This is a genomic window from Brucella anthropi (assembly GCF_046630315.1).
In the GTDB taxonomy this organism is placed as follows: domain Bacteria; phylum Pseudomonadota; class Alphaproteobacteria; order Rhizobiales; family Rhizobiaceae; genus Brucella; species Brucella anthropi_A.
Genome location: NZ_LQBD01000035.1, coordinates 57,500 through 172,842, shown reverse-complemented (window position 1 = coordinate 172,842; position 115,343 = coordinate 57,500). Strand labels below are relative to the sequence as shown.

The window sequence follows — 115,343 nt, the reverse complement described above, 5'->3', positions numbered from 1 at the left end:
TAGATAGCTGCAAATCTCGGCGTCGTAATTTTCTCGTAATTTGACAATCTTAGGCTCTGTATTACGCATTTTGACGCCGCCCAGACGAGCGGTTCCGCTTTGGACTCCGCGATTGATCATTACCGAAACCGGCACCATGTCGAGGCTTTCCGAAAGGGCGTGAGCGACGACGACATGTCCAGCTTCGTGAACAGCAATACGGTGAATGTCGTCAGGCTGAAGGGGTGTAGTAGCTGGTTTTAATCTCAGCAAATCGGACAGCGCCAAAGGCCGTTTTTCCAAACGCGCGATATGTCGAGCTTGACGCACAAACTTTGCGATATCTGCTCCAGATGCCTCGGTCAAACTCTCCGCAATGTCCGAGATATCATCTCCTTCGAGATCACGACCGAGGTGAAATCGAAGAATCCCTTCACGTTCAACGGGTTCGGGTAGTGTGATCGACACATGATGTTCGATGCGCCCGGAACGCGTGATTGCAGGGTCAATTAAGTCTGGCATGTTTGTTGCCGCAATAACGAAAACACCTTCTCTGTTACTGACTCCATCAAGGTGTTCGAGCAGTCCATTGATGACTTGCCGCCCATAATTCGCGTTATGTCCCGATAGATTAGCTCGATTACCGAAGCTATCGATCTCGTCTAGAAAGAGAATTGCCGGAGCGTTTTTTCTGGCTTCTTCGAAAGCCGACTGCATAGCTTGCAGCAGATCATTCAGACTGCCTTGCGATTGCCAGCGAGCAAGTGAATGCGCGTACAGTGGAATGTTGCATGTGTTGGCCAGCGCACGAGCAAAGAGGGTCTTTCCCACACCTGGCGGACCGCTGAGAAGGATTCCCCGATCAATATCTGACCAAGGTAAATGACCGGCACGGTAAAGACTAAGATCGCTGGCTAGAAGCTTACCCCAGATAGCAGCCTGGCCGTATCCAACTAGATTGTCTAAATTGATATCTGTGACATGGCATTCTTGAGAAATCTTTGTGGCGGAAGCGAATTGATGAAGCTTCTTTTTGATTTCCGCCTCAGTCCAATTTTGCGTGATAAACGTCACGATGCGGCTCAGGGAAACGTCACGAAGCTCATCGATTTTCGAAAGTTCAATTTTAGTGTACTGAAAATCCCGAGCAACGGCTTCGCAAAGTGATACGTCGGTTTTAATGGGAACAACGTATTCTGCTGTTGCCGATACGTGTTCAGGCAATGATAACTCATTGTGCGTCAAGAAGACGGTTTGCCTTGCCCACGAAAATTCCTCGGTTGGTCGCTTTAACCGCTTTTGGCGTTGCGCCTGCTTTTCGTCGATTGTGATGATCCTTTGGGAGCGCGGGCCTGCACAGTAGTGTTTGATCTCAGTAAGCGCGCGTTCGTAGAATTCCAGATCTTCTTGGTGATCAATAATGATAGCAAGAGTGCACACTCGTCCTGCTAGAAATTGATGAAGGTCGTGTTTTCGAATTTGCCTAGTGACGTGTGCCCGAGCCAGCTCCAGGGCCAAGCTGTCTTGTGTTCGTTGGAAATACTTCATTCTGTTTACTCGCACTGGGTGGAAGTAGGAGAAGGGAAGACCGGCAGTAGCGATTTGATATTCGGATCAGTTTCATTGATGTTGCCCTCATCGATTTAATGTTGGTTTCTGAACCTGGCTGGATTGCCAAGCCGATAGAATCTGGAAAGTGTGCGTGCGAACCGCATTTCAGGGTCGAGATAGTAGAGATCGCTCGTGATGATGAGCCTGTTGCGACCAAGCAAAGGATGTTCCTGAACCAGTCCTTCTAGACATGCCGCAGGTCGAGTAGTCTGGTTCCAGTCATATAGCGTGGGACTGTCATCGAGAATTTCATGATCTGGCTTTTTGCTATCTCGGAGCATCTTCAGATCATCGATCAATTGGTGGAGTTTGCTGATCATGTCGTTCAGATAATTTTGGCTATTCATCGTAAGACTCCTCATCATCGGGCGCGTAAACGCCGATTTGCATCATTTAGGATTGTGGAGGTGAATTAGGTTCTGGAAACGCGTGTTTCCGGAGCTATCCTCTTGGTTAAATCGAATACGATTTCACCAGAGAAATAGAGCGCGGCGATTGTCGCCATTGGTTCGCCTGTATTTCGGAGGAGTTGAACACAATGCTTAAGTGGAAGAGGGCCATCGTCGTCAAGAACGGTCAGCAGGCGCAGGCGGTCAGAAAGCGAAACAGTCGAGGTTCGCGCATAAGGTAGCAAATCAATGGCGTTTGCGATGAGCACAGCATTGTCGTCGTGCTTGTAACTGACGCAGTCGTAGTGCCAGCCATCAGTTTCGGCGGCTTCGATTGCCCATTCTGGTGTTCGTGCCGCATCAACTAGATAATCGCCGTCGTTTCGTTGGACTGCAAAATCCGGAATATGAAAACCGTCTCCAAACCTAAGTAGTACCGGCAAACAAGTCCAGGAAACTACGTTAGGAGACAGGTCAAAAAGGCATGCCAGATTGCGTGCTTGTTGCGAACGGAAAAGTGGTTCGCCATGGCACTTCAGAACCTGCGACGGTGGGAATTTATAAGCAGACGCGTTCAGTCGGACGTCCGCGAGAAGACGGTCGGTAATGGATTGGAACATTGAAAAGAGTTCCTCTGAGTATGGCGGATGAACTTACGCCGCCTATGAACTGCGGGGTTCAAAAACTCAGAAGCTACGTATTCGACGCACACGGGCGACAAGCTCAACAGAGAGCATAGTCAGCAATGGGGAATGGGCGAGCGCGTGTTTCATGATGTGAACATAGAGTGAACAAACTTCAGGAGTCAACTGGAAATTTTCGGCGACCTGAATGAATTTGCATTCTGGATCTGACAGGGACTTTCAAGCTTTACGGATGCTTTCTTCGCGAAGACGGCTGATACAGAAAAGTATGATGACGGAAGGAAGGATTATTCATTTCGCGAGGTGTGCAGACACTGTGTTCTGCGGAACATCCAACATCCGAGCGAGTTCTCCGACAGGAAGACCATCGGGCTCATGTTTCACCAACGATAGAAAGGTGTCGAGCCGTGGCGATTGGGCGAGTGCTGTGAGTGCAGCTATGCTTCTACTGTTTCCATATATCCTGAGTAAGGGAAACCTTAGTTACGTCAGGCCATAAATTGGTCGTCAGATGACGATGGAACAGGGCTTTGCTGTGACACATGCCAGACGGAGGTGCTTGGATCAATTAATCCGGGTAAACGGAAGTGCTCGTGAATGGCTTCAAAATCTTTGATATTCATCGTTGCAATTGGAAGGTTGTGACAGATGCTGGTGGCCGCGATGAGCAGATCCTGTCCATATTTTGGCGATTTTGCATTTGGGTCTGGAACCCAAAGATTCTTCAGGGCGGGTACAGAAACCATTTTACCTTGAAGTCTTGCCACTTTCGTACACTGCGGAATGCAGTTGATGTCTGTGGTCAAAAGTTCATCAAGCCAGGTCTCAAATGCTTGAACGCGAGGTGAATTAGCAGCCCTTAAATTCTCTATGCCTTTTTGAATTTCTGCGACGGTTGCCACTGAAATCGCTAAAGAATCTTCCGGAAATGTCCTGAGCCACGTGATAAGGTGCTCAGAAGGATTCTTGTACGTGAACTGGGAAATCACGCAGGTGTCCAATAGAATGCGTGGCGATTGGGTCATTGGACACTCTGAATTCCCACGGGATCACCAGAATTTAAGGCCAATTCGAAGTGATTTCGTAAATAATTAATTGGGTGAATATTAGCAGCTCGCGAAATAAGTGGGCTGTATTCCGCATGGAGATTAGTTAATGGCGAACGAAAAGCTACTCGACGTTAAGCCTAGTGAGCGTTTGACCGAATTACTCGCCATCGTGGAAAAAGAAGGCCCTCAAACATTTCGCGTCGGCAACAGGAGATTCGAGATAAAATTTCTTGGCGACGTAAAAGCGGGCAATCCGACAGAGTTTTTGTCGAGGGGCGGCCCTTTGGAAGAAAATGATTGATTGATTTGGCAGTTTTCCCAAAGCGCAAATCAGCATCCGATGGGCTGGCATTAGGTACTATCGAGCTTAAAGAACTCACACGAACGCGCGGTTTGCAGGTCGTATGACCTGCGCGAAATCTTTTGAACCTACAGCACTCTTTGGACTGTTCGCACTACGCAACGAGATACCAAGCCAGCCCAGCTAACGAACTGAGCAAGAGCAGCGGGATCATTTTCATCCGAAGCACGAATGCCGCGATGAGGCTGGCGATTGTCAATACGAGAGCTGGCACATTCAACGTATCCCAAACCGGACTCCATAAGCCGATCCAGTCATACTGGTGCTTCACGACCTCTTGAAACAGCACATGCATGGCGAACCAGATAGCAAGGTTCATTATTACGCCGACGACAGATGCGGTTATGGCCGTGAGCGCCGCCGAAACTGCCTTGTTCCCGCGTAATGTTTCGATGAATGGGGCACCGAGGAATATCCAGAGAAAGCAGGGCAGAAACGTCACCCATGTGGTCAGAACAGCTGCCAATGTTGCTGCTACGTACGGATTCAGGTCGCCCGGAGAACGATAAGCGCCGAGAAATCCGACGAATTGAACGACTTGGATCAACGGTCCAGGCGTCGTTTCCGCCATGCCGAGACCGTCGAGCATTTCGCCTGCTGTGACCCAGCCAAAACGTTGGACGGCTTCCTGAGCAACGTAAGAGAGAACAGCATAGGCTCCTCCGAACGTGACCATCGCCATTTTGCTGAAGAAAATTGCGATCTGGGAAAAGACGTTTTGCGGGCCCAGACCGATATAAAAGGCGAGCACCGGGCCGAGCCACAAAGACAAAAACACCAGAGAAATGCTGATCGACCATCGCAGATTGGGTGTCGCGTGGTCCGGAGTGTTTTCTCCGATGACCGAATCCTTGTCTGCAAGAGCGTTGACCGCACGCTTATGGCCACCACCTGTTTGAAAGCTCGTCGATCCAAAATGTGCCGTGATCAAGCCGATTGTTCCCGCCATAGCTACGATCAACGGGAAAGGAAAACTGAACAGAAATATCGCTAGAAACGCAGAGACCGCAATGGCAATCAGCGCATTATTTCTGAGGGTTCTTTGTCCTATACGCAGGACAGCCTGGATCACGACTGTCAGCACGGCTGCTTTCAATCCAAAAAGGAAACCTGCAATCGCTGTCACATGGCCGAACGCCACATAGGTCAGACTCAAAATCAGGATGGACAGGAATCCTGGCAGGACAAAGAGAATTCCAGCGACCAGCCCACCTCTGGTTTTATGCAGAAGCCAGCCAATATAAATGGCAAGCTGATGCGCTTCCGGACCTGGCAAAAGCATGCAGTAGTTGAGGGCATGCAGAAATCGGTCCTCCCCGATCCATCGCTTTTCCTCGACGATAATTCGGTGCATCACCGCGATCTGGCCTGCGGGTCCTCCGAAGCTCAGTGCCGCCACTCGCGCCCATACACGCAATGCCTCTCCTAACGGAATTCCATGATCAGGAGCAGATGGTGACGTTTGGATACGGGATTGGTTCACAGACGCGTTCATTATTGACCTCCCGGCTTGCCAGATGGCCAATTATGGGTTTCGTCAACAGCATCACGCGCCCATCGATAAAATGCGTCATAGAGCAACAATCCCGCGTTCAATTGCTCCAGATCATCCTTGAACATTCGAGACAGACCGAGTGAGGCCGCAAGCAGACCTGAACACTGTGGAGCCAGATCAAGTCGCGCTGTGTCCGCACCTCGTACAATGGTTGCCAGTCTGTCCAACGAAGGCGTTTTCAGCCCGAATTCTTCGATCATGACGTCGAAAGTGCACAAATCCCCGCGATGGCTCCAGAAGACCCCTTCGACATCAAAAGGGGTCGCGTTAAATTTGTCTGCTACCTCAAGAACTTCCTGGGCACCAACAAACAGGAATACCGCGTCGGGATCGATGAAGCGCTTTATCAGCCATGGACAGGCAATACGGTCAATCTTTGGGCGTGCGCGTGTTACCCATACGGTCCTGTTCTGATGATCGCGGTTTGGTAACCGTTCAAGGTTGACCACAGAAGCATTTGAAGCGATCCAAGCCTCATAGCCGCCTTCGAGCGTCTCTGCTTCGATTGCCTTGTGTCTGAGCCAGGAAGCTGATCCCTGACAGAGCTTTTGGCCTTTCTGACAATATATGATGACTTGTTTGCCTTGGAACTCATCAGCCCAGGTTTCGACCGCAAGAGCGTCTCGATTGACTGCGCCTGGAATGACACGCGGGTCTCGCCCCAGATCGTCGGCACTGCGAACGTCGATTATCCTCGGTGCGTCAGGCATTCCGATCAGGCGGACTAATTGAGATGTGGTGATTTCTGTGTTCGACGGCATAGACGTCCACTCCCTCAAAAGGGTCAGAGGACGCGATATTTGGGCTGCCGCCTCACGGGGTAACCGCGATCAACCCCTTGGATGAAATTTTAGCACCAATCCAGATCGACTGGCAATAGGATGCAGAAATTGCAATGTTCTCAACTGGAAACTTCCCTGATGGCGACAGCAATCAATATCAAACCGAACAGCACTTCGATGGCACGTGACTACCGCTCCCAGCAGATGGGATCTGTTCTTCACGAGATGGGAGACGCTTTGTCTGAATAGCACCGTCATCAAGGCGAGTAATGATAGCACGACGCAAATTCCGATCATCATGGCGAACGCGAAAGCTATTCCGGCCTCGGGAACGCCACGCGTAATCGAATAGGTCATTATGAAGAGCGTCAGGGGACAGGGAGTCAGGCCTGCGAAAAATCCAAATGCTTCTGGCCGCTCAAATCCATTCGGAAAACAAAAATCTAGTTTTCATTAAGACGCGAGCAGGAAGTCAATGCGCTCAGGAACGTTATCGGTGATTATCGCCGCCGCAGTTAGAACCCCCGTAGCATATGCTCCAGTGTCTATGGCTATTCGGTTGGAGTAAATCTCGGGTCTATGTGAAGCGGTAATTGTATGGCCATGGACAATAATTTTCTCATGCGCTGCGGTATGGTTGAGGAAATCACCCCTTATCCAGCGTGAGATAACTTCATCTTGCTCGGCCAATGGGACACCTGGTTTGATACCCGCGTGAACGAATGCGTAATTACCGTCTATGATAATAGAATCAGCTTTTCGCATCATTTCCAAATGCTGAGCAAAGCGTCTGCCGAATTCCTCGGCCAAATGCTGGATACTCCGGCAATCCACCAGACCATAAGAATCCAATGTCTGGTAACCACCGTGTTTTATCCAGTTGTGCGCCGTTTCCTGACTTTCCTCACTGCAATCCAATACTCGTAACAAGTATTCCTCGTGGTTGCCTAATATCAAGCGGCTATCCGGGGAAGCGTTAAGCGTTGCATGTACCAAGTCCATCGCCCTCCTGCTATCAGGACCGCGATCAATGATGTCTCCTAAAAAGATAATGCGATACTCGGCCGCTCGCTGATCAGCATCAGTCTGAATTTGATCCAGCATCCTTTCCAGCAAATCTGCACGCCCATGCACATCGCCGATGGCGTAGGTAATCCTGCTCGATTTCATTGAGTTTCCATGGCTCATCGACGCTGTGCTTTCGGTAGTTTTCGCCATTCCCATGGCACAATGAAGTCACCTTGCCAAAGGCCTGAAGAGGTTCGCATAGCAACGTCTTGCACGTGTTCGTATGCTCCCTTGGAATAAACTGGCCAATCCAATGCGAGACCGTTCTCGACCAACCATGCGGCGATGTCTTGGCCTTGGCTTGTTTGGCATGTCGCAACGGTTCGGCCGTACCGATCTCGATTCACTGGGAAACAAGTGGCAGGCTGTGATTCCTGAATGAATGCATCCAGTTTTAAGGCTGCCTGCTGTCCGCAACGATATAACTTGCCTTCCGCATTCTTACAGGTTTGCGTGCTTTCTGGGGCGTCAATGCCGCTCAGTCGAATGCGCGCACCATGTATTTCTAGTGTGTCACCGTCGATCACCGAGGCTCTACCAGTGATATCAGCGGCATGAGCTGCTACAGCGCTTACACAGAGAAGCGCGGCCATTATCGTTCGAACCATACGACTGCTACTTTCTAGTGCACAGTCGCTTGGATTTACTGATTGAGCCGTCCTGACAGAGAAACTTGCCATCGGCGGTACAACGCGCAACGCCGCCTTTCTTTCCAGAACATGGTGTATTGCGTGCATCCGCGAAATTGGAAAACGACATAGCCGCAATCAGGATCGCGACGAAAGCTACATAATTTTTCATTCTGCCCCCACGTAAAAACCGCCTCTCTAAAACAGGTCGGCGCTTAGAAACTTAAACATTTCAGAACTGACGCCCTAAAACATTGCCAAGCGATAGCCTTCAAAGCGATCCAGAAACCAAATAATTGATGCGACGTTAAGAGCGCCTGCTTCTGCCGCAATCGGGGCAGAAGCAGGCGCGGAGTTTTTTCGGTTTTAAGCTGTCTTGAGTGTGAGAAGTCCATCTCGTTCCTCAAGTATATTGGCTTTTTTCAAGTAGCCAATTCTCGCTTGGATCTGCTCCCTCAATTGACCACTTGTTGATTTGAACCCAAGCGCTCTGGAAATCGCATTGATCGCTTCATCTGGCGTTGCACCGAAGCTCGCCTCGACCAATTGTCGAAGTCCCTGATCGATCTCCATTGGAGGTAGCATATCGAGACGACGCAAACTGAGCGAGGCAACTTCACTTCGATCACGGAGCTTTATTTCTCCATTTGGCCATAGCAGGAATTGGCCTTCAATGTTGATGTGCTTGTTTCGGGCCGCCGCCAAGATTGCCACGGTTACGTGGCTGTTGATGCGCTGGCCTGCTCTTTGTAATCCCCACGCGCTTCTGAGCCGAGTGACGAGTTCGTCTTGATGAAGGGGACCTTCGACCTCCACAATTTCCTTAATGTGTTCAACCAGAATGCCAAGAGGCGTTTCATGAAGTTCAACATGGATCGCTGGCCTGATTGACGCCTCCTTATAAAGGGGCGTTGCGTTTTCGATCACATTCTTCGGCAATAGCCCGATTTCAGTCACGTCCTCACGATCAATGGTGATGATCTCTACATTGACTGCTTTGCGCTTCTTCTCTGTGTCACCTTCGAGTTCAAGTGTATTGGCCTTTGCGCGTTCTATCGCGGCGATCAGCTTTTCGAGCTCAGCATTTGGGCGTTGAAACCAATCGGTGCTCCATATGCGATTAATATTCCAGCCATGCGCTTCGAGTACAGCTTGTCGCAAACGATCTCGGTCGCGAGCTGAACGAGAGTCATGATATGCCGCACCGTCGCATTCAATCCCGAGCAAATACCGCCCAGGAACGGCGTCATCGGCGACCGCAAGATCAATAAAGAACCCCGCGATACCCACTTGCGGATGGACCTGATAGCCGCGCTCGGTCAATGCCGCAGCGACCTGTTCTTCAAAGACGCTGTCCATCTCGCGTTCAGTACGCTTGGAAAGCGATAGCCGTCCGGTTCTTGCAAAATGAAGGAAGAGCTTGAATGCAGCTACGCCTTTGCCTCGTGCGCGCTCCAAATCGATGTCCTCATCGGTTATGGACGCGTAGACTTCACAGCGTTGCTTGGCGCGACTAATCAAAACATTCAAACGTCGTTCACCACCCTCTGCTCCAAGTGGGCCGAACCTCATCCCCATATACCCTTGGGCATTGCGGGCGTAGGCCACTGAAATGAAGATGACATCACGTTCGTCACCCTGGACGTTTTCGAGGTTCTTGATGAAGAACGGTTCTGTTGGATGCGAATGAAAGAAGGCTTCGGTTTCAGGGTTAAGCCGACGCAGGATTTCAAGTTGGTCCTGAATTTCCCTACGTTGCTTGATCGAAAAAGCAGCAACACCCAATGACTGGTTAGGGTTCTCAAGAGCATGTTTGATAATAGCCTTGGCCACGGCCTTGGCTTCATTTTTATTTACGCCTTCTTCAAAGGTTCCGCCTGCAACTTGATGGAATCGGAGTCCCATTCCGGCTTCGTGCGTATACGGACTAGGAACGATAAACAGCTTATTCTCGTAAAACTCGCTGTTTGAAACTGCAATGAGTGACTGGTGACGGCTACGATAATGCCATCTCAACATTTTCTCGGGCAGACCACGCGCAGAAAACAGGCCTAGAATGCTCTCGATATCGGAAACCTGTGCGCCTTCAAGTTCGTCGTCGTCCTCCGAGCTACTTGAAGTCATCTTCGAGAAGAAGCGCGTTGGCGGCAACTGTCTTTCGTCGCCTACAACAACCACCTGCCGCGCTCTGGCAACAGCGCCAATGGCGTCAACAGGTTGTATCTGACTGGCTTCGTCCATAACGAGCAAATCGAAGGTGAGTTGTGCAGGTGGCAGAAACTGTGCAATGGACAGCGGGCTCATCATAAAGACCGGCTTCAGCGCTTGAATTGCTGGAGCCGCCCTCGTCATCAGCTGACGAATTGGCATATGACCACGGCGACGCGCCATTTCAGATCTGAGGACACCTACGGGGCCAACACCGCTCTTGCCCGGAATACGTTTATGGTGTGAACGAACGACCTCCAGTCGCGACAGTCCCATCCTGTCCATGTCAAGGCGCGCGAATTCATTTACCAGCCTTCCATGGACCTCGCCGTCGAAACGAGCTAACTCCGGATCGTGTCTATGTTGATCACGTAGGATGGCTTCGTAAAATGCCATCTCAAAATATGACATTACGCCGTCTGGAGTGACTCGACCATCTTCCAGACGTTCAACAATTAGTTCTGCGCCTGCATCATTTGCGGCATTGGCGCGATTACGGTAGGCGGTCCATTTGGACAGCTGTTCCCGTGAGGTCAACCAAACTTGCAACCGCTCCTGCAATTCGGAGCAGGGAACTTCCTCAACCCTGTTGGCTCCAAAAAGTGTTTCCGGATCGGTCTGTAGGTAATCAAGGATCGCTGAGAATTCGCCGACCCAGGCACCGGCATCGTCAAGCGTCCTTCCTGTTTTTCTGGCCAGGTCTCCCCGATCAGCTATTGTCGCAGCTAAAGGACGTATGTCTGCATTTTGCTGAACCCAATCGACCAGAAGAGAGAGTGCATCCCAATCGGATCCAATGCCCTCCCAACGTTGACCAAATGCTGAAGCTAAAAGCGTTCCCTGACCGTCTACCTTTGCTTTCAGATCAAGGGCGAGGCCTAACACTTGGAAAATTTTTGAACGTTCGCCTGCTGTCGCCAGATCGCGCTTAAGGAGCGTCTTGGCTTCCTGCTCAGCTTGGCCGAGCTCATCCACCAATCTAAGGACTTGCGATAAATGCGCGTCTTCTGCTCCGGTAGCGTCAGGGAAGAGAATCTGCGTCCTATCAGACAGTTCCAGCCATAGAGCATGAGTCAGTCTGCGGGCTTCTTCCAAGATGCCTTGTACTTGTTCTGCGCTAGTGCCAACTGCGGCTTTGTTCGAAAGACGGCTTGCGATCTGCCGCGCCTCAGTGCTGACACCCCGCAGGCTACGCATCCAAAGCACCAGATCTTCAAGTGGCTTGGGGTCTGTCTTCTCACCGCGCCAGTCCGCTCCAAAGGCGGAACGTCCAAGAGCATCTCCGTCTCGTATAGTCGATCTGGCCTGCTTGCCCTTCTGAAGCAAGTCGAGAATACGCAACGTTTCGTCGACGGAAGGCTCACCAACCAATACCGTTTTGAGCAATGATCGGGCAGAACGCCAATCCCCGCTCAGGAATTTGAGCATTCTCTTTCCGTGAACCGCCAAAGCGGTTCTCGCCGCAACGAGATCGACTTCCCAGGCGTGATCGGTAACCTTTCCTGTGAGTTCTGATCGCGCATCTTGTTGTGTGGCTACGGCTTCAGCAAGATCACCTGCCTGATCGAGTCCTCGTTCCCAAATAGCTGCAACAAACGCGTCTGGGCTTGCATCCGGGGCATTCGCCACACGTTGGCCGATTACCACCATCCGCTCAATCGAAGCCAACGAGCCTATGTCGTCTATCCCGAGCAGCGCTTGCAATGATCGCACCGCTGTCAGCAATCGCGGCAGAAGGGTTCTTAATTGTTCAACGGTCGTAAAAGCTGCATCGGAGAAATTTGCAGGTACTCGCGAGAACTGCGAAACGAGTCCTGCAGGTTCAGATCCCCAAGCTCCCGATCTTAGGATTTCATTAATTCTTTCAGCAACATTCGCTAACTTCTTGCCATCTTGAACTAAGGAAGCGATGTCATTGATCGAACGCGCCCATACATCATTTGAAAGCGCGTCATTCGAAATGGTATCGGGACAGCTAGCGAGTCGGTCTGCAAGCTTCCTGCAGTTCTGATAATCCTGAAGATCGATGACATCCGCACGCTGAAGCGTCGTCGTCGTTTCTTGCATCCTTTCGAGCAATTCCGCGAATGCTGTGCTTGAGTTCTGGATGCGTACGGCTAGTCGTTCAAGATCGAGAGGTGAGATACCCGTTATGCCGACACCACGCCAAGGATGTTGAGAAGGCAGTCCAATGTCGCGAATGCGTTCGGCGAGCTCCATAAGCAAATTCGACACTTCGTCACGATGACCAGGTGTCCACTCTATCGCGTTATGAAGCTCGATATCTGACGGTGCCATCCCCTCCCTACGAAGCCGAGACAGATGGCCGATGACCGTATATGCTGAAAGTCGATATGGTTCATACAGGCGGTGTAGCCTCTTGGGATGATCGTTGAGCCTGTCACGAAGATCGAGCAGGATAGTATCTATCGCGCCATCGAAATTTCCTCGTGGCGAACCTAAATCCCAAGTTTTTTGAAGATCGTGCAGAACGGCTTTCTTGTTCGCCTTATTGCTGTGCAATTCAAGGCAGGCTTCGCCGACACCAGCGGCGTCCAAGCGGCGTTTCACCACCTCCAGCGCCGCCATCTTTTCAGCTACGAACAGTACCGTTTTTCCATCAGCAACTGCCGAAGCAATTATATTGGCAATTGTCTGCGATTTCCCTGTTCCGGGAGGCCCCTGAATCACAAGGTTCTTGCCTCGTTTAACCTCATGAATGGCTGCAGACTGAGAACTATCTGCATCGACGATATGGGTCATCTCAGATGGTTGGATGACGGAATCAATATTAGCCTCGTCAGAAATCAGGTCGTCATCGCGTTCAAACCCATCAGAGACGAGAGATCTAATAAGAGGGGTATCTGTGAACTTGGCGTGTGCGGGCCAAAGAGCAGGATCGAGATCCCTGTACATCAGAAATTTGGCGAATGAAAAGAAGCCAAGAACGATGTCGTCAGGCTGTACTGACCAATCCGGCTTAACCGCGATACAAGAGGCAATTCTCTGCGCGTAATCTTCAAACGAAAAATCGTCTGTTGCCTCGAACTCGGGCATTTTGATCGAATGGACACGATCAAGTAGCGCTTCCAAGGACAGATTGGACGAGAAATCTTCTTGCCGTGCCCGGAGCTTAAAGCGTTCACCGGCGGTTCCGCGTTCCAATATGACCGGCACCAATATCAAAGGAGCATATCGTATGTTCTCTTTATTGTTGGGATCGATCCATTTCAGCGTTCCGAGGCCAAGAAATAGAATATTGACGCCTTGCTCTTCTTCGAGCGTGCGCGCGTCGAAATAGAGGTCCAACAGACGCTTCTGCAAAGCGTTCGGCGTCATCTTGGTCTGTAGCTTGGTATCTCCATGTCGAACAAGCTTGCCTTGCTCATCGCGCTCGTCATCATCCGGCAGTGCGAGCTCTATAAGCTCCTCGCCATCAGCGTCTTCCCCGGTCTTCTCGCGTCCTTTCGCGCCTGCAAGGAAGGTCATTGCTTTCCCTTCAGTCACAAGAATACGAAATACTTCTGCCGCTTTTTCATCGATGATATCGACAGTCTTCGCGCTCTTTGAAAAACGCGGCACGTTCAATAAGCGATTTCGAGCTGAAAGATCTAAAAGCTCTGTTCGAGCTCGTTCGATCTTGTCTTCGACCGATAAACTACCTGAAAAAGCGGAATTTTCGACCGAATTGGTCGATTCCGAACGCTGCTTATCCATGATTTAACCCACCCAATTATCAGCAATAGATGGAACAATCATGAGCAGGAGTCTAGCTGGATTTTCTATTCCAGGGGGGCGGCTAACTCCACGCCAAAAGTCAGCTATTCCCTTCGGCTACTTGTAAGCGCGGTATATCTCCGAGATTGCTATAAATTTTTATGCATACCGATGATATTAAAAAGACTATGCCACAGCGGACATATCGAATGAGTATAGAATAATGTCGTTCGCTTTGTAAAAAAATCAAGCGGCGTTATAACAGCACCTTTTATATTTCTTGCCGCTTCCGCAACTGCATTTCTCGTTGCGGCCCAATTTTGCCTGAGTGGGATTAGCTTGGCGCGATTTACTGGCTAAGGTCTTCAAAATTTCTGCTTCGAGGGATAAATCTTCTTCCCATTTTCCTGAAAGAGTTGTTGCCAATTTAATCGATCCATCATTAGTAAGAACTACTCCATGCCAGACTTCGGCTCTCTCAATGTACTTACGGCGCTTGCAATGCTCGTATAGGCGTTTCTCCGCATCAATGATGCCTCCGCCCGTGTGAAACGTGATGCCGCTGACAGGATTGTCGGTACCGAGGCTAAAATCGTGGAGCTTCCCATCGTTAACAGCGCGTCTTGAGATTACTTCAAGATTTCGATTTATCTCGTTTATTGAAGCTTCCCCTAGCTCCATGAGCGCGAAGCCGAGCGCAATCGCCGGGGCGGCCGCTTCCTTTTCAATCTGCGTTACAATTTTTTCAAATCGCGTGCCGCAGAACTTGGTTAGTAATCCCTCGGGCGTCTTGCGACCGGGAATACCCTCCCGACGAGCCGCCATAGCCACGTCAAGGGGAAGCGAGATACTGTCGTCCAACATTAGTAGATTAGTCTGCGGCTCGACCCACAGGTTATTTTGAAGATGGTACGAGAGCGTTACCAGTTCATGGTTCACGAATACCGTTTTAGAGGCCTTCGCTCTTAGCCAAATATAGCTCAGAAAGCGAAGTGGTGTAGAAAGCAATTCGCTTATCGCGTCTAGAGTAAAGACATCAGTGACGAGCGGTGAGACGATTGTCTCGGTACAACGGATATTCAAAAACTGTTTTGCTTGAAAAGCCAATGCCGGATAGTGATCTGAAACGACTGTCAATGGAAAAATAGTTTTTGGTACTGAGGGCAACTGCGGTGTTACGCCATCTCTACAGCGCAACGTCACCGTTTGATCAATCAGTAAGGAGGCGCAAAGATATGCCTGATCGACAGCGTCCTGAACTGCGGATTTGAAGTCTCCTTTCAACTGAAGGTCATTACCATTTCGAGCTGAAAGTGTTAACTTTTTGGATTTTGCTTGCAAAACAATGATACGGTCTCCAAAAACAACCAGTACGTCAATTTCGGCAAGTGTTTCTGCCTTTCCACGCAAAATTTCCACATTCTTGAAAACACGAGAAGATCCAAAAATTTTGACTAATCTATCGTAAGTAAAATTTTCCGCGAAATCCCCACGGTGTCTCATCGCCGTTGAACAATATTCTTTATCAGCGCCCATCCAATAGAATGGCGCGTCATATATTGCTTCGCTGTAACCGTAGGCTGGTTGCAGAATGACGAATTCGTCCTCGCCCTTTCTGATAATAGGGAGCGCATATGCCTTATTAAACGCATGTAATGAGGTGAATTCCGCATTGGCTGGTGCAGTGGGAACGCAGAAAGGTTCTATGCATTTCAGTATGACATCCTGCGAAAGGCCAGTGATCATTGCCAATTCCGCACATGAAAACGAGAAACCGGGTAGTACTGTCCATGTTTCTTTGGGTTGCCCTTTCAGGGCAAACAACGTTGAAAAAAGGCGCTGGTTCAACAAATCCAGTATTGCTTTGCAGACTAATTGGGCGGCTTCGATGTCGAACGCTCTTTTTTCCAACAACCATTGGGTGTCTTTTTGGTATTTATAATGAGCTAGATCTCGATATTGAAACGGATACGCGGATTCCGCAGCGTAAAATATTGGTTCGCGCATAACTGCCGCCGAAGCAAACGGGTTAAAGCTGGAATCCAGAATGTTCTCTGCTTTAAAAAGCGTCGCTGCGGACGCAGATATAGCGTTATGCAATTCTTCTAGTAGTTGGCAGCTTTTCTCAACATATCTCGACAGTTGTTCTTGTGTCGGCAATGCGAAGTCGATTGCGCCGTTGATCATCAACCCATAAAGGGTATTTAGCTCGGTACGTATTAAGGTGGATGGATCTGCAAGTCGAGCCAAATCGTGAGGTTTCAGCTCTTCAGAAATTCCAACGGCCGTATTGCGAAAACAAAGTATAGCCAAGGCGTGTATGTACCCAGGTGACTGACATAGTTCGGAAAGGTCCTTAAATATTTGGTCTTCTGCGCGCATGCTCAATAATTCCTGGCCATCTCAGGTTTTTGCTATTCTGTAGACAAAATCTATTCGGCGTTTTGGCTCACCCATAGATTACTTAAGGAGTATGCGAACCAATTTATTTGCAAAGTTTTGTAAGGGCCGCCAGATGCGACTTATCTACATGATCCATCATGACAATCAACGCGTTTGCGGCATCGCGTGTTTCTTCGATTGTCATCGAAGAAAAAGATATAAGATCATCGAGGCTATCTGAATGGGATTCAACTTGCGTCAGTCGTTCTAATGCTACGATGCGATCCCGGTCCAATTCAGGATGTGCCTTGCACAGCTGGTCGATTTTTCCTGTAAGGCCCGAGTTCCCAGGGCATCTGAACGCGAGGAAAACATCTAGAACCCGACGCAGCACGTTCGGCATCATGTAACCGTGTTCAAAATGTTCTTCGCCTGCATTGCGGAAACGAAGTACCTGCCCAAAAAGAAAGTGATACTCGGAATCGTATTCGCGTAGGAGCGTTGGTAGCGGTATTATCTTTGAAGAACGCTTCGAACTATCTTGCGCGATCTTGACATCAAGAAAATGTAAAGAAGTAGTCGGTTGTTTACCATCTCGCAGTTCAGCTCCCTTCTTCCACGCTTTTCTGAACTCATTCATACATTGCTGATTGTGTGTAAGCACGAAAAGCTGAGAGACGCCGGATAGCCGTGTGCGAATTAATGAACACGCAAAATTCAGGGCTTTCGTATCCAAACTGGACACCGGATCGTCGACTACGACGATGGCATCTTTAAAAGCCTTGCCGTCTGCTTCAATGGTTGAGAGAAAGTATGCTATCGAGATCGCAGTTTTCTCCCCCTCGCTAGGTAATCCTTCTATCACCGCTCCGTGACGGCGAACCTCATAACCTTCTTCAATAGGGTGGATCGTAAGCTCCCCATGACCAAGGTATGACTTCACGAGTTTATTGATAGCTTCTGCCGCTGGACCATGAGTACGAATGGCCTGTCGGAGATTCTCGGCTTTGGTTTGAGCCTCAGCAAGCGTGCGTTCTATCGTTTCCCGAGACTTGATCGCCTCGCTGACTGCATTAACATTTATGTCGAAATCAGCTCTACAAGCACCGATAAAATGCTTGCGAATTGTAATTTCAGCTTCTTCTTTGGCTTGCTTAAACCCGTTTACCGTTTTGTTGTGTTCAGCAATCATCACGTTCAACGAGGATACCGAAGCTGACAATTGATCGTTGATGGTTTCAATTTCATTCGCTTCGGGCAGATGCGATATATCTACAGGGCTCGCTGGGGCGGCAATTTTTTGATCGAGAATTTCTCTAAGAAGTCGCAAGACTCTCAATGTTTCTTTTAGTTTTTCATCAAAGTCCGCTCTCTGCGATTTGTATTGGTCGATTTGGTTTGAATATAAGGAGTCAGCGCGAGGGGAATGGTCGCGAAGTTCAGATAGAATATCGATTACGAAATTCAATTTTGACGAGGTTTTGGAGAGACGATCTATAAATTGATCGATAGTTGTGTCCAACGCGATGCGCAGAACGTCACGACGTTCGGGTGTTAACTGGTTCCCGCATAAAAGACATACCGAGAGGTCGTGCTTCGTGTGTAGTTCATGTCCCTGTTTTATCCAAAGCAATGCATCCGGATAATTCTCGACTTCCTTAAGTGCGACGGTACCGAGGGATTGTACGCACATGTCTCGAATGAAGCGGAATGCAGCTGGCACTGTCGTGCTATCGAACTGAATCTCTGGAATTGGAGCCATTGGCTCGGATGCTCGTCTCAGATCTTCGGCTGTTCTGAGGGCGTCTACCGAGATTACAGGCGTATCTGCCGCTGGCCATTGCTCATAATCTTTTGTGAGCTGGGGCGCTTCATATTTGCGGCCACCGAGATTCAGACGATCCGCTGTTAGCTTCGCCCGGTCACGCTTGAATGCAGTTAGGGCTTTGAGAGCATGCTGTTCAGATGTTTTGGCGGTTGCAAATCGGCCCTGTAGTTCGAGAATATGATTCTCTATATTTCCCAATTCTTTATGAGCATCAGCCTGGTCTTTGCCGATGAGAAAAATCGGTCGCGCCTTTCCGTGAACCCACTGGAAATTGTTTTCGGCGAAGTCACTATTGAAGACTGTCACCCGTCGTTCCAGCCCTTTCGGATTGACGGGGATGCCACATGTAGTGCCGTCGCTCAAGCTCATCTCAAAGGCACAGTCCTTAGGCAGTTTAGCGTGCCTTTCTCCGATTTCTAAAGATGAGAACAACCTGGACAAGGTACTCTTACCCGCACCATTGAAGCCGTAAATGAGATTGTATTTTCGGAAGCTAAGGCTTTCCGAACGGCTATTTCTTTCTTCGAGAATTCCTGCGTTTCTACAGACGCTAATATTCGAAATAATATCCGCCATATTTGCCCCGACAGTTGCCCCTATCAACCGTCACTATATCGATATGAATTTTGCTCCGCTAGGGTGACTGCCGCCTGCTTCGTCATCGCAGACACAAGACAGCAATCCAGTTCACTGATTCGTATAGCCAGCGATGTATAATTCTGGAGCCAAGTTTTGCGGGTTTTTCTTATCTGGACAAATCAAACGCAACGAAATGACCATACCAAAGCGTAGGGGGACAAACCAAGGCGGCGTTTACAACCGAGCATATTTCCCCAGCCCGCACGAACTTGTGTAATTTTTGACGTTTACGGAAACGTCAAATTGAGCTAGCTTCGGCACCGAATTGAGTGGTCGGATACGGAATCCGTGATACGGTCAGTCAAAAAAGCGGCAAAAATGGCTGTTTTTCGCAGAAAATCATCCATTTGCTGCAACATGCGCGCTGTCACAGCGTTTCGTTACAATGTGGCATGCAGGCATGAAACGCGGTTACGGGCTCGTTCCAGCCATCGCGGAACGGCTCAGGTGGTGAATTTGGAGGATTTCTATGCCGAGCTATCGCGCGCCAGTTGAGGATACGAATTTCGTTCTCAACGACGTTCTGAATTATCAGCGCTACAACAACCTGCCGGGCTTTGCCGATGCGTCGCCCGACGTCGTCGAGGCAATCCTGTCGGAAGGCGCGAAGCTGGCCGAAGGCACGCTCTTCCCCGTCAACCAGACGGCGGACCGCGAGGGCTGCACCCGCCATGCGGATGGTTCCGTCACCACGCCCAAGGGCTACAAGGAAGCCTATAATCTCTACCGCGAAGGCGGCTGGCTCGGCCTTGCCGTGCCGGAGCAATATGGCGGGCAGGGGCTTCCCTATCTGCTGCACACCGCCGTCGGCGAATATATGTCGTCGGCCAATATGGCGCTCACCATGTATCCGGGCCTGACGCAGGGCGCGATCGCCGCGATCCTCACCCACGGCACCGACGAGCAGAAGGACACCTATCTGCCGAAGATGGTGGAAGGCACCTGGACCGGCACGATGAACCTGACCGAGCCGCATTGCGGCACCGATCTGGGGCTTCTGCGCACCAGCGCCAGCCCACAGGCGGACGGCACCTACAAGATCTCCGGCCAGAAGATTTTCATCTCGGCCGGCGAACACGACATGTCGGAAAACATCATCCATCTGGTGCTGGCCCGTATCGACGGCGCGCCGGAAGGCGTGAAGGGCATTTCGCTGTTCATCGTGCCGAAGTTCATTCTGGATGAAAACGGCAATCCGGGCGCCCGCAATGGCGTGTCCTGCGGCTCCATCGAGGAAAAGATGGGCATCCATGGCAATGCCACCTGCGTCATGAATTATGACGAGGCGACCGGCTATCTGATCGGCGAGGCCAACAAGGGCCTGCGCGCCATGTTCACCATGATGAATGAAGCGCGCCTGGGCGTGGCCTTGCAGGGCCTTTCCATCGCCGAAACCGCTTATCAGAATGCCGTGATCTATGCCCGCGAACGCATTCAGGGCCGCGCGCTGTCCGGTGCTGTAGCGCCGGAAAAGAAGGCCGATCCGATCATCGTCCACCCGGATATCCGCCGCAACCTCATGAATATCCGCGCTTTCAACGAGGCCGGTCGTGCGCTCATCCTCTGGATCGCGCTTCATTCCGATATCGCTCACCGCGCAGGCGATGAAGCGGAACGTCAGGCCGCTGACGATCTGGTCGGGCTTCTGACGCCGGTTCTGAAGGGCGTTCTGACCGACAAGGGTTTTGAACATGCCGTCATGGCGCAGCAGGTCTTCGGCGGTCATGGCTATATTGAAGAACAGGGCATGAGCCAGTATGTGCGCGATGCGCGCATCGCCATGATCTATGAAGGCGCAAACGGCATTCAGGCGCTCGACCTCGTCGGCCGCAAGCTGGCGTTGAACGGTGGCCGCGCCATCACCGCCTTCTTCAAGGAAGTGGGCGAATTCTGCGAAGCCAATCGCGAGAACGAAAAGCTCTCCTTCTTCACCAAATATCTGAAGAAGGGCGTTAACGACCTTCAGTCCGCAACCATGTGGCTGATGCAGAATGCGATGGCCAAGCCCGATAATGCGGGTGCCGCCTCCAATGATTACATGCATCTCTTCGGTCTGGTGGCGCTGGGCTATATGTGGGCGCGCATGGCCAAGGTCGCGGAGGAAAAGCTGGCCGCAGGCGAAGGCAACAAGGCGTTTTTCGAAGCAAAGCTCGTCACCGCGCGCTATTATTTCGAGCGGATCATGCCGGAAAGCGTGGCGCATCTGGCGCGCATCCAGTCGGGTGCGGACAGCATGATGGCGCTCAACGCGGACACATTCTGAGGCTTTTTGATTTGAGCCGGTGCCGGGGGCACCGGCGGGCCAAATTTGGCTGGAAGGAGCAAACATGGCTGAGGCTTATATTTACGATCACGTGCGCACGCCGCGCGGGCGCGGCAAGAAGGACGGCTCCCTGCACGAAGTGCCTGCCGTTCGTCTGGGCGCGAAGGTTCTGGAATCCCTGCGCGACCGCAACGGCATCGACACCGCAAAGGTCGATGACATTATTTTCGGCTGCGTCGATCCCGTCGGCGAAGCAGGCGCGGTCATTCCGCGTTCGGCGGCTTTCGAGGCCGGTTATGATTTCAAGGCGCCGGGCATCCAGATTTCGCGCTTCTGCGCTTCGGGACTCGACGCCATCAATCTGGCCGCTGCCAAGGTGGCGTTCGGTTCGGACGATCTGGTGATCGCGGGCGGCGTGGAAAGCATGTCGCGCGTCGGCATGGGCATGTCGGGCGGCGCCTGGTACATGGACCCATCGGTCGGCTTCCCCGGCTATTTCATGCCGCAGGGCGTTTCCGCCGACCTGATCGCCACCAAATACGGTTTCAGCCGCGATGACGTCGATGCCTATGCGGTCGAAAGCCAGAAGCGCGCCGCCCATTCGTGGGAAAAGGGCTATTTCAAGAATTCGGTCATCACGATCAAGGACCAGAACGGCCTCACCATCCTCGACCGTGACGAGCATATGCGCCCCGGCACAGACATGCAGGCGCTGGGCCAGCTCAATCCGTCCTTTGTGATGCCGGGCGAAATGGGCGGCTTCAATGCCGTCGGCATTCAGGCGCATCCGGAAATCGAAACCGTCAACCACGTCCACCATGCGGGCAATTCGTCGGGCATCGTGGATGGCGCGGCGGGCGTTCTGGTCGGCTCCCGGAAGGCTGGCAAGGCCTTCGATATCAAGCCGCGTGCGCGCATCCGTGCTTTTTCCAATATCGGCTCCGAACCGGCGCTCATGCTGACCGGCCCGGTCGACGTGACGGAAAAGCTTCTGAAACAGGCCAAGATGAAGATTTCGGACATCGACCTGTTCGAGCTGAACGAAGCCTTCGCCGCCGTGGTCCTGCGCTATATGCAGGCCTTCGACATTGCGCACGACAAGATCAACGTCAATGGCGGCGCCATCGCCATGGGCCATCCGCTCGGGGCAACCGGCGCGATGATCCTCGGCACGGTGCTGGATGAACTGGAACGCCGCGATCTCAATACCGCTCTGGTGACCTTGTGCATCGGTGCCGGCATGGGCACGGCCACGATCATCGAGCGCGTGTAAGGGGAGGTTTAGACAATGGCTTATGTAAATTTCAAAGTTGAGACCGACGCCGACGGCATTGCCCTCGTCACCTGGGACATGCCTGAAAAGTCGATGAATGTGTTCACCGTCGAGGTGATGCAGGAACTGAACGCCATCATCGATGCGGTTGCTGCCGACGACAAGATCAAGGGTGTCGTCATCACCTCCGGCAAGGAAAGCTTCTCCGGCGGCGCGGACCTGACCATGCTGGAAGGCATGTTCAAGGAATTCCAGAAGCAGAAGGCCAAGGACCACGAAGGCGCGGTCAAGACACTTTTCGACAATGTCGGCAAGATGAGCGGCCTGTTCCGCAAGCTTGAAACCTGCGGCAAGCCGTGGGTTTCGGCGATCAACGGCACATGCATGGGCGGCGCGTTTGAAATGTCGCTCGCCTGCCATGCCCGCGTGGCATCCGATGCGCCGGGCGTGAAGATGGCCCTGCCGGAAGTGAAGGTCGGCCTGTTCCCCGGTGCTGGCGGCACGCAGCGCGTTCCGCGCCTTGCCAACCAGCAGGATGCGCTCCAGATGATGACGACGGGTTCGAGCCTGACCGCGCAGCGCGCCAAGGCGATGGGCCTCGTCACCGAGATCGCCCCGGCGAAGAAGCTGGTCGAAACCGCCAAGAAGCTCATCAAGGGCGGCCTCAAGCCGGTTCAGCCGTGGGATGAAAAGGGCTTCAAGCTGCCGGGTGGCGCGATCTATTCGGCGGCCGGTGCCAATCTCTGGCCTGCCGCGACCGCCATCCTGCGCCGTGAAACGTCGGGCAATTATCCGGCGGCGCTCGCCATCCTGAAATCGGTCTATGAGGGCCTGCTGGTGCCCTTCGACACCGGCCTCAGAATCGAGCAGCGCTATTTCACCGAAATCCTCCAGACGACCGAAGCGGGCATGATGATCCGCTCGCTCTTCGTGTCGTTGCAGGAGCTGAACAAGGGTGCGCGCCGCCCGGCGGACGAAAAGCCGACCAGGCTCAAGAAGATCGGCGTCATCGGCGCGGGCTTCATGGGTGCGGGCATTGCCTATGTGACGGCGAAGGCCGGTATTCCGGTCGTTCTGATCGACCGCGATCAGGAATCCGCCGACAAGGGCAAGGCGCATACGGCAGACCTCATCGCCAAGGAAATGCAGAAGGGCCGCGCTACGGAAGCCGACAAGGAAAAGCTCCTGTCGCTCATCACCGCGACGCCGGATTATGCGCTTCTCGAAGGCGCTGATCTGGTGATCGAAGCCGTGTTCGAGGACCGCGAAGTCAAGCGCATTGCGACCGAGAAGGCCGAGGACGTGCTGAAATCTTCGGCGATCTTCGCGTCCAACACCTCGACCCTGCCGATCACCGGCCTTGCAAAGGTGTCGAAGCGTCCGAAAAACTTCATCGGCATCCATTTCTTCTCGCCTGTCGACAAGATGATGCTGGTGGAAGTGATCCTCGGCAAGAAGACCTCGGACAAGGCATTGGCCGTCGCACTCGACTATGTTCGTGCGATCAAGAAGACGCCGATCGTCGTCAACGACACGCGCGGCTTCTACGTCAATCGCTGCGTGCTGCGCTATATGTCGGAAGCCTACAACATGCTGGTTGAAGGTGTGCCTGCTGCCATGATCGAAAATGCCGCCCGCATGGCCGGCATGCCGGTCGGTCCGCTGGCGCTCAACGACGAAACGGCCATCGACCTGTCGCAGAAGATCCTGAAGGCAACGCTTGCCGATCTTGGCCCGAAGGCCGTCGATCCGCGCCATGTGGAGCTGGTGGACCGTCTCGTCAACGAGTTCGACCGCAAGGGCCGCAAGAATGGCAAGGGCTTCTACGACTATCCGGCAAAGCCTGCCAAGAAGCATCTGTGGCCGGGCCTGAAGGACCTCTATCCGCAGCAGAACCCGGACAAGATCGATGTGAAGGAGCTTAAAGAGCGCTTCCTCGTCACCATCGCCCTGGAAGCTGCCCGCGTGATGGAAGAAGGCATCGTGACCGACCCGCGTGAAGCCGATGTCGGCTCCATCCTCGCCTTCGGTTTCGCGCCTTATACGGGCGGCACGCTGTCCTATATCGACGGCATGGGCGCGAAGAAATTCGTCAAGCTTGCCAAGGATTTGCAGAAGAAATACGGCCAGCAGTTCAAGGCGCCGAAGCTTCTCGTCGACATGGCGGAAAACGGCGAAACCTTCTATCAGCGTTTCAACCCCTACAAGGCCGAAACGAAGAAAGCAGCATAAGCCCGATCCTTCGCAAGATCATCTGGCGCGGCGTGTTTCACGCCGCGCTTTTGTTTGTGCCTGGCGGCTGCTTGGGACGCATTTGTGCATTACCAGTCCTTAAATAAGAAAATTTTCCCTGTCATTTCACCCATCTTGCGTAATTCCGGCTTTTTCGGTAGGTTGAAGCCAAAGATGGGATGGAGAATTAGGTTTAAAATCCTCTAAAGCATATCTCTCTGATGGATGGTTCCGCAGGGGATGTGCCGAAACCTACGTGGCGGATCATGACTATGTTTTCTCACGAGAGCGTGTGGGCGGCAATCGATGCCCTGGCTGAACGTCATTCCCTCAGCGCGTCGGGGCTGGCGCGCCGCGCGGGGCTGGACCCGACGACCTTCAACAAGTCCAAGCGCTATGCTTCAGACGGGCGCGCGCGCTGGCCGTCGACGGAATCGCTCGCCAAGGTGATGGAAGCCACCGGCTCGACCTTCGATGAGTTCACACGGCTCATCCAGGGTGAAAGCAACACGCCGCAATTTGGCGACTATACGCAGGACATGCAGTCGATCCCGCTTCTCGGCATGGCCGAAGCGGGCGCGGGCGGCTATTTCGACGATGCCGGTTTTCCCGCCGGGCAGGGCTGGGACATTGTGGAGTTTCCCGCCCGCACGGGCGAAGGTGTGTATGCGCTGGAGGTTTCGGGCGACTCGATGTTGCCCCTTTATCGTGATGGCGATACGCTGATCGTCGCGCCCAATACCGCCATTCGCCGGGGCGATCGCGTGGTGGTGCGAACGAAAGACGGAGAAGTGATGGCCAAGATCCTGCATCGCCAGACACCGCGAACCATTGAATTGCATTCGCTCAACCCCGAACATCCAAACCGCACCTTCGAGTCCAGGGATATCGAATGGATCGCCCGTATTCTGTGGGCAAGCCAGTAATGGTTCGATCGCAGGATAAAAGCCACGCGCGCGCCGTCTTCGGCGGCCTGGCGGGCATAACCGGCGCGGTTCTGGTTGCGGCCTTTGTGGCGCCGTTCTATGGCGCGCTGGATCGCCCGGTTGTCGTCATCGATTCCGGCACGGCGCAAAAGGGCGGTCAGGGCGCGAATGACGGCATCGTCGTCGAGCAGTTCGACTATGACGAACCAGGGACAGGGCCGGAACCGGACACCGCCAAGCAAGCTGCTCCGCAGCCGGGCCAGTCCGCGCCTGCGGAAAGCCAGCCGCCGGCGTGGAAGGAGAACGGCAAGGCAAACGATCAGGTCAATGATGCTGGCATGGAGCGCGAGGCGCCGCGTCCGCCGCTGAGCGACCTTGGCCTTGCATCGACGCCCAAGCCGCCCGAACCGCCGCCACCGGCCACGGCTGTGGATGCGGGCGAACAGATGCAGCTTTTGCAGCGGCCTGTCGCCGTTGCCGCCGGACGGCTGGAAAGCCAGGGCCGCACGATCGAATTGCAGGGGATCGAGATCGTTCCGGTCGAGCAGACCTGTGAGACCGCTTCCGGCGAAAGCTGGCCATGCGGCATGCAGGCGCGCACCGCCTTCCGGCAATGGCTGCGCTCGCGTGCCGTCATGTGCCGCCTGCCGGAAAACGACAGCGGCGCTGCGGTCGCCACCGAATGCATGCTGGGTAACGAGGATGCCGCCGCATGGCTGGTCGCCAATGGCTGGGCGAAGGCTGTTCCCGGCGGCGCCTATGATGAAGCGGGCCGCAAGGCGGTGGAAGCGCATCTTGGCATTTTCGGCGACAAGCCCGATACGTCGCTGCCCAATCCGGAGCCGGATGACGGCGACATGCTGGACAATCCTTCGCCGCTGGCCCCGGAACCGGAGCCGCAACCGTCGTCACCATCGCCGCAACAGGGCGATTTTCCGCCGGCACCCGCCGCACAATGACGAAGGAGGCTGTGCCCCTTTCAGTCCGTTCCGCCCGTATAACGGAAAAAGCCCCGCATGATGCGGAGCTTTTTGATTTGCTGTTCTGATGGTTACGCCAGTTCGCCAGCCAGCGCCTTTTTGATGAGCGCGCGGGTTTCGTCGATACCGTAAAGCGCGACGAAAGAGCCGAAACGCGGTCCGCGTTCCTGACCGATCAGCACTTCATAGAGCATCTGGAAGAAGGAAACCGAAACGCCGGGGCCGCCTTCCGGGCTCTTCTTGCTGTGGTCCTGATAGCGCTCGATGGCGCGGGCGACATCGAGAATGGCGTTCTGGATGTCGTTGCCATCGGTTCCCGCAGGCAGGCTGCCAAGCTTCTCATCCAGCGCTTCGAGTGCGCCGCGTTCCACATCGTCCGGCGCACGGAACTGCTTGGTCGGCTTCACGAAATCGTTGAAGTAACGGATCGCATAGCCGACGAGCGCGTCGAGTTCCGGATTGTTTTCCGGCGTGACGCCCGGCACGTGGCGCGAGATGAAGCCCCACAGCACGGCCGGATTTTCGGCATTCGATGCGCTGACCAGATTGAGCATCAGCGCGAATGTAACCGGCAGGTTCACCTTCGGCGGGTTGCCGTAATGAATGTGCCAGACCGGATTGTTCAGCCGGTCCTTCCATTCCTGGCGTTCATAGGCTGCAAGATAGGTGAAATATTCGTCCACCGCCTTCGGAATGACATCGAAATAGAGCCGCTTGGCGGTCTTCGGCTTCTGGAAATTGTAGAGCGCAAGGCTTTCGGTCGGCGCATAGGCCAGCCATTCATCGATGGAAATGCCGTTGCCCTTGGACTTGGAAATCTTCTGGCCAAGCTGGTCGAGGAACAGTTCATAGACGAAATGTTCCGGCGCGCGTCCGCCGAGGATTTCGCAGATGCGGTCATAAACGCCAGCATTGGTCTGGTGGTCCTTGCCGAACATTTCGAAATCGACGCCGAGCGCTGCCCAGCGCATGCCGAAATCCGGCTTCCATTGCAGCTTCACCTTGCCGCCCGTGACCGGCAGCGTGGTTTCCACGCCGTCCTCATCGTCGAATGTGATGGTGCCGGCCTTGGCATCCACGCTCTTCATCGGCACGTAAAGCACGCGGCCGGACTTGGGCGAAATCGGCAGGAACGGGCTGTAGGTCGCCTGACGCTCTTCGCCCAGCGTCGGCAGCATCACCTTCATGATGTCGTCATAGCGCTCAACGGCCTTGAGCAGCACCGCATCGAACCTGCCGGACTTGTAATAGTCGGTGGCGCTTGCAAATTCATAGTCGAAGCCGAACGTGTCGAGGAAGCGGCACAGCATGGCGTTGTTGTGATCGGCAAAGCTCTTGTAATCGCCGCCGAACGGGTTCGGGACGGAAGAAAGCGGCATTTGCAGATAGGGCTCAAGGGCGGCCTTGTCCGGCACATTGTCGGGAATCTTGCGCATGCCGTCAAGATCGTCGGAAAAGCAGATGAGGCGCGTCTTGACCTTGTCTTCGGTCAGGATGCGGAAGGCATGGCGAACCATCGAGGTGCGCGCCACTTCGCCGAATGTGCCGATATGCGGCAGGCCGGAAGGGCCATAGCCGGTTTCGAAGATCACCGTCTCCGGCAGGCCGGTCTTTGCATAGCGCTTGAGGATTTTCTTCGCCTCTTCAAAAGGCCATGCTTTCGCTTCCGCCGCCGCCGCGGTCAGTTCCGGGGTCAGCGTGATGTCGGGAAGGCGGTGCGAGGTCATGGTTTGATCCTGTGAAGAGGTTTATTCATTGAAAACATGCGCGCAGGCGAGGCGCTATTGCTCTATGGCGCGGCAACCACTGTCCGTCAACGGTTACAACCGAATTTCCTTGCGCAACGGGATGCGGCTTCCTAACTTTCAATCCAATTTGGCCGATGGAGTTGATTCCGGCCAGTGTTGCGCAGGAGTACGCGATGAAAAAGATCACCCCGCAGGATGCACTCGTCTACATCATGGTCACGACGTCTGCCGCCGATACCACCATGACCGATGCCGAGCTGGAATCCATCGGCAATGTGGTGACGCGCCTGCCGGTTTTCCGCGGTTTCGATACGGGCCGTCTGCCGCAGCTGGCCAATGATTGCTATGCGTTGCTGGCATATGAGGACGGTCTGGAAAAAATTCTCGACCTCGCCCATGAAGCCTTGCCGGAACGTCTGTACGATACGGCCTATGCGCTGGCTGTCGAAGTTGCCGCCGCCGATCTGCATGTGGAACAGGAGGAACTGGAGTTCCTCCAGATGCTGCGTGACCGCTGGACGCTCGATGAACTGACCGTCGCCGCCATCGAACGCAGCGCTCGGGTGCGGTTCCGCAAGCTTGATCCTGTCGTTTAAAGCGTGTCGCATTTTATCGTAGTCATATGACACGCTTTAAGTTTTTGTTTTCCTGCATGTCTTTATCCCATCGTAGCGGGATCAGAAATCAGTCCAGTGAACTGATTTCCCCGCGTAGGCGGTTCCCACTTTTGGGAGACATGCATTAGGGCGCTGGCGGCACCGGCACGACATCCCTCATCCTGAGCCTGTCGAAGGATCGAAGGAGCCATGCAAAACGGGCGGAAAATCCGCCCGTTTCATTGTCGGCTTCAGGAAAACTCAACTGACGACCGGGAGCAGCCGCGCCTTGCGCCGTTCCAGAGCAGCACGCATGATGCGGGCGGCTTCTGCAAATGTCGGCGTTTCCTTCCAGTGTTCAGCATGAATGATGCCTGTCGGGACGATATCCTTCAGCGCTTCCAGCGTGTGGCGCGGCACCATGTCGGTGCAGTTCCACAGGCGGCGGAAGACGACGCTGATCCGTGTGACCTTGCCGTTGACCTGAACGGACGGCTCGGTCGTTTCCGGCGTCCAATCCTCATAGGCATCGACTGCATCGTGAAATGCGTGATGCAGATAGATCGGTGCGTGACCGTCATGAAGCGGGGGCAGCAAACTGGACATTTCTGTTTCCTCTCTTCCAATGTGGTTCAGTTTTGGAACGCATCCCGAAAGGTGTGAAGCGGTTTTCGAAACAGGATGCGCACGTGATCAGGAGGCATTTGCCGCCGGATGAAATGATGATGGGGCGTACAAATGCATGCAAACGAGAGCCATGTATTGCTCTCGACCGCTCTATGCGTGCCGCGCTAAACACAAGCTCACGAAATGCGACAACACATAATTAACCATGATCTACGGAAAGAGGCCTGTTTGGCAAGGGGATATTTTCTTTAAATCGGCCTTTGCAGGAAAATTAGTTCAAGCGTACAGGTTGAAATACTTAAATGATAAGCTAGTGGTCTGATTCCAACATTTGCATCCCTCGGTTCAAGCGCTGAGCAAATGTTGGAATCAAAAAGACCACTAGCAAACATATGTATCTAGTGGATTTTTCGAATTTGACGTTTGAAACAGCGTATGTGTCAGCCGGGATTCAAACGTCAAATTCAATCCACTAGCAAATAATTGAAATATCATTTTTACTTGAGGGCTGAATATGCTCGAAAAGGAAGCGTTTCCCGATATTTATTGTCCCCGTTACAGGTTTTGATCCTGTCATTTCCGGGCGACTGGTATAGAAAGTCAGAGCCTGTTCCAAAAATCGCCATTTGCAGCCGCACAGGGCGACTTTTGGAACAGGCTTGTAGTGAATGAAAATGTGATTGCGGGGCACCGATATGGCTCAACTGGTTCTGTCGCGTAGGGCTTTTCTGGCGGGGACGACCGCTTTGGCCGCTCTCGCCGTCTGGCCGCAACGGTCCAATGCGGCTGGCGAAGTGAAAGGCGGGCGGCTGGTCGTGGCCGCCGATTCAGAGCCGCGCAATCTCAATCCGGCCATCGTTGCGTCCAATGGCGTTTTCTTCGTCGCAAGCAAGATAGTCGAGCCTCTCGCGGAAGCGTCTTTCGAGGGCGACAATGGCCTTGCGCCACGCCTTGCCACGGGTTGGGAAGGTTCCGCCGACGGGCTGACGGCGACGTTCCACTTGCGCGATGGCGTCAAATGGCACGACGGCGAGCCGTTCACATCGGCGGATGTGGCGTTTTCGGCGATGGAAGTCTGGAAACCATTGCAGAACCTTGGCCGTGTCGTGTTCAAGACGCTGGAGAAGGTGGAAACGCCGGACGATCATACCGCCATCTTCCATTTTTCCGAGCCGACGCCCTTCCAGCTTATCCGCAATGCCCTGCCGGCCTTGACCGCCGTGCTGCCGAAGCATGTCTTTGCCGGAACCGACATCATGGCCAATCCGGCCAATGAAAAGCTCGTCGGCACCGGCCCGTTCAAATATGCCGAGCACAAGACCGGCGAATATTACCGGCTGGCGCGCAACGACGATTATTGGGGCGAGGGCGAGCCTTATCTGGACGAGATCGTCTATCGCGTGCTGCCGGATCGCGCCGCCGCTGCCGGCGCGCTGGAGGCCGAAGAAATCGATCTTGCCGCCTTTTCCGCCGTGCCGCTCGCCGATCTGGACCGTATCTCGAAGGTGCCGGGCCTGAGCGTGATTTCGAAAGGTTATGAGGCGCTGACCTATCAGCTCGTGGTGGAGATCAACCATCGCCGCAAGGAACTGGCGGACCTGAAGGTTCGGCAGGCAATCGCGCACGCCATCGACCGCGATTTCGTGGTGAAGACGATTTTCCTTGGATATGCCAAGCCCTCGACCGGCCCGGTGCCGCACTATGACAGCCAGTTTTATACCGCTGACGTGCCGTCCTATCCGTTCGATGTGGCGAAGGCCAATGCGCTTCTGGATGAGGCCGGTTACAAACGGGGCAAGGACGGCATGCGCTTCACGCTCAGGCTGCTTCCCGCACCCTATTTCAACGAAACGAAACAGTTTGGCGATTATCTGCGGCAGGCGCTTGGCGCCATCGGCATCGATGCGCGCATCGTCAACAATGATTCCGCCGCGCATCAGAAAGCCGTCTACACCGATCATGATTTCGATCTGGCCGTCGCGCCCACGGTCTATCGCGGCGATCCGGCCATATCGACCACCATTCTGGTGCAAAGCGGCATCCCGGCAGGCGTGCCGTTCTCCAATCAGGGCGGCTATGCCAATGCCGAACTCGACGCGCTGATTGCCAAAGCCGCTCGCGAAATCGATGAGGAAAAGCGCACGGCGCTTTATCGGCAGTTCCAGCAGATGGTGGAGGCGGATCTGCCGCTCATCAATGTCGCGGAATGGGGTTTCATCACGGTTGCCAGCGACCGTGTGAAGAATGTTTCCAACAATCCGCGCTGGGCTGTTTCCAACTGGGCGGATACGTGGCTGGAACAGTGACGAAACCGTCAGATTGATTGTATCCTGCCGCCGTGAAACAGATTCTGTCCCTTTTCCGCAAACGACTGGCCGGCAGCATCATCGTGCTGCTGATTGTCATTGTCGGCTGCTTTTTCATGTTGGAAAGCGCGCCGGGCGATGCTGTTGACGCCTATGCCGTGACATTCGGCGGCGATGCGGCCACGATTGCCGACATGCGGGCGCGCTGGGGGCTGGACCAGTCGGTCTGGCATCGGCTCGGGGCCTATCTGGCAGCGCTTGCACAGGGCAATCTCGGCTGGTCCGTCAGTTTCAACCGGCCCATTCTCGACGTCATTCTGGAACGCCTGCCCAACACGCTTCTTTTGATGGGCGCGGCGACTGCCCTGTCTTTTGCCGTGGGTTCTCTCCTCGGCATTGTTGCCGGTGCCAGACCGGGAAGCTTTCGCGACCGGTTTTTGTCCATTGCATCGCTTGTCCTTTATGCGATCCCCGGTTTCTGGCTGGCGCTTGTGCTGGTCATCCTGTTTTCGATCCGGCTGCGCTGGCTGCCGTCGAGCGGCATCGAAACGATTGCCTCCGGCAAGCACGGGCTGGCGCGGGCGGGCGATATCGCGCTCCATCTGGTGCTGCCGGTCGTCTCGCTGGCGGTGATCTATCTGGCGCTTTACCTGCGGGTGATGCGTGCCGCCATGGCCGACATATGGCGCATGGATTTCGTGCGCGCCTTGCGGGCGAGGGGTATTTCGCATCTGCGCATTGTCCTGCGTCACGTGGCGCGCAATGCGCTTCTGCCGCTCGTGACCGTGCTGGGCTTGCAGGCGGCATCCATGCTCGGCGGCAGCGTGGTGATTGAAACTGTCTTCGCCGTGCCGGGTCTGGGGCGGCTGGCGCAGGAGGCCGTCGCAAGCCGTGACACGCCGCTTCTGCTCGGCGTCATTCTGGTCAGCGCCGTCATGGTGATCGTGGTCAATTTCCTTGTCGACCTGATCTATTTCTGGCTCGACCCACGCATCGCGACCGGAGGCGGCAGGGCATGAGCCGCTCCAAACGTTATTTCAGAACGGGTGAAGGTATAACAGGCACAATCCTGCTGGTGCTGCTGGTGCTGGCCGCATTGTCCGCGCCTCTCCTCTTTCCCGCCGATCCTTTGAGCATTGTCTCAACGCCCTTGCTGCAACCTTTTGAGAACGCGCATTTTCCTCTCGGAACCGACCGGCTGGGGCGCGATGTTCTGGCCGGGCTTTTCCATGGTGCGCGCACCTCGCTTATGGTTGGGCTGGCTGCCGCCTGCGCCGCGATTATCCTCGGCAGCATCGTCGGAACCCTGGCCGGCTTTGCGGGCGGTATCATCGATGAAGTCCTGATGCGGATCACGGAGGCTTTCCAGACCGTGCCGGGTTTTCTGCTGGCGCTGGCTCTGGTCAGCATTGCCGGGCCGTCGCTGCCGGTGCTGATTGTCGCGATTGCGCTTTCCAGCTGGACGCAGGCCGCCCGCCTCACGCGCGGGCAAGTGCTTTCCATCCGCGAAAGCGACTATGTGGCCTCGGCCCGCGTCATCGGCATGCATCCGATGGAAATCGCCTTCCGCCAGATTTTGCCCAACGCGCTGCCGCCGGTTCTGGCGCTGGTGCCGGTGATCGTCGCTTCCGCCATATTGATCGAAGCGGCGCTGTCCTTTCTGGGCCTAAGCGATCCCAACCGCGTGACCTGGGGCGGCATGATTGCCGAAGGGCGCACGGTTTTGCGGTCCGCGCCCTGGCTTTCGATCCTGCCGGGCCTGGCGCTGGCATTGACTGTCGTTGGCGTTTATCTGACGGGCGAAGGGCTGACCAATGCCCTGTCCCGGCGCGCGGTGCAGCCATGACGGTGATGGTCCGGCTGGAACAGCTTTCCGTGCACTATGGCCGCGAAACGGCGCTGGAGAATATCGATCTCGATGTCATGCATGGCGAAACGCTGGCGATCATCGGCGAAAGCGGCTCGGGCAAAAGCACGCTGGCGCTGGCCCTGGCCTCGCTCCTGCCGGGCAATGCACGTCTGTCGGGCGGCTTCCACTGGGCGGATGGAAAGCCGCGACCGGGGCGCGACATAGGCTTCGTGTTTCAGGACCCCGCATCGAGCTTCGACCCGCTGATGACGGTCGGCGCGCAGCTTGTCGAGACGATCCGCGCTTATGCGAACATCGACAGGGGGGCGGCGAAAGCCAAAGCCGTCGGCCTTTTGCAGCGGGTCCATATTCCGCAAGCGGAAAAGCGTTTCTCGCTTTATCCGCATCAGTTTTCGGGCGGGCAGAAACAGCGCATTGCGATTGCGCTTGCCATTGCCGCCGGTCCACGCCTGCTGATTGCCGACGAGCCGACAAGCGCGCTCGATACCATCGTGCAGAAGGAGATTGTCTCTCTCCTGTGCGACCTGGTGCGCGAAGACGGCATGACGCTGATCTTCATCACGCATGACATTGCGCTGGCGTCGGGACTGGCCGACCGCATCGCGGTCTTCCGTCAGGGAAGACTGGTGGAACTTGGCCCGGCTCGAAATATCGTATCTGACCCACAAACAGAGTATACGAAGGCGCTGATCGCCGCCGTGCCGGTGCTGGAGGCGGCCCATGGCTGAACCGCTTCTGAAAGCCGACAATCTCATCCTGCGCTATGGTGACACCCGCGCGCTTGATGGCGTCAGCCTCGCGATTAAGCGAGGCGAGACGCTGGCGCTGGTCGGGCCATCCGGCAGCGGCAAGTCCACGCTGGCGCGGGGACTGCTGCGGCTTCACCCGCTTGAAAGCGGCGCAATCCGCTTTGAGGGCAAGGACTGGCTGGAGCTCAAGGGAGCCGATCTCCGCAAAGAGCGCGCGCGCATGCAGATGGTGTTTCAGGACCCGCTCTCGGCCTTCAATCCGCGCGCAAGCGTTGATGATCTTCTGCGCGAGCCGCTGCGCATCCACGGGCTGAAACGCGACAGTGCAGAGCTTCTGCAAATGGTCGGCCTTGACCCGGCGCTGGCGCGGCGCGGTGTCCACGAGATTTCCGGCGGGCAGCGTCAGCGTGTGGCGCTTGCGCGGGCGCTTGCAACCAAGCCGTCGCTGATCGTGCTGGATGAGGCGGTTTCGGCGCTCGATCTCACCGTGCGCGGCGCCATTCTCGCCCTGTTGCGCGCCATACAGAAAGCCGAGCGGACGGCCTATCTCTTCATCACGCATGATCTGGCGGTCGCAGCCCGGATGGTAGACCGTATCGCGGTGATGGAGCGCGGGCGGATTGTGGAATGCCGCCCGACGCGGGAGCTGATAACGGCACCGCAAGCGCCTGTGACCAAGGCGCTGATCGAAGCGGTGCCGCGTCTTTCGATTTAGCTTTTGCCTAGTTCCACCGAACGCTTGCGGGCAGCTTCCACGGCTTCCGCCACCAGCTTTCTGAGGCGGTCGCCGCCCATCAGCACGTCGAGCGCGGCAGCGGTGGTGCCGTTCGGGCTCGTCACCTGTTCGCGCAGTTTTGACGGTGTGTCCGTGCTGGCATCGGCCAGGGCGCCTGCACCCATCACGGTCTGCATGGCCAGAAGTGCCGCCGTTTCCTGCGGCAGGCCGGCGGTCACACCGGCTTCGGTCAGCGCTTCGATGAAATGAAACACATAGGCAGGCCCGGAGCCGGAAACGGCGGTCACGGCGTCCATCAGCGCTTCGTCATTCACACTTGCGACCTTGCCGGATGTTGCAAGCAGGCGGGCGACGAAGGCTTCATTGTCGTCGGTCACATTGGCGTTCTTATAGGTGACCAGCATGCCCTTGCCGATGGCGGCAGGCGTATTGGGCATGCAGCGCAGCACGGCTGCGTCGCGGCCAAGCTTGCTTTCGAACAGGGCAACCGGAATGCCGGCTGCAACGCTGACGAAGGTGGCAGCCGGGGCGAAGCGCTCATAGGCTGGCAGGACCTGCGCCATGACCTGCGGCTTGACGGCCACCAGAACCATGCGCGGCTTCAGGTCGCCCGGCAGGGCGTCGGCATCGGCAAAGGCATGGACGCCAGCACCCGCAGCCCGATCGCGAAGCGCTTCCGTCGGCTCCACGACATAAACGTCCCTGGCCTTGAGGGCGCCGCTGTCCAGCCAGCCTTTCAGCATGGCGAAGCCCATATTGCCGCAACCGACCAGAATTACCGTGTCATGCATAGTGATCGTTCCACCCTTGGAGTTCGTTTGGGGCATGGTATAGAGCATTTCCAGCAAAAGTGCGAAGCGTCTACGCAGGGAAATCAGTTCACTGGACTGATTTCTGATCCTGCTTCGATGCGTAGGATAATGCGTGGAAACAAATAGATAGAGCGGTTCCGACGATTCCATTTAAACCGGAACCGCTCTAGCCTCGCCGCGCTCTGCAAGCATATGCGGCGTATCCACGTCTTTCCGCAGTTAAATCATTGATCCCCCAGATCATATCGACCAATATGAGCCAAAGTGGAGTGAATCTTCGGAGGGGAAGAATGGACCCGGCTTTGACGACAGGCGTTCCGCCATCGGAAGCTTTCGGGCACGTCCGTATTATTATCGGCATGATCCTCGGCCTGTGCGTTTCACGCCTTTTGACAGGATTGGCGCGTTTCATCCAGCATCCCGGCAAGCAGAAAATCTATCCCGTCCATCTGGCATGGGTGGGTTTCATCCTGCTGTCCGTCATCCATTTCTGGTGGTTTGAATTCAGCCTGCGCATCATTCCGCTCTGGACCTTCGAGAAGTATCTGTTCGTGATCTTCTATGCCGGGCTGTATTTTTTGCTCAGCACGCTGCTTTTCCCCGACACTATGGAGCAATATACCGGCTATCGTGATTATTTCATCTCCCGGCGCAGATGGTTCTTCGGCATTCTGGCACTGGTCTATGTGGCCGATTTCATCGATACGCTCATGAAAGGCGCCGACCATTACCAGGTCTATGGGGTAGAATATCCCGCTCAGGTCGCAGGCTTCATCTTCTTCAGCCTGGTCGCGGTGTTCTGGGGCAACTGGCGCTATCATGCGCTGTTTGCTGCGGGCGCGCTGGTCTATCAGTCCACTTTCATTCTGCGTCACTTCGCAACGTTGAATTGACTAGTGGATTGAATTTGACGTTTGAATCCCGGCTGACACATACGCTGTTTCAAACGTCAAATTCGAAAAATCCACTAGATACATATGTTTGCTAGTGGTCTTTTTGATTCCAACATTTGCTCAGCGCTTGAACCGAGGGATGCAAATGTTGGAATCAGACCACTAGGATTGTTTTTCCGCATTGCGCCGGGTTTGTGCATCCACGATGCCGCGAAACTGGCGCAACAGCGGGTGGCGGGCCGTCTGCTTGACGCCATAGCCGAGATTGAACGCATAATCGAAATCCGGCGGGTTCTGCCCGATATTGTGCTGCATCATGGTTTCAAGCTTGTCGAACCCCTTGGCAAGGATCGCTTCCGGCGAGCTGCCTTGGCTGTAATCGGTCCAAAGCGCCATGATTTCTGCGGCAAGATCATCGGGCAGGGGGGCGCACAGTGCCATGAGATCGGCTTTTTCGCGCGCGGCGCGGCCATCATCGGCACATTGATGGATGGCGGGCACATCGCCGGAAATCGCCTCGCCCAGATCGTGGATGATGCACATCTTGATGAGTTTCAGCCGGTCGCAATCGCCCAGTTCCCGGTCGAACAGCATCGCCAGCAGGCATAAGCGCCAGCTATGTTCGGCCGTGCTTTCCGGTCGGCCCTGGGAGGTGTGGCCGGAGCGCAATGTGCTCTTCAGCCGTTCCGCACCCTGGATAAACCGGATGATGCCGTTCAGCCGGTCTGGATCGATCGCATGTTCCGTTTCGGCAGTCATGGCGGTCTCCTGATTTATCTTTATGAATCAATATCTATAATTGCAATTTTAACGGTTTGTTTGCCATGATGAATATTAATCTGGATCAATAGTAAAAAGCGGGACGGAGCAATGGTGGAACGGCACGGAGAGAGGCGACGGGCGGCTGCGCGCCCGCTTCTGGCCTATGCGCCGGAATTTCTCGCGCCTGCCCGCATGACCGCCAAAGACGACGAAGACCGTGAACATCAAAGGCGTCGCGAGGAACTGCTGCGCCGCAAGCAGGACCTGTTGGAAGCGGAGGCAAGCGGGCAGGCCGATCCGAAAGCGGAGATGCAAAGCCGGATGAATGCCGTCCGCGAGGCATTGCAGGCCAATCTCGAAGGTTTCCCGGTCCCGGCCCGGCCCGCGCCGGAACCGGCGGCATCCGTCCGTTTTCCGCAGCCTGAAAACCAGCAGGTTTTGGTGCCGCGCCGCAGGCGGCGCTTCGGGCTTCTGGCCGGTTTCACGCTCTTGGGCGGGATTGTCGGCACCACATATGCTTTTCTGGTACCGCCTCACTATGGCGCGGCGGCATCCTTGCAGGTTTTCCCGCCGGAGCGGCGCAGCGAAATCGCCTCGACTGCCGTTCTGGAACGCGCCGCCCGCATCGCGCACATCGAAAGTCCGGCTGACCTCGGCGCCCCGTCCTTTCTGGAGGAATTGCGCATCCGCCTGACCCGGCTGCTGCCCGAAGACCAGCAGCCCCCGGCGACAGGCCTGTCGGGTGCCGAATTGCTGCGCCAGCGTCTTCATTTCACGCAGGCACTGGACAGCGGCACGGTGACTGTGGAGGCAGCGGCCGACAGGCCGGAAACGGCGGCCCTTCTGGCCAATGCGGTTGCACAGGCATTTCGCGATCATCTGCAAGGCGGCGTGGAAGTAAACGGCTCTGCGGGCGATTTGCCGACGCGCCTGCACAATCTGGAAGCGGATGCTGAAGCGGCAAGGCAGGCGGCAGCGGCTTTTCGCGTCAGCCGGGATTTCGGCGATGACGGCAACAAGGCCGCACTTCAACGTGAATTCGCCGACAGCAAGGCAGAGACGGCGCGCATCGCAGCCGAGGCCAACAGGCTGAACGGCGCAACCGCCGACAGCCTTGCTGGAAAGGGCGTGCCGGAAACCATGCGGTCCGGCGCGCTGGGCGCGCTGGTGGAGCGCTATCGCGCTGCCGGGCAGGGGGCAGAAGCAAAGCGGATCGAAGCTGAAATCGACAAGGAGATCGCAAGCAAGCGCAGCGCCTTGCAGGCCGATCTCAGGAATGCGGTCGAACGCGAGCAGAAAGCGGCGGCGGCCATGGCCGGCTTCGGCTCGGCGCCCGCGACCGATGAAGACAGGGCCCGCCTGCAACTGCTGGAGCGCGATGCCGCGGCCAGGCAGGCGCTGTTTGAAGAATTGCAGATGCGGGCGGCGCGGGGCGAAACTTCCGCGGCGGGTTCCGCCGCAATGGTGCGGATGGTTGCGCCAGCCATGGCGGAGCCGACCCCGCGCGATCTTTCCCCGCAGGGGATTATCGGGCTTGGATTGCTGGCGGGGTTTTTGCTTGGCCTTGTTTCGATGGCGCTGGCCGGCCGCGAGCCGTCATCGCCGGTCAGGAGGGAAGCCGAGCCGGAAGAGGTGCTGGAAACCTATGGCGAAACCCGCCTTGCTGCCGCAATCCGCGAAGCCAATGCGCGCTGGGAAGCCGAGAATGCAGGCTCGAACCGGCCGAAGGAAAATGCCGCGCTTGGCCGCGCCAAACCATAAGTTCATTCGTCACTACAGCCTAGCATTACAGTTGCATTCTTCGTGATGCCGGGCTGCAAAGAGCTATTTGTCTGCGCTCCGGTGCTCACGTACCTTTAAGTACGCTCCGCTCCGGTACTCGAAAATCACTCTTTTCGCCACGGCCTGACGAATTTGCAACTGTAATGCTAGAGCGGTTCCGGTTTAAATGGAATCGCCGGAACCGCTCTATCTATTTGTTTTCACGCATTATCCTACGCATCGAAGCGGGATCAGAAATCAGTCCAGTGGACTGATTTCCCCGCGTAGGCGCTTCGCACTTTTGGCTCGAAAATGCTCTAAAACCCCATAAAATCCTGCATTGTCACGCATTCGCCAATTGTCATCGGGCGCCATGACGCTTATGGGCATGTGTACGGAAAAGATGTCGCGTATCTCCCAGACAATCACGAAAGAACGGAGCGCTCGCTATGGCTCAATTGATAGATGGCAAGAAGCTCGCCGAGGATGTGGTTTCCACGGTGAAGACGGAGACCGAAAAGCTGGTGGCCGCCACCGGCATCGTGCCCGGCATTGCGGTGGTGATTGTCGGCGAAGACCCGGCAAGCCAGGTTTATGTGGCTTCCAAGAGCCGGAAGGCCAAGGAATGCGGCTTTCACTCCGTTCAGCACGACCTGCCGGAAACGGCGTCGGAACAGGAGCTTCTCGACCTGATCGAGAGCCTCAACAATGATCCCGCGATCCATGGCATTCTGGTGCAGTTGCCGCTGCCGAAGCACATCGATTCAGGCCGGGTGATCCAGACGATTTCTCCCGACAAGGATGTCGACGGTTTCCATTTCATCAATGTCGGCAAGCTTGGCACCGGCGAGGTTGAAACGGCTTTCGTTCCCTGCACGCCAGCAGGCGCAATGATCATGATCGAGCGCGTCCATCGCCGCGATCTTTCGGGGCTCAATGCCGTGGTGATCGGGCGTTCCAACATCGTCGGCAAGCCGATGTTCAATCTTCTGCTCGCCGCCAATGCCACCGTTACGGTCGCGCACAGCCGCACGAAGGACCTGCCCGCGATTGCGCGCACGGCGGACATTCTGGTGGCTGCGGTCGGGCGTTCGCAAATGGTCAAGGGCGATTGGGTCAAGCCCGGCGCAACGGTGATCGATGTCGGCATCAACCGCATTCCGGCGCCGGAACGGGGCGAGGGCAAGACGCGGCTGGTTGGCGATGTCGATTTTGCGGAAGCTGAAAAGGTCGCCGGAGCGATCACGCCGGTCCCAGGCGGCGTCGGTCCGATGACCATCGCCATGCTGATGGCAAACACGCTCACCTCGGCCTGCCGCACGGCTGGCGTGAAAAAGCCGGTTTTTTGACACAATTGAACGGCGCTTTTTGCGCAGTTTCATTCCATTTTTGATGGTTTGAAGGGCAAAACAGTGTGAATCACTGTTTCGCCTTAATTTCATTTGGGCTTTTCAGAACACCGAAGCGCCCTCGTCGGCCCGCCCGGCGATCTGGCGGAAAGCGCGGAACAATTCGCGTCCCATGCCATGTTCATTGCCGGAAAGATCGGGTCGGTCCTCGCCGCGATCGTTCAGCAGGGCGATATTGGCCAAAACTTCCAGCGTACCATTGACGGCATCGAGGCGGATAACATCGCCGTCGCGGATTTTTCCGATGAGGCCGCCATCGAGCGCTTCCGGCGTGACATGGATGGCGGACGGAACCTTGCCCGACGCGCCGGACAGGCGGCCATCGGTGACAAGCGCGACGCGCTGGCCGCGATCCTGCAGGATGCCCAGAACTGTCATCAGCTTGTGGAGCTCCGGCATGCCATTGGCTTTCGGACCCTGATAGCGGACCACGGCGATAAAATCGCCGGTCAGCTCGCCAGCCTTGAACGCGGCCTGCATTTCGGCCTGATCGTTGAAGACTTTGGCGGGTGCTTCAATGACCTGACGCTCCGGCTTTACGGCGGAAACCTTGATGATCGCATTGCCGATATTGCCAGTCAGGACCTTGAGGCCGCCGGTCGGCTGGAAGGGCACCTGGATTTTGGCCAGAACCTTGTCGTCGCCGCTTTTTTCCGGCACCGGCTCGCGCACGACATTGCCGTCGGGACCGAGCTTCGGTTCGATGGCGTAGGGCCGCAGCCCTTCGCCCCAGACGGTGCGCACATCCTCATGCAAAATGCCGCCATCGAGAAGCTCGCGGATCAGGAAGCCCATGCCGCCAGCGGCATGGAAATGGTTCACATCAGCAAGGCCGTTCGGATAGACGCGGGCCAGAAGCGGCACCACATCCGAAATCTCCGAAATATCGTGCCATGTCAGCTTGATGCCGGCGGCTGCCGCCATGGCGATCAGGTGGATGGTGTGGTTGGTCGAGCCGCCGGTCGCATTGAGGCCGATGACGCCATTGACGAAGGAGCGCTCGTCCAGCATTTCGCCGACCGGCGTATATTCATTGCCAAGGGCGGTGATCGCCAGCGCGCGCCGGGCGGCTTCGCGGGTCAGGGCGTCGCGCAGCCGCGTGCCCGGATTGATGAAGGATGCGCCCGGCAGATGCAGGCCCATGATTTCCATCAGCATCTGGTTGGAATTGGCCGTGCCGTAGAAAGTGCAGGTGCCGGGGCCGTGATAGGACTTCGATTCCGATTCCAGAAGCTCGGCACGCCCGACCTTGCCTTCCGCATAAAGCTGGCGGGTTTTGGCCTTTTCGTCATTGGGCAGGCCGCTGGTCATCGGCCCGGCAGGCACAAAGACGGCCGGCAGATGGCCGAAGGTCAGGGCACCGATGATGAGGCCGGGCACGATCTTGTCGCAGACGCCGAGATAGACGGCGGCATCGAACATGTCATGCGACAGGCCGACGGCGGTTGCCATCGCGATCACCTCGCGGGAGAACAGCGACAGTTCCATGCCCGCAAACCCTTGCGTGACGCCATCGCACATGGCGGGCACGCCGCCCGCAACCTGCGCCACGCCGCCCGCTTCACGCGCGGCCTGCTTGATGAGTTGCGGAAAGGTTTCAAACGGCTGATGCGCCGAAAGCATGTCGTTATAGGCGGTGATGATGCCGAGGTTCGGTATCTCGTCGCCGGTCAGCGCCGCCTTGTCGTGCGGGCCGCAGGCGGCAAAGCCGTGGGCGAGATTGGCGCAGGCCAGAACGGCGCGCTTCGGCTTGCCGGATGCAGCCTCGCGCACACGGGCAAGATAGGCTTCGCGCGTCGGCCTGGACCGTTCGCGAATGCGCGCGGTGATTTCCTGAATGCGTTTATGTGCGGACTGCGTGGGCATGGGTATCACCTGTGCCAAACTGGCCTGTTGAAATGCTCTATCTCTTTGTTTTCAAACGCATCTTGTTCGAAAGCCGTTTCACACTTTTCGGGATGCGCTTTAGCTCGTCCAGTAAAGCTGGATCGGTGTGCGGGCATGGTGGAAGACAGCGCGCACGGGCATTTCATTCTCGTCATCGCCGGAAAGCGCTTTCTCCAGCGTTGCCTGCTTGGCAGCGCCTTCAATATGCAGAACCAGCATTTCGGCTTCAGCGATGATGGGAAGGGTGAGCGTGAGGCGCTTTTCGCCGGCTCCCTCGGCGTAGATCGGCAGCACGAGCGCCCGCGTTGCCGGATCGATCGCCTGATCGAGCCGGTCGGCATTGGGGAAGAAGGAGGCGGTATGACCGTCATTGCCCATGCCAAGCACCACCACGTCGAACGGACGGCGCAACGCATCGATACGGCTTGCGGCGGCCAGTGCAGCCGTTTCGACCGTTGCCGCCGGATTGTACAGGCCGACGAACCGGGCCACGCCCGCATGATCGCGCAAAAGATGCGCGCGCACCAGCTTTTCGTTGGAGCGGTCGCTTTCAACGGCTACAAAACGCTCGTCCACCAGGGTGATCGTGACGAGGTTCCAGTCGATCATCTTGCGGGAGAGCACCTCGAACAGCTTGAGCGGCGTGGTGCCGCCGGAGACGGCAAGCGTGGCCTGTCCCCGGTCTGCAATGGCGGCATTCAGCTTGTTCGCAATGGCTTCCGACAGTGCCTGCGCCAGTTCCGTTCCGCTGGTAAAATCATGCCGTTCGATGCTCATTCCATTCCTTTCCAAAGCAGAATTACAGGCTTTCGTGCCATGTGCGCCCGTCACGCTCGATGAGCGCGATGGACGATGACGGGCCCCATGTTCCTGCTGTGTAGCCCTGCACGGGCTGGCTGTTCAACTCCCACCCCTGGAGGATCGGATCGACCCAGCGCCATGCCGCCTCGACCTCGTCGCGGCGCATGAAGAGCGTCTGGTTGCCGCGCACCACATCCATGATCAGGCGTTCATAGGCATCCGGATTGCGCTCGCTGAAAGACTGGGCAAAGCTCATATCCAGCGGCATGTGGCGCAGGCGCATGCCGCCGGGGCCCGGGTCCTTGATCATCAGCCACTGCTTCACGCCTTCATCCGGCTGGAGACGGATGACAAGCTGGTTGGCCACCACCTTGCCGGCACTTTCCCCGAAGATGGAATGCGGGATCGGCTTGAAGGTAACGACGATTTCCGAAACGCGCGTGGCAAGCCGCTTGCCGGTGCGCAGATAGAACGGCACGCCCGCCCAGCGCCAGTTGGCGATTTCCGCCTTCAGCGCCACAAAGGTTTCGGTGTTGCTGGTTTCGCTTTCGAGGTCTTCCAGATAGCCGCGCACCGGACCGCCTGCCGAGGCACCGGCGCGATACTGGCCGCGCACCGTCACATCTTCCACATTGAGGCTGGTGATCGGCTGCAAGGACCGCAGAACCTTGACCTTCTCGTCATGGACAGCATCGGCTTCGATCGATGAAGGCGGCTCCATCGCAACAAGGCAGAGAAGCTGGAGAATATGGTTCTGCACCATGTCGCGCAATGCGCCCGCCTTGTCGTAATAGCCAGCGCGCCCTTCCAGGCCGACGGCTTCGGCGACGGTGATCTGCACATGGTCGATATGGGCCGAATTCCACAGCGGCTCATAAAGCGCATTGGCAAAGCGCAGCGCCATCAGGTTCTGCACGGTTTCCTTGCCGAGATAATGGTCGATGCGGAAAATCTGGTCCTCGCGGAAAACGCTGCCCAGCGTATCGTTGAGCGCCATGGCGGATTCCAGATCACGGCCGATCGGCTTTTCCACGATGATGCGCGTGTCGCGGGTAATCAGGCCATGCGCCTTCAGGCGCGTGGCGATATCGCCAAAGAGCGTGGGGCTGACGGCGAGGTAAAAGGCGCGGATCTTTTCCGGCTTCTTGCCGATCAGGGTCTTGAGCGCATCCCAGCCCTCCTCGGACTTGGCGTCGACGGCCACATAGCTGAGGCGGGCGAGAAACGTGTCGACTTCCTTCTCGTCGACTTCCTCGGCCTTCACATGCTCGTGGATGGCATTGCGTGCGAACTGGCGATATTCGTCATCGCTTATGGCGCTGCGCGATGCGCCGATGATGCGCGTCGGGTCGGAAATCTGGCCTGCGCGCTGGCGATGATAGAGTGCAGGGATAAGCTTGCGCTCGGCGAGGTCGCCCGTGCCGCCAAAAACGATGCAGTCGAAGGGATCTACCGGAATTGTCTGGCTGGTCATCTATCGCTCTCTTCTCTTCTTGCGCAAATCAGTCCGTATGTGGGCAGCATGCGATTTTCGCGCCGCCCTTGTCTATTATCTAATCGATTTAAATTCAACAGCCGCGATGCGTATTCCCGTGAAAGTGAAAGCGAACTGCCAGAATTGACGGATTAATCGGTTGTGCATACATGACATGTTCATTCTGGCTCAGGCTCTTAACGCCATATTGAAACAAATAATCTGGATTCAAGTGATTGCACTTTACGGGAAATGCTCAAAAGGAGAATGACATGAAAAGGTTGCAGGACAAGGTCGCAATCATCACCGGCGCCGGTTCGGGCTTCGGTTCGGGCATGGCGCGCCGGTTTGCAGCCGAAGGCGCAAAAGTCATTCTCGCCGACGTGAATGTAAAGCGTGTCGAGGACGAGCTTGCCGATATCGGCAGCGACAGTCTTTCCGTGCAGGCGGATGTGTCGCGCAAGGACGATATGGAGCGCGTGGCGCGCACGGCTTTCGAAGCGTTCGGGCGCATCGACATCATGGCCAACAATGCCGGTTTTACGCATCGCAACATGCCGCTGACGGACGTGACGGAGGACAGTTTCGACCTGATTGCCGCCGTCAATATGAAGGCGCTTTATTATTCCACGCAGATCATTGTGCCGATCATGGAGCATCAGGGCGGCGGCGTCATCATCAACACGGCTTCGGCAACCGCGCTGCGCCCACGCAAGGGGCTTGTCTGGTACAGCGCGTCGAAGGGCTGGATTATCAGCGCGACCAAGGCAATGGCACTGGAGCTGGCGGAGAAGAATATCCGCGTCAACTGTATCTGCCCCGCCGAAAGCGACGGCGAGGGGCTGAAGCTGTTTCTGGACGAAGATACGCCGGAGGCGCGCGCGGCGCTGAAGCGCACCATTCCTCTCAATCGGTTTTCGACGCCGGAGGATGTGGCGGAAGCCGCGCTCTGGCTGGCCTCGGACGCCGCCTCCATGGTGACGGGCACCGCGCTTAATATCGACGGCGGGTATTCCATTTAAAGAATTTCCAGCAAAAGCGTAAAACGCTTTTGCTGGAAATCATTTCATGAAAGTGCAGTCGTCATCAATCAATAGCATTGCTGCAATGTGCCGCCATTTGCAATGCATGCTTTGACGCAGTTCCAGTCCGGTTCATCCTCACCTGCCGGGATGCACACGATGGAATTGCTTGTTTTTACGGCCGAAGCTGCGGTCGCGGCAGAAACATAGGATGTCATGACAAGTACAGGTAGTGAAAGTGCAAAAATAAACTTTTTCATAATTCATTTCTCCTGATGTTTATTCACGGATATATTTTTATAATAGAGATTTAAATTATAAAATAACAATGTTGAGCCGGAAATTATTTACATATCGAAACTTGCGGGCGATCTGTTAGGCCGGATTTAGAACATAATCCGACCGGCGTGAAACGAGGATCGATAAGATTATGTTTGAATGATAGGAAGTTAGAGCGCCGATCTGATCCAATCAGATCGAAACGCGCTCTATCGGCGTGAGGCGCGCCGCAGGACGGCCCAGTTGTACATCGCGCCGGCCGCCATCATCAGGCATGTGCCGAGAAAGACCGCCCGCATGCCGAAGTGACCGCCGACGAAACCGCCAGCGACGGGGCCGGCAACTTGGCCCACATATTGCGCCGAGACGGAATAGCCCAGAATGCCGCCCGCCACACGGTCGGGGACATTGTGCCTTATGACGCTGGTGATGCAGGGCAGGAGACCGCCCAGCGCCAGCCCCATCAGAAAACGCAGGCCGATCAGCTGCCAGGCTTGCGTCACGAATGCCTGCGGGATCAAAAGCAGCGCGGAAACCGACAGCGCCCCGATGATGACGCGCGTGTGGCCGATGCGGTCGGCAAGGCGCCCCAACCGCGAGGACGACAGGATGCTGCCCAGCGCCGCCGCAGCCATCACCACGCCGGAGATGAGTGTCACTTTCGTCTGGTCGTCCATCAGCTGCATCACATAGACGGTGATGATCGGCTCGATCGACATATTGGCGAAAAGCAGCAGCATGCCCGTCACCAGCATGGCGATGACCGGTTTTCTGTCGGGGATCGCGGCCCAGATGGATTGCGCCTTCTGTTCGCTGGTTGGCTTTGGCGGCTTGCGTTCCTCGCGGATCAGAAAGGTCGTGGCCAGGAATGTGAGGAAGATCACGCCGCCCGCCAGCCAGAAGGTGGCGCGGATGCCGATCAGCGGCGGCAGTGCGCCGCCGAGCAGCGGACCGGCCAGATTGCCGGCCATGATGCCCGCCGAAAGCGCGCCCAGCGCCCAGCCGGTCTTTTCCTTTGGCGTCTGCGTGGCGACGAGGATCATCGAACCCGACGAATAGCCGCCCGCAATGCCCACGAAAAGCCGCAGCGCCACCAGTTGCCACACGCTTGTCACCATGCCGATCAGCGACATGGCGATGGCCATGCCGAGGCTGGCGCGGATCAGCATCAGCTTGCGCCCATAGCGGTCGCCGAGCCTGCCCCAGAGCGGCGCAACGAAGGCTGCGGCCAGAAAGGTCGCGCCATAGGCGATGCCAGACCATTGCACGATGGCCGCGTGATCGGCGACGCCCAATTGCTCCACATAAAGCGGCAGGAAGGGCAGGAGAAGCGACATGGCAATGAGCGTCGTGAAGGAACCGATGAGGCAGATCAACAGGTTCTGCTTCCAGTAGCGTTCGTGGTTTTCGTCGGCAGTTTCGTCCCTGGCGGCGGCTTGGGCGGTGCTCATGTCATGTCTCGCGATTGCAATGTATTCCAATTTGGGATACCAAAACGGCATGCATGAATGCGCCTGTTGAACCGGCTTGTCAATCGTGGCGCGGATACAGGATGGAGAATGGTCGCCAATGTCACAGATGAGGCAGGTTGAGACGCAGCTTCGCGACATGATCCTCGGGCTGGAACTGGGGCCGGGCGAACGGCTGACCGAGCGCTGGATCGAGGCGCGGTTTTCCGCTTCGCGCACGCCGATCCGGGCCGCACTCCTGCGGCTGGAGGCGGAGGGGCTCATCTGCCGCGAAGGGCGCGGCTGGACGGTCTCGCCGATCAATCTTGGCGAAATCGAGCAGATCGGCGTCTATCGCGAAGCGCTGGAAATTGCCGCGTTGAAACTCACCTGCGCGCTTGAGGATCGCAGCCACGTGGAACCGATTGCAGCCATGCTGGATAGCTGCGATGCCGAAACCTCACGCGAGGAATGGCACCGTATCGGCATGGATTTTCATATCGAACTGGCGCGATTGTCCGGCAATGAGTTTCTCAGCCGCGGCGTGCGCGATGCCATGCAGCGCCTTTCACGGGCGCGCTGGCTGGAGGTGCGCGACGCGGCGGCGCTCGCCCGCGCATGGGCCGAGCACCGCGCTATTCTGGACGCGGTGCGCGAAGGCGATGCCGACAGGGCGGCGGCCTTGATGCGCGCCCATCTGGAGGGAAGCCGCAGCCGCCTCGTCAGCAATCTGCACGAGGACCGGCGCGGCCTCAAGGCGCGGGGCTTTGCCGTCATCAGCGGCTGACACAGTTACCGCCATTCGGGCAGCTTATGGCCGTCCCGCGAATAATATTGCGTGCGTCCGTCAGCGATGCCGATATCCCGCAGGAGATATTCCGGCGAATGTTCGGTGATGACGACATGGGCCCGTTTGCGGGAAAACAGGCGTGAAAACAGGACGCTCCAGCCGTTGCCAGCCTCGGGGCAGGTGGGGGACATTGTGGCGGTTGCGCAGGCAGAATCGAGGTTTTTCATGATCTCACCTATCGAATGAAGCAGCGGTGGGAGACCGTTGCCCGTTAAACTCTGCCTATAGGTATGCGCCGGAAAATCTTTGTTTTCCAATTGAACCTCGATTATCATGCATAAGGAGGACTTATGTATCATGACGGCAGCGCTTCCCCCCTTATCGGCCATTCGCGTTTTTGAATCCGCCGCCCGCCATGCCAGTTTCACCCGCGCCGCGGAGGAACTGGGCATGACGCAGGCCGCGGTCAGCTATCAGATCAAGATATTGGAGGAGCGCGTCGGCGCGCCGCTGTTTCTGCGCCGTCCCCGGCAGGTGGAGCTGACCGATATCGGGCGGCGTCTCGCCCCGGCCCTGACGGAAGCCTTTGAAACGATGCGCGGCGCCTTTGCGAGCCTGCGCGCGGATATGGAGGGCGTGCTGACGATCAGCGTCCTGGCGACCTTCGCCGCCAACTGGCTGGTGCATCGGCTGGGCTCGTTCCAGATGCGCTTTCCATCGCTTGCCGTGCGGCTGGAGACGAGCGACCAGTTGATCGACTTCGCGACAGTGAATGTGGATGTGGCGATACGCAGCGGCAAGGGACACTGGCCGGGGCTTGAGGCGCATGAGCTGATAAAGGCCGAATTCACGCCGATGCTCAATCCGGCACTGGCCGAAAGCGTGGGCGGGATTCATGAGCCTGCCGACCTTTTGAAACTGAAGGCCATCGATGCGAGCGATCCGTGGTGGAAAATCTGGTATGCGGCTGCGGGTATCGACAATCCGCAAATCCAGGGCAACACGCAAAACCGCTTCGGCGCGCAGCATCTGGAAGGGCGCGCCGCCGCAGCCGGGCAGGGCGTGGGCATATTGACGCCAGCCTTCCATCGGCTTGAAATCGCTTCCGGCCAGCTTATCCAGCCTTTCGATCTCGTCTGCGACAATGGCCTTGCCTATTGGCTGGCCTATCCGAAAAGCCGCCGCAACGCGCCCAAGATCCGCGCATTCCGGGAATGGATATTGAGCGAACTCGACTGCGGTTGACGGGCAGCACCGGCGGCGTCGGCGACGAAATCGAAAAAAATATCGGTCCAATGTCACATCCGGCATTGCTGTCTCGTCATGTCTGTCGAACCCCTTGAACCGAAAGGAACGATACCATGACCCCTCTGCTCAATCCGTTCGATGTTGCGCCCGCCACGATGAAATCCTGGATGAATGCCTCGCTGACCATCGCATCCAGCCTGGAAGCGAGCCTGATCGAGCTTGTCAAAATCCGCTCCTCGCAGATCAATGCCTGCGCCAATTGCATCAACATGCACACGCTTGAGGCACGCTCCCTGGGCGAGACCGAGCAGCGCATCTATTTGTTGTCGGCATGGCGCGAAGCACCGTGCTATTCTGAGCGCGAGCGTGCGGCGCTGGGATGGGTGGATGCGCTGACACGCCTGTCGCAAGGCCATGATCTGGAGGATGCCCGCACCGCCATGCAGGCACAGTTCACCGAGGAGGAGCAAGTGAACCTGACGCTGATGATCAACATCATCAATGGGTGGAACCGCATGGCGGTCGGCTTTGGCCTCTGGTTTGAACCGGAAGCCAGGAAGCCCGCAGTCAGGGCAGCCGTATAATGGCCGACATATCCTCGCAAGGCGATGCCGCCGAAAGCTTCGATCCGCTGCGCCCGAAACTGATCCGCGTTGCCTATCGCATGTTGGGCTCGGTCGCCGATGCGGAGGATATGGTGCAGGAGGCGTTCATCCGCTGGATGAACGCCGACCGCAGCGCGGTGCGCGAGCCGGAAGCCTTTTTGCGCCGCACCGTGACCCGCCTGTGCCTCGATTTTCTGAAATCCGGGCGCAACCAGCGCGAAACCTATTTCGGCCCGTGGATTCCCGACCCGCTTGTCGAAGAGGAGGCGGATGACGATGTCACCCTGCCGCTCATGCTGGCGCTGGAGCGTCTTTCGCCCTTGGAACGCGCCGCCTTCCTGCTGCACGATGTGTTTGGGCTGGATTTCGACGAGATCGCCAGAACCATCCAGCGCGATGCCGCCGCCTGCCGCCAGCTTGCGGCGCGCGCCCGCAAGCATGTGCGCGAGGAGCGCCCGCGCTTTCAGGTCGACAAGAAGCGCGGGCTTGAACTGGCGGAGGCCTTCTTTGCGGCATCGCGCAGCGGCGACATGAATGCGCTGGGTGCGATGCTGGCAGCGGATGTGCACATGCACGCCGATGGCGGCGGCAAGCGCCCGGCCTTCCCGAAGCCTGTTTTCGGTTTCGACGAGGTGATGAAGACCCACGAGAAGCTGGCGGGCTATTTCCACGGCAACCAGTCCACGCTTTTGCGCATCGTTTTCATCAATGGCCTGCCGGGCTTCATCACGCGCGAGGCAGATGGGGAAATCCAGACGACGGCGCTCGATATCGAAGACGGCAGGATTGTCGGCATCTATGTCGTGCGCAATCCCGACAAGCTCAGGCATCTGCACTGAACTCCGTCGCGGTTTTTTCGGGAGACATGCTTGTTTGTTTCAAGCATGTCTTTATCCCGAAACCGGTCTCCACTTTCGGGAGACATGCTTATTTGTTTCAAGCATGTCTTTGTCCAAAAACCGGTCCCCACTGTTTGGAGACATGCTTATTTGTTTCAAGCATGTCTTTATCCAAAAACCGGTTCCCACTTTTTGGAGACATGCTTTATCCGATCAGGTAGCGGCAGAGGCCTGCAGCACCGATGCCGATCAGCACGGTCGGCAGCATGGAAAAGCGTGTCGCGGCGAAGATCGTGATTGCAAGCGCAATCAGGTCGGCAGGCTTGTCGGCCACGAAATCGGGCGCGATGACCGAGATCAGAACGCAGCCCGGCGCTGCTTCCATCACCGCCGTTGCGCGCTTGCCGAGCGTGCGGTTGCGCAGCAGCACATAGCCGCCGATCCGCGTGAGATAGGTGACGCTTGCCATCAAAACGATGGTCAGAACGGCGAGTGGGTCGATCATTCTTCACCTGCCAGCAGATAGGCTGCAACAAGACCGGACACGGCACCGGCGGCGACATACCAGGCGCCGGGAATGGTGAGATAGGTGAGCGCCGCCACCACAAGGCTGACCAGCCATGGGCGCGCGGCGGCAAAACCTTTCCACATGCCCGCCAGCAGAACCAGAAACACCGCCGGGAAGGCCATGTCGAAACCATAGGGGCGCAGGTCGCCCATCATCGGGCCGAAGGCCGCGCCAAGCGTCGTGAAGACCACCCATGCGAGATAGAACGGAATGGCCACCCCGGCATAGAAGGTGAGGCTCAACGCCGGATTGACGCCTTTCGACTGGCGGCGTTTGGCATCCGCAAGGCCGAGCGCCCAGCTTTCATCGCACATCAGAAACAGGCTCGCGAAAGCCTTGCGCTTGGGCAGATGGCGGATGAAGGGCGCCAGAGCCGCCCCCATCAGCAGGTGGCGGCTGTTGACCAGAAAGGTGATCGCAACGATCAGCAGGACATGCGGCGGCGAGGTCCAGAGCTGGATGGCCGCGAATTCCGATCCGCCTGCAAAGTTCAGCCCCGTCATCATCGGCACTTCGACGATGCTCAGGCCCTTTTGCGCGGCCTGCGCGCCCAGAACCAGCGCATAGGGAATGATGCCAAGCAGCACCGGCAGGCCGGCAGCGGCCCCGCGACGGAATTCCGAGCCGCGCCCGGATCTGCTTTTTTGAGGCGCATAGGCCTGTGAAATATCCATAAAATTCCCGTTGGCTGGTCGTTGGTTCGCAACCGCCCCTTGCTCAGTCTCTTGCCTGTTTGCTTGAGAAGTTTTGCAACTATAACCAATCCCGCGAGCAATTTGGTTGCGAATTATCTCTCCTTGCATCAAAGTTTGGCAGGAAATGCCAGTAATGACGACAAAAATGGAATTGAAAGCCAATGAAGCTGGATGAGATCGACAAACGGATTCTGCGCGTGCTGCAACGCGACGGCCGCATCGCCAATAATGATCTCGCGCGCGAGGTCGGCCTTTCGCCTTCGCCCTGCCTGCGGCGGGTGAAGCTTCTGGAAGAGGCGGGCGTGATCGACCGTTATGTCGCCGTGCTGAACCCGGCCAAGGTCGGCAAGGGGCTGACCTTCTTCACCCGCATCCGGCTGGACCAGCAGGACGAGGAAACGCTGCAAACCTTCGCCAAGGAGATATTGAAGCTGCCGCAAGTGCTGGAATGCTATTTCATGCTTGGCGATTATGATGCCATGATCCGGGTGGTGGCGGCGGATATCGAGGATTACCGCCGCTTCCAGTCGGAATATCTAAGCCGCATCAAGGGCGTTCAGAACCTGAAGACCGACGTGCCGAGCCAGACGGTCAAGCAGACTTCCGAAATGCCGCTGTAGCCTCCTCTGCGGCCCGGTTTTGCGTAATGGCCGGATCGGGCCGCGCCAGTTCAGCGTTGACATGATCGGCCAGTTCGAAGAAGCGCCTTCGTACCAGCGGCGCATAGGGATTGGCATGTTCGATGGCTTGAAACACCTCCGGCGCATCGTGGCGAACCATGCCGACCGCCTGCATCAGAAGGTCGAAGCTTTTTGTCGTCATGCGGGCGGGCAGCGGTTCCATCTGCACCAGAACCCTGGCGATCAGATGCGTCAGCCCCTGCACCATTGCCGCCTCGCGGTCATGGTCTTCCGGTGTCGTCACGATGACATCAAGCGCAAGATGCCTTTTCAGAAAGGCTGCAACGCGGTGGTATCGTGTGCCGCGCACGGGACAAAGGGCGATTTTCAGACCGGCAATGCCCTCGCGCGCGCTCTGGGGCCCGAAAAGCGGATGGGTGGCGACTATATCGACATAAGCGGGCAGGCCGCGCCGCATGATATCGGCAGGCCCGACCTTGACCGACCCCACATCGAGAACAAGTGCGCCGGGGCGCAAATGCGGCGCGATCGCCTCCACCACGCGGTCAAGCGTTGCAACCGGCGTTGCGAGGATGACGATATCGCACCGGGCGGCCTGTTCCAGAGAGGTCAGCGTGACGCCATGGATATGCGCCGTCTGTTCAAGACCTGCGGCAGAATCATAAGCATGGAACTGGAAATACGGGCCGAGGCAACGGGCGATAAGCTGCCCGAATGCACCAAAGCCGATAATGCCAATTTTCATATGCCGATTGTTGTCGCGAGACATGGACTGGACCTCTTTATGGCCGCATGGCCAGAGGCGCTGTCCTTGAAACTCAACCGCTGGCAATGCAGCGGTTGAACTATGACAAAGCAAACCCGCCGCTATGTGAGCGGGGCGTAATAAGACCGGGTGCTGATGTGTGCTTTGTTCATGCCGTCTAGCTATGTCTGCTTTTGGGCGATGTCAATATGCTGCCTATTTCAGATAGGCGCGAACCACATCGACAAGTTCGCCTGCGCCTTCGTCACGCTCCTTTTGCGGAAGATCGCCATCGGCCACATGCATCAGAATGTGATCTTCGATCACTTCCGCCATCAGCCCGTTGACCGCGCCGCGAACGCCCGCGATCACCTGCATGACTTCGGCGCAGCCCTTCTCGTCTTCGAGCATCCGTTCCACGCCCTCAAGCTGGCCGCGAATGCGGCGCACCCGGTTGATGAGCTTCTGCTTTTCGCGGATGGTGTGGTTCATGGATGCTCCTGAAATCTGAACGGTCAGGCGGCGCGCGGTTCCACCTCTACCGTCACATGCGACAAATCATGGATGGCTGCAAGCTTGTTCCGGTAATAGGATGGCGCTTGCGGCTGTTCCACGATGATCGAAACAATGGCGCCATGATGGCCAGGCCCCAGTTGCCAGACATGCAGATCGGCGATTTCCCCGCCCTCGCGGCTGATGATTTCGGCGATCTCTTCCGGCAGGTCTTCGTCCGCCGGCAGGTAGTCGAGAAGGGTGGAGCCGGTGTCCTTCATCAATCCCCATGACCAGCGCGCGATCACCAATGCGCCGACAATGCCGATTGCCGGGTCGAGCCAGAGCCAGCCATAGAGGCTTCCCATCAACAGCGCTGCAATGGCAAGCACCGATGTCAGCGCATCGGCGAGCACATGCATATAGGCCGCGCGCAGGTTCTGGTCATGATCGCCCGCATGGTCGTGGTGATGATGGCCGTGATGGCCATGGTGGTGAGCGTGATCGTCTCTCAAAAGCCAGGCACAGACCAGATTGACGACAAGCCCGATGACCGCGACCAGAATGGCTTCGTGAAAATTGATGCTGACCGGGGCCGTGAAACGCAGAAAGCTTTCCCAGCCGATAAGCAGGGCGATCAGCGCCAGAACGATCGCACTGGCAAACCCCGCCAGGTCGCCGAGCTTGCCGGTGCCGAACGTGAACCGCGAATTGCGCGCGTGCTTGCGCGCATAGAGATAGGCAAGCGCCGCAATCAGCATTGCCGCCGCATGGGTGGACATATGCCAGCCGTCGGCGGTCAGCGCCATGGAGCCAAAAAGGTTTCCGGCGACGATCTCGATTATCATCATCGTGGCCGTAATCGCGATCACGATCCAAGTCCGCTTTTCGTTGCGCTGGTGGTTCTCACCCAGAAAAACATGCTCGTGTCTGGAACCGCGATGGTGTCCGGGATGTTCAGGATGATGATGCAGGCTCATTGGCATAACCTCTCTATTAGCATAGGGGGGTATACTATTCTTGGAAGGCTGACAATTCACGTTTTGGTATGGGGAAAAATCCTCAGCTTCAGGAGCGAAACCGAAGGTGGGGTGGTTCCCCCCAATCCCTTGGCAAGGTTTCGCGACGCCAGGATGGAGGTTTTTGCCATATCCCACGCGGGCGAAGCCCCCGAACGGCTGAAAAACTCACCTTTCGAGGTAGGGCTTACGCCTATTCGAGAAGGCTTTTGGCCTGATTGCCGGAATCTTTTCGGGGACGGGATCGGTTAAGATCAGCATCGTTGACTTGGGGCAAGGCATTGAAGCGTCGCAGACCCGCGCAATGGGCGACGACGCTTCATATTTTGAAGCTGCGCATCGTGCCTTGCCGGAAATCCAGGCTGATTTTCGGGCCGGTGCCGTAACAGGAAGAGCGGAGGGATTCATGTCTTCAGAAGAGAACGGCCATTCGCCGCGCAGCCGAGCGCGACGGCATTTTCTGGGCCTCACAGCCGCCACCGCCGCCAAGGTTGCGGCGCTGGGTGCCCTGGCTTCAACCATGTCGCGGCCATCGCAGGCCCTGGGCACGAAATGGTGGGAAAGCGGCGGCGGTTCCGGTTCCAACTGCCTTCTGAAAGGCACGCTCATCGAAACGCCGGACGGGCCGGTGGCGGTGGAGGCATTGTCGGTCGGCGATCTCGTGACGACGGCCCGCGGTGAAGCGCGCCCGGTCAAGTGGATCGGCTGGCAGAGCTACCGAAAGGGCGGCGCGGCATGGAATGAGAACGTGATGCCGATCTGCGTCAAGCGCTATGCCATCGACGGAAAGACCCCGCATCGCGACCTTTATCTTTCGCCTAACCATGCGTTGCTGATCGATGGCGTGCTGATCCGGGCAAAGGATCTGGTCAACGGCCGGAGCATAGCCCGTATGCCGACGGATAGGACTATCGACTATTACAATATCGTTCTCGACAGCCATGAAGCCGTGCTGGCGGAAGGCGCTGCGGTGGAAACCTATCTGATGCGCGGCGACAGCTACAAGAGCTTCACCAATTTTGCCGAATATCGGGAACTCTATCCTGACGAGGCCCATATCGCCATGCAGCCCTTTGCGCCGATCATGGGCTATGAGGGCGCGCGCCAGCACATGCATGCACTGTTATGCATGAGCGGTGTTCTTCCGCTGCGCGACGTGGTGGAGGAAACCTATCGGCGTCTGGCGGCAAGGGCAGGGGAAAGCGTGGCGTAAGATAGTGCGTTCGATGGGGAGGAGGCAGGAAAGGCGGGATGCCAGTGGCACTCCGCCTTTCTTCGCAAAACCGGTTCCCACTTTTGGGAGACATGCATTAAATCCTGTCCATCAGCGCATACCATGACAGGGCGAGGAACAAGAGCGGCGAGCGGAAGGTGCGCCCGCCGGGGAAGGCTGGAATGCGCAGTTCCTCGAAGAGTTTCAGCCGGTCGCGATTGCCTGCAAGCGTCTCTGCATAGAGCTTGCCCATATAATTGGCCAGCATGACGCCATGGCCGGAATAGCCGCCTGCGGAAATGACACCGGGCATCACTTCGCGCACGAAGGGCTGGCGCGGCATGGTGATCCCGACCGAACCGCCCCAGGCATGGGTGATTTCGACCTTGTTCAGCGCCGGGTAAATTTCGGCGATCTGGCGGCGGATATGCGTGCTGATGTCGCGCGGATTGTCGGCTGTATAGGCTTCGCGCCCGCCGAACAGCAAGCGACCGTCCTTCGAACGGCGGAAATAACGCACAACGAAACGGGAATCGTCGATGGATTCACCGCCCGGAATGACCGTACTGTCGTCGCCGAGCGATACTGTCGCGCCGATGAAGGAGCGGATCGGCATGACATGCGAAGCGCTGACCGGCTCCAGCAATCCGCCATAGGCATTGACCGCGATGAAGGCGTTTTTCGCCACGATGGTTCCGCGATTGGTTTCAACCTCGACCCGCCCGCTTGCCGTGCTGATCCCGGTCGCCTTTGTGTCTTCAAACAGCTTGGCGCCTGCCGCATGTGCCGCTTTTGCGGTCCCGACAAGCAGTTTCAGCGGATGGATATGGCCGGTGCCTGCATCATAGACGCTGCCATGATAGCGTTCGGAACCGAGCAGGCGCGCCGTTTCTCCCCGATCGAGCAAGCGCAGATGCGGATAGTTGAAGCGGCTTGCCATCAGTTCGACATGGCGCTCATACGACTTCAGATAGCGCGGTTTGTGCACGACAGAAATATGGCCGGGCACATATTCCATGTCGATCCCGTGTTCGTCGGCAAAGGCGAGGAGATAGGCTTTGGCTTCTTCGGCCACGTCGAACAGGGCTTTGGCGCGCTCGAAGCCATATTCGGCTTCAAGGTCCTCGGCCCATGTGCGCTGGCCGGTGCCGAACTGGCCGCCATTGCGCCCCGACGCGCCGTCACCGAAGCGCGCGCCGTCGATCAGAACCACATCCGCGCCCTGCTTTGCCAGATGATAGGCTGCCGAAAGCCCCGTATATCCGCCGCCAATGACAACGACATCCGCCTGTCGCGATCCATCCATCTCGGAATATTGCGGACGGTCGGGAACGGTCGCCTCGTACCAGGAATAGCCGGGCGAGATTGGGGATTGGTATGGCATTGGCGATTCCGTGTTAGGAAATTAGGGGAGTAAGGGAGTAGGGGAATAAGGGAATAAGGGAGTAGGTCAGGTTTCCGATAGTTTGCGGATAAGAAGCCGTAGCAGTTTTCCGACACTTGCGCTCATGGCCATTATGGGTTCCATTTTCTCGTTTCTGATGAAACCCAACCTTTCGGCGATGAGCAAGTGGGTTTCCATTTCTTTCAAGGAGCCTTGGGCAATACGGAGAAATTGCTGATATGCACCGCGCGTATCGCGGCCATATCCTTCCGCGATATTGGCGGGGATCGACACCGCCGCTCGGCGGACCTGGCTTGTCAGGCCATAGAGTTCCTCTTTGGGCCAGGCTTCCGTCGATTTATAAATGGCAGTCACGAGTTCCATTGCTTGCTGCCAAACAAGAATATCGCGATAGGATTTGATTGACACAACTATGCCCCCGCATATTTTTTACTCCCTTACTCCCTTACTCCCTTACTCCCTTACTCCCTTACTCCCTTACTCCCTTACTCCCTTACTCCCTTACTCCCTTACTCCCTTACTCCCTTACTCCCTTAAACATTCAACAACAAAAACTCGCGTTCCCACGGGCTGATGACTTCCATGAAGGTTTCGAATTCGGCGCGTTTGATGGCGGCATAGGTGGTCATGAAGGAACTGCCGAACAGGTTGCGCAGTTCGGTGTCCTGCTCGAAAAGCTCCACCGCGTCGATCAGGCCGCGGGGCAGCTCGATTTCCTTGGTGTTGACGCTGGTGGTCGCAGGCTGTTCAGCTTCAATCTTGTTCACGAGGCCGATCAGGCCGCAGGCAAGCGAGGCAGCAAGGGCAAGATAGGGGTTGGCATCGGAGGAGGGGATGCGGTTCTCCACGCGGCGCCCATTGGGGTCCGAACGCGGCACGCGGAAGGCAGTCGTGCGGTTGTCATAGCCCCATTTGACGTTGACAGGCGCGGAAGCATCCGGCGTCAAACGGCGGTAGGAGTTCACATAGGGCGCGAACATGACAAGCGCATTCGGCACATGGCGCTGCATGCCGCCGATGAAATTGCGGAAGGCTTCGCTTTCGCTGCCATCCTCATTGGTGAAGATGTTGCGCCCGGTCTTCTTGTCGACGATAGACTGGTGGATATGCATCGCCGATCCCGGCTGGCCCTGAATGGGCTTGGCCATGAAGGTGGCGTACATATCGTGTTTCAGCGCCGCCTCGCGGATCGTGCGCTTGAACATGAAAACCTGATCGGCAAGTTCCACCGGGTCGCCATGGCGCAGGTTGATTTCAAGCTGGCCCGCGCCTTCCTCGTGGATCAGCGTGTCGATCTCCAGCCCCTGACCTTCGGAGAAGTGATAGATGTCGTCGATCAGTTCGTCGAATTCGTTGACACCGGCAATCGAATAGCCCTGACCGCCGCCAATGGCCCGGCCCGACCGGCCGACGGGCGGTGTCAGCGGATAATCGGGGTCGGGGTTCTTGCGCACCAGATAGAATTCGATTTCCGGCGCCACGACCGGCTTTAGACCGCGCTTGTTGTAGGCGGCAACCACATTGCGCAGCACATTGCGCGGGGTGAACTCCACCGCGCGCCCGTCCTGATAGACGAGGTCGCAGATGACCTGCGCGGTCGGATCGGATTCCCACGGCACCGCCGAAAGCGTCGAGAGGTCCGGCACCAGCTTGAGGTCGCCGTCATCTTCCGGATAATGGAAGCCGTAGCCGTCCTCCGGGTAAGCCCCGGAAATCGTCGTCATGAAAACGGCGGAAGGCAATGCCAGCGAGGTATTGGAGGTGAATTTCTTCGACGGCATCATCTTGCCGCGGGCAACCCCCGCCTGATCGGGGGTGATGCATTCGATGTCTTCGATGTCGCGCCAGGCAAGCCATTCGGTCGCCTGTTTCCAGTTTTTCACCCCGCGAAGAGATTTGACATAGGCAGGCGTACGGCGACGCGGCGCACGCGCAACCTTCTTTTCCGTCGTATCAGCAGACATCCATCACCAGAAAATGATTTCGATAGCAGCATGATAGCTGTGCCGGCCCTTAATGACAAATGGGTTGGCCAAGCTTTTGTGTGCGCCATTGCGCAAAGCGCACACAATTGAAGACGGCGTGTCAGAGGCCGAAATGGCCCTTCAGCGCGGGCACGTTCGTCACCAGCTGGTCGATCAGCTGCGGGTCGTGGTCGCGCACGTAAGTGATGACCTGTCCGCCCGCCTCGGTGATCTGTTCGCTCGACAGGCCGCTGGCGCGAAGCGTGGCGGCGGCTTTCAGAAGCGCGCTCATCTTTTCGCCCGCTACATTGTCCATCAGGCCGGATAGCGCGCCCATGATGCCGCCGGCGTTGTTGGCAAGCACGTCATGGGCGTTTGCCAGTTGCAGCGCATCCGGCAGGAGCGCGAAAATCTTGCTGCCGATCTCCGGCGCGCTGTGCTGCAATACGGAAAATACCGAACCGGCAAGCTTTTCCGCAAGCTGCGGGTCGATGTTGATCCTTGTGGCGATATTGTCGATGAGCGATTGCACTGACATGAAAGTTCCTGTGTTCCTTGCCCCCGCAAGGGGATGTTTTCATAAGCACCCGGAGGCACAGTTGCCCGGCGGGTATGCTGTGCTGATGCACGAAGCAGGTTCTGACAGGATTGAGTGAATTTTCGATCAATGTCGCGCGGTGGCAGTCTTCGCGCGAAGCAGGGTCTACAGGTGCTTCATGTCCGCACCTGAAAAAAACCCCGACTGGCAGCGCCAGCCGGGGAGGTCAGTTGAGGAAATCCGAACATAAAGCGAGAGGCAGATCAACCCCGTTTCATCGAATTTTGCGAACAATCGCCGGTTTGGACATTCTGTCGCTGCCAAAAGCAAGGTGCATGAACATGGCGGCGACGGCGATTGTTGAGAGCATCGTCATTTTTCGTGGGTGACGATGACCGGGATCAAAAGATCGCCCCAGTTGCCGTCGCCGCCATGATGACGGGCGGAGCGGACCAGTTCCACCGAAACGCCTGCCTCGACCGCCTTCATGACGGTATAGTTGAGGCGATGCAGATCGTTGGCGAGCATACGGATGATGGTCTGCTGATCCGTGTTCATGCTCGAAGATTGTTCTTCTGCTCTTTCCTTGACGCGTGCTGGCGAATTCATGGAACTGTTCCTCCTGGTTTGGTGGTCCGGCTGCTACTCGGCAGCCGGTCTGAACTGTGCGGTTTCGGTCGATTCCTTCATGGCGGTGGTCGAAGACTGGCCGCCGGTGATTGCAAGCGACACGGCATCGAAATAGCCGGTGCCGACTTCGCGCTGGTGCTTGGTTGCCGTGTAGCCATCGGCTTCGGCTGCAAATTCCGCCTGCTGCAACTCCGAATAAGCCGCCATCTGACGGTCCTTGTAGCCGCGCGCCAGTTCGAACATGCCGTAGTTGAGCTGGTGGAAACCGGCCAGCGTGATGAACTGGAACTTGTAGCCCATCGCGCCCAGCTCGCGCTGGAACTTGGCAATCGTGGCGTCGTCGAGGTTCTTCTTCCAGTTGAACGACGGCGAGCAGTTATAGGCGAGCAGCTTGCCCGGATGCGCCTTGTGCACGGCTTCCGCGAAGCGGCGGGCCTGTTCGAGATCGGGCTTGGATGTTTCCATCCAGATCAGATCGCAATAAGGCGCATAGGCAATCGCACGGGCGATGCATGGCTCGATGCCGTTCTTCACTTGATAGAAGCCTTCCGCCGTGCGGCCTGCCTCGTAATCGACGAAAGGCTGGTCGCGCTCGTCGATATCCGAAGTCAGAAGCTTGGCGGCTTCCGCATCCGTGCGCGCCACGATGAGGGTCGGCGTGCCCATGATGTCGGCTGCAAGGCGTGCCGCGTTGAGGTTGCGGATATGCGCCGCCGTCGGGATCAGAACCTTGCCGCCCAGATGGCCGCACTTCTTTTCCGAAGCAAGCTGGTCTTCAAAGTGAACGCCAGCGGCGCCTGCCTCGATATAGGCCTTCATGATCTCGAAGGCGTTGAGCGGGCCGCCAAAGCCTGCCTCGGCATCCGCCACGATGGGCGCAAACCATGTGTCGACCGAAAGTCCCTTGCCTTCGGCGGTTTCGATCTGGTCGGCGCGCTGCAGCGTGCGGTTGATGCGCTTTGCAAGCTCCGGCCCGGCATTGGCCGGATAGAGCGACTGGTCGGGATACATGGCCGATGCCGTGTTGGCGTCGGCGGCAACCTGCCAGCCGGAAAGGTAGATCGCCTTCAACCCGGCGCGAACCATCTGCATGGCCTGGTTGCCGGAAAGCGCGCCGAGCGCATTGACGAAATCTTCCTCATGGATCAGCTTCCAGAGGCGGTTTGCACCCATTTCGGCCAGCGAATACTTGATGTCCACCGAACCGCGCAGCCTTTTCACATCTTCGGCCGAATGCGCACGTTCAATACCGTCGAAACGGTTCTTGGGTGCCGAAGGGATGAGGCTGTAAAAATCTGTCATTTCGGTGTCTCCTCGTGGTGGTATCCGGTTTTTGAAGACCGCTCGGTCGGCGTTCTTTCTGTGACCAGATTTACAATCGGCTGGCCGGATGCGCCAGAAAAAGCGTAATTTCCGGCATAAAATTGAGGTAATGCTGTCGGGATATTGACTGCGGCGGGCTGTAAATTTGTAAATCTTGTCAAAAGGCTGTTTTGGCGATATCTTGTCACGAGTTGTAAATATGAAAGGTCGCGGGGGAGGGTGAGGCTTTGAGCGAGCGCAAGATTTTTGCAGGGCCGCGCATCCGGCGCATTCGCAACGAACGCGCCCTGACCCAGACGGCGATGGCCGAAGCGCTCGGCATTTCGCCGTCCTATCTCAATCTGATCGAGCGCAACCAGAGGCCGCTCACGGTGCAGCTTCTGCTGAAGCTTGCGAGCGTCTACAAGCTCGATCTCGACAGCTTGCAGGCCGAAAGCGGCTCCACGATCACGGGGCTGAAGGAAGTGTTTTCCGATCCGCTTCTGACCGGCGAATTGCCCGGCGATCAGGAGCTGGTGGAAATCGGCGAGGCCGCGCCCAATGCAGCCGTCGGCATCATGAAGCTTTACCGTGCCTATCGCGAGCAGCAGCAGCGCCTGTCCGATCTGTCAAAATTGCTTTCGCATGAGGGCAGCGACGCGCAGCTTGCCGCCACCCGCCTGCCGCTGGATGAGGTGCGCGATGTCATGGCGCGGCGCGCCAACCATTATCCGCGCATCGAGGAAGAGGCGGAAAGCTTTTACGCCCTGCTCAGGCCGGATGGCGATTTGTCGAGCGCGTTGAAGGACTGGCTGCGTCGCGAACACGGCATCACGGTTCGCGCGCTGCCTGTCGCCACCATGCCGAACTGGCGCAGGCGGTATGACCGGCATTCGCAGCGGCTTTTCATTTCCGAGCGTCTGTCGCCTTTCGATCAGTTGCAGGAAATCGCCATGGAAGCGGCGTTGATCCGCATGCAGGTGATGATCGGCGCGGAAACGGAAGGGCTGAAACTGTCGTCGGGCGAGGCGAGGCGCATCGCCCGGTTCGAGCTGGCGCGCTATGCCGCGCAGGCCTTGATGATGCCGTATCGCCAGTTTCGCGATGCCGCCGTGCGGGCGCGTTACGATGTCGATGTGCTGCGCACGCGCTTCGGGGTTTCGTTCCAGCAGGCGGCAAATCGGCTCACCACCTTGCAGCGGCAGGGATCAAGCGGGCTGCCCTTTTTCGTGATGGAAATCGATCATGCGGGCAACCGGCTGCGCGTGGCTGGCGCGGAAGGTTTTCCGGCCCGCTTTGGCGGGCAATGCCCGAAACTGCCCGTCTATGCGGCCTTCGCGCAAGCCGGCCAGGTGCTGGTCGAGCCGGTGGAATTGCCGGACGGTTCCGCTTTTCTGACCATTGCCCGCACGCTTGAAGGGCCGCAGGGCGCGTTCAGCGAGCGTCCGCGCCGCACGGCGCTGCTGCTTGGCTGCGCGCTGGAGGCGGGCGTTGAAACCGTCTATGGCGCCTCGCTTTCAAAGGCGGGCAATACGGAAACCGGCCCCGCCTGTCGCCTGTGCGAACGGCAGGGCTGCATCACCCGCGCCGAACCGCCGCTGACGCGCCCACTTGGTCTGGACGAGATGGTGGCGGGGCTTTCCGCCTTCGACTTCCAGTAGGGGCGCGATATTTCGGTTGTGTTGGCCTGCAAATGGCACGGTTTTGCGCTTGCCGCGGCTCACCTACCCAAAAGTACGCTCCGCTCCGGTTCTCAAACCCCACCATTTTCGGCTCAGCACAACCAAAATCTCATCGCCCCTTGGTGGGCCTTTTGGTGGCCCCCTTGGCGGGCGCCTCGGGCGGAGAGACGGATGGGGCGGGTGGAGCCTGTGATGCAATTTTTATGTTCGTCCCGTCATGAGCCTGTTGACGAACGCTGTGCAATCTAAAAAAGTGCGATAAAGAAACATTATATCCACCTTGAGCCTGCACTGGAATTTATCGTGCAGATTGGAGCAAATGATGGGGATCAAATCCTTCCTTCTGGCAACGACCGTTGCGACGGGTTTTGTAGCGGCTGCCACATTTTCCGCAGGCGCGCAGGAGCGGGTGGTCAATATCTACAACTGGTCGGATTATATCGACGATTCCATCCTCAAGGACTTCACCAAGGAGACCGGGATCAAGGTCGTCTACGACGTCTATGACTCCAACGAAATTCTGGAAACCAAGCTTCTGGCTGGCGGCAGCGGCTATGATCTCGTGGTGCCGTCGGGCGAATTCCTTGGCCGTCAGATTCCGGCGGGCGTGTTCCTGAAGCTCGACAAGGACAAGCTGCCGAACCTCAAGAATATGTGGGATGAAATCTCCACCCGTGCGGCAACCTACGATCCGGGCAACGAATATTCCGTCAACTATATGTGGGGCACGACCGGCATCGGCTATAACAAGGCCAAGATCAAGGAAGCGCTCGGCACCGACACGATCGACTCCTGGGACGTGCTTTTCGACCCCGAAAAATCGGCGAAGCTGAAAGATTGCGGCATTTACCTGCTTGATTCCGCGAGCGAAATGCTGCGCCCGGCGCTGAACTATCTGGGTCTCGACCCGAATTCCCCGTCGCCCGACGATTTGCAGAAGGCGCAGGATCTCTATCTCAACATCCGCCCGAACATCCGCAAGTTCCACTCGTCAGAATATATCAATGCGCTGGCCAATGGCGATATCTGCATGGCTGTCGGCTATTCCGGCGATATTTTCCAGGCCCGCGACCGCGCCGAAAAGGCCAAGCAGGGCGTGGAAATCGGCTATTCGATCCCGAAGGAAGGCGCGCTGATCTGGTTCGACCAGATGGCGATCCCGGCAGACGCCAAGCATGTGCCGGAAGCGCTGGAATTCATGAATTACATGATGCGTCCGGAAGTGGCGGCAAAGGCGTCGAACTATGTGTTCTATGCCAATGGCAACAAGGCCTCGCAGGCGTTCATCGACAAGGAAATCCTTGACGATCCTGAAATCTACCCCTCCGAAGAGGTGATGAAGAAGCTGTTCGTGCCGACGCCATACGACACCAAGACCCAGCGCGTGGTCACGCGCGCCTGGACCAAGATCGTCACGGGTCAATAACGCCCGCTGGGGTAGGCCCAGTGAAATCGTGAAGAGCGGCTCACTGTTCATCAGGGAGCCGCTTTCTATCTTGTGACAGCATATTCAAGCAGATTCCGGCAGGCTTATAGGGGAACGGAATGGAATCTTTTGGCAGTTTTCGCCGCAAGTTTGCGCCTTGGAACGATCCGGCGGCCAAGCCCTTCATTTCTTTCGAGAATGTGACGAAGATTTTCGGCGATTTCACCGCCGTGGACAATCTCTCGGTCAATGTTTTCAATCGGGAATTCTTTGCACTCCTGGGGGCGTCGGGCTGCGGCAAGACCACGCTGATGCGTATGCTGGCGGGCTTCGAGGAGCCGACGTCGGGCCGCATCATGCTTGACGGTCAGGATATGCGCGGCATTCCGCCCTATAAGCGCCCCGTCAACATGATGTTCCAGTCCTACGCGCTGTTTCCGCATATGACGGTGGAGAAGAACATCGCCTTCGGCCTCAAGCAGGACGGCATGGCGAAATCGGAGATCGATGCCCGCGTCGCCGAAATGCTGAAGCTCGTGAAGCTGGAGCAATATGGCAAGCGCAAGCCGCACCAGCTTTCCGGCGGCCAGCGCCAGCGCGTGGCGCTGGCCCGTTCCGTCGCCAAGCGCCCCAAGGTGCTGTTGCTGGATGAGCCGCTCGGCGCGCTCGACAAGAAGCTGCGCGAGGAAACCCAGTTTGAACTGATGGATTTGCAGGTCAAGCTCGGCATGACCTTCATGGTCGTCACCCATGATCAGGAAGAGGCCATGACCATGGCCGACCGCATCGCGGTCATGGACAAGGGCCGCATCATGCAGGTGGCGACGCCTGCGGAAGTCTATGAAGCGCCGCGCTCCAAATTCGTGGCCGATTTCATCGGCAATGTGAATATCATCGAGGGCGAGGTGGTGAAGGCCGCCAATGGCGAGGCGGAGATCGCCACCGAGAAATTCGGCTTCCACATCCACACCGAAACCCGCGAACAGCTCAATCCCGGCCAGAAGGTCTGGTTTGCGGTGCGCCCGGAAAAGACCCGCATCTCGCGCGAGAAACCGGATGAGGCCGCCGTCAATGCGGTGGAAGGCGAGCTTTGGGATATCGCCTATTTCGGCGACATGACGGTGTTCCATGTGCGGCTCGACAATGGCCGCACCATCAAGGCCGCAAGCCTCAATGCCGTGCGCAAGACCGAAAACCCGCTCACCTATGATGAGCGTGTCTGGGTTTCATTCGATACCGATGCCGGTCTGGTGCTGACAGCCTGAGGAAGGGGCAAGCTTATGCAGAGGGTGATCGCTTCCATAGCCAGCCGCCTTGTCATCGCAGTGCCATATCTGTGGCTGCTGGTGTTCTTCCTTGTGCCGTTCTTCATCGTCTTCAAGATATCGCTGTCGGAAGTGGCGATGGCGATCCCGGCCTATACGCCGACCTTCGATCTGGCACAGGGATTTGCCGGCATATGGGAGAAAATCAAACAGCTCTCCTTTGATAATTATCTGTGGCTGCTCGACGATCCGCTCTATTACAAGGCCTATCTGTCGAGCGTCCGCATTGCCGCCATTTCCACCGTTCTGACGCTGCTTGTGGCCTATCCGATGGCCTATGGCATTGCGCGCGCGCCGACCACCATCCGCCCGACGCTTCTGATGATGGTGATCCTGCCGTTCTGGACCTCGTTCCTCATCCGCGTCTATGCATGGATCGGCATCCTGAAGCCGGAAGGGCTGCTCAACCAGTTCCTGATGGCGCTGAACGTCATCGACACGCCGCTCAACATCCTGAACACCGACACGGCGGTTTTCATCGGCATCGTCTATTCCTACCTGCCATTCATGGTGCTGCCGATCTATTCGTCGCTGGAAAAGATGGATTATTCGCTGATCGAGGCGGCGCAGGATTTGGGCTGCACACCCTTTGCCGCCTTCTGGAAGATCACCTTTCCGTTGTCGCTGGCGGGTGTTTTGGCCGGCTGCTTCCTGGTCTTCATTCCGGCGGTGGGCGAATTCGTCATCCCGGACCTTCTGGGCGGTTCGCAGACACTCATGATCGGCAAGACGATCTGGAGCGAGTTCTTCTCCAACCGCGACTGGCCGGTCTCCTCGGCGGTGGCGGTCGTGCTGCTTATCCTGCTGATCGTGCCGATCGTGATCTTCCAGCAGGTGCAGGCGCGGGCACAGGAAAAGGGGAAATAGGATGCAGAACAACTGGTCCCGCTTCAATATCGCATCGGTGGCGCTGGGCTTCGCCTTCCTCTACCTGCCCATCGTCCTGCTGGTCATCTATTCATTCAACGAATCCCGGCTGGTCACGGTCTGGGCGGGGTTCTCGACCAAATGGTATGGGGAGCTGTTCCGCAATCAGGCCCTGATGGATGCGGCCTGGGTGACGATCCGCGTCGGCCTCCTGTCTGCAACGATTGCGACGGTTCTGGGCACGCTCGCAGCCCTTGCGCTCACGCGCTATACCCGCTTTCGCGGGCGCATCCTGTTTTCCGGCATGGTCTATGCGCCGCTGGTCATGCCGGATGTCATCACCGGCCTGTCGCTGCTGCTGCTCTTCGTGGCGATGAATTTCGACCGCGGCTTCTGGACGGTGACGCTCGCCCACATCACCTTTTCCATGTGTTTCGTGGCGGTCGTGGTACAGTCGCGCCTCGTCAGCTTTGACCGCTCGCTGGAAGAAGCGGCGATGGATCTCGGCGCGCCGCCGGTCACGACCTTCATGAAGGTGACGCTGCCGGTGATCCTGCCTGCCGTGGTTTCCGGCTGGATGCTCGCTTTCACCCTGTCGCTCGACGATCTGGTGATTGCAAGTTTCACCTCCGGTCCGGGTGCAACCACGCTGCCGATGAAAATCTACAGCCAGGTGCGCCTTGGCGTGACGCCGGAAATCAACGCGGTCTGCACCATTCTCATCGCGCTGGTGACAACGGGCGTGATCATCGCCTCCATCATCAACAAGCGCCGCGAGGTGCAGCGCCGCCGCGACGAGCAGGCCGCATTCCGTCTGGGATAAAGGGGAAGGGGTTTACTGCCCCGTTCCCATGGATGATGGCGAGATAAAGGGCCGGTCCCACGAGCCGCCGACAAAGAAATGAAGCGGCGGCTTGGCAGGCGGTGTTTCGGCGGGCTGTTGGCCGTCCGCGCTGTTTTCCTGCGGCTGTTGCGGCTGGCTGTTCGGAAAAACCACCTCGCCGCTCAGCGCCAGGCTGCGATCCACGAAAGGCACGATGCCAGCAAGCGTCAGCGTGCCGTCGGACGTATCGAGCTTCGCATTTTCAAGCGTCGCCACGCCGTCGGACAGATTGGCCTTCACATCCAGACGGTTGAAGGCGAGCGCGATATTGTCCTTCCGCTCCAGCGCGAAGAAGCGTTGGGTCTGCGCCTTGGCCAGAAAATCCTGCACGGCAAAACCCTGCATCTGGCCATTGGTGAGCTCTATGGAGATATTGCCCTGCGCATTGGTCAGAAGGCCGGACCAGCGATTGGCCGGGCCCTTCATGAACAGGGAAACATTGCCCTTGCCGCTGATGAAGGGCTTGTCGAAGCCCAGAGCCGCAAAAAACTGCGAACTGTCGATATCGCTGGCATTGAAGCGCAATTCGCCGCTGGCGCTCTTCAAGTCGCGCACGATCTGCACATTGGCTTGCAGGATACCGTTGAAGGCCTTGGCGTCGCCAATGTCGAAAATGGCGCGGCCGCCGCGAATCTGGACCGCGGCCGCCACACCCGTCATCGTCACCGGCCCGGCGGTGGCGCTTTGCGCGGAAAGGCGCAGATCCACTTCCGCCCGGTCGATGAAACTCGTGTCGACGACATCGCGGTCAGGGTTGTTGCGCTCGTTTGGCGAACGCGCGCCGCTGTCGGGCAACGGTATGAAAGCCGAAAACAGGCGGCGAAGGTCGAGCTTGTCGAAGGCCAGCGTGCCGGTGACGGCAGGCTGTTCATGCTCCAGTCCGATTTCGATCACGCCTTTGGCGGGGCTGTCATTGGCGGTCATTGCCACATCGGCGAATTTCAGCCGTTTCGGCGTCGCGGTGAGGGCGGATTCCAGCGAGAAAGCACCAATTTCGGCGCTGCCCGCAATGGGCGGGAGGTTAAGCCAGCGCACCGCGCCGCTCAGCGACGGGGTCTTGGCCGTCAGGTCGCCTTCAAAAAAGCGGTCCTTGGAAATATTGGCCTTGCCCTGAAAAGTGATGCTCAGTGGTTTGGCGGTCAGGCTCGCGGTCACATCCGATGTGCCGCCTGCCAGAAGCGTCAGGGCTTGCGCCGCCGTCAGCCCGAACTGGAACGGCTCGTCGCGCCATTTGGCGCTGCCTTTCAGCGTTGCGGCGCTCGACGTGCGCGGCCATTCCAGCGTGGCGTTGACATTGGTGATCTGTTCGTCGCTGGTGATTTCCGGCTCGCTGCCCGGACGGTTGAAGGCAATCGTTCCATCGCGCACCACGACACGGCCAAAGGGCTGCGATGCCTGCTGGGCGGCCTGCGCATTGTCGCCGGAACCGCTTTGCTGCAAGGCGCGCTGCGCGCGGATGGCGGTGCCGAGCCGCCCGTTGGAATTGGCGATGGCGTCAAGAAGCTGCGAAAAATTTGAAACCGGCCCGTCGAGATTGACATGCGGGCGCACGATCTGCGTTTCGGAAAAGGCGATATGCCCCATAATGGCATCGAGCGGCGAAAGCTCCACATCGATGCGGTCTGCGCTCATGAGCGGTTTCTGGCCCTGATCGGTCAGCTTGCTGAGCGTGACCCCGTTCAGGGATGCGCGCAGAACGGGGAAGACTTTCAGGCGCGGGGCTTGCCGCAGTTCAACGCTATAGCCGGTCCAGGCGCTGATTTCCTGCGCGACGCGGATGCGGATCGCATCGGTGGAGACGATGAAGGGCACCACGGCCAGCAAGGTTGCTGCAGCCGCGGCGCAGAGAATGACGAGCGCAATTATGAGGCGCATAAATCGGGGCCAGCGCATCAACCATCCAATCCGGAGCTTCAAATATTTCGTTTCCACATGCCGTTATCGCAAAACCGCTACACACTTTAGCGCAACATGTTTCAAGCTTTAAACCAGCAATGGGCCAAAGCAAAGACGCCGGATGCACGACCCGTCATCTGCCGCAGCAGAAGACGGAATCAAATCACCGGTGCTGCTTCTATCCCATGGTTAATCAATTGCTGCACGGAAATTAACCCTGATTTTACAGTCGCTACCAATGCGTAAATTCCGAACGAAGATTTTAAGGCATCGTTAACCGGCTTCACGCAATAAGGGATGCAACACCTGAGTGATGATCGAGCCGCCGTTTCCGGCGCTCCTCTGCGAATTGCTTTTGTGTCCTTTGTCTCTGAGATTCCGATAGCGCCGGTTCGTCCGGCGCTTTTTTTTGGGTTTGCGCAAGGCCATGAAAAAACCTCCCGCAAAGGGGAGGTTTATCAGCTTTTTGAAAGTGCCGGTCAGTCGGCCAGAACGCGGGTCGGCGGGAAGGCAATCTCCACCACCGTTCCCTGTCCCGGAGTGGAATCGATTGCAAATTGCGCGCGGTTGGCCTCCACCATGGCTTTGGTCAGCGGCAGGCCGAGCCCGGTGCCTTCGCTGCGCCAGTCCTTGGCGGTCTCGGCCTTGCGGCGTTCCAGCGCGTTGACCTGCCGGAAGGGCTTCAGCGCCTGCTCGACCTCGGATTTGGTCATGCCGATGCCGGTGTCGCGCACCCGCATCACGACATCGCCGTTCAACTCATAGCTTGTCGAAACGATCACCTGACCGCCCGGCGCGGTAAAGCGCACGGCATTGGACAAAAGGTTCAGCGCCACCTGCTTGATCGAGCGCGTATCGGCAACGATATCCGGCAGGTTGGACTGGAAGCTCGACCGGATGATGACGCGCTCGCGATTGGCCTGCGGCTGCATCAGCGCGATGGCTTCGGCAATGGCATCGTTGAGCGAGACCGCCTCGAACTGCATGTCGAGGGCGCCGGCCTCGATCTTCGAAATGTCGAGCAGATCATTGACGAGCGCCAGAACATGATTGCCGGAACGGTTGATGTCGCGCAGGTAATCCCGGTAGCGCTCATTGCCGATGGGGCCGAATTTCTCGTCGGCCATCAGCTCGGAAAAGCCGATGATGGCATTGAGCGGCGTTCGGATTTCGTGGCTGATGCGCGCCAGAAATTCGGTCTTCTGGCTCGATGCGCGTTCGGCTTCCTTGCGCGCATTGGTCAGCTCCTCCTCGGTGCGCTTCCACTGCGTGATGTCGCGCAGGACGGCGCAGAAACCGCGCGTATGCGGCAGTTTGCCGATGGTCATGAACAGCGGAATGAACCCGCCCTTGGCTTCGCGGCCAATCACTTCGCGCCCGTCATTGAGGACACTCAGCACCCCGTTGCCGGAAAGGCCGTGCAGATAATCCATCGCGGCGCGCTGGCTTTCGATGGCGAACAGCATCGAGAAGAACTTGCCTTCCGTCTCGTCGCGCTCATAGCCGAACAGAGCCGAGGCCGAATGGTTCATCGAGCGGATGCGCCCCTCCGGGTCGATCAGGACAACACCGTCGGTTGCCGTGTCGAGAATGGTCTTCAGTTCCTCGACATGGTCCGCGAGCGCCTGTTTTTCGTCGTCCCTGGCAATAGCAGTGGGGGCCGTGGGGGCGGCGGGTGTTTCAGCCGGTGTCGGTGCCGCGGCGACCGGCATCAGGCTCAGCATCAATGCGCGGCCATCGCGCCAGGCAATGGCATTGAGGTGCGCATCGACGGGTTCTTCGCTGCCATTGGCGTGGCGCAGCACCATGCCCTGCCGTGTTTCACCATCGTCGCTTTCGCTGTTGAACAGCACATCGACACCGCCAGCACCGCGAATATCGTCGAGCGATTCATAGCCGGTGAGATCGAGCAGAGCCTGGTTGACGTAATGGATATCATCGCCCGAATGAATGATGACCGGCACAGGCAGATTGGCCAGCAGGGCGGTTTCATCCGCGTGGGCGGTTTCGGCAGGCGCAAATGATGTATCTTCACCGAAATCCGCACCGATGAGCGGCGCTTTCGCGTCAGTCTTTTCAACGGCTGCCTGCGATATTGCCTCCGCCTCGCTTTCCGCGCGCGAACTGGCAAGACCCTGCTTGCGCAGACGGTCGGCGATTTCGCGGAATGCGTTGCGCTCGGTCCTGGTCAGCCCGCCTTCGGGGCGCTCTTCGCGCTCCTGTGCCTTCAGCATTCTTGCCTGATCCGCAGCCACCTTCTCCTGCGCGCAGGCGTTCAAAAGGCTGATGACCTGATCGGATTCGCGGCGGCCCGGTGTCGGTGCGATTTCCAGCGGCGGCTTGGGGAGCGTTGCGACAGGGCTGTCGTCGTTTGCAACTTCTTCCGAAAGCGCCAGAACATCGTCGTCTTCGACCGGCGCTGCCGTTTCAGCCGGCTCGCTGACGGGCTTGCGTGGCCGCGGAATGCCGCCTGCCAGCACCAGCCCGATTTCTTCCGGGTCTTTTTCGGCTTCCGCCGGGCGAACGACGCCGAAGCCGCGGAACCCGGTGAATTCCCGGTCGCGGGAATAAACGGGCAGGGCGGCAAGCTCGACCGGCACGCGCAGATCCGTGCCTTCGACCGGCCACATCAAGCGTTTTCCCGACCATGTGTCGCGCTTGTCGAGCAGGGCCGCAATGCTGCCATCCGGGTCGAAGCCGAAGACATTCGCGACATCGGCGAACCGCCGTCCGACCACATCGGCGGCATTCGGCCCGATTGTCGCGGCAAGGTCCGGCGAGACTTCGCTGAATGCGCCATCCGGTCCCACCTTCCAGATGAAGCGTGCGGGCGGCGCATCCTGATCGAACACGAAACTGCGGGGCTTCGGCTGTTCGGCCGAAACCTCTTCCATATTTGCGGTTGCCACAGGCTCCGGAAGCATCTCTTCCAGGACCTCCTCGGCCTCGCCCGGCAGGGCATGCGGTGCTGGAGGGGCTGCGGCGGGCGCATCGCCGATAATGCAGAGAAGATGCATCGGCGGCGTGTCGGTCAGCCGTGCAATGGCTCCGGGTACGGAATGCTTGCCGGCGCGGATGCGGCGCTTGACGATGCGGTCGGACGCATCGGCGGCCTCGATGATGAGGTCTTCCAGCGTGGCGGGGGAAATGTCGAGCGCGGCAAAGCGCGGACTTGCCGCGATCACCCTGCTGTCCGCATCGATCAGCGCAACATGCGTGCTGTCGTCGCTGAGGCCGGAAATAACGGTTTCGGCCTTTGTGTCCTTGCCATCGGCGGTCAACAGCAGCCCGGATACGCCATCGGGCAGGGTGATGCGTGACACGCTGAAGCGGGTGAGATCGGAACGCAGGCCGCCCCCGAGACGAACGGAAACAGTGCGGGCTTGGCCGTCGGCATCGGCATTTGACGATGCGATCTGGCGACGGGTGGCCACGGGCAGATCAAGACCGCCGCCGATCATGTCTTCCACACGGTCGAAGCCGAAAAGCCTCGCGCCGGGGCCGTTGACCCAAAGCACCGTCGAAAGGTCGTGCGTCAGCACGAGCTGCGCATCGCCCTTTGCAAAGCCTTCGCGGATTGAATCCAGCGCGGCAATATCGATGAAGGGGTATGATCCTGACATACCAGTCCTTACCTGTTCTTTCGACCGCCCGCAGTGCTTGTTAACGCCCTGTTAATAAGCCTCTTGCGGGCGCGGGTCCACATTGCCATTGGGTATGGGCTGCATTTTCTGTTTCATTAGTTAATGCGGGAAAGGCAATTTTACAGGCTTGAACCAATATGGGGGTTATGCACAGCCGGTCGTCTTTGATGGTTACTGGGTCGTGACCTTTATGAGCGGTATTTGATATTGAATCCCGCAATTGGGAATTTCTGAAAAAAGAGCGCTATAATCACTTGCAATATGGATCGATTCTCCGTATGTGACCCCCTGTCGGCGGCGCCAGAGCGTCACAGAGCCGACACAAAGGTACGCGGTCGTAGCTCAGTTGGTTAGAGCGCAGGATTGTGGCTCCTGAGGTCGTTGGTTCAACTCCAACCGACCGTACCATTGAATTGAAGCCATCAGCCAAGAATTATTCAGTAATATCAGCCGCTTGGGCAGGATTGAGTCTCGCCGGGTTTGCCGGATGCCGTCAGTCTTGAGGTCGTTTTGGGCACGTCTTCAGTGGGCTCAGGCACTTGCGCCACGCCGTCACGAAGTTTCGTCAAGTGGTTTCAACGCATCGGAAATCTTTCCCGCAATTTCAATCAAAAGACCCATATATCCCTCGATGGCGTCCTTGATCGACAATGCGGAGCGAATCCAGATGATCGAGACGCAGGCAATCACGCTACTGTCGAGCATCACCGGCAGGGCGATTGACGATGTATTCGGTCGGAACTCGCCCGCTTCGCGCGTCGCATAGCCTTTTGTGCGGATATCCCTGAAAAACACGTCCAGGTCCGTGCTTTCCAGAAAGGCCAGGTCTTCCGGCTGTCCGAGCCGTATGACGTGCTCAATGATCAGCCGCCGTTCCTCATCGGGTATGAAGGCAAGATAAGCGCGCCCGGCAGAGGTGCGAAGCATTGGCGTACGATAACCGATCATGCCCTTGTCGACCGACAATGGGCTGCGCCCGTGTGTAGTCTCCTGGATCACCATCGCCGCGCTTTCATAGACGCTGAGGTCGAGCGGCCAGACGATTTTAGGCAGATATTCGGAAAATAGCGGGCCCGCTGCCTGACAGAGAACTGACGTCTTTGACGAACAATCGCCAAGGCTGGCGGCCAGCCTCGTGACCCGTACGCGATTATTGGTCGAGGAAAAGACGACATACCCCTCTTCCTCAAGCGTCTGCAGCAAACGATAGACCGTCGGACGCGGAAGGCCGAGCGCTGCCGCTATTTCTCCCGGACGCGCCTCTCCAAGCAGATTGATCTGACGAAGAACGGCAAGCCCTCGCACCAGCGCACGAACGCAGCCCTCCCTCGCATGATCCGCGGGCTTCAACATGAGACCGTTTCCATATTCTCTTCTTGCCAAATACGGCCGATATCGAGTTCCGTACATCCTGGCTGCGAACGACGATTGGCGGCTTTTGCTGCGCCAATCGTTCGCCGAACATAAACCGTTCTATATCAATCGTCGCAAACTGTAACATATCAAATGGTTGAAAACGAAGGTTTGCGGCTCCCGCTCGCTGGCCTGGCGGCTTTCGTATCAGGCGCTTTTGCGCAACTGCTTTTCGGCCGTATTCAACCCAACCGGGATCTGCTCCAGAGCAGGGTCCAGTTCCTCCATGGAACCGATCTTCGCCAGAAGATAACGGTCGGGACGGATGAACGCGGCTTTGGCTCCGGCGAGGTGTTTTGCCCCATCCCTCGTTTGCGATACGCGCACGATCTTTCCTTCAAGCTGGATTTTTTCGACCAGCTTCGTGTCCAGTCCCGCCAGAAAGGCATCGTCGAACAGGAAGGAGAATTCATATCCGACGGCTTCGTCGAAACCTGTCCCGTCCTGCATGACCGGCTGTCCGAAGAGGGGGGCGGGAGCATCGACAAGTCCGGGGCCGATGGGAGGGTAAAGCGATTCCATCTTCGCGCCGCCTTCCGGTCGCGGAAAAGCATTGCTGAGTGCCGCTCGCGGGTCTTTGGTATTGATCAGCCCGCCCAGCCTGACTGCGGTTGCGATGAAGGTCCGGGCATTTTCCCTGCGCTCCGTCGTGTAGGTTTCCAGAAGCGCGCGATCATGCCCGTAACGCAGGCAATGGATCAGCTTCCAGCCGAGATTGGCAACGTCACGTATTCCCGCGCACATGCCCTGCCCCATGAAAGGCGGCGTCTGATGAGCCGCATCCCCGGCAATGCACAGGCGGCCTCGCACCCATTCGTCAGCAACCAGCGAGTGAAACCAGTAAACTGCGGTGCGCTCGATATCCGCCTCATCCGGTGTCAGCCATTTGGAAAGCAGCGGCCAGACATTCTCGGGACGCGCAATTTCCGTGCTGTCCTCGGACGGCAGGACGGTCAGTTCCCAGCGTCGACGATTGTTGGGACCACGAACATAGGTGGCCGGACGGGCGGGATCGCAATGTTGCAGGGACCAGTCGCCGAGCTCCGGTTTTTCATGCTTCAGCAGCAGGTCGACCACCAGCCACCGCTCATGGAATCCGAGATCCTCCATACCTGTCTCGATAAAGCGGCGCACGAATGAACGCGCACCGTCGCAGCCGATCACATAAGGGGCGCGGACCCGCCGAATACGGCCGCAACTCATATCCTCATAGCGCAGATCGACACCATCTTCATCCTGCTCGATGAAAAACGCCTCGCATCTCGTATGCACCGTTACGCCTGGATAAGCCTTGAGCCGGTCCCGCAGAATATTTTCGAGGTCTGGCTGGTGGACACGGTAGCTGGAATGCCAGCCAAGAGCGGTGATTTCTTCAGGCCGAGGCCAGTCCAGCAGGATGCTGCCGTCAGGATCGACGAAACGCATGCCGACATTCAACCGGCATACGGCTTCGAGTTCGCGGGCGATCCCGATCTGCTGAAAGGTGCGCATGACCTCATCGTCAAAATGCACGGCGCGGGGAAGATGATAGGCTGTGCTTTCCCGATCAAGCACAAGTACCTTGATATCGGCTTGCCCCAGGATATGCGCCAGTGTTGCACCCACGGGTCCGCAGCCAACGATGACAACATCGTAGTGCGTGCTTTGGTTATTCATGATCGTCCCTTGGTCGTTTTGTGCAGGCCATCAATTGCCAGTATGGGGGCAAGTGCGGGCAAGTTCGGCGAAGAGCCAGGGGCAGTCGGCAACCGGTGGGGCCTGTATCCCGCGCGCCGCCGCATCCAAACGCATATCGCGCAAGCGCTTCCTGCCGCCTTCTTCGGTCAGATAAAGACGCTCGTGCCCCCAGAATGATGGCCCATCAGTGGTTTGATGAGGCTCCCACGTCGCCGGATCGATGATCCGCCCGCCCCAGCCATTCTCGACGAAAAAACCCGAAGGTGAGTTCGCGTAGAATGAGGTCATGTAATCATTGGTATGTCTGCCAAGCGTATAGGCAACGCAGTCCTCGCGCTGCATGGCGATGTCGTAACCCTGTCCGACATCATCCAGATTGCGGAACTCTATCATGAAATGATGAAAGCCCTGTCCGCCGGAGCCGACCATCGCAAAGCTATGGTGACGGTTGTTGACGTGGAAGAAATAGAGCCCATAGGGCTCAAGTCCGTAGTCGGTGACATGAAAATCGAGATTGTCCCGATAAAACGGCATCATGATCTCGATATTCCGGACATGAAGCACGGCATGCCCCATGCCGTAGGGGCCGGTCATGAAGCCCGAGACCGGCCGGCCCGGAACGAAGGGATCGGAAGCAATCATCGGTTTCCAGATGAGTTCCACCCGATTGCCCATGGGGTCATCGAAAATAACCATGGCGGCACAGAACCTTCGGTCGCATTCGGCCCTGGTTCCGTGCCGCACCCTTGTTCCGGCAGTTTGCAACCGCGCGGCATAGAGATCGAGGTCGCTTTCAAACTCGACCTCCCAGCCCATGCAGGACAAGGTTTCACCCGGCTCGTTCATCACGAAGAGCCGCTGCATCCGGTCATCCATACGGAACGCCAGCTCGTTCGACGCCCGCTCGATGCACTGCATGCCGAGCAGACCGCTGGCAAAGTCATTCCAGTCCGACAGCTTGTCCGAACGGATTCCGATATATCCCAATGCGTTGATTGCCATCCTATCCTCCCGATGCATGCATATGCGGTTGCGAAAGCGGCAGCTGGCGATTATTTCGCGTTCGCGACAGGATTCGTCAGGGTGCCGATGCCGCTGATCTCGACCTCGATCCGATCCCCTTCAAACATGTAAAGCGGCGGCGTGCGGAAGCGTCCAACGCCCCCTGGTGTGCCCGTCGCGATAATGTCGCCGGGGAGAAGCTTCGTCACCTTGGAGACATATTCGATGATTTCCCCGATGGAGAAAGCGAGGTCCGAAATCGGCGTGGTCTGAACTTCCTGACCGTTGAGAATGGTCCGCAGATGCTGGTCTTCCGGGTTGGGCAGTTCATCCGCGGTCACGATCCATGGTCCCATAGAACCGGAATCGTCAAAGCTTTTGCCGGACCAGAATTGGGTCGTGTGGCGCTGGAAATCGCGGATCGAGCCATCGTTGAAGCAGGAATAGCCCAGAATGTGATCCTTGGCGGCGGCGGCCGGAATGTTACGCCCTTCCTTGCCGATGATGACTGCGAGTTCACCCTCATAGTCGAACTCATCGGAGCAGGCGGGCTTCAGCAAGGGGATGCCGCTGCCGAGCACCGAAGAAGGATAGCGCGTGAAAATCGAGGGATATTTAGGCTTTTCGCGGCCTGTTTCCTTGATGTGATTGGCATAATTCAGGCCGATACAGATGATCTTGTCCGGATTGGGCACGGGTGAAAGCAGTGTCACATCGGCCAGATCTATCCCGTCGGTTTCGGTTTCGATGACGCCAGCCTTTCCTGCGGTCAGCACCGAACGCAGGTCGGCATGGGTGGTACGAAAAGCTGCGGTTGCTTCATGGACCAGATCATTGCGGACCACCCCATAGGATTGGCGGCCGCCGGTTTGGAAGGATATCAGGCGCATTCGGTAGCTCCATTTTCGCGATTGAGTTGGCGATATAAATGTCCGGCGCCGATCCCTGACAATTGGCAATGTCCAGTGCGTCCACCAGGCGGACACATAGGGTTGAAGCAATGTCCGTCAGGCGGACGGTTCTGTATTTGCTGTTTTCAAATGCGTCGGTTTTCACGACCAGTGCAGATGGAGTTTGCCGCCAGGCCCAGCGACAGAGCCAATCATCGCGATAGAACGCCATGTTCTTTCCAAAGATCGACTGCGATTTTTGGGCGATGCCTTAGCGAGAAATCCTGGTCTGCGGCACTTGGAGGGAACCGTGAAGGCTGCTCCAACGCCATCGCTTTCAACGAGATGACGAACCGGCGGGCCTGCGGGCGGTTTTGATATTGTTGCTTGCCCATAGGGAGGATCAGGGCTCAATGACACTCGACGAAACTATCAAGAAGGGGCCGATGCGCCCCGTCCAGATATGGATATGCCTTATCTGCGTGCTGCTTGCCATGATCGACGGCTATGAAGTCGTGGCAATGCCGTTTTCCATGCCGGCGATAGCCAAAGCCTGGGATTTGCCCAATTCTCAGGTGGGCTATCTTCTAAGCTCAGGTATTTTCGGGATGGCGCTTGGCGCGGTGTTCATATCGCCGCTTGCCGACAGGATCGGGCGGCGACGACACATCATTCTTTGTCTTGCAGTCATTACAGTGTTGATGGCGCTTTCGGGCCTGTGCACGTCCTGGTGGCAGCTCGTCGTCGCGCGTGCAATGGCGGGGCTCTTCATCGGCGCGATGATTTCCAGTCTGAATATCATTGTCGCGGAATATTCATCGGATAAACGGCGCGGGCTGGTGATGGGGCTGTTTGGCACGGGCCTGCCGCTCGGGTCCGCTCTTGCGGGCTTTGCGATCTCGCCGCTGCTGAAAACATTTGGCTGGCAGGCGCCTTTCTTTTTTGGAGCCGCACTCTCTGCCATGCTCTTGCTCATCGTGGTTTTCTACCTGCCGGAATCAATCGAATATCTTATCCAGCGTCGACCCCAAAATGCGATCAACACCTACAATCGCATCGCAATGCGCATGGGGCATGCGGCCGTTGATGCCATTCCCGCAGCCCGCAACGCATCCGGGACTGCTGGCCCGAAACAGGGGCTTGGCGCATTTCTGCAACCCCCGCTGCTTGTTCGCTCGATATTTCTCTGGTTGGGCTATGCTCTGCTGATCTCTTCCTTTTATTTCGCCAACACCTGGACCGCCAAGATCATCTCCGACGCCACGGGAGATGCCTATCTCGGGATTCGCATCGCCATGCTGATTCAGTTCGGCGGTGTTCTTGGGGCCGTCCTTTTTGGCGTGCTGACACTCTGGATACAGGGAAGGCTCGCAACCATCCTGCTGCTGGTGCTGGGCAGCATCGCCTTCTGGTTTTACGCGCAGTTCACCGGGGTTCTGTCCTTTGCCATGGTGCTGGCCTTTGCTATCGGCGTTTGTACCAATGGTGCCGTTGCTGCCTTTTACGCGATAAGCCCATCCATCTATCCGACAATGCTGCGGGGGACCGGCGTCGGCCTGATGATCGGCTTCGGGCGGGGTGTCGCTATTCTTGCGCCCCTGCTGACAGGCTACATGCTCACGCATTACTGGGCGCCGGTTGATGCATACCGCTTCTTTGCAATCGTCATCGGACTGGCGGCAGTCGCGACAATCGGACTGCACCTGACTTACCGCGAAGCTGCGACGGCCTCCGTTCAGATGCAAGAATAACAATGTGTCATCTGTTTTCAGCACCATAACCAAGAGAGCAATATGGTGCCCGGTTCGGAGGCGGCGGCCCTGGAAAGCCGGACCATGCCAATTCGCCGCCCCCTGGGTCATCCAGTCAGGCCTGCACGATAGCTCACATAAGGTGCAGGTTCGCTAATCATAAGTGAATGAGCGACCGAGCGTTTGCCCATATTTTGCCGCATGAATATCAGCGAATGCTTACATTGTTATTCAACGGGAGACGAAAATGTCAATTGGTCGAAAAATTGGCGCCATCGGTGTTTCTGCCGGACTGGCGCTTGCAATTGGCTTGTTGCCGGCGCTGACGGGCGCCAATCATATCGATGCTGCTTACGCCAAAGGAGAAGGCGGCGGGAATGGTGGCGGTAATGGCGGAGGCCATGGTGGTGGAAACGGTGGCGGTCATGGCGGGAATAAAGGCGGAAACGCGGACCATTCCGGCAAGGGCGCCTCTCAGCGATCCGGTGCCACCAAATCAAACCATCATAAGGGTGGTTCGGTAACGAAATCGAATGTTGCCAAGGCCAGCGTAACAAAAGACAAGAACACACTTGGTCCGCTGAATGCAGCACATGCTTCCGCAACCGCCCGAGCAAATGCCGCTCCGAACTCAGCCGTCGGAAAAATTGCATCCTACGAACAGGCGAGAGACAGCGCGCTGGCGATCACTGACCCGATGGAGAGGGAGCAGGCGCTGGACGAGGCGAAAGACCAGCTGGAAACGGCGTTCGATCGCACGATTTCCGAGAAGGAATTCTCTAAAATCGACAGCATGCTGGACAAATAGACAAGATATCGGCTTCTGGCCGCATCCTATGATGAAGGAGGGCCCCGCCATCGAGCGGGGTCTTTCATTTCAAAAGGATGGAACGCTGCGTTTATCGATCAAACCTTGGTGAATCCCGGCGGCAATCGTTTCACGAATGCTGATCTGCACGCCTGAAAAACCTTGCAACCAAACCTCGATGAATGAAGCGCATCGAGGTTTGGCGTTACGTCGCCGATCAGGCTGCGGCAAGCGCCTCGGCAATGCTGTCCTTCAGGGCAAGGCGCTGTTTGCGCAGGTTCGTTTCCTCTTCCTGGCTCACCGGCGCAATTTTCGTTTCAGCGCGATGGATGCGGTCGTTGACGGCATCATATTCTTCCAGAATACGGGCAAAATGCGCGTCTTTCGCCTTCAAGGCATGAATGGCATCGAGCTGGCCGGGAAACTCTTCTCCAAGCGTATGGGGGGTATTCGACATTCTGCGGCTCCTTTTTTTGATCGAAACAGGATTCGCAAACCAGCGCGCGAAAAGCATTGATCGCAATCAAGCCGGGTTGAGGTACATGCGTAAATTGCATGGCTGGCATGCAAATGGCGGTCTTCCAGACCGGGCGAGCCATCACCATCTGAAGGGCATGGACCCGATATGGCGTCCATGATGGAGAGAAAAATGTTCACCCGCTTCAATAATCGTTTCGGTCGTGCGTTCGCGCAGTTCGGCAGCGCCGTTCGCGTTTCTGCTGCTGTGCGCGCCGGTCAGAAGCCGATGGCGCAGGATCTTGAGACCCTTGGCATCGACGTCGATCAATTCCGTCGTATTCAGGGTTAGACAATCGAGTAAGCGTATGTGTATCTGAGTAGAAAAGCCCGGCAATGCCGGGCTTTGTCGTTTAGAGCGGTTCCGGTTAAAACGGAATCATCGGAACCGCTATAAATATTTGTTTCGTCGCGTTTGCCTCATGTATCGAAGCGGGCTCGGAAATGATCTAGTCCTCATCCGTCGCCATCTGCCGGAGCAATTCGCCCTTGCCGCGCTGGCGCATGATCATCGGCACGACGACGGCGGCAATCGCCAGCGCGATCAGCACGATCGACACCCAGGAATGCACCAGGGCCATCGGGTTGCCCTGGCTGATCTGCAATGCCTGGCGCAGGCTTTTCTCGGCCATCGGCCCAAGGATGAGGCCAACCACCACCGGCGCGATGGGATATGAGAAGCGCCGCAGCACATAGCCCAGCACACCGAAGGCCAGAAGCAGGCCAAGCTCGAATGACACCGGCAGGCCGAACAGCATCGAGGTCGAGGCGTTCGCGCCGATGGTTCCAAGCGTGGCGAAGACCAGAATGCCCGCATAGAGCCAATGGCGCGGAATGGTGAGCATCTTCACCCACAGGCCGATCAGCGGCAGGTTCAAGACCAGCAGCATCAGATTGGCGACGAGAAGGCTCGCCACCAGACCCCAAACCAGCGTTGCGTTGGTCACAAAGAGAAGCGGGCCGGGCTGCAGGCCGAACTGCTGGAAACCGGCAAGCATGATCGCGGCTGTCGCCGTGGTGGGCAGGCCGAGCGTCAGAAGCGGCACGAGGGTTCCGGCGGCGGAGGCATTGTTCGCGGCTTCCGGTCCCGCCACGCCTTCGATGGCGCCCTTGCCGAATTCTTCCGGATGTTTCGAGAACTGCCGTTCCGCCGAATAGGAAAGGAAGCTCGACACATCGGCACCGCCCGCCGGCATGGCCCCGATCGGAAAGCCGATGGCGGTGCCGCGCAGCCACGGCATCCACGAGCGCTTCCAATCGTTCTTCGTCATCCAGACGGAACCCTTGACGGCGATGACGTCATCTTCCGGACGGAGCTTTTTCGACACCACGGCCAGCGTTTCGCCGATGGCGAACAGCGCGACCGCCAGCGTCGTGACATTGATGCCATCTAGCAGGTTCGGCGTTCCCATCACGAGACGCGCCTGACCGGTCAGCTGGTCGATGCCGATCAGTCCGAGGGCAAGGCCGATGAACAGCGAGGTCAGGCCGCGAAGCGTGGAATCGCCGAATGCGGCCGAGACCGTCATGAAGGCCAGAAGCATGAGCGCGAAATATTCCGACGGTCCGAAGGACAGGGCGAATTTCACGACCCAGGGCGCGACAAAGGCGAGCGCCAGCGTCGCAATGAGGCCCGCAATGAACGAGCCTATGGCCGCTGTTGCAAGTGCTGGCCCGCCGCGTCCGGCGCGGGCCATCTTGTTGCCCTCCAGCGCGGTGACGATGGACGCGCTTTCGCCCGGCGTGTTGAGCAGGATCGATGTGGTCGAGCCGCCATACATGCCGCCGTAATAAATGCCCGCGAACATGATGAGCGAGCCGGAAGGGTCGAGCTTGTAGGTGACGGGCAGAAGGAGCGCGACGGTGAGCGCCGGGCCGATGCCGGGCAGCACGCCGACCGCTGTGCCGAGCGTGACGCCGATCAGCGCATAAAGAAGGTTCGATGGTTCAAGCGCCACCAGAAGTCCGTTGGCGAGAAGTGCGACAGTATCCATGAAAGCGCTCCGTCCCTAGACGAATTGTTCGAGCCAGCCGGACGGCAGCGACAGTTGCAAACCGCGCGCAAAGATGAACCAGATCACGAAGGCGAAGATGATGCCGACGGGAACGCTGATCCAGAATTTGCGATAGCCGAAGCCGCGTGCGGTCGCGGCAAAAAGCAGGCCGGTGGACAGGGAAAAGCCGATGGTCTTCATTGTCAGCATCTGGATGGCCAGGCCGCCGATGATCCATGCCATGGGGGCGATTTCCTGATGCTCCCGCTCGGGAAAATCACCGCGAAGCGCCTCGAACACGGTCCAGACGGCAAGACCGAACAATCCGGCCGCGATGACATAGGGAACGGTTTTGGGACCGACCGGCGAGTAGCTCGTCACATCGTTGCCATAGGCCGTCGACCAGGCGATGGCGATGGCAACGGCTGCAAGGACGAGGGCGATGACAAGAGCGGCGAAATCTGGCGCCGCCCTTTCGGGGCGGCGCGCTTCCTGCTGGTCTGATCCTGTCATTTGACGAGGCCGATTTCCTTGAGGATGGTTTCGGTTGCGGCAACGTCCTTGGCAAGCTGCTCCTTGAACGCCGGACCGGCAAGATAGGTATCCGCCCAGCCCTTGTCCTTGAGGGCTTTCTGCCAGGAGGCCGATTTCACCATTTTCTCGATATCGGCATTGATGGCGGCTTCCTGTTCGGCGGTGATGCCGGGAGCAGCCCCTACCATGCGCCAGTTCTGGATCGAAACGTCCACGCCGCCTTCCTTGAAGGTCGGGGCATCGATGCCTTCCACGCGCTCGTCGCTCGAAATGCCGATGATGCGCAGCGTGCCGGCCTTGATCTGGGCTTCGAATTCGCCATAGCCGGAAATGCCGACAGTCACCTGATTGCCGAGAATGGCCGCAAGCGCTTCGCCTCCGCCGGAGAAAGCGATGTAATTGACCTTGGTCGGGTCGACGCCCGCCGCCTTGGCAAAGAGGCCAGCCGTGATGTGATCGGTGCCGCCGGCGGAACCGCCGCCCCACGAAACGGAGCCCGGATCGGCCTTCAGCTTCGCGGCAAGATCGCCGAGGTTCTGGATGTCGGAAGAAGCCGGCACGACGATGGCTTCATATTCGCCGGTAAGGCGCGCAATCGGCGTGATGGCGTCGAGTGTGACCGGCGATTTGTTGGTCAGGATCGCGCCGACCATGACATAGCCGCCGACGATGAGCTGGCTCGGATCGCCCTTGTTCTGGTTCACGAACTGCGCAAGGCCGATGGTGCCGCCAGCGCCCGGAACATTGACGACCTGCACGCTGCCGGAAATCTTTTCGTCCTGAAGCGCGCTCTGCATCGTGCGGGCCGTCTGGTCCCAGCCGCCGCCCGGAGCAGCGGGCGCCAGTACCTTGTAGTCTTCCGCGAAAGCAGAGCCTGCCATGGCCAGCGTCGCCACCGACGTCAGGGCCAGAATGAATCTACGCATATGTCCTCCCAGATAGTAATGTATGCCGCCTGCTGGCGGACCTCCCCAAAATCCCGCTCCTCTGGCGGGAGCAGTCTACATGGAGATTAACGAAAACAAATTCAATAGGCCAGCATGTGCGACTATAGTTTGGACGCAATTTCAGTAATGCACCTGAAAATCGCCCGCCAAAATAGCCGACGGGATGCGCTTGACGGCGACATCATGCCGACGTAATAGTATAACAACGGCTCCCCGACCGAGAGCGAAGGGGATTAATAGGGAACACGGTGAGGACGACCCGAAAAGGGGCCAAGACCGTGGCTGCCCCCGCAACTGTAAACGGATTGCCGTTCATCCTCGTGACGTTGAAAGCGTCATGCCACTGTGCGGAGAAGCGCGGGAAGGCAGATGAACAGCAGATATTCGTGAGCCAGGAGACCTGCCGTCCAGTGTTGTCCATTGTCACGGGCGGGGATGCCCGGAGCAGGAGCCGGTTATGACAGATTTCCGCGTCGCAGGACGCATTCTTCCATCGTCATCGCATGATTTCGACATGTCCCCGGATATGCCTGTCCGTCTTCCGCGCCGGATTTTTCCTGCCGCCTGACAGGACTTTTTTCTCATCATTTCGGGGATTTCCATGAATATTTTCGATAAAATTCCGTTTCGCGCCGCGCTTTGCGCGACCCTCTTTCTCGCAGGCGGGCTGGCCGTCCAGGCAGCGGAGACACAATATCCGCTGACACTGAAGAATTGCGGCCGCGACCTTACTTTCAGGCAGGCGCCGGGCCGCGCGGTCGCGGTCGGGCAGAGCAGTGCGGAAATTCTCTACAGCCTTGGTCTGGGCGACAAGGTCGTCGGCACGGCGGTCTGGTTCGGCCCGGTTCTCAAAGGCTTTGAAGAAGTGAATGCCAAGGTCAAGCGGCTTGCGGATAACGATCCGAGCTTCGAAAGCGTTCTGGCGGAAAAGCCGGATATCGTGACGGCGGATTTCCAGTGGCATATCGGCCCTGCGGGCATTGTGGCGAAGCCCGAACAGTTCGAGGAACTGGGCATTCCCGCTTACACATCGCCGTCCGATTGCGTCGGCAAGGACAATTCCGGCGGCGGCGACGGCGTTCGCACCGCAGCTTTCTCGATGGATGTCGTCTATCAGGAAATCACCGAACTGGCGAAAATCTTCAATGTGCAGGACCGTGGCGAGAAGCTCGTCTCCGACCTGAAAGCCCGTGAAGCCGCAGCGCGCAGGAAGATTGCGTCCGCCGACGGAAAACTCTCCGCCGTCGTCTGGTTTTCCAGCGCGCAGATCGATGCCGATCCTTATGTTGCCGGCAAGTTCGGCGCGCCTGCCTATATTCTTTCGGCGCTCGGCATCAGCAATGTCATCGACAGTGAGGAAGAGTGGCCGACGGTCGGATGGGAAACGATTGCGAAATCGAACCCTTCGATGATCGTCGCCGCCAAGCTTGATCGCCGCCGTTATCCGGCTGACGACGTTGCCGTCAAGCACCAGTTTCTCGAAAAGGATGCGGTCACGAAGCTGATGCCGGCCGTCAAGGACAAGCATGTCTTCGACATGGATGCGCAGTCGATGAGCACCTCGCTTCGCGTGATCGAAGGTATCGAAACGCTTGCCGCCGATATCGCGGCCTCGGATATGAACAAGTGACGGCGCGGGCAGCGACAGCAGGCTTCAACCAGAAGGGGAGGACACGCTCCGGCGTGTTCTTCCTGGCATTTTCGCTTGTCCTGCTTCTCCTTGCCCTTTGGCTGGGAGCCGCAATCGGCGAAACGGCGATACCGCTCGATGTGGTGGCGAAAACCGTGGCCAACCGGTTGTGGCATGCCGGGTATCCGCTCGACGCGATCGATGAGGGGATCGTCTGGAGCTATCGGCTCAGCCGCGCGGTCATCGCTGCATGTTGCGGCGCGTCGCTTGCACTATCCGGCGTCATCCTCCAGTCGCTGCTTCGAAATTCGCTGGCCGATCCGTATATTCTGGGCATTTCGGCAGGCGCTTCCACGGGCGCCGTCAGCGTCGCCATTCTTGGCGTCGGCGCTGGCGTGCTGACGCTTTCGCTGGGCGCGTTCATCGGGGCGATCATTGCTTTCGGCCTTGTGTCGCTGCTGGCGCTGCGGGCCGGACGCGGCAGCGGCGCGATCATTCTCGCCGGTATTGCCGGTTCGCAGCTTTTCAATGCCCTGACGTCGTTTATCGTCACCAAGGCCGCAAATGCGGAACAGGCACGCGGCATCATGTTCTGGCTTTTGGGCAATCTTTCCGGCGTGCGCTGGCCTGATGTCACTCTTGCCCTGCCTGCCTGCGTGATCGGTCTTGCCGCCTGCCTGTGGCATGCGCGGGCGCTCGATGCCTTCACCTTCGGAACGCAATCCGCCGCTTCGCTCGGCATACCGGTGCGCCGCGTCTATGCGGTGCTGATCGGTGTCAGCGCCATGATGACGGCGGTGATGGTTTCCATCGTCGGCTCGGTCGGCTTTATCGGTCTTGTCATTCCCCATGCGGCGCGCATGGTGGTCGGGGTCCGGCACGGTATTCTGTTGCCTGCGGCGGCCCTCATCGGAGCAATCTTCATGATCGTCGCCGACATCCTGTCGCGCATCATCATTCCCGGGCAGGTTCTGCCGATCGGTGTCATCACGGCCTTGATCGGCGCGCCGGCCTTTGCCCTGTTGCTTGGACAAAGGAAGGCTGCGTCATGATCCTCTCGGCTCGTAATGTCGGCTGGTCGGCAGGCAATGCCCGGATTTTGCACAATGTTTCTCTGGATGTGGCGGAGGGCGAGTTTCTCGGCATCATCGGCCCGAACGGTTCCGGAAAGACCAGCTTTCTGTCGCTGCTCTCCGGTGTGCGTCGATGCCGCATGGGCGAAATCAGCCTGTGTGGCGCGCCCATCGACAGTTTCAGCCGTCGCGAGATCGCGCGCCGGATGGCGCTGGTCGAACAGCAGGCGGGTACGACAGACCGCATTACTGCGCGTCAGGCTGTCGAACTGGGCCGGACGCCTTATCTCGGCGCGCTGTCGCCGTGGTCGGCGGAAGATGATGCCATCGTTGACCGGGCGCTGGTCGATGTCGATATGGCTCACTTGGCCGACCGCTGCTGGCACACCCTCTCGGGCGGCGAGCGGCAGCGCCTGCATATAGCGCGCGCTTTGGCGCAGGAGCCGCAAATCCTGCTTCTGGACGAGCCGACCAATCACCTCGATATCGGGCACCAGATCGGGCTGCTCGATCTTGTCAGCCGCCAGAAGCTGACCGTTGTGGCGGCCCTGCACGACCTGAACCATGCCGCGATGTTCTGCGACCGGATCGCCGTCATGGACAAGGGCAATCTCGTTGCGCTTGGCACGCCGCGCGATGTCTTGCAGGCAGAGCGTATCGCTGCGGTCTTCGGCGTCGGCGTGGACGTCGAATATCACGGTATCGATGGCTGCCATATCCGCTACCGCGCGCCGGAGCGGCACGCTCTGCAACTGAAGCATTCGGCATGACCCGACCGGCGACAAGTCATTGTTGCGGTGACATCGGCTCTTCTATTTAACGATAAACAAATAGGAGTATACAGTAGAATAACCTAATATAAATAATGAGGATAATGGTATAACATCATGAAAACTTGTTATTTTTTCTCTTATTACTCACGGTAAATTGAGCGGTTTTGTTGACAATCTGTTTCCATTCCGTTGACGATTGCGCTATATAGCCTGTGCATATCGGGGCGGGCACCCATGTGTGAGGCTTGCGCCTTTCACGCCGGGTGCCTGGCTGAACGACAGAAGAAATCATTCCTTTGATTTGTTCCGTCATTCACGGTTCCGATATGTGGGTCGTTTCGGTCTGGGGCTGATGGGATCCGTTTTGAATGAAGAAAGATTTGTTGGCAGGCCCGTTTTACGGCGGTTGTTAATCGGCGGGCATGCGGCGAATATGATTTAACAATGAATTATTATACTTATAGAGAGCGGCGGCTTTTCGTTTTGGAAAGCCGCCGTTGTTTCTTGGAACGTGTTTCGAGCTGATTGCATCAGATCGGCGTTCTGACAATTTGTTTGGACGCGCAGCCCGTTCTGAAGCCGCCCCTCAGCGCGCCGATACAATCGTCCCCGAGCTCAACGACTGGCTCAGCCGACAGCTGCCTTCAAACGGCTCTGTGCGAGATCGAGGCCGAGTTCCGCCGCGCGGGCGATGACCGGCGCAAAGCGTCGCCGCTTCTTTTCTTCATGGTTGGAGGCAATGTCTGCAATGCGATGCTTGAGATACGGATTGAGAAACCGTTCCCGCACCGAAGCCACATAGGCTTGCGCCTGCTCGCCAAGGCCATCCGCAGCAAATACCGGCAGGACCTCCTCACGCCAGACCGCTTCCAGTTCACTGCGGACCGTCTCGTCCTGCATGGCTTCCAGCACGATCTCGTCTTCCGGGCGGTTGCCCTTCAGCCATTGTTCCGCGATGAATGTATGGCCGAGGTTGAGCAGATAGAGCTTCAGACGCTCGTAGCGCGCAAGATCGTCGGTGACGACGATATCGTCGTGTTCGCAGGGGTGCGTCAGGCCGTCGGCCTTCTCGATGGCCCAGAGCGCATAGGGTTCGGCGATGGCGCCGATCGGATCGATGGGTTCGGAAACGATGCGGTCAACAAGGCTGTTGGCAAAGACGCACCGCGTTTCCAGCCATTGCACGAAGCCGTCCGGCATTTTCCAGCCCCGCGCCAGATTCACGAGGATCGAGCGCAGCTTGTCGCCATTGCGCGAGATCAGCTCGCAGGGAAATATGGATAAGGGCGCATCGGGATTGTGCTGCCAGCGATGGTGCAGAAGCACCAGAAGCTTGGCCGGAAAGCTCTTCGGCAAGGCGTCCGGACTGGCAAGAAGCGAGCTGTCATCGCTTCTTTCGAGTTCGTAGCCCTTGTCGCCGGTGTTGGAGAGGATCACATCGACGCTGGCGCCGAGGTCGAGAATCGCAGCCCAGTCCTGATGCGCGGAATAGGCGGCCGTGACGGCTTTTGCCTGATGTGCCGTCTCCGACGGCTTGCCGTCGACAAGTCCACGGATCATGACGGGATAGCTGCGGCTTTCGTTCAAAGCCGCGATGCGCTGGCCGCTCTGCGGGTTCGAAGTCGTCTGCACGACGGCAATCGTTCCGATGGCCTTGCCTTTCGAAAGGGCTTCCGAAACGAAAAAATCGACATGCGCCAACAGAAAACGGCTGGTGCCGAACTGCAGGATCGCTGGCTTCTCGTGCATGATCTTCTCCCATTCATCGCTCAGTTTAACTAAGCGATGCGTTACAAATTGGTCAAGCCAGTAAGAATCATTATCGAGATATTGGTTCGGTTTCGGGTGGGGGAATAGGCTGTTTTCCGCAAAGTATCGCGCTTTTAAGCATATTGCGCTTCTTTCCGGTTGGAAATATGGTAAGGCCAATTCAGGGAGAGGTGAATTTGGGAGCCCCATGAGCGACTTTACGGCAACCGCGGAACCGCGCAGGCTTTATCAGCAGATTGCAGACCGGGTGCGAAATCTCATCCAGGATGGTCAGTTTCCTGCTGGCAGCAGGCTGCCAGCCGAGCGCGAACTGGCGCAGCAGCTCGGCGTGTCGCGCCCATCGCTGCGCGAGGCGCTGATTGCGCTCGAAATAGCCGGTAATGTCGAAATTCGCATGGGTTCCGGCATTTACGTTTCGGCAGAGCCGGAAAAGCGTCCGTTTTCACATGGTGCCTCCATCGGCGAAAGTCCGCTTGAAATCATGCAGGCGCGTGAAATGGTCGAAGGCAGCGTGGTCGTCACGGCCTGTGCGCGCATGACACCGGAAAGACTGGCCGAATTGCGCGCAACGATCGACGCGATGAAGCTGAATGTCGATGCCGGACGCAAGGCGATGGAGCTCGACAGGCAGTTTCATCTGCTCATTGCCGAGCAATCGGGCAATTCCGTTCTGGTGCGCATCGTGCGCGACCTGTTTGACGAGCGGCACAGTCCGCTGACGTCGCATATCAGGACACGCTTCGAAACCAACGATACCTGGGCTCTGGCGCTGGCCGAGCATGAGGCTATCTATGCGGCGCTGGAGGCCAGGGACCCGCTTCAGGCGCAGGCGGCCATGCGAACCCATCTGGACCGGTCCAAACAGCGTTGGATGGATAACGAACCGCGCGATTGAATAAGCAGATGATGATTTGGGAGTGAGGTCAGACACATGAATGAATCCGTTGCCAAAACGGTTGCGCCGGTCATCCTGCTGCATCCGTCGGATGACGTTGCGGTTGCGCGCGTTTCGGTGCGCGCCGGTGATCCAATCGGCCTTGACGGGATCACGGCAAGCGAACTGATCGGACGCGGGCACAAGGTTGCCATTCGGCCTATTCCTGAAGGCAAGGAAGTTCTGAAATACGGTCAGGTGATCGGCGTCGCAACGAGGGATATCGCGCAGGGTGCGCATGTGCATCTGCAAAACCTTGCCATGCTGCCCTCCGAACACGAACATCAATTTTCCATCGACATAGAAGAGCGCGGCATGCTGCCGGAGGCAGAACGCCGTCATTTCATGGGCTATGACCGGGGCGCGGGCGGTGTCGGCACGCGCAATTTCATCGGCGTGATTTCGTCGGTCAATTGTTCGGCCACGGTGTCACGCTACATCGCCGATTATTTCAACCGCATGGGCGGTCTCGATGGTTTCGACAATGTCGATGGCGTCGTGGCGCTGACGCATGGCAGCGGTTGTGCGCTCAACACCAAGTCGGAAGGCTATCGCCTTTTGACCCGCACCATTCAGGGCTATGCCAAGCATCCGAATTTCGGCGGCATATTGCTGATCGGGCTTGGCTGCGAAACCAACCAGATTGCGCCGATCCTCGAGCATTATCGCATGGAGGAAAGTTCGCGCCTGCGCACCATGACGATCCAGCAGCATGGCGGCACGCGCAAGACCATCGATCATGCGATTGCCGAGATCAAGGACATGTTGCCGCTGGTCAATGCGGCGGTGCGCACCAGACAGCCCTTGTCGAAGCTGAAAGTGGCGCTGGAATGCGGCGGCTCGGATGGCTATTCCGGCATTTCCGCCAATCCGGCATTGGGCTATGCATCCGACCTTATCGTGCGCAATGGCGGCACCACGGTTCTGTCGGAAACGCCGGAAATCTATGGCGCCGAACATCTTCTGACGCGCCGCGCCGTAACGCCTGCGGTGGCGGAAAAGCTGCTGCGGCGCATCGACTGGTGGCGCGACTACACGGCGCGCAATGGCGACGAACTCAACAACAATCCCTCGCATGGCAACAAGCTTGGCGGGCTCACCACCATTCTGGAAAAGTCGCTCGGCGCGGTTGCCAAGGGGGGCTCCATGCCGCTCAAGGCGGTCTATGAATTCGCTGAAACGGTGACCGAACCGGGCTTCGTCTTCATGGATACGCCGGGCTACGATCCGGTCGCCGTGACGGGACAGGTGGCGGGCGGCTGCAATGTGATCTGCTTTACCACCGGCCGCGGTTCTGTATCCGGTTTCAAGCCTTCGCCCTGCATCAAGATCGCCACGAATTCCGAAATGTACGAGCACATGAAGGAAGACATGGACATCAATTGCGGCGGCATCGTCACCGGTGATGAGACCATCGAGCAGTCCGGCACCCGCATCTTCGAACATATCATCGCGGTCGCATCGGGCGAGAAGACGCTGAGCGAAATCTATGACTACGGCGACAACGAATTCGTGCCTTGGCAGGTCGGCGCCGTAACTTGACCCCTTTCTCCAATAATGACTGACAGGAATAATTCGATGGTCAAAGCCCTGCGTATCGAGAGCGAAAACGTCACCCGTTTTGCTGAAATCGACGAGGCACCTCTGCTCGCGGGTCATGTTCGCGTGCGGGTTCGCCATGTGGGACTCTGCGGCAGCGACCTGAACACCTTCAAGGGGCTTAATCCGCTGGTGCTGCTGCCGCGCATTCCGGGGCACGAGATCGGCGGCGAGATCATGGAAGCAGGAGAGGGTGTCGGCGCTGCTTACGCCAGGGGCAAGCGGGTCATCGTGCTGCCCTATACGAATTGTGGTGAATGTTCGTCCTGCCGCAAGGGGCGGCTCAATGCGTGCCGTTATAACAAGACGCTCGGCGTGCAGCAGAATGGCGGCCTGGCCGAACAGATCGTGCTGCCCGCCGAAAAGCTGATCCTCAACGAGACGCTGGAGCCGCGCCATCTGGCGCTGGTCGAGCCGCTTTCGGTGGGCTTCCATGCGGTTGAGCGCGGGCGCGTTCAGGCCGGCGATACGGTCGCTGTTCTGGGCTGCGGCATGATCGGCATGGGTGTTCTCATTGGCGCGCTTGCGCGCGGCGCCAAAGTCATCGCCATCGATCCAAGCGCAGAAAAGCGCGAACTGGCGCTGCAATTCGGCGCAACGCACGCTTTGCCAGGTGGGGAGGATGTCGTCGCCAAGGTGCAGGAACTGACCAATGATGACGGGGTGGATGCAGCTTTCGAGGCGGTGGGCCTGCCGATCACCTTCACGCAGGCCGTCGATCTGGCGGGCTTTGCGGGCAGGGTGGTTTATGTCGGCTATTCCAAGGCGCCCGTCACCTATCAGACGCAGTTCTTCAACCTGAAGGAACTCGACATCATGGGATCGCGCAACGCGACGCTTGACGATTTCGAGGCTGTCATCGCGCATCTGGAAAAGCTTGGGGCCGATGCGGACAAGCTGATCTCGAAGATATTTCCGTTCGATGAGGCTGAGGCCGCACTCCCCCTTTGGGACGGCGACCGCAACGTTTTGAAGATCATCATCGAACGGGCCTGATGCCCATTGGAGCGGTTTTCATTTTAACAGATCGCCGAAACCGCTCCAATTATTTGTTTTATTGCATTATCCTGCGCAGCGAAGCGGGAGCAGAAATCAGTCCAGTGAACTGATTTGCCCGCGCTTTTTCATTCTCTCACCACGGGTTCTCGACGCGCGGCCAGATGGCGCGGCTGAGCTTGCGATAATTGGTCGTGCGCGGGTTGCTCGGATAGGAGCTTGGCGCATCGACATAGACGATTTCAGCGGCGATCGGCGCAAAGCCCGCATGGAAATGATTGGTGGATTTGACCACCAGAACATCCTTCTTCATCGGGTCTATGCCGAGATTGGAAAAGATATCCGGCTCGAAGGTCTGGGTGCGGTTGGTGTTGAGAATGATGTCGATCCCGGTGCCTTCGATGCGCACCACCGCCGAAGGGCCGAGCGTCACGCGGCTGGGGCCGAAACTCTGCCAGCCCTCATTTGCCACTTTAAGCACCGTCACGCGGGCATCGATAGGCTCACCGCCAAGCGGGCCGGACTTGCCGCCGAAGCGCAGGTCGATCACCGCGCCTTCGCCCGCCGCATGGCAGAAGGTGACGGCAATGGGATCCCATATGGTGGCGATGCCGACATTGTTGACGCCGCGCTCGATCAGGCGGCGCAGGATATAGGTGCCGTCGCCCGCGACGCCACCGCCCGGATTGTCCCACACATCGGCGATGACGGTGGGTTTTGAGGAATTGGCGGCATGGGCTGCAAGCGCGCGGTCAATGCCCTGATCGGTGTCGAGCATGGCCATCGACGTCTGCTCGCGCATGGCGATCAGTTCGCGCCCGAGCCTTTCGGCCAAAGCCGCGCCCTTTTGCGGATCGTTGTCGGTGACGACCAGAATGCGCGTTCCCATTTCCGGCACATCCGCCGCCATGAAGCCGTGAATAACGGAAATGGAGAGGATGCCGTCCTTGCCCTGCATCGCCTTGATACGGTCCACAAAGGAGCGCATCGGCTCTTTGCTGGTGGGCAAGACCGCGATCATCCGGCAGTCGAACGTGGAGATGACCGGCCTGGTGCGCCCCTTGAGGGCATCGAGCGTTAGCTCCACCACATGCTCGCCGCGCTCATAGAAATCCGTATGAGGAAATTCGAGGAAGGATGCAAAAATATTGAGGTTTTCCACCCGTTTCGGGGTCAGGTGGCTATGCGGGTCGAACTCGCTCGCAACCAGAATATCCGGTCCGACAATGGCGCGCACGCGCTCCAGCAGATCGCCCTCGCAATCGTCATAGCCCTGCGCGACCATCGCGCCGTGGAGGCCCAGCACCACCGCATCGACCGGCATGGCGGCCTTGAGCTGTTCAAGGATTTCGTCGCGCAGTTCCTCGAAAGCCTGGCGCTGCAACAGCCCGCCAGGCTCCGCCCAGGTGGCGGTGCCTTCGATGACGGTGAGGCCTTCCGCCGCCGCCCGCCTGCGCAATGCCACGATGGGCGAGGAGCAGAGCGTCGGTGTTTCCGGATGCTTGCCCGGCCCGGCATAGAAAGCCATTTCGAACGAGGCACGGTCGGTTGGAACCGGCGAGAAAGTGTTGGTTTCGGTCGCAAGCGACGCGGTGAAGATGCGCATGGAAACAACTCTGTGCGGGGAAAAGGGGTGGCGGAGCCTATTTCTGCGGCGCGTAGGCGATGGCCTCGACTTCGATCTTGATGTCGATCATCAGGCGGGATTCGACCGTGGTGCGCGCTGGCGGTTCTTTCGGGAAATAGGTGGCGTAGACGGCGTTCATGCGGCCAAAATCGCGGGCATCTTCCAGCCAGACCGTGGTTTTGACGACGTCTTCCATCGCAGCACCCGCAAGCGCCAGGGCAGCCTTGATGTTTTCAAGCACCTGCCGCGTCTGCGCTTCGATGCCGCCTTCGACGATCTGGCCATTCGGTCCGACCGGCACCTGGCCCGACACATAGACCATGTCGCCTGCGCGGACTGCGGGGGAAAGAGGCACATGCGATGCGCCGAAGACCTGTTTTCTGGACATGATTTTCTCCGGTTATTTGACCGCTCCGAGCGCAAGCCCCTTGATGAGATAGCGCTGAAGCCAGATGAAAAGGACGGCGACGGGCAGGGTGGCGAGCAAGGTTGCGGCCATGACATATTGCCATTCGACCGTGTAGCGCCCGGCCACCAGCGAGAAGACCTGAATGGGCAGCGTGTAGCTTTCCTGTCGGCGCAGCATGGTCAGCGCCACCACGAATTCGTTCCACGCATTGATGAAGGTGAAGATCGCCGTCACCGCGATGGCGGGCAGGCAGAGCGGCAGGAAAACTTTCACCAGCGTCTTGCCGCGGCCGGCCCCTTCCATCCACGCGGCTTCTTCAAGATCGCGCGGGATGGTGTCGAAATAGCTTTGCAGCATCCAGACGGTGAAGGCGATGTTGAAGGCCATATAGACCGCGCCGACCGCCGACACGCTTTCGATCAGCCCGTAAGCGGCCAGCAGGCGGAACAGGCCCAGCACCAGAACGATGGGCGAAATCATCTGCGAGACGAGCAGGAACTGCCGGAATGCGCCATGACCCGCAAAGCGGAAGCGCGACATGGCATAGGCCGCCGGAATGGAGATGATGATCGCGCCGATGGAGGCGATGACCGAAACATAGATCGAGTTGATGAGCGCATTGCCGAAATTGGTGGCGACCCACATTTCGGAAAAATTCTGCCAGCGGAAGGTGGATGGCCACCAGCTTGGCGACAGCACTTCCTGCGCCGGTTTCACCGCCGTCAAGAACATGACGGCGAAGGGGAAGAGGGTGAGCACGATGAGCGGCGAGAGAACCGCCCATGCGACCACGGTGCGCTTGAGCTTCGGAGACGTCATGATTGTTCGCTCCGTGTGGAAATCCGGATGTAGATGGCGGTGAAGACCAGCAATATGGCGAGCATGATGAGCGACACCGCCGAGGCTTCGCCAAGTTTGCCGAGGCGGAAGGCGAGCTTGTAGAGATGCGTCACCAGAATATCGGTGGAATTGGCCGGGCCGCCCTGCGTCATCACCCAGATGATCGGGAAGGAATTGAAGACATAGATCGTGTTGAGCACGATGGCGATGTTCACGAAGGGCTTCAAAAGCGGAAAGGTGATCTCGCGGAACTGCTGCCAGAGGCTGGCGCCTTCAAGCGATGAAGCTTCGTAGAGATCGTCGGGAATGGAGGACAACCCGCCCAGGAAAATGGTGGTGGTGAAGGGAACCGTCACCAGAATGCCGACCAGGATCTGCATCGGAAAGGCTGTTACGGCGCTCGCAAGCCACTGGATATTCGTGTCGATGAGGCCGAGACTGCGCAGGGCGGAATTGAGCATTCCGCTTTCGCCGTTCAGCGCCCAGCGCCAGACAATGGCCGTCATGGTGAGCGAGACCGCCCATGGCAGCATGATGATGACGCGGGCGACCGAGCGTCCGTAGAAATCCATGTTGAGAATGATGGCGACCGGGATGGACAGGACCAGCGCGCCGCCCACCACGGCAACAGTCCAGACGGCGGTGCGCCACAGCGCGTTCATGAATTCCGGCGTTGCGAAAAGGGCCGTGAAATTGGCGCCATCGTTGAAATCGCGCAACTGGCCGAAGCGGTTCACATCATGCGTGGCGATTTCGAACAAATGCACCACGGGCCAGAATATAACCACCGCAGCCAGAAGCAGGCTGGGCAGGATCAGAAGATAGGGCAAGCTGCGGCTTTGCATCGGCTGTCACTGTCCCGGAGAAGAAAAAAGCCCGGCAGGGCGAGGGACCTGCCGGGCAGGCGGGGGAGAAATTATTTTTTCAGGATGGCATCCGCCTTGGCGGCGGCATCCTTCAGAACGGCATCCGGTTCACCCTTGCCAAGATAGATGCTCTGCATGGCGTTGGAGGTGATGTCGGCGACTTCTTCCCAGCCCGGAATGACCGGTGCGAAACGCGCATCCGGCAGAAGAGCGGTAAAGGCGGCAAGATCGGCATTATTGACGTAATAATCCATCTTGGCCTCTTCCTTGTTGACCGGAAGGAAGCCTTCACCCTGTGTGAATTTCGCGCGCCAGTCCTTCTGGAACAGGAAGTCCAGCACTTTCCAGGCTTCCTCCTTGTTCTTGGAGTTCTGGAACATGATGACGGAATCGGTCACGCCATAGGTGCCGCGCGCACCCGTCGGCCCGGCTGGAATGGCTGCGACGCCATATTTGAGATTGGGCGCTTCTTCCTTGATCTGGTTCGACAGGAAGGGCGCGGTAATCATCATGCCGACCTTGCCCTGCTTGAAGAGGTTCTGCACGTCCTCGCGGGCATAGGAGGTAACGCCGGGCTGCGTCAGCCCGTCATCGATCATGGATTTGTAGAGCTTGGCCGCTTCCAGCGCGCCCGGCGTGCTGAGGCCGGAAGTGCCGTCCTTGTTCAGGATTTCCGTGCCATAGGACCACATGGCGTAATAATAATAGACGTCTGTTTCGATTTCCTTGCCTTGCAGGCCGAAACCGTACTTCTCGCCGCCGAGCGCCTTGATCTTGGCTGCGTCGGCTTTCAGCTCGTCCCAGTTGGCAGGCGGGTTCTTGATGCCGGCTTTCTCGAAGAGATCCTTGTTGTAATACATGGCGCGGGCGGAAGCCGCGATCGGCAGGCCGTAGGTCTTGCCGTCAAGCACGGAAGGCGACAGGAAAGTTTCGATGAAACGGCCCTTGAATTCGTCGTTCATATAGCCGTCGAGCGGCTCGGCAATGCCCTGCTGCACGAAGTCGATCAGCCAGCGCGTGCCGATGATCGAAAGATCGGCATTGGTGCCTGCGGAAATATCCGTCGTCAGCTTCTGCAGGAGCACGTCCCACGGCACGACCTCGAAATTGAGCGTGATGCCGGGATTTTCGGCCTCGAAAGCCTTCTTGACCTCTTCGAAATAGGGGCCGGTCTTGGAGCTGTACTCCGCAACCGTCATACGCACTTCGCCTGCATTTGCGCCAGATGCCAGCGCCAGAATGCTCAATCCGGCCAGAAGGCCGGCCTTCCATTTGCTGATAGACATTTTCCAGTTCCCTTGTGTTTCTCTCAATGTGCAAGAGCTGTGTATTTTTTGTTATTTTCTTACATTATCCAGTTTATCAGCGCTTTCAAGCAAAAAGTTTTGTTGCAAACTTACATTTTTATATCTAGGTTGACGCAAACAAGCGGTTCTGAAAATGACCATAAAAGGGGAATGCCGTGGATCATTCGGGTGAATTTGCCGGAAAATCGGTTTTGATAACCGGTGCCGGCGGCGGCGTGGGGGCGGCTCTGGCGGCGCTGTTTGCGGTGCGCGGCGCGCGCGTCATCGGCTGCGACATGTCGGTGGAGCGGATGGCCGCTTCGGATTTCGACAGCCGCCATGCATTCGACCTTGTCGACCGCGCGGCGCTTGAAACCGCTGCCAACAGGATCATCCTTTCGGACGGTGTGCCGGATATCGTCATCAACAATGCGGGCTGGACCCGCGCCGAAACTTTCGAGGGGCTGGACCAGCGCCGGATCGAGACGGAAATCGACCTCAACCTGACCGGTGTTGCAGGTTTTTCCAATGTGATGGCGCAGGCAATGGCCATGCGCGGGCATGGCGCCTTCGTCTTTGTCTCGTCCGTCAATGCGCTCCTGCATTTCGGCAATCCGGCCTATGCGGCGGCGAAGGCGGGTATCAATGCCTTTGCGCGCGGCATCGCGGTTGAGTTTGGCCAGCAGGGCGTGCGCGCCAATGTGGTCTGTCCGGGGTCCATCCGCACGCCCGCATGGGACCATCGCATCGCGCAGGACCCATCTGTGCTGGACCGTTTGCAGCGGCTTTATCCGCTGGGACGCATCGTCAATGTTGCCGAGGTGGCCGAGGCGGTGGCGTTTCTGGCGTCTGACCGGGCATCGGGCATCACAGGCGCGATTTTGCCGGTGGATGCCGGGCTGACGGCGGGCTGCCGCCCGTTCATCGAAGATATTCTGGGAGGAAATTGAGCCGATGAAAGAGGTTTCGCTGCGCGGAATTACCAAGACCTTCGGGCAATTGACCGTTCTGGACCGGGTTGATCTGGAGATACAGAGCGGGGAATTTCTCGTGCTTGTCGGTCCATCCGGTTGCGGAAAATCCACGCTTTTGCGCATGGTGGCGGGGCTGGAGCCGATTTCCGGCGGCGATCTCGTCATTGGCGGCGAGCGTGCCAACGAACTGCCGCCGCAAAAGCGCAACATCGCGATGGTGTTTCAGTCTTATGCGCTGTTTCCGCATATGACGGCGCGAGAGAATATCGGTTTTGGCCCGCGCATCCGTGGTGAAAAGGCGGAGGAAACCGCAACCAAGGTGGATCGCGCGGCCTCCATTCTCAACCTCCATTCCTATCTCGACCGCTATCCGCGCCAGCTTTCGGGCGGGCAGCGCCAGCGCGTCGCCATGGGCCGCGCCATCGTGCGCGAACCGTCGGTGTTTCTCTTCGACGAGCCGCTTTCCAATCTGGATGCGCAATTGCGCGTGCAGATGCGCACCGAGATCAAGGCGCTGCATCAGCGCCTGAAATCGACCGTGATCTATGTGACCCATGACCAGATCGAGGCCATGACCATGGCCGACCGCATCGTGGTGATGAACCAGGGCAAGATCCAGCAGATCGGCGCGCCGCTCGATCTTTACGACCGCCCGGCCAACAAGTTTGTGGCGGGCTTCATCGGTTCGCCGTCGATGAGTTTCATTCCCGGCGTGGTGGCTGACGGTCATTTCCGCACCGGTGAGGGCGAAAAGATTGCTGTCGCGGCGGTTTCGACCGGCGAGCGCCCGACGGAAGCGGGCATCCGCCCGGAAAATTTCGTGATCGCGCGCGACGGTGAGGGGCTGACGCTCGTGGTGGAAGTGATCGAGCCCACCGGCCCGGAAACCCATGTCTATGGCCGCATTGCGGGAGAACCTGTCCGCGCGGTTTTCCGCGAGCGGATACATCTTGCGCCGGGCGAGCGAGTTCCTGTAACGGCTAAGAGCGAACATATTCATCTGTTTGATAAGGAAAGCGGCCTGCCGCTTTGAGCTTTTCATGAGCAAGGTTGCCGACATCATCACGCGGCTGCATGTCGTGGCGCAGGACGGATCGAAATCCGACCGGCGGCTGGCCGGGCTGGTTCTGGCCGATCCCGACTATGCGTCCAAGGCGGCGATTTCGGAGATTGCCGCGCGGGCAGGCGTCAGCGAACCGACGGTGACGCGCTTCTGCCGCGCGCTCGGCTGCGACGGTGTGCGGGATTTCAAGTTCTTCCTGGCGCAGGCTTTGGCCATTGGCGGGCAATATCTCACCGCTGAAATTCCAGCCCGCGACGTGCGCGAAAGCCGGATTGCAACAGCCGTGACCGATGCGGCCATCGCCGCCATCCAGCGCGCGAGCGACGGTCTGGATATGGCTGTGCTGATGAAGGTTGCCGAAAAGCTTGCTGCCGGCGGTCCCGTGCTTTGTCTTGGTTCGGGCGGCATGTCGTCCATGCTGGCGACAGAAATGGAAAACCGCCTGTTCCGCCTCGGTATTCCGGTCAATGCTCAGGTGGACGGGCAGTTGCAGCGCATGTATGCCGCCGTCACCACGCCCGAGACGACCGTGCTTGCCTTTTCCGTTTCGGGCTTTGCGCGCTCCGTGGTGGAGGCGGTGCTGGTCGCCCGGCAATACGGGGCCGAGACGGTAGCGATCACCGCCGCCGGGTCCGATCTTGCCAGGGCCGCGGATGTGCTTATCCCGTTTCAGGCCAATGAAGACGGCAATATCTACAAGCCCACATCTGCGCGCTATGGGCTTCTTGCCATTCTCGACATGATCGCGACCGCCGTTGCCGAAGCCCGCGGGCCGAAGGTGCTGGAAAGCCTGCGCCGCATCAAGCACAGCCTCAACACACTCACCATAGACGATCCGCGCCTGCCGCTGGGAGACTGACCTCATGCCCATCAGACCGAAAACCATCCGTGCGGTGGATACCCCCGCTGTTCTGGTCGATGTCGACCGTGTCAAAGCCAATATCGCAAAGGCGCAGGCCCATGCCGATGCCGTGGGGGTGAGATTGCGCCCGCATATCAAGACCCACAAGCTGCCCATATTTGCCAAAATGCAGGTGGAGGCGGGTGCCGTCGGCATTACCTGCCAGAAACTCGGCGAGGCGGAGGTTATGGCCGATGCCGGGCTGACGGATATTTTCCTGCCCTACAATATTCTGGGGCAGGAAAAGCTCGACCGTCTATATGCGCTGCATCGGCGCATCACGATTTCGGTCACGGTGGACAACAGGACGTCGCTTGCAGGGCTTGCGGCGCGTTTTACCGATGAAAACCACCCGCTGACAGTCCTTGTCGAATGCGATACCGGCATGGGGCGTTGTGGCGTGCAGACGCCAGCCGAAGCGCTGGAACTGGCGCGCATCATCGATGAGAGCGCCGGGCTGCGTTTCGGTGGCCTGATGACCTATCCCGCCGCGGGAAAGCCGGAAGAGGCCGAGCAATGGCTTTATTCGGCGCGCGCGCTGCTGGAGGCGAACGGCCTTCACTGCGAGACGATTTCAAGCGGCGGCACGCCCGATATGTGGCGCAATCCCGGTGACGGCGTCGTCACGGAATATCGTCCCGGCACTTATATCTATTTCGACCGCTATCAGGTTGCGAAAGGGGCCGCGACAGTGGACGACTGCGCCCTGACGGTGCTTTCGACGGTGGTGAGTCACCCGACATCCGACCGGGCGATCGTCGATGCCGGTTCCAAGGCGCTGTCCAGCGACACGCTGGGACTGAGCGATTTTGGCGAGTTGGTCGGGCGCCCGGACGCCCGTGTAGTCGGATTGAGTGAGGAACACGGCAAGCTGGCCGGCGATGTTGCCGATCTGAATGTCGGCGAGCAGGTGCGGATCATTCCGGATCATGTCTGCGTGGTTTCCAATCTCTTTGACGAGGTTTACCTCGTTTCCGGCGAAGAGGTCATCGATATCCTGCCGGTCGCCGCGCGTGGAAAGTTGAGATAATCAGGAGGATAAGATGAAAGGTGCGGTTAATCCGTTCGCAGGGGACAAGGACCGCGAACAGATTTGGGACATGCTTGTGCGGCGCGATATCGAGGCCTTCGTATCGCAGGACTGGTCCATGGTGGCTGACGATTTCGATGAGGCGCGTTTCCTCGGCATTCATGCGCATAATGATCGCGATCCCGACAAATGGGATGCGGGATTTCCGACGCTCGCAAGCTATCGCGATGAATGGCTGCGGCAGGCGGCGGAAAGTGCGGCGGTCGAATATGCCGAACCCTTGGCCGATGGCATCTTCCGCGCGACGAATCTGGGCGTGATCGATATTACCGGCGACGTGGCCGTCGCCCGGAAAAAATTTGACGGAACGATTGCAAGGAAAGATGGAGCGGAAGACCGTCTCAACTGGCAGACACTTTATTTCTGCCGTCGGGACGGCGCGCGCTGGAAGATCACCGGTTTTGTCGGATATCTGGCTTATCGCTGAAAAGCGGGAGCTTCAGATCGGCGCTCAAGCCCTTTATATGACGGCGCGGATTGCTCAATTCGCGCCGTTTTATGTATAGACTAGATAATACAGGTATATAGTATAATCACACTATTTTTCTATAATTATATCCGTTTTCATCCTGAATTATACTAGTTCAGATGATGTCGCAGCTGATTGCATATTTGTCGCAGGCCGTTCCGATAATTGACTGGAACAGGACTACTATTGCTCCCAGACTGGTCGATTGTTTCCTGCTTTGAGCGGTGGCGGGCAGTCCCCGAAATTCGTTGCGCAACCCTTCAAAAAATCAATCAAGGGGACGGTTGCCGGACGGATCATTTAGATGAATTCACGGCTGTGGGTGGACATGTCGGGAAATGACCTATATAGAATCAGGCAATCTATCGATAATCATTCCATGCGGACCGTTCGCGGAACGCAGATCGCGTGTGAGCAATTTGCGTTGGAATGAAGTTCTATCATTGTTAAAAAGGAGATTAAGTCCGCCAGCACAGCGGGGTTAAACTTAATGCATGGTATTTTATACAAGGAAGAAAGTATGAAGTCGCCGGCTGAGACGAAAATAAGCTTGAAGAGCGTTTTTAAAGTCTTCGGCGATGATCCGGAGCGTGCAATGCAGGAATTGCGCGCAGGTAAATCAAAAACCCAGATTCACAGCGAACTCGGCGCAACGATCGGCGTCGATAATGCCACCTTCGATATCCGTGAAGGTGAAGTATTCGTTATTATGGGCCTCTCCGGCTCGGGCAAATCCACGCTTCTGCGCCTCCTCAATCGCCTGATCGAACCGACTGCCGGTTCCATCGAGGTGGATGGCCGCGATATCGTCAAAATGACTAGGCGCGAGCTGATCGATCTTCGTCGTCGCGACATGAGCATGGTGTTCCAGTCCTTCGCGCTCCTGCCCAATCGTTCGGTTCTGAACAATGCCGCCTTCGGCCTTGAAGTGGCCGGCATGGGTGAGGCGGAACGTCACCAGAAAGCACTGAAGGCTCTCGCGGCCGTCGGGCTGGAGCCCTATGCGCACAGCATGCCGGACCAGCTTTCCGGCGGCATGAAGCAGCGCGTCGGCCTGGCGCGGGCGCTTGCCAGCGAGCCGACCATTCTTCTGATGGACGAGGCTTTCTCCGCACTCGATCCGCTGATCCGCACCGAAATGCAGGATGAATTGAAGCGGCTTCAGGCGGAACATAGTCGCACCATCATTTTCGTGAGCCATGATCTGGACGAAGCCATGCGCATCGGTGATCGCATCTGCATCATGCAGCACGGCAAGGTCGTGCAGGTGGGGACGCCGAATGAGATCGTGTCCGCACCGGCCAATGATTATGTCCGTTCCTTCTTCCGCAATGTCGATGTATCCCGCGTCTTCAAGGCTGCGGACGTGGCGCGCGAGGACGAGTTGATCGTCTTTGAACCGGAACAGCTGGCAACAGCGCTCGAACGCTTCGACGCAAGCGGCAAGACATTCGGTGTGTTGATCGATGCCGACCGCACATATCGCGGCCTGGTCAGTCGAGACGCTCTGGCAAAGGGTATCGCAGTGCAAGGCGGCGAGAGACTGGATCGCGTCTCTGCCATCGAAGCCGAAGCGCCGCTTTCCGGTTTGCTGACGCAGGTGGCGGAAAGCCCCTGGCCAGTTCCGGTCACGGATCGCCAGAACCGCTATGTCGGTGCCATCAGCAAATCGGCATTGCTCGAAACGCTTGGCCGCGCGGGCTGAAACTGCGCGCCAACGGACTTTTGCCTGATCGGGGCAGAATGGGTCCAATCCAGAAGAAATACGGAAATGGACGGTAAAACATGGATTTGAATTTCAGCGTCGGCGGCTGGGCGGATGTTGTGGTCAACTACATTCTCGACCACTTCACGCCCGCGCTCGATATGATCGCAGCCGTCATCGGTTTTGTGACCGACGGCATTCAAAACGCGCTTCTCATTGTCCCGCCGCTTGGTGGGGTTGCCATTCTCACGCTGCTCGCTCTGTGGCGCGTCGGGTGGAAGTTTGCGATTTTCACGGCTCTCGCATTGGGCCTCATCATCCACATGGAGTTGTGGACCGGCACGATGGAAAGCCTTTCCCTGGTGCTGGCATCCACCGTCATCGCGGTGGTGATCGGCATTCCGCTCGGCATTGCCATGGCGCGCAGCGACACGGTGGCTTCGATCGTGCGCCCGGTGCTCGATCTCATGCAGACGATGCCCGCTTTCGTCTATCTCATTCCGGCAGCTATGTTTTTTGGCCTCGGTGCCGTGCCCGGAACGATTGCGACGGTAATCTTCGCCATGCCGCCGGTCGTGCGTCTGACCAATCTCGGTATCCGGCAGGTGCATGCCGAATTCGTTGAAGCCGGGCTCGCCTTCGGCTGCACGTCGCGACAGCTTCTGTTCAAGGTGCAGCTTCCAAACGCCATGCCCTCGATCATGGCCGGTATCAACCAGACGATCATGCTGTCGCTGTCGATGGTGGTCATCGCATCGATGATCGGTGCGGGCGGCCTCGGCAATACGGTGTTGACCGGCATTCAGCGCCTCAATGTGGGCCTCGGTTTCGAAGGCGGCCTGGCAGTCGTCATTCTGGCGGTCATTCTCGACCGTATCACCCAGAGCTTCGGCAAGGGCGGGGCCGGGTTTTTCAAGCGGCTCGCATCTTTGAGAAAGGCGGCGGACACCCGGTCCGCCTCATCCTTTCGCAAACAGGAAGCCTGAACAGCAAAATAACCAAGAATAACAACGGGAACTGATACCAATCGAAAAGGAGAAGCTATGTTGGGCAAACTAACCAAATTCGGTCTGGCGGCAGTTGTGGCGGGAACGATAACCATGGGCGCAGCCTTTGCGCAGGATGGCAAGCCGGTGAAAATCGGGTGGGCACCCTGGTCTGATGCTGAATTCGTCACCAAACTGGCCAAGAAGCTGATTGAAGACAATCTCGGCCAGAAGGTCGAACTGGTTCAGACAGACGTGGCTCCACTCTATCAGGGCGTAAGCCGCGGCGATATCGATGCCATGATGATGGCCTGGCTGCCGGAAACCCATGCCGATTATTATGCGCGCGTGAAGGACAAGGTTGAAGACCTCGGCCCGCTCTACGAAGGGGCGAAGCTCGGCTGGATCGTTCCGGCTTACATTCCGGAAAGCGAAATCAGCTCCATCGAAGACCTGAAGAAGCCGGAAGTGCGCGAGAAGCTGAAGGGCGAAATTCAGGGCATCGATCCGGGCGCCGGTCTGACCCGCCTGTCGCAGGAAGCGATCAAGAAATACGGGCTGGACTACAAGCTCAATATTTCAAGCGAAGCGGCCATGCTCACGACGGTCGACCGCGCCATGCGTTCCGACGGCTGGTTTGTCGCGACCTCATGGAGCCCGCACTGGATGTTCGGCAAGTACAAGCTGCGTTACATTGCCGATCCTGAAGGTGCGCTGGGCGGTGCGGAACATATCGATGCCATCGCGCGCAAGGGCTTCAAGGAGGATAATCCGAAAGTTGCGAACTTCCTGACCAAGATGAGCATTCCGATCAACGAGCTTGAAGCTGCGATGTTCGATGCACAGGAAACATCCTATGAGAAGGCCGTCGATAAATATATCGCGGACCATCCGGATCGCATCAAGGAATGGCTGGCTGAATAATCAGCCGCTCCAAAAAGCGCCGGAAAACCGGCGCTTTTTCATATCCTATCCTCTTCGCGCAATCAGAATCCCCGATATCACGATGATGCCGCCCACAGCCTGCAACATGCCGAGGGGTTCCGACAGGATCGTCCATGCAAGAAATGCTGCGACAACTGGTTGCAGAAGCAGGGTGAGGGACGAGAACGACGCCGGAAGATAGGCAAGGGCATAAGCGATCATGCTTTGGCCCGCGGCATGCGTCACCCAGGCGAGGCCCGCAAGGACCAGCCAGCCATAGAGCGTGGCAGGCAATATATGGCCTTCCATGAAATAGGCGACCGGCAGCGAAACCACTGCGGCAATTGCGCTGCTCCACAGCATGATGCGCATGGTGGAAAAGCGGCTGCGCAGGCGGCCAACCGAAAGAATGTAGCCCGCATAGAAGACTGCGGCCAGAAGCGCCATCGCATCGCCGGAGGATTGGGACTGGAGAAGCTCGCCCGGTCCGCCTTTCAGCACCACGACGCCGATGACCGCGACGGCAAGTCCGATCATGAAGGAATTGCTCACGCGCGACTTGAAAAGCAGCCAGGCGCCGAGTGTGACGAAAATCGGCGCCATATTGGCAAGCAGCGTTGCATTGGCAACGGATGTCATATGCAGCGACAAATGCCACGCGCCGAGGTCGAAAGCGATGAACAGGCCGGGCAGGGCAAGACGCAGACAATCGGACAGGGTGAGCGGGGCTGCATCCTTTTCCTCGCGCCGCTCGCGGCCATCCATGAGCAAAAGCGGCAAAACCGCCAGCGCGAGGCGCCAGAATCCGGTCGCGAGCGGCCCCACCTCGGAAAGCCGCACAAAGATCGGCGAAGTGCCGATGGCGATGCCGCCGGTGATCAGGGCAGTCATCGCCCAGCGTTGGGTGTTGGAGGGTGCGGGGCTTGCGGCGGCGATATGCGACATTTTCAAACTCAAGATTGCGCCGAAATCGTTCTTCTGCCCGTGAAATACACGAGGCTGAATGGCGGTCTTCGGTTTCGGACTGAACCTGCCCTGGAGAAAGTCAGCACATTTCTTCCGGGAACCTGTTCTGAATGTTATTTTTCATGTCTCGGAAGGGGGAGAATTCGGAAAATTTTGCCCGCGACATTGATATGACGCGGGCCTGCTTATTCCTGTTTGACGAAGGCGTCCAGATGTCCCTTGAAGCAGAAACCTGAAAATCCATCACGTTTCTGTTCACCACGTTGCAAATGACATGAAAAAGCGCCCTTCAAGGACGCTTTTGCAATGATCAGCGATAATAGGGCGAATAGCACTGTTTGCGCGGCCCATTATAGGGCTGGAATGTATTGTCCGAGGAACGATAGGACTTATAGCGGTTATAGCACCACTGCACATGCGCATTGGATAGACCCGGTGCGCGATAAACAGGGCGCGGCTGGCTTATGGCGCCGCCAATGATGGCGCCTGCGCCGAATGCTGCCAGCGGATACCACCACCCATCGCTGTGGCGGCGATAGCCGTGACGGTAATGCCGATAGCCGCGATGGCCGTTCCAGTGTCCCGGCCGGTTGGGCCGGTGGCCCCGATAATGACGCGGCGGACGGCGATGATCGCGCACCTGCTCTATCGTGTGATTGATGACTGGGCGTTCCAGATTCATGGGTGCCGCCATGGTTGGTATGATCGACGTCGCCCCGAAGATCACGGCCAAGGCCCCGGCACAAGTCTGCTTGAAGATATTCACGTGCAACCCTCCGTCTCGGATGATGGAGGTAAACGACTGAAATATAGAATAGTTCCCAATTTTATGGGGTGCGGGATTTCAAACTTATCAGGCCCGCAGTAAAATGAAGAGGAGCGGGCTCCTCCCCAAGAACCCGCTCCTCAATGCATCGCCCCCCGCCATGGTGGTGCGATGCTTACCCCTTGTGGCCTTTGCCACGCCTGAATTCAGCGTTTCAGACCTTACCTTCGAATGCGGCATTTAGCAACTTCAACGCGCGTTCTTTCGTCAGTTCAATCGGGTTTCCGCCAGCCGTCGGATCAACGATGGCCATCTCGGCAATCAGGTCTTTCCGCGTATCGTCCATTTCAAGACCCTTGATGAATTCGGGCAGCGTATTGGGGACGCCAAGGTCGCTGCGCAATTTCACGACGGCTGCCAGAAATCCGTCAAAGCCGCCCTTGATGCCGAGATAATCGGCAAGCCTTTCGATGCGCTTTTCGATGGCGGATCGGTTCTGAAGCAGGACATAGGGCATGAAAACAGCGTTCGTCATGCCGTGATGTGAGTCATAGAGCGCGCCGATAGGGTGAGACAGCGAATGGATCGCGCCGAGCCCTTTCTGGAAGGCCGTTGCGCCCATGGCGGCAGCGGCCATCATGTTGGCACGCGCGTCAATATCGTTCCCATCGGCATAGGCCTTGGGCAGGTTCTCAAAAACCAGACGGATACCTTCCACGGCAATACCATCGGCTATGGGATGGAAGCCCGGCGCGCAATAAGCTTCGAGACAGTGCGCCAGCGCATCCATGCCTGTACCCGCCGTGATGAAAGGCGGCATTCCTGTCGAAAGTTCCGGGTCGGCGATCACTGTCACGGGCAGCATTTTCGGGTGGAAAATCACCTTCTTGGTGTGGGTGGTTTCATTGGTGAGAACGCCTGCGCGGCCAACTTCCGAGCCGGTGCCTGCCGTCGTCGGCACCGCAATGATCGGCGCGATGGCGTCGCTGTCAGCGCGGGTCCACCAGTCGCCAATGTCTTCAAAATCCCAGACGGGTCGGGTCTGCCCGGCCTGAAAGGCGATGAGCTTGCCAAGGTCCAGCGCCGAACCGCCGCCAAAGGCGATGACACCGTCATGCTGGCCGCTTTTGAAGACCTCGACGCCCGCATAAAGATTGCTTTCGACCGGGTTCGGCTTCACGTCGGAGAAAACCCCGTATGCCACACCGGCTTCATCCAGGACAGCGAGCGTGGACGCCACCACGGGAAGCTTCGCCAGGCCGGGATCGGTCACGAAAAGCGGGCGTTTAATGCCTGCGGCTTTCAGGACGGCTGGAAGTTCCTTGATGCGTCCCGGCCCGAAAAGCACGGTGGTCGGGAAGTTCCATTTCGCGGTCAGAGTGGTCATGTCTATTGCTTTCCGAATAATGATGAGCGGTCAGATTTTTTCACGCAGGTGGAAGGATTTTGGTCGCGTGAGATTGCCGTAGCCGATCGCCGAAAGGGCAGCACCCTTGCCGGTGTCCTTCACGCCGGTCCAGACAAGTGCGGGATCGAGATAGTCGCAGCGGTTCATGAAAACCGTGCCTGTTTCTATGCGGTCGCCAAGAGCAGCGGCATGATCGGTGTCCGCCGTCCAGAGCGAGGCTGTCAGGCCGTAGATGCTGTCATTCATCAGCGCGAGAGCTTCCTCGTCGTTGCGCACCTTCATGATGCCGACGATAGGGCCGAAGCTTTCCTCGCGCATGACGCTCATCTGGTGGTCGACATTGGTGAGCACTTCCGGGGCGACATAGGGAGAACCTGCGCGGTCATTCGCGACGCTCATATTCACATGCGCCTTTGCACCCTTGCGCAGGGCTTCCGCTTTCTGTTCACGGATGAGATCGGCGAAACGCGCCTGCGCCATCGGGCCAAGCGTGGTGCCTGCATCCAGCGGATTGCCGACGACATATTGCTTGGTCAGGTCGATGAAACCGTCGACAAAACGGTCATAGACGCCTTCATGCACATAAATGCGCTCGATCCCGCAGCAGCACTGGCCCGAATTGAAGAATGCGCCATCCACCAGATTGGCGATGGCGTGGTCCAGATCGGCATCGGGCAGAACATAGGCCGGGTCCTTGCCGCCAAGCTCCAGCCCCAGCGTCATGAAAGTGCCTGCGGCAGCCTTTTCGATGGCGCGGCCACCGCCGACCGACCCGGTGAAATTCACGTGGTCGATTGTGCCGGAGGCGAGCAGTTTTTCCGTCGATGCATGGTCAAGCACCACATTCTGGAAGACGCCTTTCGGCAGCCCGGCCTTCTCGAAGGCCTGCGCGAAACGTTCGCCGGCCAGAAGTGTCTGCATGGCATGTTTGAGGATCACGCTATTGCCGGCCATCAGTGCGGGAATGATGGTGTTGACGGCGGTGAGGTAGGGATAATTCCACGGCGCGATCACCATCACCACGCCCAGCGGCACATGCTTCACAGAGCGGCGAAAGCCATCCTTCTGAGTGGGAACATAAGGCTTCAGCGCTTCTTCGGCGATATCGATCATATATTGGCCGCGCTCCTGAACGCCGCCATTTTCGCCGCCATAACGTACCGGGCGCCCCATCTGCCACGCGATTTCGGGTACGATTTCGTCCTGCATTCCGGCAAGAGCGTCGAGTGCGGCCCGGCAATAACGTGCGCGTTCAGCGATGCTCAGTTGAGCCCATCCAGCCTGCGCATCGCGGGCAGCGGCGACGACCGAGGCGATTGCGGCCTCGTTCAAAAAGGGACGCTCGGCATAGACCGAGCCGTCGATGGGGGAGATGATCTTGGCTGTGCCGCTCATCAGTAATTTCCTTTGAAGTCTGGCATTGTCTCAGGGTCAATAGCGCTCGAAACCGCGGTGCAGTTCCCAATCGGTCACGCGCCGGTCGTACTCGATCTGCTCCCAATGCGCGGTGTGGACATAGTGATTGACCACAGCTTCCCCGAAGGCTTCCTTGAGAAAGGCGGAGTTCTTGAGCGCCTGTGCTGCTTCACGCAACGTATAGGGAATTTCCTTGAGCTTCACCGCGCTATAGGCATCCCCCACAAAGGGCTCTTCGAGTTCCAGTTGCTCATCTATCCCTTTCAGGCCTGCTGCGATAAGCGCGGCAAAGGCCAGATAGGGATTGAGGTCGGCACCGCCAATGCGGCATTCGATGCGTATGCCCTTGGTGCCTTCGCCGCACAGGCGGAAGCCCGCGGTGCGGTTATCCTGACTCCACATGATTTTCGTCGGCGCAAAGGTGCCTGCCTGAAAACGCTTGTAGGAATTGATGTAAGGCGCCAGGAAATAGGTATAGTCGGTGGCATATTTGAGCTGTCCCGCCACCCACGAGCGCATCAGCGGCGTCATCGTATAAGGCGCTTTCGGATCGAAGAAGAGCGGTTCCTTTCCGTCCGCGCTCCAGATGGAATTGTGCACATGGCTGGAACTTCCAGCCTTGCCGTAATCATGCTTGGCCATGAAGGTGATGCACTTGCCGTGCGCTTCGGCGATTTCCTTCATCGCGTTCTTCATGATGACATGGCGGTCGGCCATTTCGAGCGCTTCGGCATAGCGGACATTCAGTTCTTCCTGGCCGGGTCCCCATTCACCCTTGGAGTTTTCGACCGGAATGCCTGCCGCCGCAAGCTGGTTGCGCATTGCCCGCAGGACCGGCTCTTCCTTGGTGGTCAGGTGGATCACATAGTCCTGCACATAAGGAGAGGCGGTTTCCATGTCCTGCCAGTGCTTGGCGCGGGCTGTCTTGTAGGTCTCATCGAAAAGATAAAACTCAAGCTCCGACGCAAAATAGGCGCGGTAGCCACGCTCATGCAGGCGGGCGAGCTGTTTTTTGAGGATTGCGCGCGGAGAATGCGCGAGATCCTCATGATCGTGATGGTCAAGCACGTCACAAAGCACGATGGCCGTCTTTTCCAGCCAGGCGGCGACGCGCAAGGTCGAAAGGTCCGGCTTGATGACAAAATCACCATAGCCCTTGTCCCATCCGGCAGCCTCATAGCCCGGCACCGGCTCCATATCGATATCGTCGGCAAGGAGATAGTTGCAGCCATGGGTCTCGTCATAGCCGGATTCCACGAAAAACTGTCCGTAGAAGCGTTTGCCGATCAGGCGCCCCTGCATGTCCACAAAACATGCGAGAACGGTGTCGATTTCGTCATTTGCAACGGCTTTTTTCAATGCATCGAAAGTCAATTGTCCGGCCATTTATGCTCGCTCCAGAACGGAAAAAGTGATGGACGCGGCACTGTGCGCCGCGTCCAAAATCATCAGGCATAACGATAGGGCGCGCCCGCGCCGCGCATGGTTTCCTGATATTTCTTCAGGATCGCCACCACCTTGGCATTGCGTTCGCTCTGTTTGGCGATATCGTCCCAGAATTCCTGCGCGGCATCTTCGATCTGCTTCCACTCGGCTTCCGGGATCGTGGTCAGTTCCAGCTTGCCGCCGGTGGTGCGATAGTGCGCTTCGCCCCACCAGTACCAGTGCTGGCGGTAATAATGCGATGAATCCATCGCTAGCTTGAACAATGTCTTCAGATGATCCGGCACGGCGTCCCATTTTTCCGTATTGGCGAAGTAGGAACCGGCCCAGGCACCGTTGATATTGTTGGTGAGATAATATTTGTTGATGTCGGCCCAGCCGACCGTATAAGCCTCGGTCGCGCCGCACCAGGCGACGCCATCGAGTTCGCCGGTCTGGATTGCGACTTCGATGTCCTCCCATGGCAGGGTGACGGGCACCACGCCGAATTTGGTCAGGAAGCGCCCGCCGGTCGGGAAGGTGAAGACGCGAAGCCCTTGCAGGTCAGCCACGCTGCGGATCGGCTTGGTGGTCACGAAATTGCATGGGTCCCATGAACCGGCGCTGAGCCAGGTGACACCTGGAATTTCCTTATAGGCTTCTTCCCAGATTTCGTTGAGCCCATACCAGTTGAACAAGGCCGGCACATCCAGGCTGTAGCGCGATGCAAACGGAAAGTAAGCCCCGAACACGGCGACATCGACCGGTGACGCCATGGAATCGTCGTCGCTCTGCGCGGCGTCGATTGTGCCGGATTGAACGGCGCGGAACAGCTCGCCCTGCGGCACAAGCTGGTCGGCGGTGTAAAGCTCGATCACCATCTCGCCGTTCGCCGCCTTGTTGAAGGCGTCGATGGAAGGCTTGATGACATGTTCGGCCAGCGCCGGACCGGCATAGGTCTGGAGCCGCCATTTGATCGGGCTTTGCGCGCGCACATAAGGCGTCGCAAGCGTGCCTGCACCCAGTGCGCCAACGGTTGTCAGCCCGGCTTTCTTGAGAAAATCGCGTTTGTTAAGCTTGTTATTCTCGCTCATGCCCATTCTCCCACTCTTGTTTGAGTTCACCCTTTGATTGTTCCGGTCTGGCCCTTCGGGCTCTTGTCACCGGCCTATGCGCATTCTTCTGTGCGTATCGTCACCGTCCGCTGTACCAGTTCGGCAGCCACATCGCGATCTGCGGAAAGATCATCAGGATGATGATGGTCAGCACCATGAGGAAGAAAAACGGCACGATTGAACGATAAATGTCTATCAGCGTGACTTCCTTTGGCGCCAAGGCCCGCATCATGAACAGATTGTACCCGAAAGGCGGCGTGATATATGCGATCTGGCAGGTGATGGTGTAGAGGACGCCGAACCAGATGGCGTTGAAGCCGAGGCTCTTGACCAGCGGTATATAGAGCGGCGCCACGATGACCAGCATGGCTGTATCGTCAAGGAACATGCCCAATATGATGAACGAAAACAGCATCAACACCAGGATTGTCCATGGCGACAGATCGAAAGTGTTGAGCAATATGTTCTCGATGGCTTTCACCGCGCCCAGACCGTCATAAACCGACGAGAAGCAGAGTGCCGCCAGAATGATCCAGAGGAACATGCAGGTGACGGTGAGGCTGTTTCGCGTCGTGGTTTCCCAGACGGCCTTGTTGAGGCGCCCCGTGAAAAGCGCGGCCAAGGTTGCAAGCAAAGCACCGACCGCCGAGCTTTCAACGAGGCTGGTAACGCCGGAGAGGAACAGGCCCAT

At 57.6% G+C, this 115,343-nt stretch carries 100 protein-coding genes, 1 tRNA gene, 2 pseudogenes and 1 riboswitch (2 of these 104 running past the window's edge); of the genes and pseudogenes, 45 read left to right on the top strand and 58 right to left on the bottom strand.

Annotated elements, in window-relative coordinates:
* From AVM02_RS15575 to AVM02_RS15555, 5 genes and pseudogenes are all read right to left on the bottom strand, one after another.
* A protein-coding gene (locus AVM02_RS15575; protein WP_411507830.1) for an AAA family ATPase crosses the window boundary here: on the bottom strand, positions 1–1,527 show its 5' portion. Its footprint begins 420 nt before the window's first position; the window shows 1,527 of its 1,947 coding nt (coding positions 1–1,527); the start codon lies at positions 1,525–1,527; its stop codon lies off the left edge, out of view.
* 95 nt (positions 1,528–1,622) lie between these two features.
* Positions 1,623–1,937, bottom strand: a complete 315-nt coding sequence (locus AVM02_RS15570) for a DUF6634 family protein (protein ID WP_411507829.1) — start codon at positions 1,935–1,937, stop codon at positions 1,623–1,625.
* Between the two features lie 65 nt (positions 1,938–2,002).
* Entirely contained in the window at positions 2,003–2,599 is a 597-nt protein-coding gene (locus AVM02_RS15565; RefSeq protein WP_411507828.1) for a hypothetical protein, read from the bottom strand.
* A gap of 321 nt (positions 2,600–2,920) precedes the next feature.
* A pseudogene (locus tag AVM02_RS15560) lies at positions 2,921–3,085 on the bottom strand (helix-turn-helix domain-containing protein); the annotation flags it as partial.
* A 26-nt stretch (positions 3,086–3,111) separates the two neighbouring features.
* Positions 3,112–3,648 carry a hypothetical protein gene (locus tag AVM02_RS15555; protein WP_411507827.1) on the bottom strand — a complete coding sequence of 179 codons (537 nt, stop codon included), beginning with the start codon at positions 3,646–3,648 and terminating at the stop codon, positions 3,112–3,114.
* 130 nt (positions 3,649–3,778) lie between these two features.
* Between AVM02_RS15555 and AVM02_RS15550 the strand changes: the two genes are divergently transcribed.
* A complete protein-coding gene (locus tag AVM02_RS15550) occupies positions 3,779–3,973 on the top strand; it encodes a hypothetical protein (protein ID WP_411507826.1) in 195 nt (64 codons plus the stop codon).
* Positions 3,974–4,127: 154 nt separating this feature from the next.
* On the opposite strand, the gene chrA is transcribed toward AVM02_RS15550, so the two are convergent.
* The 8 genes and pseudogenes from chrA to AVM02_RS15510 form a co-directional block, all read right to left on the bottom strand.
* Entirely contained in the window at positions 4,128–5,528 is a 1,401-nt protein-coding gene (gene chrA, locus AVM02_RS15545; RefSeq protein ID WP_411507825.1) for a chromate efflux transporter, read from the bottom strand.
* The gene (locus AVM02_RS15540) at positions 5,528–6,349 is read right to left on the bottom strand and encodes a chromate resistance protein ChrB domain-containing protein (protein ID WP_411507824.1); all 822 of its coding nucleotides are present in this window, start codon (positions 6,347–6,349) and stop codon (positions 5,528–5,530) included. The genes chrA and AVM02_RS15540 overlap by 1 nt, the downstream gene beginning before the upstream one ends.
* Positions 6,350–6,418: 69 nt before the next feature.
* Positions 6,419–6,775, bottom strand: a pseudogene (locus tag AVM02_RS15535) (hypothetical protein); the annotation flags it as partial.
* Between the two features lie 48 nt (positions 6,776–6,823).
* A complete protein-coding gene (locus tag AVM02_RS15530; RefSeq protein WP_411507823.1) occupies positions 6,824–7,540 on the bottom strand; it encodes a metallophosphoesterase family protein in 717 nt (238 codons plus the stop codon).
* A gap of 14 nt (positions 7,541–7,554) precedes the next feature.
* Positions 7,555–8,046, bottom strand: coding sequence for a thermonuclease family protein (locus AVM02_RS15525; RefSeq protein ID WP_411507885.1), 492 nt, complete (start codon positions 8,044–8,046; stop codon positions 7,555–7,557).
* A gap of 387 nt (positions 8,047–8,433) precedes the next feature.
* Positions 8,434–13,992 (bottom strand): DUF3320 domain-containing protein, encoded by a 5,559-nt coding sequence (locus tag AVM02_RS15520; RefSeq protein ID WP_411507822.1) that lies wholly within the window; start codon positions 13,990–13,992, stop codon positions 8,434–8,436.
* A 246-nt stretch (positions 13,993–14,238) separates the two neighbouring features.
* Positions 14,239–16,374 carry an NERD domain-containing protein gene (locus AVM02_RS15515; protein ID WP_411507821.1) on the bottom strand — a complete coding sequence of 712 codons (2,136 nt, stop codon included), beginning with the start codon at positions 16,372–16,374 and terminating at the stop codon, positions 14,239–14,241.
* Between the two features lie 103 nt (positions 16,375–16,477).
* Positions 16,478–18,778 (bottom strand): AAA family ATPase, encoded by a 2,301-nt coding sequence (locus AVM02_RS15510; protein ID WP_411507820.1) that lies wholly within the window; start codon positions 18,776–18,778, stop codon positions 16,478–16,480.
* 532 nt (positions 18,779–19,310) lie between these two features.
* Between AVM02_RS15510 and AVM02_RS15505 the strand changes: the two genes are divergently transcribed.
* The 5 genes from AVM02_RS15505 (at position 19,311) to AVM02_RS15485 (ending at position 26,494) form a co-directional block, all read left to right on the top strand.
* Positions 19,311–21,104 (top strand): acyl-CoA dehydrogenase C-terminal domain-containing protein, encoded by a 1,794-nt coding sequence (locus AVM02_RS15505; protein ID WP_411507819.1) that lies wholly within the window; start codon positions 19,311–19,313, stop codon positions 21,102–21,104.
* Positions 21,105–21,168: 64 nt separating this feature from the next.
* Positions 21,169–22,377, top strand: a complete 1,209-nt coding sequence (locus AVM02_RS15500; protein ID WP_411507818.1) for an acetyl-CoA C-acetyltransferase — start codon at positions 21,169–21,171, stop codon at positions 22,375–22,377.
* A gap of 15 nt (positions 22,378–22,392) precedes the next feature.
* Positions 22,393–24,609, top strand: a complete 2,217-nt coding sequence (locus tag AVM02_RS15495) for a 3-hydroxyacyl-CoA dehydrogenase NAD-binding domain-containing protein (RefSeq protein WP_411507817.1) — start codon at positions 22,393–22,395, stop codon at positions 24,607–24,609.
* A 272-nt stretch (positions 24,610–24,881) separates the two neighbouring features.
* Positions 24,882–25,535: a helix-turn-helix transcriptional regulator gene (locus AVM02_RS15490; protein ID WP_411507884.1), complete on the top strand. Its 654-nt coding sequence runs from the start codon at positions 24,882–24,884 to the stop codon at positions 25,533–25,535.
* Positions 25,535–26,494 (top strand): thermonuclease family protein, encoded by a 960-nt coding sequence (locus AVM02_RS15485; protein WP_411507816.1) that lies wholly within the window; start codon positions 25,535–25,537, stop codon positions 26,492–26,494. Before AVM02_RS15490 ends, AVM02_RS15485 begins: the two co-directional genes overlap by 1 nt.
* Positions 26,495–26,586: 92 nt before the next feature.
* Here AVM02_RS15485 and AVM02_RS15480 read toward each other — a convergent pair whose 3' ends face one another.
* On the bottom strand, positions 26,587–28,242 hold the full coding sequence (locus AVM02_RS15480; protein ID WP_411507815.1) for a lysine--tRNA ligase: 1,656 nt from the start codon (positions 28,240–28,242) through the stop codon (positions 26,587–26,589).
* A gap of 194 nt (positions 28,243–28,436) precedes the next feature.
* Between AVM02_RS15480 and AVM02_RS15475 the strand changes: the two genes are divergently transcribed.
* On the top strand, positions 28,437–28,859 hold the full coding sequence (locus tag AVM02_RS15475; RefSeq protein ID WP_411507814.1) for a tellurite resistance TerB family protein: 423 nt from the start codon (positions 28,437–28,439) through the stop codon (positions 28,857–28,859).
* Positions 28,860–29,120: 261 nt separating this feature from the next.
* On the opposite strand, the gene AVM02_RS15470 is transcribed toward AVM02_RS15475, so the two are convergent.
* Complete coding sequence (locus tag AVM02_RS15470; protein WP_411507813.1) at positions 29,121–29,465, bottom strand: hypothetical protein; 345 nt, start codon at positions 29,463–29,465, stop codon at positions 29,121–29,123.
* 716 nt (positions 29,466–30,181) lie between these two features.
* Here AVM02_RS15470 and AVM02_RS15465 point away from each other — a divergent pair.
* The 5 genes from AVM02_RS15465 to AVM02_RS15445 are packed head-to-tail and all read left to right on the top strand — an operon-like array spanning position 30,182 to position 35,126.
* Positions 30,182–31,792, top strand: coding sequence for an ABC transporter substrate-binding protein (locus AVM02_RS15465; RefSeq protein ID WP_411507812.1), 1,611 nt, complete (start codon positions 30,182–30,184; stop codon positions 31,790–31,792).
* A 17-nt stretch (positions 31,793–31,809) separates the two neighbouring features.
* Positions 31,810–32,811, top strand: coding sequence for an ABC transporter permease (locus tag AVM02_RS15460; protein WP_411507811.1), 1,002 nt, complete (start codon positions 31,810–31,812; stop codon positions 32,809–32,811).
* Positions 32,808–33,638, top strand: a complete 831-nt coding sequence (locus AVM02_RS15455) for an ABC transporter permease (protein WP_411507810.1) — start codon at positions 32,808–32,810, stop codon at positions 33,636–33,638. Before AVM02_RS15460 ends, AVM02_RS15455 begins: the two co-directional genes overlap by 4 nt.
* Entirely contained in the window at positions 33,635–34,390 is a 756-nt protein-coding gene (locus tag AVM02_RS15450) for an ATP-binding cassette domain-containing protein (protein ID WP_411507809.1), read from the top strand. The genes AVM02_RS15455 and AVM02_RS15450 overlap by 4 nt, the downstream gene beginning before the upstream one ends.
* Positions 34,383–35,126 (top strand): ABC transporter ATP-binding protein, encoded by a 744-nt coding sequence (locus AVM02_RS15445; RefSeq protein ID WP_411507808.1) that lies wholly within the window; start codon positions 34,383–34,385, stop codon positions 35,124–35,126. The genes AVM02_RS15450 and AVM02_RS15445 overlap by 8 nt, the downstream gene beginning before the upstream one ends.
* Here AVM02_RS15445 and proC read toward each other — a convergent pair.
* Positions 35,123–35,938 (bottom strand): pyrroline-5-carboxylate reductase, encoded by an 816-nt coding sequence (proC, locus tag AVM02_RS15440; RefSeq protein ID WP_411507807.1) that lies wholly within the window; start codon positions 35,936–35,938, stop codon positions 35,123–35,125. The genes AVM02_RS15445 and proC overlap by 4 nt on opposite strands.
* A gap of 311 nt (positions 35,939–36,249) precedes the next feature.
* On the opposite strand from proC, the gene AVM02_RS15435 reads away from it, so the two are divergent.
* Positions 36,250–36,852, top strand: coding sequence for a hypothetical protein (locus AVM02_RS15435; protein ID WP_411507806.1), 603 nt, complete (start codon positions 36,250–36,252; stop codon positions 36,850–36,852).
* Between the two features lie 162 nt (positions 36,853–37,014).
* On the opposite strand, the gene AVM02_RS15430 is transcribed toward AVM02_RS15435, so the two are convergent.
* A complete protein-coding gene (locus AVM02_RS15430; RefSeq protein ID WP_411507805.1) occupies positions 37,015–37,611 on the bottom strand; it encodes an HD domain-containing protein in 597 nt (198 codons plus the stop codon).
* A 111-nt stretch (positions 37,612–37,722) separates the two neighbouring features.
* Between AVM02_RS15430 and AVM02_RS15425 the strand changes: the two genes are divergently transcribed.
* Entirely contained in the window at positions 37,723–39,375 is a 1,653-nt protein-coding gene (locus tag AVM02_RS15425; protein WP_411507804.1) for a lipopolysaccharide biosynthesis protein, read from the top strand.
* A 449-nt stretch (positions 39,376–39,824) separates the two neighbouring features.
* Positions 39,825–40,724: a bifunctional methylenetetrahydrofolate dehydrogenase/methenyltetrahydrofolate cyclohydrolase FolD gene (gene folD / locus AVM02_RS15420; RefSeq protein ID WP_411507803.1), complete on the top strand. Its 900-nt coding sequence runs from the start codon at positions 39,825–39,827 to the stop codon at positions 40,722–40,724.
* 102 nt (positions 40,725–40,826) lie between these two features.
* On the opposite strand, the gene edd is transcribed toward folD, so the two are convergent.
* The 3 genes from edd to zwf form a co-directional block, all read right to left on the bottom strand.
* Complete coding sequence (gene edd, locus AVM02_RS15415) at positions 40,827–42,650, bottom strand: phosphogluconate dehydratase (protein ID WP_411507802.1); 1,824 nt, start codon at positions 42,648–42,650, stop codon at positions 40,827–40,829.
* A 99-nt stretch (positions 42,651–42,749) separates the two neighbouring features.
* Positions 42,750–43,448, bottom strand: coding sequence for a 6-phosphogluconolactonase (gene pgl / locus AVM02_RS15410; RefSeq protein WP_411507801.1), 699 nt, complete (start codon positions 43,446–43,448; stop codon positions 42,750–42,752).
* Positions 43,449–43,470: 22 nt separating this feature from the next.
* The gene (gene zwf, locus AVM02_RS15405) at positions 43,471–44,946 is read right to left on the bottom strand and encodes a glucose-6-phosphate dehydrogenase (protein WP_411507800.1); all 1,476 of its coding nucleotides are present in this window, start codon (positions 44,944–44,946) and stop codon (positions 43,471–43,473) included.
* Positions 44,947–45,218: 272 nt separating this feature from the next.
* Between zwf and AVM02_RS15400 the strand changes: the two genes are divergently transcribed.
* The gene (locus AVM02_RS15400) at positions 45,219–45,968 is read left to right on the top strand and encodes an SDR family oxidoreductase (protein ID WP_411507799.1); all 750 of its coding nucleotides are present in this window, start codon (positions 45,219–45,221) and stop codon (positions 45,966–45,968) included.
* Between the two features lie 68 nt (positions 45,969–46,036).
* On the opposite strand, the gene AVM02_RS15395 is transcribed toward AVM02_RS15400, so the two are convergent.
* The gene (locus AVM02_RS15395; RefSeq protein ID WP_411507798.1) at positions 46,037–46,228 is read right to left on the bottom strand and encodes a hypothetical protein; all 192 of its coding nucleotides are present in this window, start codon (positions 46,226–46,228) and stop codon (positions 46,037–46,039) included.
* A 228-nt stretch (positions 46,229–46,456) separates the two neighbouring features.
* Complete coding sequence (locus tag AVM02_RS15390) at positions 46,457–47,698, bottom strand: multidrug efflux MFS transporter (protein WP_411507797.1); 1,242 nt, start codon at positions 47,696–47,698, stop codon at positions 46,457–46,459.
* A 118-nt stretch (positions 47,699–47,816) separates the two neighbouring features.
* Between AVM02_RS15390 and AVM02_RS15385 the strand changes: the two genes are divergently transcribed.
* On the top strand, positions 47,817–48,482 hold the full coding sequence (locus AVM02_RS15385; protein WP_411507796.1) for a GntR family transcriptional regulator: 666 nt from the start codon (positions 47,817–47,819) through the stop codon (positions 48,480–48,482).
* Between the two features lie 5 nt (positions 48,483–48,487).
* Here AVM02_RS15385 and AVM02_RS15380 read toward each other — a convergent pair whose 3' ends face one another.
* Positions 48,488–48,712 (bottom strand): hypothetical protein, encoded by a 225-nt coding sequence (locus AVM02_RS15380; RefSeq protein ID WP_411507795.1) that lies wholly within the window; start codon positions 48,710–48,712, stop codon positions 48,488–48,490.
* A 130-nt stretch (positions 48,713–48,842) separates the two neighbouring features.
* Here AVM02_RS15380 and AVM02_RS15375 point away from each other — a divergent pair, with 130 nt between their 5' ends.
* The 3 genes from AVM02_RS15375 (at position 48,843) to AVM02_RS15365 (ending at position 51,177) form a co-directional block, all read left to right on the top strand.
* The gene (locus AVM02_RS15375; protein WP_411507794.1) at positions 48,843–49,730 is read left to right on the top strand and encodes a LysR substrate-binding domain-containing protein; all 888 of its coding nucleotides are present in this window, start codon (positions 48,843–48,845) and stop codon (positions 49,728–49,730) included.
* Positions 49,731–49,846: 116 nt separating this feature from the next.
* Positions 49,847–50,317 (top strand): carboxymuconolactone decarboxylase family protein, encoded by a 471-nt coding sequence (locus tag AVM02_RS15370; RefSeq protein ID WP_411507793.1) that lies wholly within the window; start codon positions 49,847–49,849, stop codon positions 50,315–50,317.
* Complete coding sequence (locus AVM02_RS15365; RefSeq protein WP_411507792.1) at positions 50,317–51,177, top strand: sigma-70 family RNA polymerase sigma factor; 861 nt, start codon at positions 50,317–50,319, stop codon at positions 51,175–51,177. Before AVM02_RS15370 ends, AVM02_RS15365 begins: the two co-directional genes overlap by 1 nt.
* A 205-nt stretch (positions 51,178–51,382) precedes the next feature.
* On the opposite strand, the gene AVM02_RS15360 is transcribed toward AVM02_RS15365, so the two are convergent.
* Together AVM02_RS15360 and AVM02_RS15355 are read right to left on the bottom strand one after the other, a co-directional pair.
* Complete coding sequence (locus AVM02_RS15360) at positions 51,383–51,682, bottom strand: AzlD family protein (protein WP_411507791.1); 300 nt, start codon at positions 51,680–51,682, stop codon at positions 51,383–51,385.
* Positions 51,679–52,419 (bottom strand): AzlC family ABC transporter permease, encoded by a 741-nt coding sequence (locus tag AVM02_RS15355; RefSeq protein WP_411507790.1) that lies wholly within the window; start codon positions 52,417–52,419, stop codon positions 51,679–51,681. Before AVM02_RS15355 ends, AVM02_RS15360 begins: the two co-directional genes overlap by 4 nt.
* A gap of 182 nt (positions 52,420–52,601) precedes the next feature.
* Between AVM02_RS15355 and AVM02_RS15350 the strand changes: the two genes are divergently transcribed.
* Positions 52,602–53,060 carry an Lrp/AsnC family transcriptional regulator gene (locus AVM02_RS15350; RefSeq protein WP_006473061.1) on the top strand — a complete coding sequence of 153 codons (459 nt, stop codon included), beginning with the start codon at positions 52,602–52,604 and terminating at the stop codon, positions 53,058–53,060.
* Here the strand turns inward: AVM02_RS15350 and AVM02_RS15345 are convergent.
* From AVM02_RS15345 to dmeF, 3 genes are all read right to left on the bottom strand, one after another.
* Positions 53,032–53,850, bottom strand: a complete 819-nt coding sequence (locus AVM02_RS15345; RefSeq protein WP_411507789.1) for a prephenate dehydrogenase/arogenate dehydrogenase family protein — start codon at positions 53,848–53,850, stop codon at positions 53,032–53,034. The genes AVM02_RS15350 and AVM02_RS15345 overlap by 29 nt on opposite strands.
* 192 nt (positions 53,851–54,042) lie before the next feature.
* The gene (locus tag AVM02_RS15340; RefSeq protein WP_411507788.1) at positions 54,043–54,318 is read right to left on the bottom strand and encodes a metal/formaldehyde-sensitive transcriptional repressor; all 276 of its coding nucleotides are present in this window, start codon (positions 54,316–54,318) and stop codon (positions 54,043–54,045) included.
* A 23-nt stretch (positions 54,319–54,341) separates the two neighbouring features.
* Complete coding sequence (gene dmeF, locus AVM02_RS15335; protein ID WP_411507787.1) at positions 54,342–55,298, bottom strand: CDF family Co(II)/Ni(II) efflux transporter DmeF; 957 nt, start codon at positions 55,296–55,298, stop codon at positions 54,342–54,344.
* A gap of 445 nt (positions 55,299–55,743) precedes the next feature.
* On the opposite strand from dmeF, the gene AVM02_RS15330 reads away from it, so the two are divergent.
* Positions 55,744–56,550: a Hint domain-containing protein gene (locus AVM02_RS15330; RefSeq protein WP_411507786.1), complete on the top strand. Its 807-nt coding sequence runs from the start codon at positions 55,744–55,746 to the stop codon at positions 56,548–56,550.
* A gap of 97 nt (positions 56,551–56,647) precedes the next feature.
* Here the strand turns inward: AVM02_RS15330 and AVM02_RS15325 are convergent, their stop codons facing one another.
* The 6 genes from AVM02_RS15325 to aceA form a co-directional block, all read right to left on the bottom strand.
* Complete coding sequence (locus AVM02_RS15325) at positions 56,648–57,934, bottom strand: NAD(P)/FAD-dependent oxidoreductase (RefSeq protein WP_411507785.1); 1,287 nt, start codon at positions 57,932–57,934, stop codon at positions 56,648–56,650.
* Between the two features lie 66 nt (positions 57,935–58,000).
* Positions 58,001–58,363 (bottom strand): four helix bundle protein, encoded by a 363-nt coding sequence (locus tag AVM02_RS15320; RefSeq protein WP_411507784.1) that lies wholly within the window; start codon positions 58,361–58,363, stop codon positions 58,001–58,003.
* 125 nt (positions 58,364–58,488) lie between these two features.
* A complete protein-coding gene (locus tag AVM02_RS15315) occupies positions 58,489–59,919 on the bottom strand; it encodes a glutamine synthetase family protein (protein ID WP_411507783.1) in 1,431 nt (476 codons plus the stop codon).
* 121 nt (positions 59,920–60,040) lie between these two features.
* Positions 60,041–60,457, bottom strand: a complete 417-nt coding sequence (locus AVM02_RS15310) for a DUF2267 domain-containing protein (protein ID WP_411507782.1) — start codon at positions 60,455–60,457, stop codon at positions 60,041–60,043.
* A gap of 372 nt (positions 60,458–60,829) precedes the next feature.
* On the bottom strand, positions 60,830–61,066 hold the full coding sequence (locus AVM02_RS15305; protein WP_002964713.1) for a hypothetical protein: 237 nt from the start codon (positions 61,064–61,066) through the stop codon (positions 60,830–60,832).
* 33 nt (positions 61,067–61,099) lie between these two features.
* Positions 61,100–62,389: an isocitrate lyase gene (gene aceA / locus AVM02_RS15300; protein WP_411507781.1), complete on the bottom strand. Its 1,290-nt coding sequence runs from the start codon at positions 62,387–62,389 to the stop codon at positions 61,100–61,102.
* A gap of 248 nt (positions 62,390–62,637) precedes the next feature.
* Between aceA and AVM02_RS15295 the strand changes: the two genes are divergently transcribed.
* From AVM02_RS15295 to AVM02_RS15275, 5 genes are all read left to right on the top strand, one after another.
* Positions 62,638–64,050 carry a helix-turn-helix domain-containing protein gene (locus AVM02_RS15295; protein ID WP_411507780.1) on the top strand — a complete coding sequence of 471 codons (1,413 nt, stop codon included), beginning with the start codon at positions 62,638–62,640 and terminating at the stop codon, positions 64,048–64,050.
* A 343-nt stretch (positions 64,051–64,393) separates the two neighbouring features.
* Positions 64,394–65,497, top strand: a complete 1,104-nt coding sequence (locus AVM02_RS15290; RefSeq protein ID WP_411507883.1) for a polyamine ABC transporter substrate-binding protein — start codon at positions 64,394–64,396, stop codon at positions 65,495–65,497.
* A 119-nt stretch (positions 65,498–65,616) separates the two neighbouring features.
* Positions 65,617–66,762 (top strand): ABC transporter ATP-binding protein, encoded by a 1,146-nt coding sequence (locus AVM02_RS15285; RefSeq protein ID WP_411507779.1) that lies wholly within the window; start codon positions 65,617–65,619, stop codon positions 66,760–66,762.
* Between the two features lie 15 nt (positions 66,763–66,777).
* A complete protein-coding gene (locus AVM02_RS15280) occupies positions 66,778–67,689 on the top strand; it encodes an ABC transporter permease subunit (protein ID WP_411507778.1) in 912 nt (303 codons plus the stop codon).
* A 1-nt stretch (position 67,690) separates the two neighbouring features.
* Positions 67,691–68,512 carry an ABC transporter permease gene (locus tag AVM02_RS15275; protein ID WP_411507777.1) on the top strand — a complete coding sequence of 274 codons (822 nt, stop codon included), beginning with the start codon at positions 67,691–67,693 and terminating at the stop codon, positions 68,510–68,512.
* Between the two features lie 12 nt (positions 68,513–68,524).
* Here AVM02_RS15275 and AVM02_RS15270 read toward each other — a convergent pair whose 3' ends face one another.
* Together AVM02_RS15270 and pdhS are read right to left on the bottom strand one after the other, a co-directional pair.
* Positions 68,525–70,465: an AsmA-like C-terminal region-containing protein gene (locus AVM02_RS15270; protein ID WP_411507776.1), complete on the bottom strand. Its 1,941-nt coding sequence runs from the start codon at positions 70,463–70,465 to the stop codon at positions 68,525–68,527.
* A gap of 482 nt (positions 70,466–70,947) precedes the next feature.
* Positions 70,948–74,091, bottom strand: coding sequence for a cell-division control histidine kinase PdhS (gene pdhS / locus AVM02_RS15265; protein ID WP_411507775.1), 3,144 nt, complete (start codon positions 74,089–74,091; stop codon positions 70,948–70,950).
* 352 nt (positions 74,092–74,443) lie between these two features.
* Here pdhS and AVM02_RS15260 point away from each other — a divergent pair.
* Positions 74,444–74,520, top strand: a tRNA-His gene (locus tag AVM02_RS15260).
* A 144-nt stretch (positions 74,521–74,664) separates the two neighbouring features.
* Here the strand turns inward: AVM02_RS15260 and AVM02_RS15255 are convergent.
* From AVM02_RS15255 to AVM02_RS15235, 5 genes are all read right to left on the bottom strand, one after another.
* Positions 74,665–75,465 (bottom strand): DNA-binding transcriptional regulator, encoded by an 801-nt coding sequence (locus AVM02_RS15255; protein ID WP_411507774.1) that lies wholly within the window; start codon positions 75,463–75,465, stop codon positions 74,665–74,667.
* Between the two features lie 207 nt (positions 75,466–75,672).
* Positions 75,673–77,181: a bifunctional 3-(3-hydroxy-phenyl)propionate/3-hydroxycinnamic acid hydroxylase gene (locus tag AVM02_RS15250; protein ID WP_411507773.1), complete on the bottom strand. Its 1,509-nt coding sequence runs from the start codon at positions 77,179–77,181 to the stop codon at positions 75,673–75,675.
* 30 nt (positions 77,182–77,211) lie between these two features.
* Positions 77,212–78,204 (bottom strand): VOC family protein, encoded by a 993-nt coding sequence (locus AVM02_RS15245; protein WP_411507772.1) that lies wholly within the window; start codon positions 78,202–78,204, stop codon positions 77,212–77,214.
* Positions 78,205–78,254: 50 nt separating this feature from the next.
* Positions 78,255–79,094, bottom strand: a complete 840-nt coding sequence (locus AVM02_RS15240; RefSeq protein ID WP_411507771.1) for a fumarylacetoacetate hydrolase family protein — start codon at positions 79,092–79,094, stop codon at positions 78,255–78,257.
* Positions 79,036–79,326, bottom strand: coding sequence for a hypothetical protein (locus AVM02_RS15235; RefSeq protein WP_411507770.1), 291 nt, complete (start codon positions 79,324–79,326; stop codon positions 79,036–79,038). The genes AVM02_RS15240 and AVM02_RS15235 overlap by 59 nt, the downstream gene beginning before the upstream one ends.
* Before the next feature lie 181 nt (positions 79,327–79,507).
* Here AVM02_RS15235 and AVM02_RS15230 point away from each other — a divergent pair, with 181 nt between their 5' ends.
* Both AVM02_RS15230 and AVM02_RS15225 read left to right on the top strand, forming a co-directional pair.
* Positions 79,508–80,845, top strand: a complete 1,338-nt coding sequence (locus AVM02_RS15230; RefSeq protein ID WP_411507769.1) for an MFS transporter — start codon at positions 79,508–79,510, stop codon at positions 80,843–80,845.
* Between the two features lie 247 nt (positions 80,846–81,092).
* Positions 81,093–81,653 (top strand): Holotricin-3 precursor, encoded by a 561-nt coding sequence (locus AVM02_RS15225; protein WP_411507768.1) that lies wholly within the window; start codon positions 81,093–81,095, stop codon positions 81,651–81,653.
* A 217-nt stretch (positions 81,654–81,870) separates the two neighbouring features.
* Here the strand turns inward: AVM02_RS15225 and AVM02_RS15220 are convergent, their stop codons facing one another.
* Positions 81,871–82,110 (bottom strand): YdcH family protein, encoded by a 240-nt coding sequence (locus AVM02_RS15220; protein WP_411507767.1) that lies wholly within the window; start codon positions 82,108–82,110, stop codon positions 81,871–81,873.
* A gap of 192 nt (positions 82,111–82,302) precedes the next feature.
* Between AVM02_RS15220 and AVM02_RS15215 the strand changes: the two genes are divergently transcribed.
* The gene (locus tag AVM02_RS15215) at positions 82,303–82,461 is read left to right on the top strand and encodes a hypothetical protein (RefSeq protein WP_411507766.1); all 159 of its coding nucleotides are present in this window, start codon (positions 82,303–82,305) and stop codon (positions 82,459–82,461) included.
* Between the two features lie 157 nt (positions 82,462–82,618).
* On the opposite strand, the gene AVM02_RS15210 is transcribed toward AVM02_RS15215, so the two are convergent.
* The 3 genes from AVM02_RS15210 to AVM02_RS15200 are packed head-to-tail and all read right to left on the bottom strand — an operon-like array spanning position 82,619 to position 85,623.
* Positions 82,619–84,163: a tripartite tricarboxylate transporter permease gene (locus AVM02_RS15210; protein ID WP_411507765.1), complete on the bottom strand. Its 1,545-nt coding sequence runs from the start codon at positions 84,161–84,163 to the stop codon at positions 82,619–82,621.
* Between the two features lie 15 nt (positions 84,164–84,178).
* Positions 84,179–84,676 (bottom strand): tripartite tricarboxylate transporter TctB family protein, encoded by a 498-nt coding sequence (locus AVM02_RS15205; protein ID WP_411507764.1) that lies wholly within the window; start codon positions 84,674–84,676, stop codon positions 84,179–84,181.
* Positions 84,673–85,623, bottom strand: coding sequence for a Bug family tripartite tricarboxylate transporter substrate binding protein (locus AVM02_RS15200; protein ID WP_411507763.1), 951 nt, complete (start codon positions 85,621–85,623; stop codon positions 84,673–84,675). The genes AVM02_RS15205 and AVM02_RS15200 overlap by 4 nt, the downstream gene beginning before the upstream one ends.
* Before the next feature lie 210 nt (positions 85,624–85,833).
* Positions 85,834–86,067: riboswitch (cobalamin riboswitch) on the top strand.
* 178 nt (positions 86,068–86,245) lie between these two features.
* Between AVM02_RS15200 and AVM02_RS15195 the strand changes: the two genes are divergently transcribed.
* The 3 genes from AVM02_RS15195 to AVM02_RS15185 are packed head-to-tail and all read left to right on the top strand — an operon-like array spanning position 86,246 to position 89,117.
* Complete coding sequence (locus tag AVM02_RS15195) at positions 86,246–87,274, top strand: ABC transporter substrate-binding protein (protein ID WP_411507762.1); 1,029 nt, start codon at positions 86,246–86,248, stop codon at positions 87,272–87,274.
* Complete coding sequence (locus AVM02_RS15190) at positions 87,271–88,326, top strand: FecCD family ABC transporter permease (protein WP_411507761.1); 1,056 nt, start codon at positions 87,271–87,273, stop codon at positions 88,324–88,326. The genes AVM02_RS15195 and AVM02_RS15190 overlap by 4 nt, the downstream gene beginning before the upstream one ends.
* Positions 88,323–89,117 carry an ABC transporter ATP-binding protein gene (locus tag AVM02_RS15185; RefSeq protein WP_411507760.1) on the top strand — a complete coding sequence of 265 codons (795 nt, stop codon included), beginning with the start codon at positions 88,323–88,325 and terminating at the stop codon, positions 89,115–89,117. Before AVM02_RS15190 ends, AVM02_RS15185 begins: the two co-directional genes overlap by 4 nt.
* A gap of 630 nt (positions 89,118–89,747) precedes the next feature.
* Here AVM02_RS15185 and AVM02_RS15180 read toward each other — a convergent pair.
* Positions 89,748–90,869 carry a mannitol dehydrogenase family protein gene (locus AVM02_RS15180; RefSeq protein ID WP_411507759.1) on the bottom strand — a complete coding sequence of 374 codons (1,122 nt, stop codon included), beginning with the start codon at positions 90,867–90,869 and terminating at the stop codon, positions 89,748–89,750.
* A gap of 208 nt (positions 90,870–91,077) precedes the next feature.
* Here AVM02_RS15180 and AVM02_RS15175 point away from each other — a divergent pair, with 208 nt between their 5' ends.
* From AVM02_RS15175 to AVM02_RS15165, 3 genes are read left to right on the top strand one after another with little or no spacing between them, the layout of a single operon-like run.
* A complete protein-coding gene (locus tag AVM02_RS15175; protein ID WP_411507758.1) occupies positions 91,078–91,785 on the top strand; it encodes a FadR/GntR family transcriptional regulator in 708 nt (235 codons plus the stop codon).
* Positions 91,786–91,821: 36 nt separating this feature from the next.
* Positions 91,822–93,366, top strand: coding sequence for a UxaA family hydrolase (locus AVM02_RS15170; protein WP_411507757.1), 1,545 nt, complete (start codon positions 91,822–91,824; stop codon positions 93,364–93,366).
* Positions 93,367–93,402: 36 nt separating this feature from the next.
* On the top strand, positions 93,403–94,419 hold the full coding sequence (locus AVM02_RS15165; protein ID WP_411507756.1) for a zinc-binding alcohol dehydrogenase family protein: 1,017 nt from the start codon (positions 93,403–93,405) through the stop codon (positions 94,417–94,419).
* A 136-nt stretch (positions 94,420–94,555) separates the two neighbouring features.
* Here the strand turns inward: AVM02_RS15165 and AVM02_RS15160 are convergent, their stop codons facing one another.
* The 5 genes from AVM02_RS15160 to AVM02_RS15140 form a co-directional block, all read right to left on the bottom strand.
* Positions 94,556–96,025, bottom strand: coding sequence for a M81 family metallopeptidase (locus AVM02_RS15160; RefSeq protein WP_411507755.1), 1,470 nt, complete (start codon positions 96,023–96,025; stop codon positions 94,556–94,558).
* Between the two features lie 37 nt (positions 96,026–96,062).
* On the bottom strand, positions 96,063–96,434 hold the full coding sequence (locus tag AVM02_RS15155; protein WP_411507754.1) for a RidA family protein: 372 nt from the start codon (positions 96,432–96,434) through the stop codon (positions 96,063–96,065).
* Positions 96,435–96,446: 12 nt separating this feature from the next.
* Positions 96,447–97,274: a carbohydrate ABC transporter permease gene (locus AVM02_RS15150; RefSeq protein WP_411507753.1), complete on the bottom strand. Its 828-nt coding sequence runs from the start codon at positions 97,272–97,274 to the stop codon at positions 96,447–96,449.
* On the bottom strand, positions 97,271–98,140 hold the full coding sequence (locus AVM02_RS15145; protein WP_411507752.1) for a carbohydrate ABC transporter permease: 870 nt from the start codon (positions 98,138–98,140) through the stop codon (positions 97,271–97,273). The genes AVM02_RS15150 and AVM02_RS15145 overlap by 4 nt, the downstream gene beginning before the upstream one ends.
* Positions 98,141–98,211: 71 nt before the next feature.
* The gene (locus AVM02_RS15140; protein WP_411507751.1) at positions 98,212–99,447 is read right to left on the bottom strand and encodes an ABC transporter substrate-binding protein; all 1,236 of its coding nucleotides are present in this window, start codon (positions 99,445–99,447) and stop codon (positions 98,212–98,214) included.
* Positions 99,448–99,623: 176 nt separating this feature from the next.
* On the opposite strand from AVM02_RS15140, the gene AVM02_RS15135 reads away from it, so the two are divergent.
* The 8 genes from AVM02_RS15135 (at position 99,624) to AVM02_RS15100 (ending at position 107,559) form a co-directional block, all read left to right on the top strand.
* Complete coding sequence (locus AVM02_RS15135) at positions 99,624–100,397, top strand: SDR family oxidoreductase (RefSeq protein WP_411507750.1); 774 nt, start codon at positions 99,624–99,626, stop codon at positions 100,395–100,397.
* 4 nt (positions 100,398–100,401) lie between these two features.
* A complete protein-coding gene (locus AVM02_RS15130) occupies positions 100,402–101,454 on the top strand; it encodes an ABC transporter ATP-binding protein (protein WP_411507749.1) in 1,053 nt (350 codons plus the stop codon).
* A gap of 7 nt (positions 101,455–101,461) precedes the next feature.
* Positions 101,462–102,343: a MurR/RpiR family transcriptional regulator gene (locus AVM02_RS15125; protein ID WP_411507748.1), complete on the top strand. Its 882-nt coding sequence runs from the start codon at positions 101,462–101,464 to the stop codon at positions 102,341–102,343.
* A 4-nt stretch (positions 102,344–102,347) separates the two neighbouring features.
* Positions 102,348–103,415, top strand: coding sequence for a D-TA family PLP-dependent enzyme (locus AVM02_RS15120; RefSeq protein ID WP_411507747.1), 1,068 nt, complete (start codon positions 102,348–102,350; stop codon positions 103,413–103,415).
* A 13-nt stretch (positions 103,416–103,428) separates the two neighbouring features.
* Positions 103,429–103,902 carry a hypothetical protein gene (locus tag AVM02_RS15115; protein WP_411507746.1) on the top strand — a complete coding sequence of 158 codons (474 nt, stop codon included), beginning with the start codon at positions 103,429–103,431 and terminating at the stop codon, positions 103,900–103,902.
* Positions 103,903–104,464: 562 nt separating this feature from the next.
* On the top strand, positions 104,465–105,649 hold the full coding sequence (gene proV / locus AVM02_RS15110; protein WP_411507745.1) for a glycine betaine/L-proline ABC transporter ATP-binding protein ProV: 1,185 nt from the start codon (positions 104,465–104,467) through the stop codon (positions 105,647–105,649).
* Positions 105,650–105,729: 80 nt separating this feature from the next.
* Positions 105,730–106,635, top strand: a complete 906-nt coding sequence (locus AVM02_RS15105; protein WP_411507744.1) for an ABC transporter permease — start codon at positions 105,730–105,732, stop codon at positions 106,633–106,635.
* Positions 106,636–106,692: 57 nt separating this feature from the next.
* Positions 106,693–107,559 carry a glycine betaine ABC transporter substrate-binding protein gene (locus AVM02_RS15100; RefSeq protein WP_411507743.1) on the top strand — a complete coding sequence of 289 codons (867 nt, stop codon included), beginning with the start codon at positions 106,693–106,695 and terminating at the stop codon, positions 107,557–107,559.
* Between the two features lie 45 nt (positions 107,560–107,604).
* Here AVM02_RS15100 and AVM02_RS15095 read toward each other — a convergent pair whose 3' ends face one another.
* From AVM02_RS15095 to AVM02_RS15065, 7 genes are all read right to left on the bottom strand, one after another.
* Positions 107,605–108,504 carry a DMT family transporter gene (locus AVM02_RS15095; RefSeq protein WP_411507742.1) on the bottom strand — a complete coding sequence of 300 codons (900 nt, stop codon included), beginning with the start codon at positions 108,502–108,504 and terminating at the stop codon, positions 107,605–107,607.
* Positions 108,505–108,835: 331 nt separating this feature from the next.
* Entirely contained in the window at positions 108,836–109,291 is a 456-nt protein-coding gene (locus tag AVM02_RS15090) for a BA14K family protein (protein WP_411507741.1), read from the bottom strand.
* A 214-nt stretch (positions 109,292–109,505) separates the two neighbouring features.
* Positions 109,506–110,678, bottom strand: a complete 1,173-nt coding sequence (locus tag AVM02_RS15085) for an iron-containing alcohol dehydrogenase (RefSeq protein WP_411507740.1) — start codon at positions 110,676–110,678, stop codon at positions 109,506–109,508.
* A gap of 30 nt (positions 110,679–110,708) precedes the next feature.
* On the bottom strand, positions 110,709–112,094 hold the full coding sequence (locus AVM02_RS15080) for an aldehyde dehydrogenase family protein (RefSeq protein ID WP_411507739.1): 1,386 nt from the start codon (positions 112,092–112,094) through the stop codon (positions 110,709–110,711).
* A 36-nt stretch (positions 112,095–112,130) separates the two neighbouring features.
* Complete coding sequence (locus AVM02_RS15075) at positions 112,131–113,501, bottom strand: glutamine synthetase family protein (protein ID WP_411507738.1); 1,371 nt, start codon at positions 113,499–113,501, stop codon at positions 112,131–112,133.
* Positions 113,502–113,563: 62 nt separating this feature from the next.
* On the bottom strand, positions 113,564–114,631 hold the full coding sequence (locus AVM02_RS15070) for a TRAP transporter substrate-binding protein (RefSeq protein WP_411507737.1): 1,068 nt from the start codon (positions 114,629–114,631) through the stop codon (positions 113,564–113,566).
* Positions 114,632–114,731: 100 nt separating this feature from the next.
* Positions 114,732–115,343: the 3' portion of a TRAP transporter large permease gene (locus tag AVM02_RS15065; protein WP_411507736.1), read on the bottom strand. 714 nt of this gene lie beyond the right edge of the window; 612 of the gene's 1,326 nt are visible here — the last part of the coding sequence; the start codon falls outside the window, past its right edge; the stop codon is at positions 114,732–114,734.

Coding starts and splice junctions, on each gene's coding strand:
- AVM02_RS15570 (WP_411507829.1), bottom strand. CDS start 1,937: ATGAATAGCCAAAATTATCTGAACGACATGATCAGCAAACTCCACCAA.
- AVM02_RS15565 (WP_411507828.1), bottom strand. CDS start 2,599: ATGTTCCAATCCATTACCGACCGTCTTCTCGCGGACGTCCGACTGAAC.
- AVM02_RS15555 (WP_411507827.1), bottom strand. CDS start 3,648: ATGACCCAATCGCCACGCATTCTATTGGACACCTGCGTGATTTCCCAG.
- AVM02_RS15550 (WP_411507826.1), top strand. CDS start 3,779: ATGGCGAACGAAAAGCTACTCGACGTTAAGCCTAGTGAGCGTTTGACC.
- chrA (WP_411507825.1), bottom strand. CDS start 5,528: ATGAACGCGTCTGTGAACCAATCCCGTATCCAAACGTCACCATCTGCT.
- AVM02_RS15540 (WP_411507824.1), bottom strand. CDS start 6,349: ATGCCGTCGAACACAGAAATCACCACATCTCAATTAGTCCGCCTGATC.
- AVM02_RS15530 (WP_411507823.1), bottom strand. CDS start 7,540: ATGAAATCGAGCAGGATTACCTACGCCATCGGCGATGTGCATGGGCGT.
- AVM02_RS15525 (WP_411507885.1), bottom strand. CDS start 8,046: ATGGTTCGAACGATAATGGCCGCGCTTCTCTGTGTAAGCGCTGTAGCA.
- AVM02_RS15520 (WP_411507822.1), bottom strand. CDS start 13,992: ATGGATAAGCAGCGTTCGGAATCGACCAATTCGGTCGAAAATTCCGCT.
- AVM02_RS15515 (WP_411507821.1), bottom strand. CDS start 16,374: ATGCGCGCAGAAGACCAAATATTTAAGGACCTTTCCGAACTATGTCAG.
- AVM02_RS15510 (WP_411507820.1), bottom strand. CDS start 18,778: ATGGCGGATATTATTTCGAATATTAGCGTCTGTAGAAACGCAGGAATT.
- AVM02_RS15505 (WP_411507819.1), top strand. CDS start 19,311: ATGCCGAGCTATCGCGCGCCAGTTGAGGATACGAATTTCGTTCTCAAC.
- AVM02_RS15500 (WP_411507818.1), top strand. CDS start 21,169: ATGGCTGAGGCTTATATTTACGATCACGTGCGCACGCCGCGCGGGCGC.
- AVM02_RS15495 (WP_411507817.1), top strand. CDS start 22,393: ATGGCTTATGTAAATTTCAAAGTTGAGACCGACGCCGACGGCATTGCC.
- AVM02_RS15490 (WP_411507884.1), top strand. CDS start 24,882: ATGTTTTCTCACGAGAGCGTGTGGGCGGCAATCGATGCCCTGGCTGAA.
- AVM02_RS15485 (WP_411507816.1), top strand. CDS start 25,535: ATGGTTCGATCGCAGGATAAAAGCCACGCGCGCGCCGTCTTCGGCGGC.
- AVM02_RS15480 (WP_411507815.1), bottom strand. CDS start 28,242: ATGACCTCGCACCGCCTTCCCGACATCACGCTGACCCCGGAACTGACC.
- AVM02_RS15475 (WP_411507814.1), top strand. CDS start 28,437: ATGAAAAAGATCACCCCGCAGGATGCACTCGTCTACATCATGGTCACG.
- AVM02_RS15470 (WP_411507813.1), bottom strand. CDS start 29,465: ATGTCCAGTTTGCTGCCCCCGCTTCATGACGGTCACGCACCGATCTAT.
- AVM02_RS15465 (WP_411507812.1), top strand. CDS start 30,182: ATGGCTCAACTGGTTCTGTCGCGTAGGGCTTTTCTGGCGGGGACGACC.
- AVM02_RS15455 (WP_411507810.1), top strand. CDS start 32,808: ATGAGCCGCTCCAAACGTTATTTCAGAACGGGTGAAGGTATAACAGGC.
- AVM02_RS15450 (WP_411507809.1), top strand. CDS start 33,635: ATGACGGTGATGGTCCGGCTGGAACAGCTTTCCGTGCACTATGGCCGC.
- AVM02_RS15445 (WP_411507808.1), top strand. CDS start 34,383: ATGGCTGAACCGCTTCTGAAAGCCGACAATCTCATCCTGCGCTATGGT.
- proC (WP_411507807.1), bottom strand. CDS start 35,938: ATGCATGACACGGTAATTCTGGTCGGTTGCGGCAATATGGGCTTCGCC.
- AVM02_RS15435 (WP_411507806.1), top strand. CDS start 36,250: ATGGACCCGGCTTTGACGACAGGCGTTCCGCCATCGGAAGCTTTCGGG.
- AVM02_RS15430 (WP_411507805.1), bottom strand. CDS start 37,611: ATGACTGCCGAAACGGAACATGCGATCGATCCAGACCGGCTGAACGGC.
- AVM02_RS15425 (WP_411507804.1), top strand. CDS start 37,723: ATGGTGGAACGGCACGGAGAGAGGCGACGGGCGGCTGCGCGCCCGCTT.
- folD (WP_411507803.1), top strand. CDS start 39,825: ATGGCTCAATTGATAGATGGCAAGAAGCTCGCCGAGGATGTGGTTTCC.
- edd (WP_411507802.1), bottom strand. CDS start 42,650: ATGCCCACGCAGTCCGCACATAAACGCATTCAGGAAATCACCGCGCGC.
- pgl (WP_411507801.1), bottom strand. CDS start 43,448: ATGAGCATCGAACGGCATGATTTTACCAGCGGAACGGAACTGGCGCAG.
- zwf (WP_411507800.1), bottom strand. CDS start 44,946: ATGACCAGCCAGACAATTCCGGTAGATCCCTTCGACTGCATCGTTTTT.
- AVM02_RS15400 (WP_411507799.1), top strand. CDS start 45,219: ATGAAAAGGTTGCAGGACAAGGTCGCAATCATCACCGGCGCCGGTTCG.
- AVM02_RS15395 (WP_411507798.1), bottom strand. CDS start 46,228: ATGAAAAAGTTTATTTTTGCACTTTCACTACCTGTACTTGTCATGACA.
- AVM02_RS15390 (WP_411507797.1), bottom strand. CDS start 47,698: ATGAGCACCGCCCAAGCCGCCGCCAGGGACGAAACTGCCGACGAAAAC.
- AVM02_RS15385 (WP_411507796.1), top strand. CDS start 47,817: ATGTCACAGATGAGGCAGGTTGAGACGCAGCTTCGCGACATGATCCTC.
- AVM02_RS15380 (WP_411507795.1), bottom strand. CDS start 48,712: ATGAAAAACCTCGATTCTGCCTGCGCAACCGCCACAATGTCCCCCACC.
- AVM02_RS15375 (WP_411507794.1), top strand. CDS start 48,843: ATGACGGCAGCGCTTCCCCCCTTATCGGCCATTCGCGTTTTTGAATCC.
- AVM02_RS15370 (WP_411507793.1), top strand. CDS start 49,847: ATGACCCCTCTGCTCAATCCGTTCGATGTTGCGCCCGCCACGATGAAA.
- AVM02_RS15365 (WP_411507792.1), top strand. CDS start 50,317: ATGGCCGACATATCCTCGCAAGGCGATGCCGCCGAAAGCTTCGATCCG.
- AVM02_RS15360 (WP_411507791.1), bottom strand. CDS start 51,682: ATGATCGACCCACTCGCCGTTCTGACCATCGTTTTGATGGCAAGCGTC.
- AVM02_RS15355 (WP_411507790.1), bottom strand. CDS start 52,419: ATGGATATTTCACAGGCCTATGCGCCTCAAAAAAGCAGATCCGGGCGC.
- AVM02_RS15350 (WP_006473061.1), top strand. CDS start 52,602: ATGAAGCTGGATGAGATCGACAAACGGATTCTGCGCGTGCTGCAACGC.
- AVM02_RS15345 (WP_411507789.1), bottom strand. CDS start 53,850: ATGTCTCGCGACAACAATCGGCATATGAAAATTGGCATTATCGGCTTT.
- AVM02_RS15340 (WP_411507788.1), bottom strand. CDS start 54,318: ATGAACCACACCATCCGCGAAAAGCAGAAGCTCATCAACCGGGTGCGC.
- dmeF (WP_411507787.1), bottom strand. CDS start 55,298: ATGAGCCTGCATCATCATCCTGAACATCCCGGACACCATCGCGGTTCC.
- AVM02_RS15330 (WP_411507786.1), top strand. CDS start 55,744: ATGTCTTCAGAAGAGAACGGCCATTCGCCGCGCAGCCGAGCGCGACGG.
- AVM02_RS15325 (WP_411507785.1), bottom strand. CDS start 57,934: ATGCCATACCAATCCCCAATCTCGCCCGGCTATTCCTGGTACGAGGCG.
- AVM02_RS15315 (WP_411507783.1), bottom strand. CDS start 59,919: ATGTCTGCTGATACGACGGAAAAGAAGGTTGCGCGTGCGCCGCGTCGC.
- AVM02_RS15310 (WP_411507782.1), bottom strand. CDS start 60,457: ATGTCAGTGCAATCGCTCATCGACAATATCGCCACAAGGATCAACATC.
- AVM02_RS15305 (WP_002964713.1), bottom strand. CDS start 61,066: ATGAATTCGCCAGCACGCGTCAAGGAAAGAGCAGAAGAACAATCTTCG.
- aceA (WP_411507781.1), bottom strand. CDS start 62,389: ATGACAGATTTTTACAGCCTCATCCCTTCGGCACCCAAGAACCGTTTC.
- AVM02_RS15290 (WP_411507883.1), top strand. CDS start 64,394: ATGGGGATCAAATCCTTCCTTCTGGCAACGACCGTTGCGACGGGTTTT.
- AVM02_RS15285 (WP_411507779.1), top strand. CDS start 65,617: ATGGAATCTTTTGGCAGTTTTCGCCGCAAGTTTGCGCCTTGGAACGAT.
- AVM02_RS15280 (WP_411507778.1), top strand. CDS start 66,778: ATGCAGAGGGTGATCGCTTCCATAGCCAGCCGCCTTGTCATCGCAGTG.
- AVM02_RS15275 (WP_411507777.1), top strand. CDS start 67,691: ATGCAGAACAACTGGTCCCGCTTCAATATCGCATCGGTGGCGCTGGGC.
- AVM02_RS15270 (WP_411507776.1), bottom strand. CDS start 70,465: ATGCGCTGGCCCCGATTTATGCGCCTCATAATTGCGCTCGTCATTCTC.
- pdhS (WP_411507775.1), bottom strand. CDS start 74,091: ATGTCAGGATCATACCCCTTCATCGATATTGCCGCGCTGGATTCAATC.
- AVM02_RS15255 (WP_411507774.1), bottom strand. CDS start 75,465: ATGTTGAAGCCCGCGGATCATGCGAGGGAGGGCTGCGTTCGTGCGCTG.
- AVM02_RS15250 (WP_411507773.1), bottom strand. CDS start 77,181: ATGAATAACCAAAGCACGCACTACGATGTTGTCATCGTTGGCTGCGGA.
- AVM02_RS15245 (WP_411507772.1), bottom strand. CDS start 78,204: ATGGCAATCAACGCATTGGGATATATCGGAATCCGTTCGGACAAGCTG.
- AVM02_RS15240 (WP_411507771.1), bottom strand. CDS start 79,094: ATGCGCCTGATATCCTTCCAAACCGGCGGCCGCCAATCCTATGGGGTG.
- AVM02_RS15235 (WP_411507770.1), bottom strand. CDS start 79,326: ATGGCGTTCTATCGCGATGATTGGCTCTGTCGCTGGGCCTGGCGGCAA.
- AVM02_RS15230 (WP_411507769.1), top strand. CDS start 79,508: ATGACACTCGACGAAACTATCAAGAAGGGGCCGATGCGCCCCGTCCAG.
- AVM02_RS15225 (WP_411507768.1), top strand. CDS start 81,093: ATGTCAATTGGTCGAAAAATTGGCGCCATCGGTGTTTCTGCCGGACTG.
- AVM02_RS15220 (WP_411507767.1), bottom strand. CDS start 82,110: ATGTCGAATACCCCCCATACGCTTGGAGAAGAGTTTCCCGGCCAGCTC.
- AVM02_RS15215 (WP_411507766.1), top strand. CDS start 82,303: ATGTTCACCCGCTTCAATAATCGTTTCGGTCGTGCGTTCGCGCAGTTC.
- AVM02_RS15210 (WP_411507765.1), bottom strand. CDS start 84,163: ATGGATACTGTCGCACTTCTCGCCAACGGACTTCTGGTGGCGCTTGAA.
- AVM02_RS15205 (WP_411507764.1), bottom strand. CDS start 84,676: ATGACAGGATCAGACCAGCAGGAAGCGCGCCGCCCCGAAAGGGCGGCG.
- AVM02_RS15200 (WP_411507763.1), bottom strand. CDS start 85,623: ATGCGTAGATTCATTCTGGCCCTGACGTCGGTGGCGACGCTGGCCATG.
- AVM02_RS15195 (WP_411507762.1), top strand. CDS start 86,246: ATGAATATTTTCGATAAAATTCCGTTTCGCGCCGCGCTTTGCGCGACC.
- AVM02_RS15185 (WP_411507760.1), top strand. CDS start 88,323: ATGATCCTCTCGGCTCGTAATGTCGGCTGGTCGGCAGGCAATGCCCGG.
- AVM02_RS15180 (WP_411507759.1), bottom strand. CDS start 90,869: ATGCACGAGAAGCCAGCGATCCTGCAGTTCGGCACCAGCCGTTTTCTG.
- AVM02_RS15175 (WP_411507758.1), top strand. CDS start 91,078: ATGAGCGACTTTACGGCAACCGCGGAACCGCGCAGGCTTTATCAGCAG.
- AVM02_RS15170 (WP_411507757.1), top strand. CDS start 91,822: ATGAATGAATCCGTTGCCAAAACGGTTGCGCCGGTCATCCTGCTGCAT.
- AVM02_RS15165 (WP_411507756.1), top strand. CDS start 93,403: ATGGTCAAAGCCCTGCGTATCGAGAGCGAAAACGTCACCCGTTTTGCT.
- AVM02_RS15160 (WP_411507755.1), bottom strand. CDS start 96,025: ATGCGCATCTTCACCGCGTCGCTTGCGACCGAAACCAACACTTTCTCG.
- AVM02_RS15155 (WP_411507754.1), bottom strand. CDS start 96,434: ATGTCCAGAAAACAGGTCTTCGGCGCATCGCATGTGCCTCTTTCCCCC.
- AVM02_RS15150 (WP_411507753.1), bottom strand. CDS start 97,274: ATGACGTCTCCGAAGCTCAAGCGCACCGTGGTCGCATGGGCGGTTCTC.
- AVM02_RS15145 (WP_411507752.1), bottom strand. CDS start 98,140: ATGCAAAGCCGCAGCTTGCCCTATCTTCTGATCCTGCCCAGCCTGCTT.
- AVM02_RS15140 (WP_411507751.1), bottom strand. CDS start 99,447: ATGTCTATCAGCAAATGGAAGGCCGGCCTTCTGGCCGGATTGAGCATT.
- AVM02_RS15130 (WP_411507749.1), top strand. CDS start 100,402: ATGAAAGAGGTTTCGCTGCGCGGAATTACCAAGACCTTCGGGCAATTG.
- AVM02_RS15125 (WP_411507748.1), top strand. CDS start 101,462: ATGAGCAAGGTTGCCGACATCATCACGCGGCTGCATGTCGTGGCGCAG.
- AVM02_RS15120 (WP_411507747.1), top strand. CDS start 102,348: ATGCCCATCAGACCGAAAACCATCCGTGCGGTGGATACCCCCGCTGTT.
- AVM02_RS15115 (WP_411507746.1), top strand. CDS start 103,429: ATGAAAGGTGCGGTTAATCCGTTCGCAGGGGACAAGGACCGCGAACAG.
- proV (WP_411507745.1), top strand. CDS start 104,465: ATGAAGTCGCCGGCTGAGACGAAAATAAGCTTGAAGAGCGTTTTTAAA.
- AVM02_RS15105 (WP_411507744.1), top strand. CDS start 105,730: ATGGATTTGAATTTCAGCGTCGGCGGCTGGGCGGATGTTGTGGTCAAC.
- AVM02_RS15100 (WP_411507743.1), top strand. CDS start 106,693: ATGTTGGGCAAACTAACCAAATTCGGTCTGGCGGCAGTTGTGGCGGGA.
- AVM02_RS15095 (WP_411507742.1), bottom strand. CDS start 108,504: ATGTCGCATATCGCCGCCGCAAGCCCCGCACCCTCCAACACCCAACGC.
- AVM02_RS15085 (WP_411507740.1), bottom strand. CDS start 110,678: ATGACCACTCTGACCGCGAAATGGAACTTCCCGACCACCGTGCTTTTC.
- AVM02_RS15080 (WP_411507739.1), bottom strand. CDS start 112,094: ATGAGCGGCACAGCCAAGATCATCTCCCCCATCGACGGCTCGGTCTAT.
- AVM02_RS15075 (WP_411507738.1), bottom strand. CDS start 113,501: ATGGCCGGACAATTGACTTTCGATGCATTGAAAAAAGCCGTTGCAAAT.
- AVM02_RS15070 (WP_411507737.1), bottom strand. CDS start 114,631: ATGAGCGAGAATAACAAGCTTAACAAACGCGATTTTCTCAAGAAAGCC.